We start from the raw sequence: 115343 nt of genomic DNA, 5'->3' as shown, positions 1-115343 counted from the left end.
CTGCGCTGATGCCCCCAGCGACACCCTGACGGTGTCGTTGCTGGAGTACTTGCAGGCATTCATGATGACGTTGGAAATGGCCAGGTGCAGCAACTGCTCGTTACCCTTGATCAGCAGGTTTTCCGAGTTCTCGGGCAGCAGACTGAAATCCAGCACTACCTTGTTGGCGGGGTATATTTTATCCACCGTTTCTTTTACATCCAGAACCAACTGGTCGATCCGCACCTTATCAAATTTCACCACCTTGCCATTGTACCCGGTCTGGGCCAGAAATAACAGGGCTTTGGTTTTCTTATTGAGTTTCTCGGCTTCTTCCAGGATGGTCGTCAGTGCTTCCTGGTATTCCTCCGGGGTACGGGGTTTGGAAAGCACCACATCGGCTTCCCCGATGATGGAAGTCAGGGGCGTGTTGAGCTCGTGGGAAGCATTGCTGACAAAGTTTTTCTGGGATTCGAAGGCGGCTTCCAGCCGGTCGAGCATCCCGTTGAAGGTGTGGGTTAGGGTACTGAGTTCATCGTCGTTCTGAGGTACGGGAAGCCGCATCTGCATGTTTTCAGAACTGATGTTTTCCATGCGGGTGGTGATGTTCTGCAGGGGGGCGATGAGTTTTTTCGAAAACCAGAAGGAAACCGTCAGAATGAACACGACCGCCAGCACCAGCAGCGAAATCAGCAGATTACGCAGGTGGGGTATGTGGTGCGTGTAGTAGTAGTTTTCGGCCGATACGATCACGATATAAGCCTTGGTGCCGGCGGTGTACAGGATACCCGAGTAAAAGATGCTCCTTTGTTGAAACGTGGCCGCTTTCTGGTTTACTATATCCGTAATGAAACTGACCGGAACGCCTATTCGGCTGGCCTCGGTACGCAGCGAATCGGCGGAGGGTACCCGTAGGATGTACAGCTGCTCCTGGGGTAGTTTTTCGAGGTATTCCTGTTTTACTTCCCGGATGGCATTAATGTCCTGGCTACTTTCCAGCTGAATTTTTGCCGTGGTAATGGCCCGTATTTCGAGCCTTTTGTAAAAATCTTCGTAGGAGTAGTTGGCCGATGCGTAGTAGATGAAGCTGCTGTACAGAATTGCCGACAGGAGCGATATACCGCTTACCAGCAGGATGATTTTCGCTTTTATTTTCATGGCCTCCGGTCAGTTTTCTTGATTTTCCTTCAGGACATAGCCCATACCGATCACGGTATGAATGAGGCGGGGATCGCCCGATTTTTCAAGTTTTTTGCGCAGATAGTTGACGTACACATCCACGACGTTCGTGCTCATGTCGAAATTGACGCCCCATACTTCATCCAGGATTTCGACCCGCGACAGCACCCGGCGCGGATGATTCATGAAAAGGTGCAGCAAGCGGTATTCGGTCGAGGTGAGGGAAAGTTCGTGTCCGTTACGAGCTACCTCTTTGGTATAATCGTTCAGACTCAGATCGCCGAAACGAAGGATTTTCTCGTGGGGTACCTCCATCTTTGGCGAAAGCTTGCGACGCAGCAGCGCCCGGATTCGGGCCATCAGCTCAATGAACTTGAAAGGCTTGGTCAAATAATCGTCCGCCCCGGTATCCAGCCCTACCACGACATTTTCGGTACTGCCCAGCGCCGAAAGCAGCAGGATGGGTACCTCGCTATCGTGCGCCCGAATCATGTGGCACAGGTCCAACCCCCCGATGGTGGGGAGCATAATATCCAGGATGATAAGATCGAAAGAAGAAGCCAAGGCCATTTGTAGCCCGATTTTTCCATCCATGGCTACACTTATCTCAAAATTTTCCTCGGTAAGCCCCTTGTTGATAAAGGAGCAAACGTGGGCATCGTCTTCCACAAGCAGAATTTTTTTCTTTTGTCCGGTCTGCTGAAAGTCGTAGGTTTTTGTCTCCTGCATTGCGTAAATTAGATAGGACTGTGGCTCCGGAAGGGTTGGTATATCGGACGCTTGCTAATAAACGTGATTTTGGGGACATGAGTTTTCTGTTGAACTTGCGTTTTTACCACGACTCACCGATATTGACTCCAAAAAGTTATGATTGATACCCCACGCCTGCGGCTTTTTCCTTGTGACGATACCTTGTTTGACGCCATGCGGATGGGTGATAACGTACTGTCCCAGGCTCTTGGTGCCAACGTACCCCGGAAGTGGACGGCTTTCCGCGATAGTTTCGCCCCGGCGGGCCTGCGCTGGAAAGCGCACCCTCCCCTGCGCGACTGGTGGGTACACCTGATCGTCTACCGCCCCGATAACCTGCTGATTGGTTCGTGTGGCTACAAAGGTGAGCCCGACGCCGAGGGTAAGGTAGAGATCGGCTACGAGATCCGGCCTTCGCACCGCAACCTGGGTCTGGCTACTGAAGCGGCCCGCGGCCTGATCGATAATGCCTTCACCCACGCCGATGTACGCAAGGTGATTGCCCATACCCTGCCCGAAGAAAGCCATTCCTCGCAGCTTTTGCAAACCGTAGGTTTTGTACGTACGGCCGATTTTCAGGACCCTGACGACGGGCTGGTGTGGCGCTGGGAACTGGAACATGACGCCTACCTAAAGCGATTTATCCAACCTTCCTGACCTTGGTTACGTATGGATTTAATTCCTGCTTTTCAGAAAGACGAAGCTTTACTGACTGATATCCGGTCTACGCGCGGAGAGACTACGGGCTTTCGGTTATGGTGGCTGGGGCAGAGCGGTTTTCTGCTCCAGTGGCAGGGACGGCACCTTCTGTTTGATCCCTACCTATCCGACTCGCTGACGCGCAAATACGCTACGACCGACAAGCCCCACGTACGCATGAGCGAGCGGGCCGTTGATCCCGCCCGGCTGGACTTCCTGGATGTCGTGACGAGTAGCCACAATCATACCGACCACCTGGACGCTGAAACGCTGCTACCTATTTTGAAGGCCAATCCTGGTATTTACCTGGTAATTCCGGAAGCGAATCGAGACTTCGTGACCGGGCGCCTCGGCTGCGCGGCTGATTTCCCGGTAGGTATGAATGATACGTTTGTGAAAGACATCGCCGGGTTCCGGTTTTACGGTATTCCGGCGGCCCACAATGCCTTGGAGCGTGATGATCTCGGGCAGTGCAGGTACATGGGCTATGTGGTGGAGTTTGGTGGGTACCGGGTCTACCATAGCGGTGATACGCTATGGTACGAGGGCCTGGATGAACTACTGATGCCCTTCGCGGTGGATGTGGCCCTGCTACCCATCAATGGTAATTTGCCAGAGCGCCGGGTGGCGGGTAACCTGAGCGCATTAGAAGCAGCTCAACTAGGCAAGGTCATAGGGGCCGGCTGTGTGATACCCCACCATTATCATATGTTCGCCTTCAATACTGAAGAGCCCGAAGGCTTTGCGCAGGAAGCCCGGCAATACGGAACGCCCTACCAGGTGCTGCGGATCGGGGAGAAATGGATGACCAATTTTTGACGACTGAGGGTATATAGTAGAGGGAAATGGTATATAACTAATATTTTTTTTAACTTGATAGCCCTAATTCATCGTTCTAAAAGAAGAAGTGACAGAACTCGTCTTGACCCTTAAAAATAAACCCATATGCCTACTGTAACCCAGGAAACCTATCCGTGGCTCAAAGCTTACCCGGAGGGGGTACCCTACGAAATAAATCCCGACGCCTATCCTTCCCTACTCGAACTGATGGAAGAGGGATTCGAGCGGTACGCCTCTCAGCCGGCTTACTCCAATATGGGTAAGGAGTTGACTTTTCAGGATATCGACCGACTTTCCCGTGAGTTTGCGGCTTATCTGCAAAGCATCGGCCTGCAACAGGGCGACCGGGTGGCGATCCAGATGCCCAACCTGCTGCAGTACCCTATCGCCATGTATGGCATCCTACGGGCGGGCATGGTCGTTGTGAACACCAATCCCCTCTATACCTGCCGGGAAATGCAGCACCAGTTCAAGGATTCAGGTGCCAGGGCCATTGTCATTCTGGCGAATTTTGCCGCCAATCTTGAAAAAATCATTGAAAATACCGACATACAGCATGTGGTCATCACCCAGATCGGGGATATGCTGGGGTTTCCCAAGCGGCTGATTGTGAATGGCGTGGTGAGGTACGTCAAAAAGATGGTGCCCTCGTATCAGCTACCCAGGGCCGTACCCTTCAACAAGGCACTGGCATCGGGAGCCGGCGCTTCCTACAAAAAGCCCCAAGTGTCAGGCCGGGACCTGGCTTTCATCCAGTATACGGGGGGGACCACGGGAGTATCCAAAGGAGCCATGCTGACGCACCGCAACCTGATTGCGAATGTAGAGGCCAACCACGAATGGACTAAGCCCCTGACCAAAGACGACACGAGTAGTCCGGTAATCGTGGCCGCTCTGCCCCTTTACCACGTATACGCGCTGACGGTAAATGCATTGACGGCCCTGAAAAGTGGGGCTATGAATCTGCTTATTACCAATCCACGGGATATGAATGCCTTTATCGACGATTTGAAGCGATACAAGGTTACGATCTTTACCGGATTGAATACCCTCTATAACGGACTGCTCAATAATCCGCACTTCGGAGAAGTAGATTTCAGCGCGCTGAAAATTACTTCGGCGGGCGGCATGGCGCTGCAAAAAGTGGTGGCTGAGCGTTGGTATAAGGAGACGGGCTGTCTGCCTGCCGAAGGGTACGGATTATCCGAAACATCTCCGGTGCTGAGTTCCAATCCGCTGGTGGGCGAAAACCGCATCGGTACCATCGGGGTACCCTGGCCCAGCACGGAGCTACGGATCAGGAATGAGGAGGGCCAGTGGGCAGCCGATGGCGAAAGCGGGGAAATATGCGCCCGGGGCCCGCAGGTGATGCCCGGCTACTACAACCGTTCCGACGAAACGGCCAAGGTCATATTTGAAGATGAGACGGGCCGCTGGTTCAAAACGGGCGATATCGGGGTACGTAGCCCGGACGGGTACTTCAAGATTGTGGATCGGAAGAAAGATATGATTCTGGTGTCGGGCTTCAATGTATACCCCAACGAAATCGAAGAGGTAATGACCCAATGCCCCGGAGTACTGGAGGTAGCCTGCGTAGGGGTACCCAACGAACGGTCGGGGGAAGCGGTTAAAGTATTTGTGGTGAAGAAAGATTCGGGGGTGTCCGAAGAGCAGATCAGGGCTTATTGCCGCGAACATCTGACCGCCTACAAATGCCCCAAGGAGATTGAATTCCGCGACGAATTGCCCAAAACCAATGTGGGTAAAATTTTGCGCCGGGCTCTGCGGGAGGAAGAAAAAGCGTAAGGATAGTGTAGTAGTTGAAACGTGCAGAGGGGTGGTTAGCGCAGGTACCTGCCGGATTTCTGATTCAGGGTACGATCTGCCTATAGGCAATTAGGTAGGATGCAACTTTCTTACCCTGCGGACTCAACCACTACCTTGTCCAATGATTACCCAAACGAAATAGCCATGACCTACCGCAAAACCCTTGTAGTGCTGCACGGACACGGAATGGACGATTCTCTGTGGGATGAAGTAGTTCCGTTGCTCAACGAAGACTACACACTCATCAAGCCCAACATATCGCTGCTGACCGCTTGCCACACGGTGGAAGCGTATGCTGACGAACTCCACCGGTTGCTGGTAGCCTCCCAAATTTCGAAATGTACCCTCGTCGGGCATTCGATGGGGGGGTACATCAGCCTGGCTTTTGCCGAAAAATACCCCGATATGCTCGAAGGGTTCGGCCTGTTTCATTCGTCGGCTTTGGCCGATGACGATGCTAAAAAGCAGCAGCGCAACCAGTTGGCGCAATTACTACGTACCCACGGAACCGAGGCTTTCATTCGGCGCACCCTACCTAATTTGTTTGGAGGGCGGTTTAAGGAAACTTCACCCGAAAAGGTACAACGCTACATTCAACAGTACAGCAAACTTCCCTCCGAAGCCCTGGCCGTCGGAATGGAAGCCATGCGCGACCGTCCTGACCGTACCCATATTCTGAAAAAACTACCTTTTCCGGTGCTGTTCATTATCGGTATGGAGGATCAGGCAGTACCCTTCGAAAAAGCGATGGAACAAATCGGGTATCCTGCCAAAGCATATCCGCTCGTGCTGGCCGAAGCCGGGCATCTGGGTATGGTCGAGCGGCCCGACGCTTCGGCCCGCATACTCCGCTGGTACATGGAGCGGAAATAGAAAAGTGGGGCAATGGCGGGAAAATCAAACGAAAAAGGGTAGGTGTGCGTTATAGCAGACGTACAAAAGCTATTTCTTTACCCCACAAATATGAAACAACGGTATAATTTCCAGACTTTGCGCAAAGCCTGGGTTCTGGTTGCCTTTACTACCTTATTTCTTTCCTCCTGTAATAACAGCAACGACGATCCTGACATCCCGAAGGATGACTATTTGGTGGAAAGTTCAGTAATTACCGAACTTTCTAAAGAACAGATTGTCCAGCAGTCGGCGGCCATTAGCCCTTTGGTGGCTGGTTTTGTCCGCAATGGCGTGAAAGTATACCGGTTAACTTACAAGACCAAAAATACCGACGGTAGCGACATTACCGCTTCCGGAGCGCTCATCCTACCCATTACCACCCAGAATGTGGCCATGGTGAGTGTTCAGCACGGTACCATCAGTAGCGACGATCAGGCACCGTCCAATTTTAAGGCCAATTCGGAGGGTAGTACCATTGGCTCGCTGTTTGGGGCGATGGGCTACATTATCGCATATCCCGATTATATCGGTTACGGCGCTTCCAAAGATCTGCCGCATCCCTACGAACACCGCGCCAGCCTGGCCTCCGCCTCGCTGGATATGTTGCGGGCGGCTAAGGAATTCCTGAAAAAACAGACCGACGTGAAGTGGGACGAGCGTCTGTACCTGGCAGGGTATTCCGAAGGCGGTTTTGCCACGCTGTCTTTACAGAAAAAAATCGAGGAAGAGGCTTCCTCCGAGTTCAACCTGCGGGCCTCGAGCTGTGGGGCCGGAGCCTACGACAAAACGGCCTTCATGAAGTATCTGATCAATAACGAAACCCACGGGATCGCGGGATTCAATAGTTCCTACCTGTGGGTGACACTAACCTACGACCGCATTTACGGACTGAATCGACCCAAATCGGTTTACTTTAAGGAACCATACGCCGCCCAGATTGAAAAGCTGGGAAAAGACGATCCCATCAATGTTTCATTCAATACTATTTTTACGGAAAGTTTTATCAAGGGAATCAACGATGGTACCGATACGGCGTTCCTCAACGCCGTAGCTGACAATAATGTGTACGACTGGAAGCCCCGCACGCCCACGCAGCTCTACCACGGTACCGCCGATCGGCTGGTGTTCTTTTTCAATTCCAAAAATGCCTACGATGCCATGACCAAACGGGGCGCTACCAATGTCACGCTCATTCCCGTTCAGAATGGCGACCACGATACCTCGCTGTCCACTTATCTGTTGGGGACACTCACCTTTTTTACTTCGACTCAGTAGCCCCGATGCTACTTTAAGGAGAAGTTTTGAAAGTTTTTTGACTTTCAGGAAGTTGATAATGCTACTATTTTCTTATTTTACACCCTACCTATTATTCTGCCGGGAGTTATGGGTGGGGTTTGTTGTTATAGCTTACCTGGTCAGAATCAGATAGGTTTTTTCTCTCATGCCTCGTCTTACAGCAGAATGACCTTTGTTCAGTATCAATTCTCCTTACTTCTTTTATAAAAATGATTCGGGGACTTTTGTTACAAACCACGCCAGCGATTGAGAAAGGGGCACAGAAAATCAGTCAGGGGCTACCTCGGGGGGTTCGCCATTTTCTGGACTTCGAACTGCTGAAAATCAAGAATTACGAAATCACCGTATTCGATATTCTGCTGATCATCCTGTTGGTAACCGTTGCCCGGTTGCTGATTTGGTTTATCTCCAGCTTGTTGCGGCGGGGCTTCTTTCGTCGGAAACAGGTTGATAAAGGGCGCCAGGAAGCCGTAATCCAACTGATCAAGTACCTCATCTATGTGGTAGTGATCATTCTGTCCTTGGAAGTTACAGGTATTCAGCTCTCACTACTATTGGCGGGCTCCGCGGCCTTATTGGTAGGTATCGGACTGGGCTTGCAGCAAACATTCAACGACCTGGTTTCGGGTTTGATCCTGCTGTTTGAGGGGAGTATCAATATAGGGGACATCGTCGAGCTGGACAACGGCCTTGTGGGCCGGGTGACGGAAGTAGGACTGCGTACTTCCAAGGTCGAAACCCGGGATTCCATCGGTATTATCGTCCCTAACTCGAAGTTCATCAACAACAACATCATCAACTGGTCGCATAACCGTTCCCTGACCCGGTTCATCATCAGGGTAGGGGTAGCCTACCGCAACGATCCCCGCCATGTGGAAGCTACTTTGCTGGCATCGGTTCAGGGACATAGTGAAGTGGCCCAAAATCCGATGCCCATCGTCCGCCTGAACGATTTTGGCAATTCGGGTATCGTGTATGAGTTACTCTTCTGGACGTACAGTGCGTGGCGTATCGAACATATCAAGAGTGAAATCCGCTTCGTGATTTTCGAGAAGTTTCGGGCCGAAGGCATCGAAATTCCGTACAATCAGTACGACCTCAATCTCAAGCAGGGATGGGATGAATTTGCGGATCGGTTGAAGGGCAAAGAGGGAAAGTAAGCAGTGGGGAACGGACGTGACAGGTTCGACGTTTGGTTTTTGAAATAAAAGATTTCCTCCCTAACCACCCCCTTCACTCCATGTCCAGCGTCGACCGCCCATTACTTTCCAAAAGCATTCTTGACCTTGTCGGTAATACCCCGCTCGTCGAACTGAGCCGGATCAATCCCAATCCCAACGTGACCCTATATGGCAAGCTGGAAGGAAATAATCCCGGTAGCAGTGTAAAAGACCGCGCGGCCTTCAGCATGATCAGGGGGGCTCTCGACCGAGGTGAAATTGACAAAAGTACCCGTCTGATTGAGGCAACGAGTGGCAACACGGGCATTGCTCTGGCCATGATCGCCAGTATTTACGGCATCGACATCGAACTCGTTATGCCCGAAAATTCCACCCGCGAGCGCGTACTGACCATGGAAGCATTCGGTGCTAAAGTAACACTCACCGATGGCATCGAAAGCGCCCGCGACTATGCCGACGCTAAGGCTCAGGAACCGGGGTACTTTATGCTCAATCAGTTTGCCAACCCTGACAACTGGAAAGCCCACTATGCTACCACCGGACCCGAAATATGGCGAGATACGCAGGGCCAGGTAACGCACTTCGTATCGTCGATGGGTACCACGGGTACTATCATGGGTACCTCCCGTTATCTGAAGGAACAAAGCCTTGATGTGCAGATCGTAGGCTGCCAACCCACTGACGGGGCCAGCATACCGGGCATTCGGAAATGGCCGCAGGAGTACCTTCCCAAAATATTTGAACCCCAGCGCGTAGACCGGGTTATTGAAATCTCAGTCGAGAATGCCACTGAAATGACCCGCCGCCTGGCGCGGGAAGAAGGTGTCTTCGCGGGCATGAGTAGTGGCGGTGCCGCGTGGGCGGCTGTGCAATTAGCCCAGGAGCTTGACGCAGGAGTGATCGTCACCATCGTCTGTGATCGCGGCGACCGCTATCTTTCCAGTGATCTCTTCGGGTGATGAGATAGGTACCTACCTCTTTGTCAGTTCTGACTCCGATTTCAGTATCTCATCTCCATCTTCCTGTTCAATGAGGTAGGCAGGTTCGTCGTCGGTGGCATTGCGGGTTATTTCACTGCCTTTGATAGTGCGTGTCACTTTCTGAGTGAATTTTTCCCGCACTGTACCCATAGCGGTACCTTTTCCCCAGGACCATGCTACGTGGTCGCCTTTCTGATAGCTCATAATCGTATTTTTAAAAACCGTGATTGTTCAACAATGCCCCGCCCGGACTTTCAACTGAAAGTCCGGGCGGGGGTGTTCGATTTACTACGAATCCTTTTCTCTAGCTCGCCAGAAAATTAACGGCTTGTTTCAGGGTTCGCTCATTGTGCGTAACAGGATCGATGTACGAGCGCTCTCCTACCTCGATCATCAGTTCCTTACCCATCAGTTGCTTCGTATCTAATTCTTTTCCTGGTTTTGCCTCAATGCCGGCTTCTTCAAACAAGCCAATGATGGCGGGCATACCTGCTTCTGATTGGTAGAAGCGATGCGAAACGTACCCCTCGTCGTTTTCGAAGCGGACGGCAAAGAAAGGAATTCCCTTGTTTTCGCTATTTCCTTCTTCAATGTCGGTAATCGTGACACGTTGCTGGCCATCGGTGAGCAATGTCTTTTCCTGGCCTTTTTCTACTGCAATTTTCATAAGCTCAATCTTGTGTTGTATTTATATTATAAATAAGCGTGAAATATATTTTATTTATAATATAAACATCATGCCAGCCTAGCGAAGTACTTCATGGGTTGGCACAGATTTTATTTCTATTCCACTTTTTTCACATTCTAAAAATCCTATTTATGCAAGATTCACGCCACGACGAAGACGACCACATTCAGAACCTTTCCGGTACCGAAGCCATCGAGAAACTACAAGACCTGGCCGAAGGTATTTGTATGTTCACCACTTTCACTGACTCCCGCCCGGCTCCCAGCCGTCCGATGGCCTTGCAGGGCGTGGAAGACGACGGAGCACTCTACTTTTTCAGCGCGGCTTCGTCCAGTAAAAACAAGGAACTGGCTGCCGACCCGGCAGTACAACTTTTTTTCTGCAAAGAGGGCTCGTCCGAGTACCTCAGCATTTACGGTAAGTGCATGGTTTCCCGCGACCGCGAGCGGATCGAGAAGTACTGGAATTCTTTTATCAAAGTCTGGTTTCAGGGCGGTAAAGAGGACCCTGATCTGACCGTGATCCGGGTAGAGCCAGAGGATATCAGGTACTGGGACACGAAAAATAACCGTATGGTTTCCTTCTTGAAAATGGCGGCCTCCTTGGCTACGGGCAAAACCATGGACGATGGCGTGGAGGGGGAGCTGAAGGTGTAGGGAACAGGAGCAGGATTACGCAGGAGGGCAAAAATTCTTTGCCCTCCTTTTTTTAATGGTTGTAATAAAAAAGAGGGATTCTGGTTTTGATCGCCCCCTATTTGTCCACCTCATTCAATTTTTTTTTTGCTTTATACATTTTCCTAGTGAAAAATGTATTTACTTTGAACTCCAAAGTACTTTGTTATGATACAGCCCGAAGAACAACTTCAAACCCTCCATGAAATCCGGAACATCATGGATCGTTCCACCCGTTTCCACTCACTTAGTGGACTATCGGGAATTTTTGTGGGTCTCATCGCCCTGACTGGCGTTGGGGCGGTACAATGGTACCTGACTATCCATGGCCAGCGTTATGCAGAACTGTACAGTAGCGACGTATCATCTGGTACCTATCGGTTTATTGCTCTGGCAGCCGTAGCAGTATTTGGACTAGCGGCTGGATCGGTGCTGTATTTTACCAGACTCAAAGCCAGTAAGGCCCATCAGCCCGTCTGGACCAGCCAGGCCAGGCGGCTACTGGTGAATTTCTGCCTGCCCCTGGCGGTGGGTGGGGCGTTTTGTGGAATTTTGCTTTATCATAACATCGGGTACCTTGTGGCGTCCTCCATGCTAATTTTCTATGGTTTGGCGCTAGTCAATGCCAGCCGGTATACCTTTGCCGACCTTCGCTCGCTGGGACTGTGTGAGTTGGCGCTGGGACTGGCAAGTGGTTTTATGGTTGGGTACGGGCTGCTGGCGTGGGCATTGGGGTTTGGCGTATTGCATGTACTTTACGGGAGTATGCTGTACTATAAATACGAAAAAAAGCATGACTAAACCTTCTATATTTTATTAAAACCAGCCGACTAAATAAAGATTTCCGCCTGGAATGGAACACGTAAAGGACTACCTGAAAGATATAAATAAAGATTTTGAGAGCCGTGCCCGGCTCGGGATCATGTCGGTGCTTATGGTGGAAGATGGTGTGGACTTTACTTTTCTTAAAGAAACCCTGCAACTGACTGACGGCAACCTGGCGAGCCACTTGCGGGCACTCGAAGGCGCAGACTACCTACGGGTCGAAAAGCAGTTTGTGGGTCGTAAGCCCAATACCCGCTACATAGCTACCCCTGAGGGGAGGGATGCCTTCCAGAGTCATCTGGCTGCTTTGGAAAGACTAATTCTGGGCAATAAACCTGACTGAATTTTTTTTGACTTTAAACTTTGAAATACAAAGTACTTTGTAAAACTTCAAATATATCAATTATCATGAAAACTGAAATCCTTTCCAATCTGGACAACCCCCAACAGCTTGAAAAACTGTACCGTGACAACAAGTCGGCTTTCCGGCAGGCATTCAATGCCCTGTACCCTCAACTTAACGATACCCGCCTGGCCGAATTCTGGCACCAGCGCCTGAATTTTGATCGCGACGAAGTGTTTTCGATCAACCGGTCCGAACTGATATTTGTCCTGGTAGCGGCCCTGATTGCGGGTACCTGCGCCAAACTACCCCAGATTCTGTCCATCGACGAAGAGTTTTTTTACACCAGAAACCTGGGCTTTCTGGTTTTTCCCTTCCTGTCCGCTTACTTTATCCGGAAGAACAACCTGACCGCAAAAACTATCGCGATTATTGCCGGACTTATGGGAATGGGGCTAGTCTATATCAACCTATTACCCGACAATCCCAAGAGCGATACGCTGGTGCTGTCCTGCATTCACCTGGGGGTGTTTCTGTGGGCGACGACGGGCTTTGCTTTCACGGGTGGAAATGCCAGGGATCTCAAGCAAAGGCTGGGGTACCTGCGCTACAATGGCGACCTGGTGGTAATGAGTACCCTACTACTGATTTCGGGGGGGATTCTGACGGCGATCACTATTGGACTTTTTAACCTGATCGGCTATGATATAAGAGAGTACTATTTTCAGTACATCGTTATTTTTGGCCTGCCCGCCGTACCCCTTGTAGGTACCGTCCTCACGCAGAATATTCCCGAGCTGGTTCAGAAAGTATCGCCCATCATCGCCCGGATATTCAGCCCGCTGGTACTTATTATGTTGCTGGCTTACCTGGGCGCTATCGTTTTTTCGGGCAAAGACCCTTACAACGACCGGGAGTTCCTGATCATCTTCAATGCTTTGTTGGTGGGTGTGATGGCGCTTATTTTCTTTTCGGTGGCCGAGCGGGCCAAAGCTACCTCCAATCGTTTCGAGATCATGGTGTTGTTCTTGCTGTCGGTGGTGACGATTCTGGTCAACGGCATCGCCCTGTCGGCCATTGTGTTCCGAATCTCGGAATGGGGCATCACCCCCAACCGCATGGCCGTGCTGGGTGCCAACGTCCTGATGCTGATCCACCTGATGTTCATTGCCAGTAAACTGGTGAAGGTACTCACCCGCGACGCCAGCCTGACCCAAGTCGGGAAGTCCATTTCGGCCTACCTACCCATCTATTGGGGCTGGACGGCGGTGGTCACATTCCTGTTTCCGCTCCTATTTGGGTTTGAATAAGAGTAAATTCCTTGGCTGTACCTTCGACTAGCAATGAGCATTTCCTCTAAACTCGACCAATTCCACGCCCAGGTAAAACATAACCGATCGCTTTGGTATTTCTCTATTTTCAATCGTATTGCTTTGGCCGCCGGATTTTTGCCTTCGGGCTTCGTGAAGATTAACGGCGAGCGATTTACTGCTTTGTCCAATAATCACCCGATGGGTCATTATCTGGAGGCGTTGTTTCATACGGGTTATTATTATCCCTTCATTGGGGTAATGCAAATGTTGGCAGCCATCCTGATACTTATTCCGCGCACGGTGACGCTCGGAGCACTTATTTACTTTCCCATCATACTCAATATCTGCATTCTTTCACTGGCTGTGCGCTTCGAAGGGTCGCATATTACGGCCCCTTTGATGGTACTGGCCAATCTGTACCTGCTCTGCTGGAATTACGATAAGATAAAGTACATTTTCCCGTTTAACACAACTTCCCTGGATGCTACTCAGAAGCAGAAAAAACTCAGTAAAAAATTCCCGACTGTTTTTTTCGCGGGTGTGGTGGCTACGGTTGTCCTTGCGGTACTGATTTTTCTTAAAGTCTACGACGTAATGCCTCGCAACACGATAGCAGAGTGTAAGCAACAGTTTGAAGGGAGTAACAGAACCAGAGCAGGGAATGATTTTTGTGAATGTATTCATACCCACGGGCAACCGCTCGACCAATGTCTGGCGACTTATGAAAAAGCCCCGGATGATTAACCCAAATCCCTTAACTACCTTCATCATGAACGATCCCCATGACTTGAACCGCTTTGTAGCTGCCCAGGAAAACGTGTACGAAACCGCCCTGAAGGAAATTCGCAACGGCCGGAAGCAAACCCACTGGATGTGGTTTATTTTCCCTCAAATTGTCGGCCTGGGCCAAACCGAAATCTCGAAAACGTACGCCATCAAAAGTCGGGAAGAGGCGTTAGCATATCTGAACCATCCTACGCTCGGTGAGCGGCTACGGGAGGCTTCGCAGGCATTACTTTCGGTGGAGGACAAGTCGGCCACTGATATTTTTGGCACACCGGACGATCTGAAATTGAGATCCAGCATGACCTTGTTCAAATCGGTGAGCACCGACAACGACGTATTTTTACAAGTTTTGGATAACTACTACGGTGGTGAGGAAGATCCGCAAACTGTTCGGATTTTAAGTAAGATGTAGGCAATACTAAGCCAAGGCTTAATTGATTTCAATATCTCGCAACAGACTGGCGATTTCGGCAATGTAATTTTTCCGGTTGGTATCGCTTCCGGCGGGGTAAGGAACCGCTTCGAGCAGACGAACGGTATCGATCCCTGAAATTTCCAATGTCTCCACCACTTGCTTTTGAATGTCTTTCATCAGAACAATTATAATTTCAGGTTTGTAGGATTTCAGGCGCGCAGCCAAAGACGGAACCGCCTTCTGTCGCCCAGCCTTCCTTTCTTCTTTGTCACTTCTGTTGATAGCGACAAGGCTCAAATGGTCGAGGTAGCATCCTAAGGATTTGAAGAAGAATAAAAAGGCCTGAGCAGAATCAAAACTGCCATACACTAGTTCAAATGCCGTAAAAATGGTCCGAAAGAGGTTATTGTTGGCAAAATAAAAATGTTGAATCAAATCCCCTGAACTATTGAATCCCGGTGCTTCGGCGATGAAAAGCATTCTTACATTTTTCGGTTTGTAGGATTCAAGGATGGCGTTCATGTGGTAACCTTGATTTTGCTTTCACCTGAGTAGTGGTTCTCTATATGTTGTTATCCCCGCGCGCCCTACTCATCGCAGAAGCTACAAATGACACACAAAAGTAGATAGTTTTTTAAGTTGTGATGGAGTATAAAATATTTACTATTTTATACCATGTCGTCTAAAAGCAGCAATGAATTGATAGATACAGTACGGAAGAAGAAGAATGTCGTTTTCAAAAACAATCAATTTACTGTATAAAGGTAAGGAAGTGAAATCAGGGTAATTAAACGTTTCTAATATTAACGCAATCTTATTACGAGTTGGGTATAGGTATCCAGGTATGAACCAATCAAAAAGATAACTGTAAAGTTTCGTATCTATTATATATATATATGGAAGGTCAATACTGAATGCTCCCAGTGAATACAAAAACATTATAAAGTTTATAGTCCCTAAAAATATTAACCAGAATAAGGGATAGCCCCAATTAAGTGTATGTCTGTTTGAAATTCTATTTAAGCCAATAGTAATTTTTTCTAAGATTTGTTGCTTATTGAGAAAACTTAAACTTTCGTAATATGTGTCTAGTTCCTTAGATCTATAAAATATAACTTTTTCCTTATTTGAACTTTTCTCTGAAATTACCTTCAATTGCCTATAGGCATCCTGTATATTTTTTAATTCAGTGACTGTGTGATTCGTTACATGAATGGTTGATGGCAATTCAGTAGTAAATAACTTTACATCTTCAATATTTGAATTTTTCATTCTAAGTTCACTTCCAATATTTGAATTAATAAAGAGCATTTTTCCCATAACAGAATTTATTATCTGTAAATATAAATTAACATTCATATTTTCGAAATTTAATTCTCCCCTGTTTATACAATTTTCAAACACGATTTTGTTTGAAATGAAATAAGAAAAGAAGCCAATAAATTCTTTTGAGAAGGATGTTTTAGATACCATAAGGTTATTGACTGTCACTGACTCTTCAATTATTTCAAATGATTTAGAAATAAGTATATTATTTAAGTTTGAACACTTTATGAAGTTTATCTGCTCTATACCAAAAATTGGAATAAATATGTTAACTTCCTTCAAATCAGTATTTAATATATCTATATCATTTGCTTTAATCTGAGGATTTAAATATAAATTTTGAATTTTATTGTTCGTTGAATTGAATGATATGATTCTTTGAGATTTTATTTTTGCTGATATAAAATTAGAATTTGAAATTTTTATAATAACTTGCTCTGTTTCAAAGCCATCAGGTTTATTGTCTTCTATGTCCAGAGATAAATCATCTGATGTTACATTCGATACTGTAATTTCTTTAATTTGACCTTTAATTGAAAAATTGTTCATTTTTACTTTTGCTATTGATTTGAATTCAATTACAAAAGAGTTGCAAGATTTTAAATTTTCAATAATTAACGATGATATATTTGAATAGATTTCTAAATTTTTTATTTCGCAATTAAAAATAGTAAGATTTGTTAGTTTAGAAAAATCATTTATTACATTGTTGCTTTCTTTAATAATCACTTTGTTTCCAATGCAATTATTGAATCCTATGTATTGTGGAAATTCGCTTTCAATATTTATTTTTTCAAAATCACAATATATTTGAACCCTTATTTCGATTGCATAATTATCAACACTGGGGAAATGTCCTTTTATTTTACCATAAGATTCTTTTATAGCCCGTGAAAGGTCATATTCTTCATTGATTTTCTTATTTATATTTAATAAGATTTGCGGCGAGTAATGATCCAGAGTATCGAATCCTTTTTTCATCTGGGAATGTATCTGTCTGGTAACGTTAAAGTTGCCTAAAGGTTTTTTTCTAATTGTTATCGGGATATTTATCATAGCGTATCTATATGTGATTTTGAAATACCTGCTAGTTCTCTCTAGCTGTTGCCGATTTAAAACTGGAGACAAATATCGAACTAGTCTACAACTGGTAATGACAACTCACGGCAGTGCAAACGCCACATAACTATCTCCCTTCTTGGTACCCAGCTTGGTACCCCCGCAGGCGATGACTACGTACTGTTTCCCACCTGCTTCGTATACCGAGGGCGTAGCGAAGCCTCCGGCGGGTAGCTCGGTTTGGTACAGCAGCTTGCCCGTGCGCTTGTCGAAGGCGCGGAACATGCCGTCCTTGGTGGCAGCGATGAAAAGTACCCCCCCGGCTGTTACGACTGGGCCGCCATAGTTTTCGCACCCGGTGGGCGGGATACCCTTCGCAATCAGTTCCTTGAACTCACCCAGCGGAATTTTCCATTCATATTCGCCCGTATTGAGGTTCAGGGCGCTCAGTTGACCCCAAGGCGGACTGATGGCTGGGTAGCCGTTTTGATCCAGAAATTTGTTATAGCCATCCATCTTGAAGGGTAGGGGAAAGGTAGTGGCAGCTATTTTGCCACCGGCTTCTACCTTTTCTTCGTTAAACAAAAAGGCTAGTAGTGCCTCGTGTTCGCCGTCCTTGAGGTACGAGAAACCCGGCATCATTCCCTTCCCGTTTTTTACCAAAGTATGTACGTAGGCGCGGTCGCGACGGGTACCGATGTCTACCAGCGAGGGGTAGCCACTTTTGGGATTTCCTTTGCGCCCGGCTCCGTGGCAGGTGGCGCAGTTGATTTGGTACACCTTCTGGCCGGGCGTCAAACCCGCCAGTTCATCTTTTTTTGGGGTAGGTTCCATGCGCATCACCCAGGCCATTTCATTGGAATTGATGTAGAGCAGGCCCGTTTCGGCGTCGTAGGCGGGGCCGCCCCACTCGCCACCGCCATCGAAGCCGGGGAAGATGAGGGTACCTTCCTGACTGGGTAGCTCAAACTGATCTTTGTGACGAATACTTTTGAGTCTGGCCTGCAGTTCTTCCTTGTTCTCGGCGTAGGGATTCACGTCGTTGTCGCCAATGTTTTGCCGGGAAAAGGGAGCGGGCCGCAGGGGTACGGGTTGCGTGGCCGAAGGTACCTCGCCGGGTAGGCCGTTGGTAGGTACCTTTATTTCCTTGATCGGAAACAACGATTTACCCGTCACGCGGTCGAATACAAACACAAAGCCCGACTTGGTGATCTGGGCCACGGCGTCGATGAGTCGGGGCCGACCGTCGGGGCCGTCCCGCTTGACCTGCACGAGGGTAGGGGGCGAGGGTAGATCGCGGTCCCACACATCGTGGTGGACAAACTGAAAATGCCACTTCCGCTTACCCGTAGCCGCATCCAACGCCAGCAGGCAGTTGGCGTAGAGGTTGTTGCCAGGTCGGTTGCCGCCGTAGAAATCATAACCCGCTGAGCCGGTAGGTACATAGATAATACCACGCTCCCGGTCGATAGCCATGCCGGCCCAGTTGTTGGCGGCCCCCACGTCGGTGTTTTTCCAGTTCTCCTTACCCCAAGTTTCGTAGCCCGCTTCGCCGGGATGCGGAATCGTGCGGAACGTCCAGGCCAGCGACCCGGTACGGACATTGAACGCCCGCACGTGGCCGGGCGCGGCATCGGGCCCTTCGGACAGCCGCACGGGCATCACAATCAGATCCTTGTAGATGGTACCCGGCGTGTTGGAGCAGATAAACTTATTTTGCGCATTTTCGGGCAGACCCAGCCGCAGGCTTACCCTACCTTTGTCGCCAAACGATTCGACCAATTGGCCTGTGCGGGCATTCAGCGCGTAGAGCCAGGTACCGGCCGAGAACAGGATACGCCTGTCGTCGCCATCGGCCCAGTAAGTAACCCCCCGGCTGGTGTTGGAGGCCTGCGGATCGCGGGAGTCGGTGTAGCGCCAGAGCTCCTTTCCACTGGCGGCATCGAGGGCGAAAATCTGTCCGGAGGCAGTAGGGGCGTACAGTACCCCGTCCACGATGATGGGATTGCACTGCATCTGCCCGGTGGTGTCCCGGGTATGGTACTCCCAGGCAACCTGTAGGTTTTTTACATTTTCGGGGGTTATTTCTGTGAGAGGCGAGTAATGGGCCCGGTCGGGGCCACCGAGGTACTCGCGCCACTCAGAGGATGCAAGGGGAGGGCTCTGGATGAAGTTGAAGAGTAGTATTCCGCCCAGAATAACCGCTGCGGGAATAACAATGAATTTGGCTTTCATAAAAAACGGAGATTTTCCTTTTCAGTGAAAAGGAAAATCTCCGTGGGAAATACTGACAGAAGGTACCTCAGAACCAGCCCGCTCCCAAATTCCGGAACGGCCAGGGAATCGAAACCAGAATCAGAATCAGGCCCATGGCATAAAAGAAAAGAATGGTGCGGTGCCGGCTGTCTACGGGTACCTTGCGCGAGCGCACCCGGCCCACAGTGATGAGAACAATGGCGGCCAGCATCATGAGGCTGTGCTCGATGGTAAAGAAACGATAGAATTTATCTCCCAGCAGGCTGAACTCTACCTTGGGGCTCATTACGTATAGGACGATCCCGAGCAATAACTGAATATGGCACGAAATGAGCGCATAGGTGTATATTTTACTATCGTTCGGGTCGTTTTGCTGCCACTTCGAGTAAGCAGTCCCGACGGCCGCGATCAAGAGGGCCAGCACTACATAGCGCAGCCCCGAATGTGCATGGACAAGAGCGTTCATAGTTTGAAGGTTTGGTGGTGAAGGGGCAAAGGTACGAAGGGGTTGGCGGCTGTCAGCTATTGGCAATTGGCTTTTTTTGGCAGTTGTGGACAAGGTACCCCCGGCTAAATTTTCAGTTTTTGGGTACCTTACTCAGTAATCTTACCATCTTTACCTATATTGATTGCTGTTTAACTACCCTAAAAAGGCCGATGGCCAATAGTCCAAAACATGATCCTCTACAACATTACCGTCAACATTAGCCGGATGGCTGAGAAAGAATGGTTCGACTGGATGAAAACCGTACACATCCCCGATATTATGGCTACCGGCCTGCCGGTGGCCCACAAAATGATGCGGTTGCTCACCGAAGTTGAGAACGAAGGCACCACCTATTCGATTCAGTTTTCCTTTCGGGAAATGGATGATTACCTGACCTACCAGAATGAGCATCAGGCGCGATTGCAGCAGGATCACCACGGACGCTACAAAGATCGGTATGTGGCGTTCCGTACGCTGCTGGAAGAAGTGTAACCCGATTACCGGGTAAGCGCTGGTTTGAAAATAAACCCGGATTCGTCCTTGACATTCTGTTGAAAATTCACTTCATTTAGTCTACCGATTCGTCATCCGGCAAAAACCGGGACGATTAGCGGTTCGGGACGTTGCCACGCGATACCCCGAACCGCTATTTTATCCCCTGTCTTTCCTGGATGAAGAACGGCAGGATGTATGTTTTACCTTAAACAAAAGTGCTTATGAGACTGCAGATGCAAGCCATCCACTTCGACGCCGACGCTAGTTTGTTGGCTTTTATCCAACAGAAAATGGATAAACTGGATACGTTTTACGACCGTATTACAAGTGGAGAAGTTTTTTTGAAGTTGGACGGAAACGAAACCAATAAAGTACACACCAAACTCCTGGAAGTGAAACTGTACGTGCCGGGCGGGACCATGTTTGTGAAAGAACAGGGTACCACGTTCGAGGAGGCCACCGATCTGGCGGTTGAGACGTTAAAGACCCAGGTGAAGAGGTTTAAAAATAAACGCCGTGAGCCTCGCTCTCCCCGTATGGCGGAAATGGCGATGCTGGTAGAAACCGAAGAAACCGAAATAGAAGAATAGATCATTTTTAAAATACAAAACTGGCGGAACGGCGAAACGTGGTTCCGCCAGTTTTTTTATGTGCTGCCGAATAAATGTAGAGGGCAGTTTGTACTATAGAAAGTTTTTGGGGGTAATGACCGGGGTAGCTCGTCAGAACAAATAAGAGGTAAGCATTTGAGTAGAATGGCGAATGCTGCTGTTTTTTATAGTTTTATAAGGAATTACTAGATAAATATTTTTCTTTTGACCAACTATTTTAAAATATAATGCCGTTTTGTATTATATAAAGGTTTAGTAGTTCTTAATTTATTTAAAACAGTTCATGCGACCTATTCTAATTTTAGGGGGAATTATCCTCGCGCTGGTGATCGGAAAGTTGTTCATATTTTCGGGCTCCGGCGGCGGAAAAGATGCAAAAGAAGAAAACAAGACGAAAGGTAGCAGTACTGCGAAGGGTGCCAAAACGGGTGGCGGAGCCATTCCGGTGGATGTGTATCTGACCAAGTCTGAAAAAGTGGATAACTTACTATATGCGTCCGGAACGGTGGTACCTAATGAAGAGGTAGAGCTGAAAGCCGAAATCGCCGGTCGACTCATCAAACTCAATCTACGGGAGGGGGCTTCGGTAGCCAAAGGTCAACTGATCGCCAAAATCAACGACAAAGAATTGCAGGCCCAATTGGCCAAGCTGGAATACAATGCCGCCTTGACCCGCAACATTGAGGAGCGGCAGCAGAAACTGCTGAAAATTGAAGCCATCAGTAAGGAAGAATACGAAATCGCAATGAACAATGTGCGTACGTCCGAGGCCGACAAGGAACTGATTTTGGCGCAGTTGGAAAAGACCGAGATTCGGGCTCCGTTTAGTGGTACCATCGGGCTGAAAAATATCAGCGAAGGAGCGTACCTTTCGCCCGGCACGTCGGTGGTGACGCTAGTACAGACCAATCCGGTAAAAATAGATTTTACAATTCCTGAAAAATATTCCCGCGACATTCGTTTAGGTAGTATGGTTCAACTCGGACTTGACGCCGACGCTACCCGGTATTCGGCGCGGGTGGTGGCGTTGGACCCCAAAGTGGATGAAAACCTGCGCACCCAGCGGGTGCGGGCCATCATGCAGAATCCGGGAAGGCTTTTTGTGCCGGGCATGTTCGTGAAAGTGCAGGTAGATCTCAGCGGAAACAACACCGCGATTATGATTCCGACTGACGCCATTGTCCCCGTTCTGAAAGGTAAAAAAGTATATGTCGTCAAGAACGGCAAAGCGCAGGAGGTGATGGTCACGACCGGCCTCCGCAACGACCAAAAGGTACAAATCACCGAAGGCCTGCAACCCGGCGACTCACTGATTGTTACGGGCATTATGGCTTTGAAGCCGGACGTGGCTGTAAGAGTTAAATAAGATCGTAGATATGAATTATGAGATAATAATTCATGCAAGTCTCGGGCCTATATAAAATCTCATAATTCATACCTAAAATGAGTATTTCGACCCTTTCGATCAAACGCCCCGTGCTGGCCATCGTGATGAATCTGCTCATCATTCTGTTCGGCTTTTTGGGTTTCAAGTACCTAGGCATGCGGGAGTTCCCGTCCATCGATCCGCCCGTGGTGTCGATCCGCACCAATTATACGGGTGCCAATGCCGACATCATCGAGTCTCAGATTACCGAGCCGCTCGAAAAGCAGATCAACAGCATCGAAGGTATCAAGTCCATTAGTTCTACCAGTGCTCAGGGCGTGAGCCAGATCACCGTGGAGTTCGACATTGCGGCCAATATGGAACGTGCCGCTAACGACGTGCGCGACAAGGTAAGCTCGGCCGTCAGGACACTACCGCTCGACATCGATGGCCCGCCTACCGTCAGTAAGGCCGATGCCAATTCGGAACCCATTGTGGTGCTGACCTTCCAGAGCGCAACACGCTCGCACCTGGAAGTGAGCGACTACGCTGAGAATGTGATTGCCCAACGCTTGCAGACGATCGATGGTGTAAGCGATATTCGAATCTTCGGTCAGAAGCGCTACGCCATGCGAATTTGGATGGATCCCGCCAAAATGGCTTCCCAGGGCGTGACGACCCAGGACGTAAAGCGGGCGTTGGATCGTGAAAATGTGGAATTGCCCAGTGGCAAAATAGCCGGGAACGCCACCGAACTCACCGTTAAGACCATTGGCCGCTTCAAGACCGAGGATGATTTCAACGATATGATTGTGGCCAACACGGCCACGCAGACGGTACATTTGAAGGACATCGGCTACGCTACCCTCGGGCCCGAAAACGAAGAAACGATCCTGCGGCTCGACAATGTACCGATGATTGGCCTGGCCATCACTCCCATGCCGGGCTCAAACTACATCGAAATTGCCGATGAAGTGAACCGTCGCATGAACGATATTAAGAAGGAACTCCCGAAGGACTTTACGCTGGACACCCTGATCGACAATACTATTTTTGTCAAGCGTTCCATCGAGGAAGTAGCCGAAACCCTGATGATCGCCATTGGGCTGGTGATCATCATCATCTTCCTGTTCTTCCGTGACTGGGTCGTGGCGGTTCGCCCCTTGATTGACATTCCGGTGTCACTGATCGGGACTTTTTTCATCATGTACCTCATGGGCTTTTCGGTCAACGTGCTTACCCTTCTGGCGATTGTATTGGCCACGGGTCTGGTGGTGGATGACGGTATCGTAGTAACGGAGAATATCTTCAAGAAGATTGAGGAAGGCATGAGTCCTATCGAGGCGGCCATCAAGGGATCTAATGAGATTATCTTCGCCGTCTTGTCTACCTCCATCACACTGGCGTCGGTGTTTCTGCCCGTGATTTTCATGCAGGGTTTTGTGGGTAAGTTATTCCGGGAATTCGGCATCGTTATATCAGCAGCGGTACTCATTTCGGCTTTTGTTTCTCTTACATTGACCCCGATGCTGAATGCCTACCTGGCGCGGAAAGATCAAAAACGGGGCTGGTTTTACAACAAAACAGAGCCTTTCTACGAAAACCTGACCAATGGCTACGGGCGGGCGTTGGGCAATTTTATGAAAGTCCGTTGGGTGGCATTTCCGCTTATTCTGCTTACGCTGGGAATGGTGTGGTTTTTCGGTAAAAGCCTGCAATCGGAGCTTGCCCCACTTGATGACCGGAACTGGTTCCGGCTCTCGATGACTACCCCTGAGGGTTCGTCCTACGAGTTTACGGATCGCTACATTCAGTCGGTCAGTCAATTACTGACCGACTCTATGCCTGGCAAAAAGGGAATCATGCTGGTGACTTCACCGGGTAATTCGGGCCTGGGGGCTACTAACAACGGCAATGGGCGCATCGCGCTGGTGGACCGTAAGGAACGTGATATGAGCCAACAGGAGATCGTCGACTGGATTACTAAGCGACTCAAAAACTACCCTGATGCCAAGTCGTTTGTAGTGCAGCAGCAGACGATCGCCGTCGATTCGCGGGGCGGATTACCCGTGCAGTACGTGATTCAAGCACCGGATTTCGAGAAACTCCGTGAGTACCTACCTAAATTTATGGCCGAAATTTCCGACGATCCTACCTTTTCGGTTACGGACGTAAACCTGAAATTCAGTAAGCCCGAATTGCAGATCAGCATCGACCGCGAAAAAGCGAAGGCAGTAGGTGTATCGGTGGCCGATGTCGCCCAAACCATGCAATTGGCCTTTGCCGGGCAACGTTTCGGGTACTTTACGATGAACGGTCGGCAGTACCAGGTCATTGGGCAGTACGATCGCGCCAACCGCGACGAGCCGCTGGACTTGAAAAGCATGTTCGTTAAAAATGCGCAGGGGCAACAGGTACAGCTTGATAATATCGTAAAAGCCGAGGAGGAAAGTAGTCCGCCGCAGTTGTTCCACTTCAACCGCTACATGAGTGCTACGGTACAGGCTGCTTTGGCTCCCGGTAAAACTATTGGCGATGGAATCGCGGTCATGGATGCCGCCCGCGACAAACTCAACGACGAGGCCATCCACACGCAGCTGAGCGGCGCTTCGCGCGATTTTGCTGAGAGTTCGTCTAACACGATGTTCTCGTTTTTCCTGGCGCTTATCCTGATTTACTTCATTCTGGCGGCCCAGTTCGAAAGTTTCGTCGACCCTTTCATCATCATGCTTACGGTACCTCTGGCCATTGGGGGAGCGGTGTTTTCGCTGTGGTTTTTTGACCAAACCCTCAATATTTTCAGTCAGATCGGTATGATCATGCTCATTGGGTTGGTGACCAAAAACGGGATTCTTATCGTAGAATTCGCTAATCAGCTGCGGGAGAAAGGGATGAGCAAAATGGAAGCAGCTCATGAAGCCGCCGTACTACGTTTCCGGCCCATTCTGATGACGAGCCTGGCTACGGTACTGGGTGCGATGCCTATTGCCCTGGCGCTGGGTTCGGCGGGTCGCAGTCGGATGTCGATGGGAATCGTCATTATGGGCGGGCTGCTGTTTTCGCTTATTCTGACGCTCTACGTCATTCCGGCCATGTACACGTTCCTGTCGCGACCCAAAAACTTTGAACGGATGCGGAATATCGAGCGTATTGCGCACGAAGCCGAAGCACCCGAATTAGCCTAAAAAATGCTCTCAAAATCGGGATAGACAAATTATCTCCCTTAACTAGCCCTATCACCCAATATTTCTTCAACTTTGGAGAAATACTTAAATGTTTAGATAAAAAATCTAAATATTTGAACACACGGACAATTTCAATCTACAATTCTTCTAAAATAGAGTTTCAACTTGTAATTTTGTATGTATCAAGTAAATACAAAAACCAAATAGAAACACTATGTCATCGACGACCCAAACGTACGTACCGTACAAAGTAAAGGACATCAACCTGGCCGATTGGGGCCGGAAGGAAATTACGCTGGCCGAGGCCGAAATGCCCGGACTGATGAAAATCCGGGAAGAGTATGGCCCCGCGCAGCCGCTGAAAGGTGCGCGCATTGCGGGCTGCCTGCACATGACCATCCAGACCGCCGTATTGATCGAAACGCTGACTGCCCTGGGTGCTGACGTGACCTGGTCGTCGTGCAATATTTTCTCTACACAGGACCACGCCGCGGCGGCTATTGCAGCTACGGGCATTCCCGTGTATGCCTGGAAAGGTATGAACGAAGAAGAATTCAACTGGTGCATCGAGCAGACGTTGTTTTTCGGTGAAGAGCAGGCGCCTTTGAATATGATCCTGGACGATGGTGGCGACCTGACCAACATGGTATTCGATGAGTATCCCGAATTACTTCCCGGCATCAAAGGTCTTTCGGAAGAAACCACAACCGGTGTTCACCGCTTGTACGAACGCATGAAGAAAGGTACCCTGCATCTGCCTGCCATCAATGTCAACGATTCTGTAACGAAGTCTAAGTTTGACAATAAGTATGGTTGCCGGGAGTCTCTGGTAGACGCTATCCGTCGCGCTACCGACCTCATGCTGGCTGGCAAAGTAGCTGTCGTTGCCGGATACGGTGATGTAGGAAAAGGCTCTGCCGAGTCACTACGTGGCGCGGGCTGCCGGGTAATGGTGACCGAGATCGATCCTATTTGTGCCTTGCAAGCCGCAATGGATGGCTTTGAAGTGGTGACTATGGATGAGGCCGCCGAGCGTGCCAATATCTTTGTGACGGCCACCGGTAACCTGCGTATTATTACGGAACGTCACTTTAAGAAAATGCGCGACAAGGCGATTGTGTGTAATATTGGCCACTTCGACAACGAAATCGATATGGCGTGGCTGAACAAGAATTATGGTAGCACCAAGTCGCAGATCAAGCCGCAGGTGGATATGTATACCGTCGACGGCAAGGATATCATCGTGCTGGCCGAAGGCCGTCTGGTGAATCTGGGCTGCGCGATGGGCCACCCTTCATTTGTAATGTCCTGCTCGTTCTCGAACCAGACACTGGCGCAGATCGAATTGTGGAACAATTCCGAAAACTACGAGAAGAAAGTGTACGTGCTGCCTAAGGTACTCGACGAGAAAGTAGCCAAGCTGCACCTCGAGCACGTAGGTGCTAAACTTGATCGCCTGGATCCCGATCAGGCTGAGTATATCGGCGTAACCTACGAAGGGCCGTTCAAGCCGGAAACGTATCGCTATTGATACGTTTAATGTTGGAGGATTAAAAATTGAAGTTTTGACTCTTCAAATAAAGAAACAGCCCGGTCCGGAAATTTTCCGGACCGGGCTGTTTCTTGTTCAACCCATGGACGCAATTCTACCGGCCTTTCAGCATCGAGAGCTCCTCGTTTCTTTCGCTATTCACAAATTCCAGCGTTCGGATCGGGAACGGAATGGAAATATCGTGCTGATCGAAGGTGCGCTTGATGGCTTTGATGGCTTCGCTCTTGGCCAACGGAGGCCCGGCTATTTCCTGTTTGATCCAGAACCACATCAGGAAATTGATGCTACTATCGCCAAATTCGGTGAAGTGCAATTCTACGGGTTTATCATCCCGCACGAAGTCGAGAGCTTCAACCGCCTTGATCGCTAACTGCTGCACTTCTTCCAAATTATCGCTGTAAGAAATGCCACAATTGATTTGCATCCGGCGCTCGCCGGACTTGGAAAAATTCGTGATAGGATTCTGAAATATATCCTTGCTGGGAATCTCGATTTCCTGTCCCGAAAAATTATTGATAATGATTGAGCGCAAATTGATGGATTGCACCTTGCCAAAAAAACCATTGGTTTCTACCACATCGCCTACCTGAATCGGCCGTTGTAAGGTTATGAAGGTACCCGAAATAAAATTGGCAGTCAGATCCTGAAACGCAAAACCAATCGCCAGAGCCACCACACCGGCACCCGCCAGGAGCGAAGTCACGGTCTTATCCAATCCCAGCACACTCAATGCGCAGAACAGTCCAATGGATATAATCACAATGCGCGTGAGGGTAGAAACCAGTGATCCCAAGGCGACATTATGTGATATCTTACCCATAATGCGGGCGACCAGTCTGCGGGCAAAACGGGAAAGAAAACTAAACAAAAAAATGATCAGAATCGCCAGAATTATATTGGGGATATGTTCAACGCCCAATTTGTACCATGCAGTGAGTTTATCACTTATGAGAGTTACGTAATCTGTGATCTGAATAAGCATAAAAAATTCAAAGGTTTATTTCCAAGATAGTTCGATCTACCTTATATTTAACGGTACCCAGCATTTATCGTTCCCCGGGTAGGGAATCTTTGCTTGGTAATGTGCAAACCATAGCGCTAAAATTGTACCTTTGAGGCCATAAGCGCTCTTATTTATCCTATTTATATACTATGAAATTCGGTGTAGTTGTTTTTCCTGGTTCCAATTGTGATGACGATACGGTGTTTGCCCTGCAACATAATTTGGGGCAGCGGGTCGTCAAGCTGTGGCACAAAGACCACGACCTGCAGGGTTGTGATTTTATCCTGCTGCCGGGTGGCTTTTCGTACGGTGACTACCTGCGGACGGGAGCCATCGCACGTTTTTCGCCCATCATGAACGAGGTGATTGCTCATGCTGACCGGGGAGGCTATGTGATGGGGATTTGCAATGGTTTTCAGATTCTGGTAGAGGCTGGCCTGCTGCCGGGGGTACTTCTTCGTAACTTGTCGCAAAAGTATGTGTGCAAGAATATTCACCTGTTGCCACAAAGCAAAACAGCGCTGCTGACCGCCGACCTGGAACCCCGCGCCTATACCATACCGATCGCCCATGGCGATGGACGGTACTTTACCGATGAAGACGGACTGAAAAAACTGAACGATAACGAGCAGGTACTTTTCCGCTACTGTGATGCTGCCGGAAACATTACCGAAGAGGCTAATCCCAACGGAAGTCTGGACAATATTGCCGGAATCACCAATAAGAACTTCAATGTTTTCGGTATGATGCCACATCCCGAGCGCGCCTCGGACGAAGCGTTGGGTAATGCTGACGGGCGCTTTATTCTGGAGCAAATCCTGGCGGTGACGGCTTAGACTTTATAAAGTCAGCGATATTAAAAAGGGGCTGCTTCTCACGTGAGAAGCAGCCCCTTTTTAATAAGGTACCCTTATCGCAAATCGACTACTTCCACACCAGGGTACTGCTTGGCATTAAAGGCAAAATAGCTATCGGCGACGTTCACATTGGGCTGGAAACTATTGATCGTGTAAGTCACCTGCTGGCCATTGCTCATCAGAATGCGCCAGCTTTTAATAGATTTATCCTGCTTATTCACTTTGATTTGTACCTTGGCGATCTTGGCGTAGCTGGAAGTAGGGGCCAGTTCCACGGTTTCGTAAGTCTGTGTGCCTTCCTTACTTTCCTTCAGGAACTTCGACTTATAATTTTTCTTGTAGGCCGTAAAAATCTGAGTGGGGTTCAGATCGCCCAGTTCGGCGGGATCGTAGTCCTGTAAGTTCACTTCGTTGGTTTCCTTCACGTAGGTAGCCATTGTTTTGCCATCGTTGAAGATTTCTTGCCCGGCCATTTTGAGCCGGAACTTATCTCCTTTGACCGTCGCTTCGCCTTTCAAATCGCGGCCACCTTCGGATGAGTAGGTGAAGTCGGCCTGGTAGGTTTTCATGTCTTTGTATTTTGCGCTCATCGCATCCAGGATAGCCGCTGCCTTATCCGTTTGTGCCAAAACGGGAATGCTCATATACAGAATGAGGGCGGTTATTGTTGCTGTTAATTTTTTTATGGGGTTTTTCATGATCAATTTAAAAGTATGTTTTTCGCTGATTGCGGAGGATATAGCATGTCCAGTACTAAAACAATGCCGGAATTTAGAGGGGTACCTTGCGGGAAAGTTTAATGCGAAGCAGGAAAAAGAAAAGCGCAGGTAGCCAGCGGGCCGTAGTTTTTCTAGTTGGAATACCGAATCCGTGCAAATGCGGATATACCAATTTGGGCTACACTGGCGATGTGTTGCCAAGGTACCTACACGCCTATACCTCTCAAATGCTGTTCCAGACTTTCCAGATCATGAAAAAGTACATCGCGGGCCTTACTACCCGTAAAAGGCCCCACTACGCCCGAGACTTCCAGCTGATCCATGATGCGGCCGGCGCGGTTGTAGCCCAGTTTCATTTTGCGCTGAATGAGCGAGGTACTTCCCTGTTGGTGCGCCACCACCAGCCGGGCGGCATCGGACAGGAGCGCGTCGAAATCCTCGGTGTCGAGGTCGCCTTTGCTGTCGCCGCCATCTTCGCCTTCGTACTCGGGTAGGGCGTAAGCATCGGAATAGCCCCGTTGACTGCCAATGAAGTCACAGACATCCTCGATCTCGCGGGTGTCGATGTAGGGGCACTGTAACCGCACAATTTCCGAATTAATGGCCAGCAGCATGTCGCCCTGCCCCACCAGTTGTTCGGCACCGCCCGTATCCAGAATAGTACGTGAGTCGATGCTCGACGTAACCCGGAACGACAACCGGGCGGGAAAATTGGCTTTGATCAAACCCGTTATGACTTTTACCGAAGGACGTTGTGTAGCCAGTACCAGGTGGATGCCTACTGCCCGGGCTAACTGGGCCAGCCGCGCGATGGGGGTTTCGACTTCTTTACCCGCCGTCATCATCAGGTCGGCTAACTCATCGATGACCAGCACGATATAAGGCAGAAAATGGTGTCCCTTTTCAGGATTGAGTTTGCGCTGAATGAACTTGGCGTTGTATTCTTTCAGGTTGCGGGCCGTGGCTTCTTTCAGTAAATCGTACCGGCTGTCCATTTCGATGCACAGCGAATTGAGCGTATGGATTACCTTCTTAGTGTCGGTGATGATTGCCTCTTCGCTGTTGGGAAGTTTCGCCAGATAATGGCGTTCCAGTTTGTTAAACAGCGTGAGTTCCACCTTTTTAGGATCTACCAGTACGAATTTCAACTGCGCCGGGTGCTTCTTGTATATCAGTGAGGCCAGGATCACGTTCAGGCCCACGGATTTTCCCTGACCCGTCGCTCCCGCCATGAGCAAGTGGGGCATTTTGGCGAGGTCGGCAATGTAAATTTCGTTGGATACCGTCTTGCCCAAAACCACCGGCAGATCGTAATTGGACTTCTGGAAACGTTCGCTACCCAGTACGGAGCGGATAAAAACGGTTTCTCTATTCTTATTTGGTACCTCGATACCGATCGTGCCACGGCCTGGCATGGGGGCAATGATACGAATGCCCAGTGCGGCCAGGCTCAGCGCAATGTCCTTTTCAAGATTCTGGATTTTGGAAATCCGTACACCCGCTTCGGGGATAATCTCGTACAGTGTCACGGTAGGACCAATGGTGGCCTTGATCTTGGAAATATTGATACCGTAGCTTGCCAGGGTTTCAACAATGCGCTCCTTGTTGCTTTCCAGTTCGTCGTGCGAGACTTTCTCCTGCGCGCTTTCGTTGATCTCGTTCAGAATGTCCAGAGTCGGAAACTGATAGGAAGGCAGGTCGAGCGTGGGATCATACTGACCAAAATTCCGTAGTACCTCTTCACTCACATCATCGGAATCGGTCTCTTCTTCAAGGGGTACCTCCGAGGGAGGGGACTCATCTACTACCAGTTCCAGTCTAAGTTCCGGAGCGGGGGGTACCTCAGGAAGCGTGTCGTATGGCTCAGAGTCATCCTCCTCTTCCACCACGGGCTCCAGTTCTTCCTCCACCGGATCGTCATACGTACCCCCCATAGGCGACGAGTGGCGGGGCGCTACCACAGGTACCTCTTCCCGGATTTCCGGGGTTGGATAGGGTTGGGTTTCGGCGGTACGCACGCGCCGATCAGCCCGGGCCTGCCATTGCTGTACGGGATCAATGTCGTAGAAATAGACGACAAAAAAGAATAGGGGAATAAGGATGACGATGATACTTCCGTAGCCGATCAGGTTCCTCAAAATATCGTTGACGTTGTACCCAAAGCCACCAGACAGGAAACTGAGGGTGGGGGTAGAGCTGCTCATCATTACAACATACCCCATCAGGGTACTGATCCAGAGCGTGAAGAAAATAACTTCCTTGGTAGTGCGGTTCAGATGTAGTAAATCAAAGCCGAATATCAGCCGCCAACCCGCCAAAAAGGGCACCAAAGGGATGGCCAGCGAAGCAATTCCAAACCACCGGTATACGAATACCTGGGAAACAAAGGCTCCGAAGGCACCCAGAATATTACGGGTATTGGCACCATAATCGCGGATTGGCTCGTAGCCCAGCGCATTCACCTCGCTTTGATCGGCTGAGCCGGTAAAAATGTAGGAAAGAAAGGCCGCTTCCAGCAGCAGGCTCACCAGCACAAGCAACACACCCACCGCAAGCTTGTTTTTGGGGCTGGAAGCTGCGGCCGCCCAATCGAAGGAAAGTTGCTGGGATTTGGGGGAGCTCTCCTCTTTTTTTGGGGTCCGGTAAGTATTGCCCCGACGGGGTTTGTCAGTCATATTGACGCTACTTGATGGCATAAATTATGTGTGTGTCCGGCTACTGTCTGGGAGCGCATGATTGATTACTTGCTTCCCCACACATTCTCGCTCTTAAGATAGGGTATTTTTCTGCTTAAGCCTTATTTGCTACCAGTGCTTTGCAAATCCGACTTGCCAGTCCGGGTCCTTGATAAACGAAGCCCGTATAAATCTGCAGCAGGGCCGCACCAGCATTCAGCTTCTCACGGGCATCGGCCGGAGAAGCAATTCCTCCCACACCGAGAACTGGAAATGCATTGCCCGACTTCTCGCAAAGATAACGAATTACTTCCGTTGAGCGGTACCGCAAAGGTTCGCCACTCAGTCCGCCCGCCCCTATTTTCTCCAGTTCGGCGGGAGAAGTGGCCAGGGCCTTCCGGGTAATGGTGGTATTGGTGGCAATGACACCCGCGATGCCGGTTTCCTTGACAATATCAATGATATCGTCAATCTGGCCCAGGTTCAGGTCGGGGGCAATTTTCAGGAATATGGGCTTAGGCTGTGGTTTGTAGCCATTCAGTTTCTGCATTTCCCGTAGTAAGTGCGTGAGGGGCTCCTTTTCCTGTAAATCGCGCAACCCCGGGGTGTTGGGCGAACTGACGTTAACTACGAAATAATCCACCACCTCGTAGAGATCATGAAAGCAACGTACGTAGTCATCGAGGGCGTTTTCATTGGGAGTGTCTTTGTTCTTGCCGATGTTTCCTCCCACCAGTATGTCCGACTTGCGGCTCCGGAGTTTGGCCGCTGCTACGTTCGCGCCCTTATTATTAAAGCCCATGCGGTTTATAAGCCCTCGGTCGGTTTTCAACCGGAATAGACGGGGACGATCATTGCCGGGCTGCGGTCGGGGGGTGACCGTGCCGATCTCGACAAAACCAAAGCCAAGGGCGGCCAGTTCGTCCACCAGTTCGGCATTCTTGTCAAAACCCGCCGCCAGTCCTACGGGATTTTTAAATCGCAAACCCGCTACCTCACGAACCAGCGATGGATGCTCGAAAACATACATTTTTTTCAGTAAATCGGGTACAAACGGAAGCCGATAGGCAAACCGTAACAGGTCACAAACCAGGTGATGTACCTGCTCGGCATCAAAAAAAAATAAGAGGGGTAGGAGTAGGCGTTTGTACATAGCACAAAAATAGAAGGTTCAGAATAAGGGGAGGGTAGGAAAATGATTTTTATTTTTCTAATCCTAAAAACACGTAAGGGGTACCCGCATAGACAGGTACCCCTTAGCTTGCTCCTTTTCGAGTCTTTCGTTAAAGAATCCGGAGGCGTTATTTTTGTTGGAAGCCTAGATAAACCGGTTGATCAGATTCTCCAGGTATTCCTGCCGACCCGAAATCGTGGCGGGCTCGCCTTTTTCGGCGGCTAAGGTAAAGAGATCTTCCAGGGACAGGTTTCCACTTTCAAACTCCTTGCCTTTTCCACTATCGAAACTGGCGTAACGATTTTTGCGTATCGCGTGGTACTCACCGTTTTGGATGATCTTATCAGCCACCAGCAGTGCCCGGGCTACCGTATCCATGCCCCCGATATGAGCGTGAAAAATGTCCTCTACGTCGGTGGAGTTACGACGGCGCTTGGCATCGAAGTTTATGCCGCCACCGGCCAGTCCGCCCGCGTCCAGAATCACCAGCATGGCCTGGGTCCATTCCATGAGGTCGTTAGGAAACTGGTCGGTATCCCAGCCGTTCTGGTAGTCACCCCGATTGGCGTCGATAGATCCCAGCAGCCCCGCGTCGGCAGCTACCTGTAGTTCGTGCTGAAACGTATGCCCCGCCAGGGTAGCGTGGTTTACTTCCAGATTCAGCGAGAAATCGTCCAGCAAATCGTACTGGCGCAGGAAACCTATTACGGTGGCGGCGTCGTAGTCGTACTGATGCTTGGTAGGCTCGCAGGGCTTGGGCTCGATGAAAAATTTCCCTTTAAAACCCTTGTTGCGGGCGTAAGCCACAGCTAGTTTGAGCATTTGGGCAAAATGCTCCTGCTCGCGCTTCATGTCCGTATTCAGCAGAGTCATGTAGCCTTCGCGGCCTCCCCAGAACACGTAATTCTCGCCGCCCAAAGCGATAGTCGCATCCAGCGCCATCTTGACCTGTGCACCCGCGTGGGTCAGTACCTCGAAATCAGGATTGGTGGAGGCACCGTTCATGTAACGGTGGTGGCTGAATAGATTGGCTGTGCCCCAAAGTAGTTTTACTCCGCTTTCCTGCTGTTTTTCTCCAAGGTACCCTGTAAGTTTCTGTAGGCGGGCTTCGTTGGTCTTTACATCATCGGCATAATCCACCACGTCCAGATCATGAAAGCAATAGTAGGGTGCGCCAATTTTGGTAATAAATTCAAAAGCAGCATCGGCTTTATCCAGGGCACGGGCAACGGGATCGCTCTTTTCGTCCCAGGGGTAAAACTGCGTGGGACCACCGAAGGGATCCAGACCCGCCCCGCAGAAGGTATGCCAGTATGCCACGGCGAACCGCAAATGTTCCTTCATAGTCTTGCCACCCACGGTACGGTTTTCGTCGTACCAGCGGAACGCCAGGGGATTGTCCGTTTCGGGGCCTTCGTACGCAATTTTGCCTACTCCTTTGAAGTACTCCCGGTCACCTAATAAAATGTCCATAGATAAATGAGTAATGAATGATGAATAATGAGTGATCACACAGCTGCTGCAATCTAGCGACCGCACGACGACTGGCCCGGCTATTTTGCTGCAAAGGTATCAAAACTTTGATAAGTGTAAAAATGACAATTTAAATGAATCTACCCTTTATATTATAAAAAAGGCCGGGACTTTATCAGCCTCGGCCTTTCCAGGAGAAAGTATTCAATTAATTCAATCTACTAAAAAAACTTCGCCCGCCGGTCTACAATGTTGGCATTGTCACGAATCGCTTCATTAAGCAGGAAAGCGGCTCTGCTTTCGATGGCTTGCTGTAGCTGCGATTTGTAGGGCGTATAATCCGCAATCTTTGGAGCTTCGGTCTTGTCGACCAGCTCCATCACAAATACTCCATTCTCTCCGGCAAATACTTTCGATTTCTGGCCTTTTTTCAAGCCAAAGCCTTCGCCCAGGGCCAGCGGATCAAAACCCGCCGAACTCAGTAAGCCTGTGGCCAGCGTGACGTCATTGGTTGTTTCTACCAAAGCACCCGCCCCATATTTTTTGGCCATGGCGTCCAGATCACCGACCGCTCCCAACTTAGCCATGATTTGCTCGGCTTTCAACTTGTTGCGGACTTTGGCGGTCAGCTCGTCCCGGAAATCGTCTACTTTCACTTCGTCTTTTTCCGTTTTTCCAATCAGCACCGCCACTACATACTGCTCATCGGTTTCAAACACTTTAGAAGCCTTGTTCATCCCGGTTTTGTCGTCAAATGCCCAGCGCACAATCTCACGGGCATTCTGAATGGCGTTCACGGTGGAAGAAGATTCGGGTATCCGGTTGGCAGTAGCTACCACAAGCGACTTGTCATTCTTGACAGCTTCGTCAAATTCGGCTTTGGAATCGACCGAAGCGGCAAACTGATCGGCTTTGCGGTATGCCTCGTCGCGTGTGCTCTGGCTCGGAGCGATCGTCTTGGCAATGGCCGCCATGCGGTAGAGCGTATTGGACTTAGGATCGGTCACTTTGATGATGTGAAAACCGAACTGGCTTTCCACCACCCGGTTTACCAAACCAGCACTGCTCATCGAAAATACGGCATCTTCGAAGGGCTTTACCATAGAACCGTTATTCTGGAAGTAGCCCAAATCTCCCCCACGCTGGGCTGACTGCGTATCGGTACTGTTGGTAGCGGCCAGAGCTTCAAAACTGGCTCCGCCCCGAATCTGATTCAGGATCGCTTCAGCCCGCTGGCGGGCAGCGGCCTTGGCCGAATCGGAAGGATTGGCAGGACTAATCAAAATATGGCTGGCGCGGGCGGTAGACACCGTGTCTTTCTTAGTACCGCCGTACTTATAGATAAAGTAAGTGTCGCCTTCGCGATAAGGACCGTATATGCCACCCGGGATAAAAGTCTTTACTGCTTCCTTCAATTGATCCGACATGCTGGCGTAGGACATATCCATCGGTAGGGCAATATCCGAATTCATGCGGGCATAAGCCGAATCGTTGGCAGCCGAAGCAAGGCCACGCGCCAAAGTTTTGATTTCGGTGGAAAGGGCGGTGCTGTCGTCTTTACCCGGTAAAACCGGAAACGTCACGTATTGAATGGTACGGGTGTCTACCCCCTTGTATTCGTCACGGTGATCGCTGAGGTAAGATTCCAGCTGCGAATCGGATACCTTGACCGTGGTGTCCGGTACCGAGTAGAAAGGTACGTACAAGTACCGTAGCGAAGCTTTGGTATTCTGCGCCATGTACTCCCGTTCCGATTCGGCTTTGGTCACGTAGGAAGAAAGCCGGATCAGGTTCTCGTACTTCTGCCGCAGGCGGTCAGCGCGTAGATTCTTCTCAAAATCAGCCCAGGCCTGTTGCTGTGCTACGGGCAAGGTGTTCAAATTTTTGAGGTAGTTGATTACGGCACTCTTGTCAAAAGCGCCCGTGGTAGGATTGGCAAAAGCCTGCTGAATGGCCGGGCTAATGTTGTTGCCCTGTACCATGTCCACCATTTCCTCGTCAGTTACGGTCAGGCCCAACTTGTCATACTGCTTTCTATAGGCAATATCAATCACCAACTGATTCCAGGCTTGCTCGCGCAGGGCGGTCATTTCTTGCTCGCCTGCGGCCCGCCCGGTTTGGGCCTCATAGTTCTGGCGCATCACGTCCAGCCGACTCTGAAAGTCCTGGATATTGATTTCCTTGCCGTCAATTTCGCCCAGCGTTTGGTTGTTGCCACCGCCGAATAAGGTATTGTTACCGAAAAGGTCGCCCAATACAAACAGGGTGATACTAATGCCGATGAACCCCACGGCCCAACCGGAATGTTTTCTGATGTTGTTAATTACTGACATTGCTCTTTTTCAAATTTGACCCGCAAAATAAAATCTTTTCTCGGTAGTATCCAAGAACTTAGGAAGGATGAATGATGAATAATGAATGATGAGGTAGGCTATCGGTTTGACTGCTAGTCTATTGGCACTTGTTCGACAGCCTTGCACATTGTCGATTAAAAGTTAAATTGTTGATTTTGTGGAAGTACCCTCCAAAGTACGGCAAAAAAGCACCCGCTTAAACCATGTACTTCAACTGAGAACGATAGAGGAAAATGAAAATTATACTGAAGAAAGCCTCACCCAGCATCGTCATGAAACCTAGCCAGCCGCCGATGAGCAACAGCGATGCAACAATAGCGATGCCTACTCCGGCCACATAGTAGTAAAAGCCCCGCTTCTGCAGTCCCCACATGAGATAGGCCCCAAACAGGGTGAGCGATTCGTAGATGAGCATGATGATGGCGCTAATCCGAATGACATCGGCGGTCATCTGTGTTTGCACCGAATCGAACAGATCGTCCATAAATTTGGCATTCGCCTCGTTGGACTGGGCTTCCATACTCTCCTGTAGTTCTCCAAAGTACTGTTGGATTTGATCGATCGCTACACCCGGATTCCACAGGCGGTCGGATTGCGTCCAAAGTCCCGATACACTGCTCAGGAAGGTCAAAAGGCAAAGAAACACAAGCAGTCGCGGGCGTTGGTATGGGGCGGTGGTTTCAGGCATCGTATAAAAGCAGACTGGTAAAAGCGGGCAAAAGTTGCGGTTTTCGATGAAAACACCAAAACCATTTGTTTTTTATCCGGGGCCCGATACTTTTACAGGCAGAAGAAAAACCATTTTCTCTCTTAACCGAAACCCCATCCCCATGAGTTTAGAAATCCTGACCGAACGAATCCGCACCGTGGTAGGTACCGATAACGAGATGAATGCCAAAGTGAAATTCGCTACTGATGAAGGCCCAGTGTTTATTGACACAACCCAGGTACCCAACCTCGTGACGAATGAAGATAATGACGCGGAATGTACCCTGGAAATTTCAACGAAGAACGCCCTCAAAATGCTGGATGGTGACCTGAACCCGATGACGGCCTTCATGATGGGCAAACTGAAAGTGAAGGGCGACATGGGTGTAGCTATGAAAATAGCGCAGGTCTTCGGCAAACAGTAGCTTCCGTGTTTCTGCTCTTTATCCGGCAGAGGTACCCCTGGCCATCTATCCCTATCCCTAAACCCTGGATCTATGAAACTGAAAAATGAAATTCCTGCTTCAACCACGCGCCGGCAGTTTATGGTGAGTGGCGTTACCGCCGCGGCGGGCTTTATGATCGTACCCCGGCACGTGTTGGGCAAAGGTTACCTAGCACCCAGCGACAAACTCAACATCGGGGCCGTCGGCTGCGGAGGGAAAGCGCTGGTCAATATCAAACAGGCCTACAACGGTGGTACCGATAATATTGTGTCCCTCTGCGACGTGGACGATCGGCAGGCCATGACCTACCGTACGCAATTTCCCAAAGCACCTTACTACAAAGACTACCGGCAGATGCTGGAAAAGGAAGGCAAAAACCTGGATGCGGTGATCGTAACCACGCCCGACCACATGCACTATCCGATCGCGATGGCCGCTATGCAATTGGGCAAGCACGTGTACTGCGAAAAGCCTTTAACGAAAGATATCTGGGAGGCCCGGCAACTGACCGAAGCCGCCAAAAAGTATAAGGTCGTCACCCAGATGGGAAACCAGGGGAGTAGCGGCGAAGGTACCCGCAAGACGGAGGCCATCGTGCAGTCGGGCCTGATTGGCGACGTCCATACCGTGGAGGTATGGACCAACCGCCCCGTGTGGCCGCAGGGCGTGAAGTCGCCCAAGGATTTGGGGATTTCGCAACCGGTACCCGACGGGGTCAACTGGGACTTGTGGCTGGGTACCGCTCCCGTAAGGCCCTACCACGAAGCCTACATGCCGTTCCGGTGGCGGGGCTACTGGGATTTTGGTACGGGTGCGCTGGGCGACATGGGCTGCCACTTCATCGACGTACCTTTCCGTACTATGAAGCTAGGGTACCCCTCTTCGGTCGAGTGTAGCGTTGGGTCGGTCTACGCCGATTTCTTTGACGAAGCTTTCTTTGACGATGTATGCCCGCCTTCCTCCTCCATCCATCTCAAATTCCCGACCCAAAAAGCGGGAGGCCAGGAACTCAGCCTGTCGTGGTACGATGGCGGCATCCGTCCGCAACTGCCCGAGGGCTGCGACTACAAAACCGTCTTTGGCAACATCGACGGTGGCATGCTATTTATAGGTACCAAGGGCATTGTGAGCGCGGAACTGTTTGGAGCGAATCCCCGGGTATGGCCCGAGGAAAAATTCAAAGGTACCCCCCTACCTAATCCGACCCGCCCGCTGGTAGCCGGGGGTACCGATGGCCATCAGCAGCAGTGGGTCAAGGCCTGCAAGGAAGGCTACGGAACCTACACCAGCTCGTCCTTCGACCAGTCGGGTCCGCTGACCGAAACCGTACTGATGGGGAATCTGGCGGTACGATCGTTTCAGTACCGCGAACCCAAAGCCGGAGGCGGTTTTACTTTTCCGGGCCGTCAAAAATTGATCTGGGATGGGAAAAATATGAAGATCACCAACTTTGAACCCGCCAACCAATTCGTGAAGCGGGAGTATCGGAAGGGGTGGTAAGGGTGAGGCTGAATATTACAAACTCACCAATAGTACATCCGGGTGTTCAACGCAGTTGTACTAGTTTTGAAGGTAAAAGAAAATCATTGTCAACTCTCAACTTTCCACTGTCAAATAAATGAATCTCGACTTAACCGGAAAAACCGCCCTTGTCTGCGGTAGTACGCAAGGCATTGGCCGTGCCTCAGCCGAAGAATTGGCCATGCTGGGAGCGAATGTGACGCTCATGGCGCGCGATGAAGAAAAACTCAAGGAAGTGATGGATACGCTGGATACCTCGCTGGGACAAATTCACCGTTTCGTCGTGGCCGATTTTGTGGATAATGACGGTGTCAAAAAAGCGGTGGAAGAGTACCTGCGCCTAGTGCCTGACGTACATATTCTGGTCAATAATACAGGTGGCCCGGCGGGCGGTCCAATCATAGATGCCGACCCGGATCAGTTTCTCAAGACTTTCCAGATGCACCTGATCAATAACCAACTCCTGGCGCAGGCGGTGGTACCCGCCATGAAAAAAGCGGGCTATGGGCGCATTGTGAACGTGATAAGTACCTCTGTGAAGCAACCCATCGTGGGGTTGGGCGTATCCAACACCATTCGTGGGGCGGTGGCCAACTGGGCCAAAACGATGTCGCTGGAACTGGGCCGGTACGGTATTACGGTCAACAACGTATTGCCAGGCTACACCCGCACGGCCCGCCTGGATTCCATCCTGAATACGCGGGCCGACGCGCAGGAGAAAACGCCCGACGACGTTGCCGCGCAAATGCAGTCTGAGATTCCGGTAGGCCGCTTCGCCGAAGCCGAGGAGGTAGCCGCCGCCGTAGCTTTTCTGTGCAGCCCCGCGGCGGGCAGTATCAGCGGAATCAATATTCCGGTAGATGGCGGGAAAACGGGGAGTTTGTAGGCTAGCCAGGCAAATGGATTTACTTAAAAATCCGTTTGTCAAAGGGGAATTTCTCGATTTCAACAATCTTTATTCTGCCAAAATCCTGATGATTGGGATTGATCAGAATATTAAAATCACCTTTTGTAACAGCGGAAGGGATTTTAAGAAGACAGAATTTATTTTCTGCCAAAAAATCGTCGCCAAATTTCTGAGTGGAGACAGGATGAGGGAATTCTCGCCAATTGGTTGGCAAGTCAACCTCTGAAACTTCCTTTATGGCAAGGGCATCCGGGACAAAGAGGGTTATCATCATGTAGTCCTCGGGTAGCGTTGCCAGTGAAAAATGAACCGCTACTTCCGCCATAGCCAGCGATCTGTTACTGGCCGTATAGATAAGCTCAACTCCGATTGAATTCCACCGTGCGCCTTTCAGGGCAGCGCCCTTGCCCGAAAGCGTGCTGGCGAACTTTTCTCGCGCAAGTCGGTACAACTCCATCCTAGACCAGGATACCGTGATTGATTCGTGTCAATTCGCTGATGACCAGCTCTTTTCCATAGGAGTCCTTCAATAGTTCGAGGGGTTTTAGCTTGCCCAGAGCAAAATTGGGTGTATGGAGCCATAGTTTTAATTTATCCATGCTACCAAAGACATCCATTCCTACCTGAGTGACTTCCGCCATTTCGATGATCTTTTCTGAATGGATGGCTTTAAAATAAAAGTCGTCCGAGGTTTTGTAGCGGTGCAGGGACTTGGTTGAAATATCCAGGAAATCGGCCCAATCATCCTCAGAAAAGGGTGCCTGTTGTTGAATCAAACTGAAAAGAGAGTAAGGTACCCCGGCCCGGATAGCGGCAATAATCAGCATTTTGTTGCTGAGAAATTCATCGTAGCTGACATCTTTCTTACGTTCGGCAAACACTTCGTTGATGCGGGGGTTTCTCAAAAAGGAGGCGAGTTCCTGGTTAAGTTTTGCTTTACTGGTTGATTTTGCCATGATCCTGTCTTTTGTTTTATGGACACCTGTCTGTAAAAATAGGACAAATGTCTAAAATTTGCAAATCCTGCATTCATCAATCAGAAATCGCTGGAACTGGGCGAATGTATCTGAGGCGTAGCAGTCCGGGTATGTTTTCAGGAACGAAACCTCTCTACATTTCTAGATAGTAAAGCACTGGAATCGCCAGCTTTGCACTACCCAGATGTCCGTTCCTACGCCTCATTAAGGTATATAAGCCTTACCCACCACCAATTTATCACCTGATAAATCCGCTTCAAACAGATGCGGGATGCGGCGGTAGCGACCGTTGATGCTTTTGTGGCTGTGGATGGACATTAGTAGCTTACCATCGAGGGTACGAAACAACATACCGTGGCCGAAATTAAGCGGTGTGATGGGCTCTTTCTCCTGAATCCAGGGGCCGTCGAGGGTACCACTTTCGGAATACGCCACTCCCTGCGTGTACACATCGTAAATCCAGCTGGTCCAGATCATACCCAGCCGCCCTGTGCCGGTCAGGAACAGGTAGGGGCCGTCCGTTACTTTGTTCGGCTTTTCGTTGCCCGCTTCGTCTTTTTCACGACTCCACGGAGAATCACTGGCCCGGAACATAAGCTTACTGGTGCCCAGGGTACCACTCAGGTCGGGTTTCAGCTCAATTTTCTCGATGGTCCCGTTCAGGTTCTGTAGCCATTCGTAGCAGTAGACCAGGTAGGGCTTCCCATCTTTATCCACCCAGAGCGTACCGTCCAGCGTAGGAATATTGGCGGGCAGGTAGGTAGGGTCCTGCATGGGTACATAGGGGCCGTCGGGCTGGTCGCTTACCAGTACGTGGCAGGCCCGGCGTTCGATCACATTGCCCTTGACGGTATCAATCTTGACGTCGCGATTGGTGAAAGTAGCGAAGTAGTAGTACTTGCCCTGGTACGGGTGGATCTCGGCTGCCCAAATCATCGGCCTGGGACCCATCCAGGAATTCGGATCAGTTTGGGTTACAGGGTAGGGGCCATCCCAAAGCCTCAGGTCTTTGCTCTTCCACAGCAGGCCGCCGGTACCGGTCATGTAATACAGATTGGTTTTCTGATCGGCCAGGATGAAGGGATCACTCAGCACGATAGAATCCAGGGGTACCCCTTTTCTGACCGTGGGTGCCCTGCCATTCTGGGCTTTGAGTACCCATGAAAAAAACAGGCAAGCCAGTAGCGTCAATCCTAGCCTTTTCATAGTATGTTTTTAATAAGCATTCGTATAGGAAAGCTGCCAGGCTGGTGATTCTACGTATGAGCGTACCTGCTTCCAGAATTCGTCGGAGGCAGCGAGCATTGACTGCACAAGTTGAAGGTGCTATTTTTTTAAAGTCATAGACCCAATTTCAGCTTCATGCCTTCGTGGGTTGCTTCGAATCCCAATGACTCGTAGAACCGAATGGCGTCGGGTCGTTGCTTGTCCGAAGTAAGCTGAATCATACGACAGCCCTTGGCTTTTGCCCGGTTAATGGCGTAGTCAAAGACCTGCTTACCGATGCCTTGCCCACGGTGCCCGGAATGGGTTCTCACCGCTTCGATTTGGGCGCGTAGCCCGCCCTGATGGGTAAGGTATTGAATAAAAGTCAGGTGGAAGGTAGCGACCAGTTCGCCGTTCATTTCCACAACGGTTAGTTCCTGGTTGGCATCAGCGGTTATTTTTTCAAAGGCTTTCACATATACCTCCGATACGCCATCTTCCAATAGCTCTCTCGTCGAGCCGAAGGTATCGTCCGCCAGCATTTTGATGATATGCGACAAGTCGTTTTCTGTCGCTTTTCTGAATGTAAGGGTATCCGTCATTAATTTCTATTTCACTACCGAAGGATGTGGATTTTATAATTTTGGCTGGGGAGCTGCCTGACCACCCGAAGGACTACGAAATATTCATCACCGAGTGGATTGCCACTGGGGAGACGAGCGGCTGCGAGGGGATGCATTACTTAAATTTCTAATCTTTGTATCACAGGCGGATTTAACATCTTTCCGCTAATTGATTGAATTTCATTCTGAAATTTGTACAGTAATTCCGTTCGAGTGCCATTAAATAAATTTAAATTTTCTTGTACCCAAGAATTTGTTCCATCAGGCAATATTTCAAGAATTTCAATAGGTCCACCAATGTCCTGTGGACTTTCTTGACTTACTCGTGAAATTTTTGCGACAAGATATTTTATAGCTTCATCTCTATCTTTTGGTCGGTTCTCTTGACATTTTTTACTTTCAACATAGGTTCCCGTCTCGTATGCATTAACAGTGAAGTCATCTATGAATGTATTAAATGTTGAAATATAAGGGATACTGTTTTCATAACCCGTCATTACACCGTTTATATATTGACCCGCGTCCCTAAGCCGCGTTAGCTTCTTTATATTTAAATATATTTGTCTGAATTTTTTGGTAATTATATCGCTACTATTTATACCATTTGCTAACCGTGTAATAAATTGTGAAAGAGGATATTCTTCACCACTATCATTAAAATAACCAATCCCAATAAATTGGACGCCAATATTAAAAGGATTAACTATAAATGTTTTACGGATACAATCTGCTGTATGAGTTATTATTTGATAAGTTTCTCCTGTTGCATTATTAATTTTCTGATGGTGGTAGTTTAAGCGACTATCAGAAGCCATCAAAATACTTTTATCTGTTATTGTTGAAATAATATAGGTCATAGAATTGCGCTTATCTTTCAAAGATAGCTAAGTTATGTCATATTTTTTAGCTGATTATACTGTGAAAGTAAAAACCTCACCTCGTTACCGGAAACACTACGATCTACACCTTTGTAAAGCCAATCAACACCACAAGCGAGTTTTTCTCTACTTTCTCGCTGACGGTACTACGGGAAGTACTTGCTGGGTCCGATACGGGGCGCGCACGTCTTTCATCTGAGAGATACCCGCCATGGGTGGAGTAGTCTGAATAGAGGCAAAACAGACATCGGAAATAAGGACAGTAAGGCGGAGGGTTTTCACAAGGGTTAGATCATGTGTTTTTTAGCTTTACCCGAAACAGATAGTTCAATCTGTATTAGATAATTTCAAATCATTTCAGATAGTTTGGCCGAAACGGCTGTAAGTCCAATTCTTGAAAATATTTCTAGAATCTGGCCTTCAGTCATAGGCGGGTTTTTCAAAAAAGACACTTGGCGTTTGAATGCTTCAACTCCTTTTGCCGGCTGCCTGTGAATCAGATTAGCAATAAAATAGTCAGGATGCTGAATCTGGATGCCAAACTGATTTATAAAACTATTCGGGAAATCAGCCAGATTAGCAGTGACCACTACGTCGGCCTTACTGTAAATAGCCGCTGCGACTACATGTCGATCATTGGGGTCAGGAAGGCTGAGTGAATCGATCAAAGACTCGTATCCCTGAATGCTGGATTCAGGAAAAGCTTCATCCATGGCCTTGATCGTCCGATTTAACTGGGTTTCGGATAAATCGGGACGGTTGGCCAACAGATTTCTTGTCCACTCTTTTTGAATTTCATCAGTCCATCTAGGAATAAATAAATCAAAATCAGCCAAATTGAGTAGTAGATCCCTAATCGGGGCGGGATAGAGTACACAGGCGTCCAGAACAGCCACAGGCAGGTCATTCATCAGTAACCAAGGCCGAGTTCCTGCGCCTGTTGAGCCAAAAATTCTAGTTTTTCGTTCCGTTTTTTCTTCAAATCTGCCTGATATTTTAGCAAGTCTTCCAGCAAAAGCCTCCGGTGGCTACCGACTTTCTTGAACGGAATGATCCCTTTTTCCAGCATCTTGATTACATGCGGTCTGGAAACACCCAGCAGGTCGGCAGCCTGCTGGGTGCTGAGCTCGGCATCGGTAGTTACGACGGAAGTCGCTTTACCCTCGGCCATGTTTGCCAAAATAGCGGCAAGCAATTCAACAGCCTTGTCCGGAATTACTATCTCAAATGCTTTGCTACCTTCCTGAATTTGGATAACAAGCGAACCTGACTTACCTACGCGCGTTGCTGTCTGGATTCGATGGAGCGATTCGCGGGCTATATTCTGATCTTTGCGAGACGGTTTTCCGACTAATGCATTCATATCATCGTTTTTCTTATAAAAGTAATAAACGAAATAAACGAAACAAAATTTAGAGAATCACGTCTTGAAATAGAAAGTACCTTACTTATCCATCTGCACCAAAGACGACTTGTATAATTTCTGATGCACGGCATCCAACTGCTTGATGGGTACCTTGATGACTTCCCGGTCGTAGGTCATCAGGCCGTTGGTTTCCACTTCCACGTCGGTGGTTTGGGTATATACTGCTGCCGACAAGCCCTGGCGGATCAGTCCGACCAGATCGTCGATAAAACCTTTGTAACGTCCAAAGAGCGCGTCGCTGTCCTTGAAAGTCTGGTAGCCCCAGTTGTCTTTTTGCTGCCAGGTATGGCCGATGACGGGCAGGCCCAGCCCGCCGAACTCACCCAGCACGATCACTTGATCTTTGCCGTAGATTTTGGGAGCGGGCATGGCGGGAGCGGGATAGTTGTGCAGGTCGATGATATCACCTACCTCGTGAAAATTGCCGCCGCTGGCGCTGTTTACCAGGCGGCTGGGGTCGTAGTCTTCCGTCCAGCGACTGATTTCCTCGGTCTTGAATTGCCCCCAGGCCTCGTTGAAAGGTACCCACACCACGATGGACGGAAAGTTGTGGTTGGCATCCATGATTGCCTTCCATTCGCGGCGGTAAATGCTTTCCGACTCCGACGTACGGTCTTTGTCCGTACCCACACCCATGATGCCCGGCCGGGGTTCCCACTTGTTGCCCATGTCTCCGCTCGGCATATCCTGCCATACGAGCATGCCCAGGCGGTCGCAGTGGTAGTACCAGCGGGCAGGCTCTACCTTCACGTGCTTACGGATCATGTTGAAGCCCATGTCGCGGGTGGTGATAATATCAAAATACATGGCCGAGTCGGTAGGCGCGGTGTAGAGTCCGTCGGGCCACCAGCCCTGGTCGAGTGGGCCGTATTGAAACAGAAATTTGTCATTGACCAGCATCCGCTGAATGCCCTGTGCGTCGGCTTTGCGGCTGATTTTACGCATGGCGAAGTAGCTTTTTACTTCATCGACCACCTTATTCTTGCGCACCAGCGCTACCGTCAGGTCGTAAAGGTTGGGACTGCCGGGAGCCCACAAACGCGGGTTTGGCACGGGCAGGACGGCGGCTTCGTTGGCAGGTACCTCTTTTTCGGACATCATCAGGGTACCATCCCAGGCGCGAATCCGCAGGATATCGCCGGCCTCGGCATTTTGCGTTACTGCCGACACCGTCAAGGTACCCTGGTCGACATCGGGGGTGTTTTTGGTCGACTCAATGTAGCTCAGGGGTACCTTTTCCAGCCAGACGGTTTGCCAGATTCCCGTTACGGGCGTGTACCAAATACCATGTGGGTTGGTGATCTGCTTGCCGCGGGGCTGGGGGCCGTCGCTGCTGGGGTCCCACACGCGCACGGCGATCTGCTGCTGGTCGCCTTTTATCAACAGGGGTGTGATGTCGAACGAAAACGGATCGTAGCCGCCTCGGTGCGATCCGGCTTTCTGGCCATTGACGTACACATCGCACTGCCAGTCCACGGCACCGAAATGCAGCAGGGCTTTTTCATTTTTTAATTTCGAGGAAAAAGGAATGTTCGTACGGTACCACAGAATACTATCCTTGCCCACCGTGCGACCTACGCCCGAAAGCGATGATTCCACGGCAAAAGGTACCAGAATCCTCCCGTCGAAGGAGGTAGGTACCGTTTCGTCGGTGGACTTGGGCGTAATGGCATAGTCCCAAAGCCCGTTCAGGTTTTGCCAGCCCGGCCGGATCATCTGCGGGCGCGGGTACTCGGGCAGCGCATGGGCGGGATCGACCTGGGCGGCCCACTGAGTTTTGATTTTATCCCCGACGGGCTTCCAGTTGGTGGTCTGGGCGTGAACAATTCCTACTCCGATGAGCAGAAAGTAAAAAATGGAAAGCGTCTTTTTATTCATTTCGATTAAGGTTATTTAGATGAATCGGTACGAAAAGCTGGATGCATGACACCCTCCTGATAAAAGGAGGAGGAGTACAATCTTAACCACAAATTGGGAAAGTTAGGTTGAGAAATCCGATTTTGTGCGTTACCAAAGGCAAAATCAGTATCTTCCCGGTAAGCAAATGCTTTGGATTAATGTAAATCAAAACTTCATCGGGTACTTCAATCCATTCAAATCAAAGGAGCTCAGCACCCGGCGCGCACAAACTATGGAAAAAAGAATTACCAAGACTTACGACAACGGCGAAATCACGGTCGTTTGGCAACCACACAAATGCATTCATTCCGCGATCTGTTTCCGAGGGCTTCCGTCGGTGTTTAATCCTCAGAAAAGGCCGTGGGTCGACATGGATGGAGCCGACACGGAGACGATTGCCCGTCAGGTAGACCGATGTCCCTCGGGAGCATTGAGCTACCGGATGGATAATGGGCAAACCACCGAAGGGGCTATAAATGAGCAGAAATCCGAAATGCCCAGCACCACGGTGGTGGAGGTGAAACCCAACGGGCCCCTGCTACTCTATGGCGATATTACGGTCAGGGATGCTTCGGGAAATGAGGAGAAAAAGAGCAGGACGACGGCTTTCTGCCGTTGCGGACAATCACTGAGTAAGCCTTACTGTGATGGCAGCCACAGCCGAACGGGCTTTATTGGATAAATAACACCGGAACGTTTCCCTGTATGGCAATACAACCCAGGATTAGCCGGTATCATACGGTAATCATCGGCGGCGGGCACAACGGCCTGGTAGCGGCCAACTATCTGGCTCGGGCTGGAAAGAAAGTCCTGGTGCTCGAAAAAAACGAAACGCTGGGTGGTGCTACGGCCTCAAAACGGGTTTTTCCGGACTACGAAGCTCATCTGTCGCAATACTCCTACCTGGTTAGTCTTTTTCCGGATCAGATTGTCGAAGAACTGGATTTGCAACTCAAACTTCTTCCCCGGCGCATCGCCTCTTATACGCCTTACCGAGCTCAGGATCAGTACCGCGGGCTACTCATCAGCCATGCCGACGAACCGGCTTCGCGACAATCCGTGCTGGATTTGGGCTACGGAGAATCGGAATGGCAGGGTTACCGGCGCGTTCTGCGTCAGCAAGGTACCTTTGCCGAATTGGTCTGGGATTCACTATTGCAACCGCTGCGGAGCAAATCAGATTTTGAAAAACGTTTTCGACAGGCCGGGCAAAGCCAATTGTGGCAGGATTTTGTGGAAAAGCCGATCGGTCATTTTCTGGAGAGACACATCCAGTCGGATGTGTTGCGCGGCGTACTGATGACCGACGCCAAGATCGGCGCCTACACCAGCGCCTACGATAAAAGCCTTTTGCAGAATCGTACGTTTATCTACCACATTATCGGCAACAAAACGGGCGAATGGCGGGTACCCGAAGGCGGCATGGGTACCTTGGCACGGCAATTGGCAACCAACGCCGAACGCCACGGTGCTACCTTGCTGTGTAATGCCGATATTCATGCTATTCAGGTAGGTAGCCCGCAGCATCAGGTTTCCTTTCGGCTTGGCGACGAAGCGTACGAGGTTGAAGCTGAGTATATTTTGTCGAACGCCAGTACGACTGAACTGTGCCGTTTACTGGGCGAAAAGCCTGTATCTCCAAAATCGGAAGATGAAGGCACAGCGTTCAAAATCAACATGCTTTTGAAAAAACTACCCGATTTGAAAGATCCCAACGTGCGGCCCGAAGATGCTTTTGCCGGTACCTTTCATATCGATCAGTCCTACACGCACATGGAGGGTACCTTTGCCCAGGCTGCGGCGGGAAAGGTACCCCAGACACTGGCCGGAGAAATGTACTGCCATACCCTCACCGATCCAACGATTCTTTCCACCGAACTACAACAGAAAGGCTACCACACCTTCACCTATTTTGGCCTGGATTTGCCCTACAAACTTTTCATAGCCGATCCTATCAATGCCAAACAGGAAGTCATAAAACGTTTCCTGAGCGGAATCAACGCTTACCTGGCCGAGCCGCTGGAAGATTGCCTGGCCCGCGACGCGCAGGGTACCCTTTGCCTGGAAGCCAAAAGCGCGTGGGATCTGGAACAGGAGCTAAACCTGCCCCGGGGCAATATTTTTCATAATACCCTGTCGTGGTTTTTTGCCGAGGATGCATCCGAAGTAGGTGCCTGGGGGGTAGAAACGCCTTGGGAACGTGTGCTGGTCTGCGGCTCGTCGGCGAAGCGGGGTGGGGCCGTAAGCGGCATTCCGGGCCGCAACGCCGCGCGGGTGGTGCTAGGGGGTGGGTGACGAGAAAGATACCACCCAGCCTTGATGTCGACTTCAGGGCGCTCGTAGTAGTCAAAATGGAACCGCGTCTGCCCATATGAATTCTACCCACAAAAAAAGGCTCCCCAGGGAGCCTTTCTTACAAACACATGTGACCCGTCCTACCCGCGGGTCGGTTTGTTGATTTACTGTTCAATCGCCACCATATTTTCGAACAGGAAGGCTCCGTTTTCCGTAACCAGTGCATAGAGCGATTCGGCCCGGCGGGATTTGCGCTTCACAATACCCACTTCCCAGGCGCTTACTTGCTGAGTGGCAGGTTCGTATCGGTACAGCACATCGCCCTTCCTTAATTGACTGATGGTTTTGGTGCCTGAGTGGGTAGTCACAGAAAGGGTAGGTGCGGCTTCAAGAAGCACGGCGGGTACCATGGGCCACACGGTCCTATTCACGTTTTTCTTTTCTACGGGCCGCAAATACAGGGCGGTGAGCCAGCGTCGGGATCGTTTGAGGTGATTTACCTGGCGAATATGGGTGGTAGCTACTACGCCCGCCTTGATACACTTGACGGGATCGCCTGGAGCCACCTCCGAAACTTTCCTCGACTTGCCATCAGCCATCATCACAGAGGCGTCTTCGGGAATGTGATGCTGATTGCGGTGTACAGGAGAATCAACCGTGACGTTCGGGCCTTCGGTTTGGGCCCGGGCGCTCTGATTGAGGGCGACTGCAAATAGTAGAATGAAAAGTCTGTTCACAAAATAAGGGTTAGGAACGTCACTTACCAGGTACCTCTTATGCTTCCGAAGGAGCTCCCTTAAAAACTGATTTTGCCACCAGGGTAGGAATGACGCCTAGGCCGGTCAGGACCGAAGCGGCGATCAGGATGGTAGGAAGGTGGGTAAACAGAGAGCCTGTCGATAAAATACCTAAGATGAGAATGGTTGAAAAAGGCAATGAAAAAGCCAGAATCAATACGGCCAACTCCACATCAAAAGTTCTTCTTTCCTTCGACATACCCTTAGCTTCCTCGCGGAGATTGAAAACCGAAATGTGAGCAAAGGGCCAAAAACTCGCCGAACTCAGGGGTACAACTACTGCTAGCAGAATGAGGGTGGTATCGTTAAGGTTGAATAAAGCAATCAACGCCGCGCTGAAAAAGAGGGAGATGCCCGCCCGAAACACCAGCATAGACATAACCAGTCGCTTGCGGCCTTCCTTGAGCTGCACGGCCAAGCCGATGAAAATCAGAACCAGGGGGGTCATCATGGCGCTGGTCTTGTCGAACAGGTCAGCTACGACCGGGGGTAGTGTCTTATAGCTCACTCCCAGGCTCAACAACACGATGGCCAGCACAAGCAGAATATTGATGGGTTCCTTGACCAGGCTCAGCAGCAGGCCTTTGATCTTCTCGCCCATGTTGGTTTCTTCGTTGATGCTGTTTTTCAGAAACATATTCATGGCGATGATGTACAGGAATATGAGTACAAAAAACTTGTTGCCCACATCGGCCATGGCTGCTTTGGCCAGGCCCTGTTCACCCAGGAATTCGGCAATGAACGGGAAAGCGGATAGGCCGGGAGCCAACGACGGAAGCAGCATCGTGAGTGTCCGTCCGGTTGAGCTATCCTTCTCTACCCCGAAAAAGTTAAAGGCCAGTGGTGAAAAATAGTAAATGAAAAAATTGAAAGCCAGTGCCGCAATGGGTATGAAAAACAGAGAGGCTTCCACGTGTATTTTCATCATGGCGATGAAAATAGTCGCAGGTAACGCTACCGACAGAATCACTTCCTTGATACCGTTCAGCTGTTCTTTGTTCTTGAACTTACCCCGCAGGATCAACCCCAGAGCAATGAGTAAAATTAGAGTAATGGTCTTCTGTAGTGCCTCGCTCATGGTAATGGAAAGAATGATTTGGATGGCGGTCGGGCAAATAACGAGCCCCCCGACGCGTTGGATCGTCGAGCCAAACGGATCGGAGGGCGGTCTGAATTAAATTATTTAGTTTAGGTTAAATCCTGTAGCGCGCTTACAAACATTTTCATTTCGTCCATTGTGCCGATACTCACCCGGCACCAGGTCTTGTCCCGCATGTCGAACGAGCGTACCATTACTCCTTTGGCTCCCATCTTGCTCAGGTATTCCTTGCCATTCATACTGATGGGGAACATCACGAAATTGGTGTAGGAAGGGATGTACTTATAGCCCATTTTGTCCAGACTGCTGTACAGGTACTGCTTCGCTTCGTGGTTCAGTTTGCGGGTATTATCCTGAAAGTCCTTATCGTCCATGGCAGCCGAAGCAGCGGCGATGGATGTGTAGGCGATGCCCATACCGCCCCGCGTAATATCCTGAATCTGATCGAGGAAAGTAGGTAGCGCGGCAATGTAGCCGATACGCAGACCCGCCATGCCCATGATTTTGGAGAACGTGCGGGCGATGATGACGTTTTTCTTTTGTTGCAGCAGGGATATCATGCTTTCGGTGTCGGCTCCTACGGCAAGTTCGATGTACGCCTCATCAATGAAGATGGGTACCTTCTCCGACACGCGTGAACAGAAGTCCAGCAGTTCCTTACCCGGCGTGATCATCGCCACGGGGTTGTTGGGATTACAGATGTACACCAGTTTGGTATCCTTGTCCACGGCGGCTTCCATGGCTTTCAGATTGTGCGTCCAGTCGTCGTTGCAGGGAACGGCTTTCCAGGTACCCCCCACTGACTTGGCCACGTTCATCAGCGACATATAGGATGGGTCAGCCGATACTACATTTCCACCATCTTTAAACAGGACGATAGCCACTTTTTCCAGAAGGTCTGACGAGCCGGGACCCATCATGATATGATCGGGAGTAACGCCTTCTTTTTTGGCAATTTTACCGATCAGATCATACAATTCTTTCCAGGCATAGCGATTGCCACCATTCACCGAATCCTTAACGGCCTGCATGGCGGGAGCCGGGGGGCCGTAGGGGTTTTCGTTGGCGTTGAGTTTGGCAATCATTTTCGAAGTATCCTGATTCTCCAGGGTCTGACCGGGCAGGAAGTGCTCGCGGAGTAAAGGACTGCGGTAAATGCGGTTGGAACGGTCCAGCGTAAGAGGCGCATTGGCGAATGCCCCTGCCCTTAAATGAGGAGCTACGGCCATTCCACCCAGCGTGAGAAGGCCTGATTTTAATAGATTGCGACGGTCTAGTTTTTGTGACATGGGAGTAGAAAGGTTGATATGTTTTGAAGAAAGCAGGTACGGGAAGAGTTTTGTGAAAGCGAAAGTACTCAATAATTTATACAATGTAAAGCAGTGACTATTAGTATTTTATTGCGTATAGTTAATGTTTTGCAAAATAGTATAATTTATACTGTACTAATTACAATTCGGGTAGTGAAAATTTAATAGTGCGTCAGGTCTGATGTGAGCCCGACGCACTGGAATCTGGAGCCGACTATTTGGCCTGAACTTGTGAAAGGCGTGTGAAAGCAATCCCCTTATAGCTGCCCGACCAGGATATTTTTACCACGGCCCCTGCCTTTGGGGTAGGTACCCCAGCTCGGCCCAGGTTTTTTCCAGACTCACGACACCCTGGGCATTGGAGGTGACCTCGCCCAGGGAAGCACCGCTGCGGAGGGTGATTTTCATCGGAATGTTGGCCACTGGAATGGAATCGATTCCTTTGGTATGATCCAGGATGTTGGTCTTATCAAGTTCCAGCAGGCGGGCTGTGAGTGTAACACTACCCGTAGTAGGGTAGGACACCGTGGGCTCGGCGGAGATGGGGGCACCGAAAGCGGCTCCTACGATATCAACTAATACGGGGGCCACAACCCGGTCCACGAAAGGATCTTCTACTTTGCAGGAAGCAAACGAGACGGCTACCAGCACGACAAGAATATAGGAAAATGATTTTTTCATGATGTAATGAGCTATTAGATATGAAATAATTCAGATGGGTCACTCGGCCCACCAGAGTTTGGTCTTCATGTCGTTGGCGCTACCGTTGAGCTTTACCCCGGCTTCCACGCTTTCCTGATTCAGCGAATACTCCGAGTTAGGGTAGGTAAAGCGGGTAGGCATCACGCCGTCGTTCACAAATATTGCGCGGCTATCGGCAGCTGGGAAAACCGGCAGGCCGGTGCGACGTTTTTCGGTCCAGGCTTCGATGCCTTGGCCAAACAGGGCGATCCACTTCTGCTCCATGATCTTGGCTTTTGAAATGGCTCCAACAGTGGTAAAATAACTAGCGGGGACGGTCAGGCCGTATTGGGCAAACGAAGCCGTGATACCTTTCTCAAAGTATGATGTGGCGTCGCCGGTGATATCGCCATCGAAAGCGGCTTCGGCCAGAATCAGATTCAGTTCGGCGAATGTCATGATCACCTCGGGTGCGTCGGCTTTGAGAAAATAACTGCCAATGGTCGAGCTGGTAGACAGGTAGCCGGTGGCAATGGCGTCGGGCAGACCGTTGGGGTGTCCCTGGTACTTACCATCCTTATTGGGATTGGCGTATACGGTGATGCGGGTATCGCCGAGGGCATTCATTTTATCGGCCAGCGTCGAGCTGATATTCCAGTCGGTCCGTCCATCCTGCACCATCACCTGGTTCCATTCGTTGTTGCTGGGCAGTACCGTAGTACATTTCAGGGAGGCATTGTCGGCGTTGCTGGTAAAGATGGGGTACTTGGATGCATCGGCCAGAATCTCTGCCATGATCGCCTTGGACTCGGCTGGTTTCTTGGCTGCCTGCCGGTTGGCGAGGCGTAAGCGAAGCGAGTTGGCAAACTTCTTCCATTTCAGAATATCGCCGCTGTAGAGGATATCGCCGGATATCGCCGGGCCGCCCACGGTCAGTTTCTCATTGGCCATTTTCAGGTCATTCAGGAGGCCGGCGTAGACTTGCTCCATGGAATCATACTTGGGCTTGTAGACCGGATTCTCACTTGTGCCGGCAATTGCTTCCGAATAAGGGATGGCTCCGTACATGTCGGTCAACAGGGAGAATACCCAGGAACGCATTACCAAGGCTACGCCTTCGTAATTGGCATTGGGACTGATTCCTGATGGACCCGCCTGGATGATGATGCGCTGGAAATTGAGCAGGGCATCGTTGTACAGCCCCTTCCAGTTGTTGGCTACCAGCGCCGGTGACACTTCGTAGTTATCGCCCTCATTGGAGTAAATATTACGCGTAAAATGCTGTACATACAGCTCGGCGGCGTCGATGTTGATGCGCTCGAAGCGGGTACGGTGTCCCCAGTAGCGATCTACCGCCGACTCGATGCCGGTTGGAAGCAGGTACTGTGCCCCGATGGTAGTGGGGCTGTTGGGGTTGGTATTGATTTCGTCGAAGTCCTTGGTGCAGCTGGTCACTGACAGAGCGCCGGCCAGCATCAGGGAAGCGAAGTACTTAGGATTGATATATGATTTCATATCGTAAGTTTTGAGAGAGTAGGTTAAAATGAAGCCATTAGCTGATAGCTACCAGCCAATGGCTTTTTTAGAACGATAGCGACAGGTTCATGCCCAGACTGCGCGAGCTGGGTAGCTCACCGTAACCAAAGCCCTGGGCATTTCCACCCTTGGAGTCGAATTCTGGGTCCACGTGGGGTGTGTTCTTGAAAATCATCCACACGTTACGTCCTACCAGCGACAACTTAGCTGATTGAAGATGCAACTTTTTCACCAGTGATACCGGGATGTTATAACCCAGCGACAGTTCACGTAATTTCACGTAGCTGGCGTCGAAGATAGCCGCCTCATGGTAGTTGCGGGGGTTATTGTAGCCATACATCTGATTGGCCGTCACGATGATGTCGTTGGGTACGTAGCTCACGGAGCCGTCCGCGGAAGTAATTTTACGTACACCCTTGCCAATCACTCCTTCTTCGCGACCCAGGGCTGTTTCGGCGTATTGACCGGTCCAGCGACCTGTACCTGTACCTTCATCGTAGACATCACCTCCCATCCGTACATCCAGCAGAGCTGTAAGCGTAAAGCCTTTGAAGTTGAAAGTATTCAGCATACCACCTGTGAACTTGGGCTGAATATTGCCGATAATCTGCTGGGTAGCCTGGCGCAGGGGTAATCCATTGTCGCCGTAGACGATTTCCCCATCCGGTGATCTCTCAAAGGCTACCCCGTAAAGAGTACCATAGGGCTGGCCTACCCGGGCTTCCGAGGTCATGCCCCGCTGCGAAGCCAGGATGTAAGTCGTCAGTCCTTCGGCGAGCGACACTACCTTGTTGCGGTTGCGGGCATAGTTGAGCGACACATCCCACGAGAAACCATTGTCCAGTTTGATGGGAGTTCCCGAAATAGTTAGCTCTATCCCCTTGTTGGTGATTTCTCCGGCGTTCAGAATACGGCGGTCGTAGCCACTAGCCTTCGAAATCTCTACTCCCAGAATCTGATTGCGGGTGGTTTGCTCATAATAGGTGGCATCCAAACCTACCTTGCCACGGAAGAAGCGCAAATCGGCCCCAAATTCGAGACCCGTCGTGATCTCAGGTTTCAGGGAAGAGTTAGCGATCGAAACGCTCTCGGCAAATTTGGGCAATGAGCCATTCCACGATCCGCTGGAAATGAAGGTCTGAGCCAGCTGGTAAGGATCGGCGTCGTTTCCTACCTGGGCCAAACTGGCCCGTACCTTAGCAAAGGTCAACACGTCGCTTTGCACATTCAGCAGGTCGGTGACCACGGCACTTACAGAGGCCGAAGGATAGAAGTAAGAGCGGGCGCTGCTCGGGAGCGTGCTCGACCAGTCATTGCGGGCCGTCAAATCCAGGAATACCATGTCGCGCCAGCCGAAGTTGGCCGCAGCGAAAAGGCTCTGTACTTCTGATTTACGAATCGAGCTTTCAATGGTGTTGCGGCTGGGAACGGAGTTGCCCGCATTATAGATTCCATCCACTACCAGCGCGCCGACGTTGAAGTAGTTGCGCTTGTAGTAGTTGATGCGGTCGATGCCACCAAACTGCACCGTGGTGGTGAAGTCGGGCGTAATGTCCTTATTGAAGGTAAAAATAAAATCGTGATTGGTTTCCTGACTGCGGGTCACGGTTTCACTATACGCGCCGGGCGTTGTGTTGCCATTGCGGGTACGTTCAAAGTTCGCTACGTTGATTTGGGTGTCCGTCCACAAATCCGTTCCCGAGCGTACCATCAGACTCAGCGAAGGCAATATCTTGTAATTAAGTGCAATGTTGCCCAACAGACGATCTTTGGTATTTCCATTCGGCAGATTTTTTTCTGTATAATAGGGATTAGTAAAAAACGTATGCTGCCAGTTGGGAGGATCGTTATCTGGTGTTTGTCCAGCTACCGCCCGCTGGATGTGTACATCCTGATATTGCTCATAATCACGCAACTGCGCCCACGAAACGCTCCTGTGCGACCAGATAAATTGCTGACCCGAGGTATAGCTGCGGTTTCTTGCACCCGTATTGACATATTCACCCGACATCGTGATGTTCAGGTTTTTGGCTAGGTTGTACCCCGAATTGATGCGGACGTTATTCCGGTGGTAATCATTGTAATACATGATGCCCTTCTGATCCACGCGGCCTAGCGCCAGGCGGAAAAAACCCTTGTCGTTGCCACCCGAAAGAGCCAGGCTATTATTGACCGTCGAACCGGTGTTCCAGTACTCATCCCAGTTGTTGGGCTGTGGCGTGAGCGGAGCTACATCGGTACCTGTCCACCACTGCCGCACGAGGCGTCCGTCCATGGGGGCACCCCAGCTTTCGTCCGTTCCGGCCGAACCCGCCAGGGGGTACTTTGAATCATATACGGCGCGGTACTGCTGAATCTCGGTGGGGTCGGTGATCGAGCCGCTCCAGCCGTCGCTGTACCAGGTACGGTAACCATTGCCTCCGCCGTAGGTATTCTGGAAATCAGGCTTGATCCAGGGGCGCTCGAAAGTCACGTTGGAATTGAAATCAATGCCCAGGCCTTTGGTACCCTGGCCATTCTTGGTCGTGATCAGGATTACCCCGTTAGCGGCGCGCGACCCGTAGAGGGCAGCGGCATTGGGGCCTTTCAGTACCGACATCTCCTTGATGTTGTCAGGATTCATTTCCGAAATCCCGCCGCCAAACTGCTTGCTGGCATTTTGATCCATGGGTACCCCGTCGATGACAATCAGCGGTTGGTTGTTTCCCGAAATAGAAGAGGAACCCGAATCTGAATGGTAGAGCCGCTGCCGGGGCCGCCGTTGGATTGAATGCGAACACCGGCTACCTTTCCCGACAAGGCGTTGGCAACGTTCGTAGAGCGCGATTCGGTCAGGCTGCTGCCTTTTACCTCCTGAACGCTATAACCCAGGGCTTTTTTCTCACGCTCGATACCGAAAGCCGTAACGACGACCTCGGCAAGTTGCCGGGTGTCGGCGGTGAGCTTGATATCGAAGGTAGTTTTGTTGCCGATGGGAAGTTCTTGTGTAAGAAACCCTACAAACGACACGACTAGCGTACCATCGTCGGGTACAGTCATCTTGAAATTGCCATCCGCGTCGGCATTGGCCCCAATGTTGGTTCCTTTGTAGATTAACGAGGCTCCCGGCAAACCGGCGCCGTCCTCGACGGCCGTGATCTTGCCGCTCAACTGACGGACCTGCGCCAGGCTCATCGTCGAACATATACAGCCCAATAGGATTGCTAGTACAGTTTTCCTCATCTGCGATTTTACGTTTTAGGTTAAAAAATGATTTGGATTGGTTAATCCGGAAAAAGTGAAATTATGGCTGTGGCTGATCACTTGCTCGTGGGCCGCACACACTTGCGAGTGAACCCCACAGCCATAATTTCAGGGAGGTTTAGTAGCGAGGTCGGAATGTTTTTCTCAGGCGATTTGCGCGCATTCCTCCGGTGTTTTATAAAAAAGTGACAACAAAGATTTCCATTGGCGGTAAAATGAAATTACCGGCTCTTGAAAAAGCCATAAACGGTTGTACACGGAAGTAAGAAATATAAGGGGTACCTTTCACATGAACCGGATAGGGGTTCACGGGTCGATCCCAACCTATTCATCTCGCTTCCCGGCAATACTTCGAGTGCGGCTGGAAGTACTGCTCACTTGCTTGGAAGTAGGTCGTTTCTAAAACAACAGATCAAATGTATTGCCAAAACAATAATACGCCAAATATTTTTTAATAAAATTTTAACTAAACAGATTGATATAGTATGTTTTAACTATGTTTCGCCAAATTAAATTGTACTTATCAAATAATATTTGAAAGAAAAGAAACTATACCTGAAAAATAATTAGTAAGGGACATAATTACTTTGAATCGTCTGATAATGTGATATATACACAACAAAAGAAAAAGTGATAAAATAAGCGGGTATAGTGATACTAGCTGAATACTGCTAGGAGTATCGATGGCTGGGTACTAAGGAGCTTTTTGAAAAAATCCGAATGATTTAGGGGATTGTCACGTTAAATAAAAACGGAATACTACTTTACTGCTAGGAATCGGCCGGGTGAAAAAACCGGTATCTTTCAAAGGCTTAGCAGTCATCAATCAAGGAATCAGATCGAAAAACAGGAATATGAAAGCCATATACAGTGTAGTGGGAATAGGGGCCGTTGTGCTGCTGTCGTCGTGGCTGGGGCTTTTTGAAAAGGAAGTTGACTACAATGAAGACGTCAAGCCTATCCTGAACAAAAACTGCATGGCCTGCCACGGAGGCGTCAAGAAGGCAGGCAATGTCAGTTTTCTGTTCGAAAATGAAATGCTGGAACCCGGCAAATCGGGTAAGCGTCCCGTCGTACGTGGCGATGCCGACGGCAGTGAAATGATCCGGCGCATCCTGAGCAAGGATCCCGACGAACGCATGCCCCGTAAAGGACCCGGCCTGACCGACGAAGAGGTAGGTACCTTGAAAAAGTGGATCAACCAGGGAGCGAAGTGGGGCAATCACTGGTCTTACGAGCGGGTCGAACGTCCCGAGGTACCTTCGGTGGGTGGTCTGTGGGCCAAATTGGGCCTGGGCAACAAGGCAGACATGCAGTGGCCCAGGAATGAGATCGATCATTTTGTGCTCAAAAAACTCAAAGAGAAAAAACTGTCTCCTGCACCGGAAGCCGACCGGGCCACGCTGATCCGCCGCGTGAGCCTGGACCTGACGGGTTTGCCACCTACCGAGCAGGAGGCGCAGGCGTATATCCGGGATAAGTCGCCGGATGCTTACGAAAAAGTGGTGGATCGGCTTCTGAAATCCCCTGCTTATGGCGAACGCTGGACGGCTATGTGGATGGACCTGGCCCGCTATGCCGATACCAAAGGCTACGAGCGTGATCCCGGCCGGAGTATCTGGCGTTACCGCGACTACGTGATCAAGGCGTTCAATGACGACAAGCCCTTCAACCAGTTCACGGTGGAGCAGTTGGCCGGTGATTTGCTGAAAGACCCCAAAACGGGGATTCCAACGGACGAGCAGCTGATTGCCACGGGTTTTCACCGCAACACCATGAACAACGATGAGGGAGGTACCGTGGACGAGGAGTTCAGAGTAGCCGCCCAGATCGACCGTGTGAACACCACCTGGGAGGTTTGGCAGGGCACTACTTTCAGCTGCGTGCAGTGCCACAGCCATCCCTACGACCCGATTCCCCACGACGACTACTATAAGTACATGGCGTACTTCAATAATACCCGCGATGAGGACGTCACGAGCGATACGCCGACCTTGCGCATTTACAAAGGGGAAGATTCAGCCCGCGTGGAGCGGTTGAAGACCTGGGTGAGTCAACGTGCTCCCGGGCAGGCTAAGGATGTGGCGCAGTTTGTGCGGGTCATGGAGCCTAAAATCAATTCACACGATTTTGACGAATACGTCAAATCATCTCTGTTGGACGCCAAGTACTACGGCGGACAGGATCAGGGTTCGGCCCGGATCAAGTCGGTACCTCTCACCGGGAAGGAATGGATGCTGATGGCTGTTTCGACGGGAGCGGAAGGGGCCGTGATGTCCTTGCATCTGGACTCATTGGGCGGCGAGTTACTGCATAAGACTCCGATTCCCAAACGGGATACAATCCTGATAATTTCGTTACCAGCTATCAAGGGTACCCATTCCCTTTATATGGCTTTTGACAGCCCAAAGAATCCGGAAAAATTCGTACAAATCAAATGGGTCGCTTTTCAAAAAGCCCTGCCCGGACAGGATGAGCCGGAGTATCCCGACGTTGTGAGGGAGTATGTACAGGTATTGAAAGGTCGCGCCGAAAGTACCCCCGTTCTTTGGGAGGGAAAAGATAATCTGGCCCGGAAAACCCATGTATTTGAGCGGGGCAACTGGCTGGTGCATGGCAAAGAAGTCAAACCTGGCATTCCGGCTTCCTTTGGCAAACTGCCCAAGGGTACCCCCGCCAACCGCCTTGGCCTGGCCCGTTGGATTGCCAGTCGCGACAACCCCCTCACGGCCCGGGTCATGGTGAACCGTCTGTGGGCGCAGTTGTTTGGGTTGGGTATCGTGGAAACTGAGGAAGATTTCGGCTCGCAGGGCAGCGAACCTACTCACCGCCAGCTGCTCGACTGGCTGGCCGTTGCGTATATGGAAGACTACGGGTGGAGTACCAAGCAGCTCCTGAAGAAAATGGTGCTGTCGGCTACCTACCGCCAGAGTTCGGAGACGGACAAAAAGAAGTTGGAAAAGGATCCTTATAACAATTGGCTCGCCCGCGGTCCGCGCGTTCGGCTGAGTGCCGAGCAGGTCCGCGACCAGGCATTAGCCGTTTGTGGTCTTCTTTCGCACAAAATGTACGGTCCGGGGGTAATGCCACCGCAGCCGTCGGGAATTTGGCTTTCGCCTTATAATGGCGAATCGTGGAAACTGAGTGAAGGCGAGGACCGCTACCGGCGCGGATTGTATACGTACTGGAAACGCACCGCACCCTACCCCTCCATGACAACCTTCGATGCGCCGAGCCGGGAGTTTTGCCAGTCGCGGCGCATCCGTACCAACACTCCCCTGCAAGCGCTGGTCACTTTGAATGATCCGGTTTATCTGGAAACGGCTCAGCGGCTGGCCGTATACATGAAACAGAAAGGAAAAACCCCTGCGCAGCAGCTACAGGTAGGGTACCATAAACTGACCTACAAACCCATGCAGCAGCAAAGCCTGGGTGTGCTGTTGAATGTGTACCAGAAAGCTCTGAAGGAATTCCAGTCCAAACCCAACGAAATAGATAGCCTCCTGACTTACGGCAAGCGCAAGTCTCCCGAACTGGCGGCTCTGACCGTATCGGCCAATGTGCTGTTGAATCTGGATGAGGTAGTGACTAAAGAGTAGTTTTAGCATCCGGAAAATCCCAGAATCTTAAATCCATTATCTTCCTTTCCCTTAACAGAGTATGACAATGAACGAAGAAAACAAGAATGCGATTTCCCGCCGGGGCTTTGTTGGAAAAGCTACTGCCGCAGCGGCCGGTTTCATGATCATACCGCGGTTTGTCCTGGGCGGAAAGCGCACCGATGGTTCAAGGTACCTCGCACCTAGTGATATGATTTCATTGGGTTTCATCGGTACCGGTAAACAGGGGCGGGGGCTCACGAATTCCTTTCTATCCACCGGTGAGGCCCGCATTGTGGCCCTAAGTGAAGTCTATAAAGACAAAGCCCAGCTGACACTGGACCGGATCAAGACACACTATGAAAAAAATACCGAGGCTGGGAGCTATTCTGATATCCCGGTTTATAACGATTTCCGGGAGTTGCTGGCCCGTAAGGATGTGGATGCGGTGGTGATTGCGCTGCCCGACCACTGGCATGCCGCTGCGGCCGTTCGGGCGGCTGAGGCCGGAAAGGATATTTATTGTGAAAAACCACTGGCACTCACCGTGCGCGAGGGTAGGGCTATGGTCGACGCGGCGCGTAAACATAAACGCGTTTTCCAGACGGGTAGCATGCAGCGCTCGTGGCCGGAGTTCCGCCAAACGGCGGAGCTGATCCGCAATGGCTACATCGGGGATATTAAGCACATCAAAGTGAACGTGGGCCCGCCGCCCGTACCTTACACCTTACCCGCCGAGCCTATTCCCGCCGGGCTCGATTGGACTGCCTGGCTCGGCCCCAATGCGCCGGTTAACTTCAACTCCGAACTCGCGCCGCCCATCACCAAGGACGTATTTCCCAATTGGCGACTTTATAAAGAGTTTGGTGGCGGCATGGTGACTGATTGGGGAGCGCACATGTTCGACATCGTACAGTGGTCGCTGGATATGGACGACAGTGGTCCGGTAGAAGTAATCGCTCCCGATGGCAAAGAGCATCCTTTCCTGACCTACCGCTACGACAATGGCATTACGATGACTCACGAGAAGTGGGACTGGAACAATGCGATTCATTTTATAGGTACCGAGGGAGATCTGAAGGTACAGCGTAAAAAACTGGAGACCACGCCGGCGTCTTTAAAAGACAAAGTGATTGGTGAAACGGAGAAGCATGTCTACAAAAGTGAAAACCATTACAAGGATTTTCTGGATGCCATGCGGAACCGTAGCAAGCCGATCTGTGATGTGGAGATTGGCCACCGCACGGCCACTGTATGCAACATTGGCAATATTGCCTACCAATTGAAACGCCCTTTGCAATGGAATCCCAAGAAAGAAAGTTTTAAAAATGACAGCGAAGCAAACGCCTTGCTGGGTCGTTCTATGAACGATACCTGGGGCATTAAAATCTAGGCTAAGCATCAGCCCGCCCGGTATCGGCGGAATGTCCGTAGAACAGGGTACCCTTTCCGCATATAAAATGGCAAAACACTGCTATTTTGCATCCTATGAACACCATGAACAACCTATTCAAAGAACTCCAGCACGCTGAACTACAGCGTCAGACCCGTCGGCATTTCCTGAAAGAATGTGGGTTCGGTCTGGGCGCTATTGGATTGGGTTCCCTGCTGGGTAGCTGTAGTACCTCAGGTACCGAAGCCGCTGCCCCGGCCCTGCCCGATAACCCGATGGCGGTACGTATGCCTCAGTTTGCGCCCAAAGCCAAGCGGGTGATTTACATCCATATGGCAGGGGCGCCTTCCCAGCTGGAGCTTTTCGATTATAAGCCTGAACTCGTGAAGTATCATGGTCAGGACTGTCCGGCAGAATTTCTGGAAGGCAAGAAGTTCGCTTTTATCCAAGGGGTACCCAAGATGCTCGGTCCGCAGGGACGCTTTGCCCAGTACGGACAGTCCGGAGCTTGGCTGTCCGACTACCTACCCTACCTGCAGGAAGTGGCAGACGAGGTGACGTTTCTGAAGGCGATGTATACCGATCAGTTCAACCACGCCCCCGCCCAGCTACTGATGCACACGGGTAGCGCCCGATTGGGTCGCCCGAGTCTGGGAGCCTGGTCGGTATATGGACTGGGTTCTGAAAATCAGAATTTACCGGGCTTCATCGTGCTGGCATCGGGCGGCAAGCAGCCTGATGCGGGCAAGAGCGTATGGGGAAGTGGATTTTTGCCCAGTGTGTACCAGGGGGTGCAGTGCCGCACGGGTGGCGACCCAGTGCTGTATGTGTCGGATCCGAGTGGGATGAATCGAAATATCCGTAAACAGACGATTGAGGCTATCAATGAAATCAACCGCCAGACCTACGAAGAAGTACAGGATCCCGAAATTCTGACGCGCATCAGTCAGTACGAAATGGCTTTTCGGATGCAGATGTCCGTGCCGGAGGTGATGGATGTTTCTACGGAACCGCAGTACATTCTGGATATGTATGGCGTCAAACCTGGGGAGGGTACCTTTGCCATGAATTGCCTGTTGGCCCGCAAACTGGTTGAAAATGGCGTGCGTTTCGTGCAGCTTTTCGACTGGGGCTGGGATACCCATGGCACGAGTGCCGACGGAGCCATCGAGATCGGCCTGCACGAGAAATGCCGTCAGTCGGATCAGGCGGTGGCGGGCCTGTTGAAGGACCTGAAAATGCGCGGCCTATTGGACGAAACCCTCGTCGTATGGGGCGGAGAATTTGGCCGGACGCCCATGCAGGAAAACCGCAACGGACAGGTACTGCCCTTTATGGGACGCGACCACCATCTGGAAGCGTTTACGGTTTGGATGGCGGGCGGTGGCGTGAAGCAGGGCTTCAGCTACGGTGAAACGGATGAGCTCGGCTACTATGGGGCGAAAGACAAAACCCACGTCCACGACCTACAGGCCACTATCCTTCATCTGATGGGTTTTGATCATGAGACATTCACCTACCCCTTCCAGGGACGGAATTTCCGGCTCACGGATGTGGCCGGAAAAGTAATCCAGCCGATTTTGGCCTAGTTCAACTATACTATATTCTTGTTCATGCCCAATAGTCAGGTAAATGCCTTCCGGATGAATCTGAAGCCCGGCTTCGAGGCGGAGTACAAAAAACGCCACGACGAAATCTGGCCCGAATTGCAGGAGCTTCTTCGGCAGGCAGGCATCGCCGAGTATTACATTTTCTTGGATGAAGCTACCAGTAGCCTGTTTGCTTTCCAGAAAATAACAACTACCGCAACCCGCCTGAGCTTATCCGAGCAGCCCATCATGCGCCGTTGGTGGGACTACATGGCCGATATTATGGAAGTAAACGGCGATAATTCACCGATAGCCGTAGCTTGTCCCGAAGTGTTTCGCCTTCCGGCTACCTTGTAGTGCGGTCGATAAGTACATTATTGGCTAAACGGCCTTTATGGGTATATTCAGCTTTCATTCAATAAAGTGAGGCTTTATAGTAAGTATGCTCTCAACCCTCTTGCTGCAGGTTTCTGATTGGGCCATGTTCTTTGGCCGTTTCCACCCCGTACTGGTGCACCTACCTATTGGTTTTCTGCTACTGGCGGCTTTTTTGGCCATTGGACGGCGTTTTGGTAAGATCCACGTGCACGAAACCACACTTTCGGTCATCTTGTTTTGGTCGGCGGTGAGTGCCACCCTGGCCTGCGGAGCGGGCTACCTGCTGTCGCTGGGTGGTGGCTACGAAGAGGAGTTGCTCGACGAACACATGTGGCAGGGGCTTGGTGTGGCAGCTTTCGCCTGGATCGCCTGGGCGGTCAAGTCAGAAGCATTTGCTCACCGGATTCCTTTTGGCCCTGCCTTTTACCTGCCTGCTTTTGGTCTGGCTACAGTGCTGACGATGGTGGCAGGGCACCATGGGGGCAGCCTAACGCATGGAGATGGGTACCTTACCGCTTACACTCCCGAGCCCTTTCGCTCGCTGGCCGGAATCCCTCCCCGGCAGGAGCAACTTACCGAAATCAAACCCATCGCCAATGTGCCGGAAGCGGTCGTGTACCGCGACATCGTGCAACCGATTCTGAGTGTGCATTGCACCCAATGCCACAATGCTACCAAAAAGAAGGGTGATTTGCGAATGGATACGTTCGAGTACCTGACCAAAGGCGGCGAGAACGGCGTTGTGTTCGTAGCAGGCAAAAGTACCGAAAGTGAACTTCTGAAACGTTGTCTGCTGCCGCTGGATAACGACGACCATATGCCGCCTATAGGCAAGCCCCAGCTTTCTGACAATCAGATTGCTCTGCTAACCTGGTGGATCGACCAGGGTGCGCCGGTGGATAAGAAAGTCGCCGAATTAAAATCGGATGATAAGATCAAACCTGCCCTGGCTTCGCTGAGCGAGGGGGAAAATGCAGGAGGAGCGGGCTACAAACCTACCGGTTCGCCCGTATTGAGCCTGAAGGTACCCGAGCCGGATGAGAAAGCCGTGCAGTCGCTTGAATCACTTAACCTACTGGTGACGCCTGTAGCCAGTGAGCAGAACCTGATAGAAGTAAGCGCGGTAAATGCTCCGGAGTTTTCGGATGCTCAGGTACCTCTGTTGACTCCTCTGTCTTCACAGATCGTGTGGCTAAAGCTGGGGAGTACCAGTATTACTGATCCCGCAATAACCGAAATCAGCAAACTTAAAAACCTCAATAAGCTGCATCTTGAGTATACGGGTATTACCGACGCCGGTCTGAAAAACTTGAAAAATCTTCCTTATCTCGAATACCTCAACCTGATCGGGACCAAAGTGACCGATAGCGGTTTGCAGAGCTTGGCGAGTCTGAAGGCTATCAAGAATGTATACGTCTGGAAATCGGCGGTTACGGAAGCGGGCATCGTCCAATTGCGGAAGGTACGGCCCGATTTGAATATCGTTACCGGACTGGACGAAACTACTGTGGCTGCTTTTCTCAAGGCGGGTAAAGCCGACTCCACTCGCGTGTCTGGAAAGCCTACCCCCTGATTTCGGCACTACTCGATTTCCCTGGCTGTCAACAGTAGCTGCCATCCTCCATCTTATTCGACTCCCTTTGTGCTTTCTGAGGCTGCTTGAGAAACTATCCTTTTGAAGGAATTAACTAAATCTTCACCAAAAAAGGGCTAGTTATTCGGAAAAAGATCAAAATTTAGGCATAAAATGCAATAATTTGCATAGCAAGTGGTATTTTTTTTAAATAATATTGCATTTATTTGCAGACAGGTATAAAACACTCCAGCGTACATCAAGTTGTTATGCGTGAGAGCTTGACTGAAAAACAAGATAATTTTTACTATAAATTGGAATATTCGATACTAATTTGTGGCGAGTGAGCAATTGACATGAGTATAAAATGCTCCGAATTATACTTTATTCATTGATGGAATGTACTGTGAGACTGAGAATGACAGAACCTAATGTGGTATTGCCCACTTCCCCTTTCCACCCCTTGAACTGCTTTCTTTTAGAATGCGCAAATCAGGCCCGCGTTCTGATCCTCGGATAAGAATGAGGCTATCCACAGTTCGTTTAATATTTCCTGAATTCAAAATACCCAGCCTATGTAGACACCCATCGACATGGAGAGAACTCCAACGTATTGGCCAGATCTTGGTCCGCAAGTTTCACGTTCGCTTAGCTATGGTTTGATAGTTAAGGTAATTGATTGAAGCCAACCAACTTTTTAACATTTTTACTCCCAACCTATGGAAATTACTACTTTTAAGGCAATGGCCCTCGTCAGGCAATGTCTGTTTTTATTAGCCCTGCTCCTGATCGGCACCGTAAGTGTGTACGCTCAGGATGTTGCCATTACGGGCAAAATAACCGACGAAGCTGATCAGGGTATCCCCGGTGTAAACGTTGTAGTTAAAAACTCGACGCGAGGTACTACCACCGATGCCGATGGCAATTTTACGCTGAACGCTCCCAGTGCCAACGCTACCCTGATCCTTTCTTCGATTGGCTATGTGTCGCAGGAAATTGAACTCAACGGACGTACCAATCTTACTTTGAAAATGGCTACAGATACCAAATCACTCAACGAAGTGGTGGTCGTAGGCTACGGCGTGCAAAAGAAAGAAACGGTAACAGGTTCGGTTGTGTCTGTCAAGGGTGACCAATTGGTAAAATCACCCGCTGTCAACCTGGCCAACTCGCTGGCGGGTCGCCTGCCGGGTGTGACGGTCGTGAACCGTTCCGGGGAGCCGGGTGCCGACGGAGCTACCATCCGTATCCGGGGTGCCAACACGCTGGGTAACAACAGTGCTTTGATCGTAATCGACGGTATTCCCAATCGTTCCGGTGGTCTTGACCGGATCAATCCCAACGACATTGAGAGTATTTCGGTTTTGAAGGATGCGGCGGCGGCTATCTACGGTTCGCGGGCAGCCAATGGCGTTATCCTCATTACCACCAAGCGTGGCAAGACGGGTAAGCCTACGCTTTCTTATTCCTTCAATCAGGGCTTTGCCAATCCGACGGTGATCCCCGAGCGGGCCGATGCAGCCACGTACACGAGCATGCTGAACGACCTAGATATCTATGGATTACCCGTTTCGGAATGGGCAGCGGCCAATCAGGCCTATAAGACCACGGGTTCTTATACGCGTCCCGATGGCACAGTACGCAAGGCACCCTTTACGCCCGAAGATATGGCTAAGTACCGCGATGGATCCGATCCTTGGGGCCACCCCAATACTGATTGGTTCGGAGCGACTTTTAAGAAAAATTCTCCGCAGTCGCGCCATAATGTGCAGCTAACCGGTGGAACCGAAAGCTTAAAGTACCTGGCCTCACTGGGTTATCAGAACCAGGATGGCTATTACATCAATTCTGCTACGGGTTACAAGCAGTACGATATCCGGATCAACCTTGACGCTACCATCAACAAATACGTCAAAGTAAACATGGGCATCCTGGGAAGGAGAGAGGCACGGTCTTATCCCACTAGAAGTGCTGACGCGATCTTTCGGATGTTGAACCGGGGTAAGCCTCAAGAACCTGCTTACTGGCCTGATGGACGACCCGGCCCCGATATTGAGAATGGTGAAAATCCCGTGGTCATCACGACTGATCTGAGTGGATACGACAAGAATAATCAGGATTATGTGCAGACCAATGGTTCACTCGAAATCAAGATTCCAGGCGTAGAGGGTCTGAAATTTACGGGTACGGCTTCCGTCGATAATAAAACCCTTCTCAGGAAAACATGGCAGATACCCTGGACGTTGTACCAACGCGGAACCGGATTTGAGGCCGACGGGGTAACGCCCAAACTGGTAGCCGCTGTGCGTGGGCCGTCTGAGCCTAATTTGCGTCTTGAAAACGCAAACCAGCTGAATATTCTGCTGGGCGGGGTAGTCTCTTATGACAAAGTGATTGGTAGTCACACCATTAACTTACTCGCCGGGATGAACCGGGAAACCATTAAGGGCGACAACTTCAACGCTTACCGTCGCTATTTTATCTCGACTGCCCTTGATCAGCTTTTTGCTGGCGGGGATTTGTCAAAAAATAATGGTGGAGGAGCATTCAATACGGCCCGTATCAATTACTTCGGTCGGGTGGGCTACAACTACAAAGAGAAGTACCTGGCTGAATTCCTATGGCGGTATGATGGTTCAGATATTTTCCCAGAGGAAACCCGCTATGGGTTCTTCCCAGGAATCATGCTGGGCTGGGTCGTATCAGAAGAAGGATTCTGGAAAAACAACGTTCCGGCGGTCAACTTCCTAAAAATTCGTGGTTCGGTCGGGCAGTTGGGTAATGACCAGGTGTATATTCCTAATACCACGGACTTGGCTACCTATCAGTACCTATCCACCTATGGCTTCCGTAGCTACATCATCGGTAACAATGAGGTAAAAACCCTCTACGAGGCACGAGTTCCTAACAAGAACATTACTTGGGAGGTGGCTACCAATTCGAACATCGGTCTTGACGCCCAGCTTTTCAATGGCAAAGTGACTGTAGAGCTAGATGCGTTTAGCAACCACCGTACCAACATTCTGTATTTCCGGAATGCTTCCGTTCCCGAAAGTACCGGTTTGAGCCTGCCTTCTGAGAACATCGGTGAGGTCAGGAACAAAGGCTGGGAATTCAACATAGGGTACCGGAATCAATTTAAGGATTTCAAGTATAATGTCGGTGTAAACGGTGGCTATGCCCAAAACAAGATCATTTTCTGGGACGAAGCACCTGGTGCGCCCGATTGGCAGCGGTCAACGGGTAAGCCGATCAACACTAACATTTACTATCAATACGATGGTGTATTCAAAGATCAGGCGGAAATCGATGCCAACAAACTTGACTACTCGGCCATCGTGAACCAACTACGCCCTGGCGATATGAAGTATAAGGACTACAATGGTGATGGTAAGATTACGCCGGATGACCGGGTTCGTTCGAAATTGACTGACCTGCCTTTGTTCCAGGGAGGAATCAATCTGGGTGCTCAGTACAAGAACTTCGACCTGACCGTCCTCTTTCAAGGTGGTGCCGGAGCGAAACAGTACGTCAGCACGGGTGAGTCGGGTAACATAGGTAACTTTTTGCAGCAGGTTGCTGATAATCGTTGGACCATAGATAATCCAAGTAGCGTCGATCCACGTATAGCTAATAGAAGTGACCAATATTATTCTAATGGTAACGACTACTGGCTGCAAAGCACGGATTATATTCGCTTGAAAAATCTGGAAATAGGCTATTCTATCCCATCGGAAATCATCAGTAAAGTGGGCCTGAGCCAGTTCCGGTTGTATTTCAACGGTTTAAACCTGTTGACCTTCAGTAAAATGAAAGCATATGATCCGGAAGCTGCTAACGGTAATGGATATTACTATCCACAACAGAAAGTGGCCAACTTCGGTTTAACCGCCACCTTTTAACCAAAAAAGTCAAAATTATTATGAAAAAATTAAAACTTCTGGCTCTGGCATTCGTTGCGGTTACGGTAACTTTTACCAGTTGTAACGACGACTTTGTCAACACTGAGCCGTTAAGCGAGATATCTCAGTCCGCCGTCTGGACGGACGCCGCTCTCGCGGAAGCATTTGTGACGGAGATTTATGCAGGCTTTGGCAACGGAGGGTTTGATGAGCAGATGCTTGCTTCCCTGACCGACGAAGCAATGTTTACGCACCCCGGCCGTGGCATCACTACCATTACCGAGTCGCGCTCCAATCCGGCCGATATCGGTTGGGTAAACAATACCCTGGCCTGGGCCACTATGTACTCCCGCATCCGGGCAGCCAACCTGGCGCTTGAGAATCTGGCCGATCCTCAGTTTCCGAATACCAATAACATTGTGGAACGCCTGACGGGCGAGGCCAAATTCATGCGCGCCTATTTCTACCACCAGTTGGCTCGCTATTATGGCGGGGTACCTATCATTGATCGGGCCTACGAACTAGGTGAGGCCGATTATCTGGCACCCCGCAACACGTGGGAAGAGACCGTCAATTTTATCGTAAAGGATTGTGAGGATGCCGCTACCTTGCTCGATGGAAAAAGCATGGCCGCCGGACGCGCTAACAAAGCCGCTGCTCTGGCTCTGAAGTCGCGCATCCTGACCTATGCCGCCAGCGACTTGCACGATATTCCTACCGCGAAAGCCAAGTCGACGACCATTGCTGGTTTTTCTAATCCCGAACTGCTGGGTTATGTAAGCGGCAGCCGTACGGATCGCTGGCAGAAAGCCAAAGATGCCTCCAAGGTGGTATTGGACCTGAACCGTGGCTATAAAATGGACCTGACCGCTCCCGCTACACCTCCCTCACAGGGAACTACCAATTATATGAATATTGCCCTGGCTCGTAACGGTGGTGAAACTGAACTCCTGTTAGCGCGTTATTTTATCAACACCAAGCAGGAGAACGGCGGCCGTATCGGGCTTTATAACGGGCCCAATGGTTACAACAACTGGGCGGGCAATACGCCCATCCAACTGCTGGTAGACGACTATGAAATGCTGGACGGAACCAAATTTGACTGGAACAACCCGGCACACGCCGCCGATCCATACGCCAACCGCGATCCCCGCTTTGAGGCTTCCATCTTGCACGAAGGATCACCTTGGAAAGTACGTTCCAACGCGAACCTGCCTAAAGATCCTGCTAGCCAGATTCAGACCGGAAGCTATGAAGTGATCGATGCCGCTGGAAACAAAGTCACCCACTTTGGTCTGGATACCCGGAAAAGTTCCATCGAAGACTGGAACGGGAGTTATACCGGCTACTATTTCCGCAAGTTCACGGATCCCAACCCTGCTATCGTGGATCAGAACACCTGGCAGCAAATTCCCTGGCCGATCCTGCGCTATACCGAAGCTGTGTTCAACTACGCCGAGGCATGTATCAATCTGGGACAGGAAGAAGAAGCCCGTACCTGGCTGAACAAAATCCGGTTCCGGGCGGGAATGCCTGCCATCACGGAGTCGGGCACGGCCCTGGTGGATAAATTCCGAAATGAAAAGCGAATTGAAATGCTGTACGAAGAGCAGCGCTACCACGATACCCGCCGCTGGATGATTGCTCCCACTACCCTGGGTCGTAAAGCCAATGGTATCAATATCATAGGTACCCTCAAGCCGGGCAAAACGGTAAGCGTATACAAATACAGCAAGGACAACTACAACTACACGTACACTCCCTTCCTGATCGATCCCGGTAAAGAGAACCGGACCTGGCTGGATAAAATGTACTTTCTGCCTGTTTCGCAGAGTGAGATGAATCGGAATACTAAATTGACTCAGAATCCGGGTTATCCAGTTAAGTAAGTAGTCTGTTGGTTTTATGGGGAGAATCCGGGTCGACCGTTGGTCGGTCCGGATTCTTTTCCGTTTTTAGTGATCCGATACTTGGAAAAAAACTCTTCTTCATCCATGCTGCTGCACAAAGTATTTTGCCGGATTATACCGCTATTCATTGGTCTGGGGTTTCTTCAAAGTTGCCAGAAAGAAGGTACAAATGGAGAAAAAAACGAAGGTACCCCCGAAAATCCGCTCTTCGCGCTGCTGGCTCCCGAACAAACCAGCATTACCTTTGAAAATACTCTCACGGAAAGCCTGAATGGAAACGTGCTCATGTATGAGTATTTCTACAATGGCGGGGGTGTGGCTGTTGGCGATCTGAACAATGACGGCCTGGACGATGTGTATTTCTCAGGGAATATGGTGCCGAACCGTTTATACCTCAATAAAGGTATGATGAAGTTTGAGGATATTACCGCCAAGGCTGCCGTCGCAGGTCGTGATTCCAGTTGGAAAACGGGCGTGACTATGGCTGATGTCAACGGTGACGGTAAGCTGGATATCTACGTGTGCTACTCGGGCAATCTGTTGCCCGAGAAACGTCGCAACGAACTCTACATCAATCAGGGGGCCGGAGCCGACGGCATACCTACCTTCACCGAAGAAGCCGAAAAATACGGCTTGGCCAGCCAGGGGACCAGTACCCAGGCTACCTTCTTTGATTACGACAAGGACGGCGACTTGGATATGTTCCTGCTCAACCACAACCCTAAATCACTACCCATCCTGAACGAGCTTGGTACGGCCGAACTCCTCAAAAAAGACGACCCCATGAACGGCATGCGGCTCTACCGCAACGACGGGGGTACCTTCAAAGACATTACCCGCGCCGCGGGGCTGCAAAGCTCGGCGCTTTCGTATGGCCTCGGCGCTGGTGTAGCCGATGTTAACGGCGATGGCTGGCCCGACCTCTACGTTTCCAATGATTATCAGGTACCTGATTATCTCTACATCAACAATAAAAAGGGTGGCTTCACCGATCAGCTTAAAAATCGAATTGGCCACACTTCACATTTCTCGATGGGGAGTGATGTGGCCGACCTCAATAACGATACCCGACCTGACATCCTGACTTTAGATATGCTACCCGAAGACAACCGACGTCAGAAGCTTTTGGTAGCGCCAGATAATTATCAAAAGTTTGACTTGAATGTCCGTCTTGGCTTCAACCATCAGTATATGCGAAATATGCTGCAAATCAATGATGGAGACGGTAATTTCCAAGAGATAGGGCAATTGGCTGGATTATCTAATACCGATTGGAGCTGGTCGGCTCTGTTTGCCGATTTTGACAATGATGGCTGGAAAGATTTGCACATTACCAACGGCCTGCCACGTGATTTTACCAACATGGATTTTGTGAAACACATGAGCGATTACGTACAGAACCAGCAGCAGGGTATTCAACGCGCCGATGTTCTGAAACTCGTGTACGAAATTCCGTCGTCCAATCTGACGAATTATGTATTTGAGAATGGCGGGGATCTGCAGTTCAGGAACGCCACCCAGGCCTGGGGACTGGCCCGACCATCGAACAGCAATGGCGCAGCCTACGCCGATCTGGACAACGACGGCGACCTGGATCTGATCGTCAACAATGTCAATCAACCGGCTTTTGTGTATCAGAACCAAAGCAACACTTTATCCAAAAATCACTATCTGAAAATAAAAACCCAGGGAAAAGGCGCCAATACCCAGGGCATTGGGGCACAATTGACTTTATACAGTGGAGGACAGGAACAGTATGTAGAGCAGATGCCGACCCGCGGCTACCAGTCTAGTGTCTCGCCGATTTTGCATTTTGGTCTGGGTGAAAAAAACAATGTAGATTCGTTGCGGGTCGTGTGGCCTTCGGGTAAAATGCAGACGATGATCAATCCTAAAATCGATCAACTGCTGACCGTATCCGAAATCGAGGCCAAAGGTACCTTCCGGTGGGGTGAAAAAGCCGAGAATCTATTTATGGAGGTACCTTCGCCCATTGCCCATCAGGATGCTACGCTTGATATAAACGATTTTTACCGGCAACCCTTACTGGTCAATCCCGTGTCGTTTTCCGGTCCTTGCCTGGCCAAAGCCGATGTCAATGGAGACGGTCTGGACGATGTGTTCGTCGGTGGTGGTAAAGACCAGGCCAGTGCCCTATTCCTCCAACAGAAAGGAGGGAATTTTATTGAGAAAGGTACCCCTGCTTTCGCCGCCGATGCTGCCAGTCAGGCCACCGACGCAGTATTTTTCGACGCCAATGGCGATGGCTTTCCCGACCTGTACGTAGCTAACGGCGGCTATGCGGATTTTGAACCGAAAGATGCCCGGTTTCAGGACAAACTCTACCTCAACGACGGCAAAGGTACCTACACCCTTAGTCTCAAAGCACTACCTACGATGCTGACCAGCACCGGCGCGGTGTGCGTGGGCGATTTCTCGGGAGATGGCAAACCTGACCTGTTCGTGGGCGGGCGCGTGGTACCCGGCCGCTATCCCGAAACGCCGGAAAGCTACCTGCTGGTCAATGATGGGAAGGGTACCTTCACCAACCGCACCGCGGCGCTTGCCCCCGCGCTAGCGACGCTGGGCCTGGTGACGGACGCGGCCAGTGCCGATGTCAACGGCGACGGCAAAACCGACCTCATTGTGGTGGGCGAGTGGATGCCCGTCACTGTATTCACTAATGAAAACGGAAAGCTGACGGACAAAACCAAGGCCTACTTCGACAAGGCATACCAGGGCTGGTGGAATCAACTCCTGGTGGAGGACCTCAACGGCGACGGTCGGCCCGATCTGGTGGTAGGAAACCAGGGCCTCAACTCGCAGGTGCGGGCCAATGACCAGGAGGTAGCTTCGCTCTACTACAAGGATTTTGACAACAACGGTACCATCGACCCAATCCTGAGTTTTTATATTCAGGGCAAAAACTACCCCTACGTCACCCGCGACGAACTCGTGATGCAAATGAGCAGCATGGGCGCCCGTTATCCCGACTACAAAAGCTACGCCGACGTGACGCTCAACGATCTTTTCTCGGCGCAGGAACTGGAAAGCGCGGGAAAGCGGGAAGCGAACTACCTAAAAACGGCCTGCTTCATCAATGCGGGTAACGGAAAGTTTCAGCTTAAGGAATTACCGCTCGAAGCGCAGTTCTCGCCGATATTCGCCATTACTACCCTGGATTATGATCAGGATGGCAAAAAAGACCTATTCCTGGGCGGAAATATCAGTCAGGGAAGGTTGCGGCTGGGCAAATTCGATGCTAATTACGGGCTGCTTCTCAAAGGAAACGGTCAGGGTGGGTTTGTCAGCGTACCGCAAAAGCAAGCGGGTTTTACAATCAGGGGCGATGTGCGCAGTGTACTTTCGCTAGGCAACCAACTGCTGGTAGGAGTAAATCAGCAACCTCTCAAAGCCTATCGGATAAAAGCCCGTCAATAAGTAAACATTCACCGGCATTTGTAGGATAAGGGCTCGAAATTTTCGAGCCCTTATCATTTACTCCCGTAAGGGCGGTACCCGGCGACTGAGCTTGGTATGGAATGCTCCTTTTTCTTAACTTTGAAAGATAGGAGTACCAATTCCCTTATGACCGAACGCAGTAATTTCTTTGAAACAAAAATAGAATTTCTCAAAGGCGTGGGGCCGCAACGGGCGCTGTTGCTCAACAAGGAATTGAACATCTTCACCTACGGCGACCTGCTGCAGCACTATCCGTTCCGGCACGAGGACCGCTCGCAGTTCCATCACATCAGCGAACTCAACGAGTTGATGCCGGGCGCACAAATCAAGGGTAGGCTGAAAGAATGGACGGTGACAGGGGAAGGCTTCAAGAAACGCCTCGTAGGTACCTTTACCGACGGCACCGGCAGTATCGATCTGGTGTGGTTTCAGGGGATTTCGTGGTTTGAGAAAAGCCTGCGTAAGAATGCGGATTATATCGTCTACGGCAAGCCGACGCTCTTCGGCAGCCGATACAGCATCACCCACCCTGATATTGATCCGCTTACCGCCGAAAATGCCAATGGGGGTACTTGGCAGCCCATATATCCCCTGACCGAAAAGCTGCGCAAGCGCTTCGTGGATAGTCGGGCCATCAGCCGCATGGTGCGGACGTTGCTCGAGATGGCCACACCGCACATCCGTGAACCTTTGCCCGATTCGCTGCTCGCGCAGTACCGCCTAATGCCCAAGGCCGATGCGCTCTGGAGCGTTCACCTACCCCCTACGCAGGCACATTTGCAGCAGGCCACGCGACGGCTCAAATTTGAAGAGTTGTTCTATAACCAGTTGCGTCTGATCAAAAGCAAAATCCTGCAAAAAAATGAGTTTCCGGGGCAGGTTTTCGACAAGGTACATTTGGTAAAACAGTTCTACGATAAACACCTGCCCTTTGACCTCACGAACGCCCAGAAGCGGGTACTTCGCGAAATCCACCAGGATTTCCAGTCGGGCAGGCAAATGAACCGGCTCCTGCAGGGTGACGTGGGTTCGGGCAAAACCATCGTAGCCTTCATCGCCATGCTCATGGCCATCGACAATGGCGCGCAAGCCTGTCTGATGGCTCCCACCGAAATTCTGGCCGACCAGCATTATCAGGGGCTGAAAGTGTACGCCGACCTGTTGGGAATCAACATTGGTAAGCTCACAGGATCTACCAAAAAAAGAGCACGGACGATTCTGCACGAGGAATTACAGAATGGCTCGATGCAAATTCTGGTAGGTACCCATGCTTTGATCGAGGACGTGGTGCAGTTTCAGAATCTGGGGTACTGTGTCATCGATGAGCAGCATCGTTTCGGCGTGGCGCAACGATCCAGACTATGGGCCAAAAATGAGCGCATTCATCCGCACATCATGGTCATGACGGCCACCCCCATACCCCGTACGCTGGCTATGACATTGTACGGCGATCTAGACATCTCCATTATCGATGAACTGCCTGCCGGGCGCAAGCCCATCAAGACCGTCCACCGTTACGACGCGCATCGGGCTACCCTGTTTGGTTTTTTGAAAGATGAAATTGCCAAAGGTAGGCAGGTGTATATGGTGTACCCCCTGATTGAAGAATCCGAAAAAATGGATTTGAAGGATCTTATGGACGGCTATGAGAGTGTTTCGCGTTCTTTTCCCGACGTACCGCTCAGTATCCTGCACGGACGCATGAAGTCACAGGATAAGGAATATGAAATGGCACGGTTTGTCAAAAACGAAACCAAGATCATGGTGGCGACTACGGTGATCGAGGTAGGGGTCAATGTACCTAACGCTTCGGTAATGGTGATCGAGAACGCCGAGCGCTTCGGTCTGTCGCAGTTGCATCAGCTGCGGGGGCGCGTCGGGCGAGGGGCCGAGCAGTCGTTCTGTGTGCTAATGACCGATTTTAAGCTCAGCCAGGATACCCGCAAGCGACTGGAAACGATGTGCCGAACCAACAACGGCTTTGAGATTGCCGAAGTAGATCTGGAACTACGCGGCCCCGGCGATCTCACAGGTACGCAGCAAAGTGGTATTATGGATCTTTTGATTGCTGATTTGGCCAAAGACGGGGCTATCCTGAAAGAAGCCCGGCTCTCTGCCGAAGCCATACTGGAAACGGATCCCGAGTTGGCCACTCCTCCGAATTTGGCCATCCGGGCGCATCTGAACAGCTTACGTCAATCTGAAACCAACTGGAGCAGGATCAGTTGATCGGGTGAAGGGTTAACGGTTAATGGTCAACGAAAAATAAAGCATTTTCGGTTTCTCAGGGTTAGGTGAAGAGAGCTAATTTTACTGTATCCTAGCCCTTCTGACTTTGATTAGATTTTGCAGCATGGAAGATAATTTTTTAGTTTTTTCGACATACACGACACTTTGCTTTTTTTCAATAAAATTTAACTCGCCCGCCAGATAAAGCTGCGTCCTAAGTTCGGCGCATGAACCCTTAGCGATAAACAGAAACTGCACGAACTCTTTGTCAGTCTGCCGCTCAAAACCTTCGGCAATATTGGAGGGGACTGAAACGGCCGACCTTTGGATTTGATCCCGAAATGAATAATCCCGGCAATCTTTTAGAAGCGCATACACCTGTACGCAAAGCTGCATTCCTTCCTCCCAAACCAATAAATCTTCGAAAGTTTGATAATGCTTCTCCTCCATGAGCTATTCATTTTGAAAAGGGTACTTCTGCTAAGCCCAAAAAGGATGCTAAGAAAATGAATTCTAAAAAATAACCGTTTACCCTTTACCTTCCTCCCCTTTACCTACTCCACCTCCACTTTCACAATTTCACCCGGAAACTCAAAGGACTGTGGTCGTGTCACGTGCAGGGCTGCGCCGAGCGCGGCGGCATAGGGCAGCAGCGTGGTAAATACTTCGTGTTTCGGGAATTGGCGCGCCAGTAATTGGGTGAAGATTTGGTTTTTGGCAAAGCCTCCGTCAATGAATAACGTAGGTACCTCATCGACACCGATTAACCGCAAGGAAGTAGCCACGATGCCGGTCAGCCCGATCAGTAGGTGATGGTAAGCTGCTTCGGGAGTGGCAAAGGCGCTGATCTGCCATTCGCTGGGCTGGGGGTCAGGAAAGGGGCCATTTCCTTCCATGCAGGCGGGATAGAAAGGGGGGGCATCTTTGTCCAGTTCCCTGGCATCGAAGGGAATACTGCGATAAAAATCCGGTTCCAGTTTGAAATACTGGGCAATTCGGCCTACCTGGTAGTCATGCTCGCGTCCCATGAATACCCGTGAAGCTTTCACCCCGCTGCCTTCGGGCGTCATGAAGTGCAGGCAATCGCGTTCGAGTTGGTCGGACGTAAGCGGATTATTGGCGAAAGGATTGAAGTTGACGCACCAGGTACCGGTAGAAAGCAGGATGAATGGTTTCTTGAAGGCCATCCGGTAGGGGATGAGTGCCGATGAACTATCGTGTATCCCGAAGCCGGATTGAATCACATTTTTGTCAAAGCGGTAAATGAAAGAAGAGGCGGCCAATAGCGAAGCCATTTTTTTATGGATTCCCTCGGCTTTTACCCACTCGTGGTAGTCCATCATTTCCAGACTCCACAGGGCCGTATGGCAGCCCAGCGACGTAAAATCGCTCACTTTTCGTCCTGTCAGCAAAAACAGAATATACTGCGGCAAATGCAATGAGGTTTTTACCTGCGCGTACACCTCGGGGCGTGAGTGCTTCAGCCAGTACATCTGCAAACCCGAGTTAAGAAAGCCCATCGGCGGCGAACCGGTTTGAAGAGCGATCCGCATGGGATCGCCGTAATGGCCGTAAAAATCAGCTGCTGAAGCCTCCGGAAAAGGTTTCAGATAAGAATACAGCGGTGCCACGGGCTTATCGAAGGCATCCAGATGCACGAGGCTGGCACCGTATGCCGATACATTGACCGCCCTTATTTCGTACTGCTCGTCTTTTTTCAGATCTTCCCAATGCTTCTGTACCCACTGGGTCAGCAGATCGACATCTTCACAGGGAAAGCCATCTTCATCGGTAGTTTCGGGGAGCGTTTCTCTGATTTCCCGTACCATCCGGTAGGACTCATCGAACAGGATATATTTTTTATTCGTGCGACCAATGTCAAATACGGCAGTTACTTTCATTGCACCAAGTCAGTGATTCGGATTGGGGATAGTTTAATTGGGCGGTCAATATAAATACTTTACCTTAAAAACCTGTCATTTGACGATGTATTCGCCTTTTTTAGCGAAAAGTCAGCGGCCATAGCCTTTTTCCAAAACGGGTTTGATTACCTCGGTCCAGCGTCGGTAGCCTTCGGCATTCATGTGCAGGCTGTCTTTCAGGTAAATGCCCGCATCCGGACGACCATTTTTCAGCATGACGGGCCATACGTCAATGTAGCCGTGGTTCTTATCTTTCTTGGTAAAATCCTTTATCAATTGATTGGCTTTTATCACCTCGTCGCGCCGCTCCCAGCGCGAAGGAGAGGGCTTCATGGAAACGTAGTACATCTGCACGTCCGGTAGCCGTTCCCGCACCAGCCGCGTAAATTCTACGTAGGAGTCGCGGGTCTGTTCGGGGGTTTTGGTTTTGTCCACGAACATATCATTCTCGCAGTAGGTAACCACCACCTTAGGCTTGTATTTGAGTACCGTCTGGTCAATGTAATGAATGACTTCGGGTGTAGTAGATCCCCCGAATCCGCGGTTGATGATCGGCAGAGGAGCCAGATCCTGCCCGGCATTTTTCCACAGTCTGAAACTCGAGCTACCCGTTAGTACAATGCCGCCCGGAGCGGGCATTTGGGCCTCATCCATCTTCTGAAAGGCCTCGATATCATTTTTGTTATTTTCGAGCGAATAGTTGGGCGTGTAAGGGGTACCTATGGCTTGGTAAGAAGGTTGCTTATGACAAGCCAAGGCAAAGGCCAGCAGCAGCAGTAGGTAGGGTTTCGATTGTTTCATGCGAAATAAGGTAAACGATACAGGAAATAAAGGTACTTGTCTTGAAAATATAATCAACCAACAAGATCAAGACGGTAAATACGGGTTTATTCCTTACATAAAAAAAGAGCGAACCAGCGGCCCGCTCTTTTTTGCAATACAGGATTAACCATTCTCAATCTAACCTAAAAGAGTTCTTTGTTTGAGGTTCAGGGTTACGTTTGGTTCTTACATTATCCATCTTCGTAAACCTTGTCCAGACGAGTAAACCGTAAGTTTTCATAACTCGGAACCCACTACCCCAAACTTTATTATAGGATTCCGTCCCAACTACCCTGCCGGTAGTATTGGAGGATTTTGCGGTTCATAATGTACTCATACGTAGCCCTGATCGCGTTGGCCTGAGCGCGGGCCAGGTTGGCTTTGGAGAGCGAATATTCGAAAATCGTAGCCGTGCCGGCGTTCAATCGGCTGGCCACCGTGGCGTAGCTGGCTTCCAGGGCTTCGGCCTGTTCGCGGGCGGCTTGGTAACGATCCTGCGAAGCTGTCACATCCAGTACAATCTGCTCGATGCCTTGCCGTAACAGGAGTCGGCTTTGATCCAGATCATTACGGGCGATCCGCTCCTGCACCTGGGCCAGTTCCACGCGGGGACGGGTTTGCCAGCGGCCCATGATCGGGATATATAGCCCCAGACTCAGCGAACCGTTGCGGGTGGCGTTGAGCTGCGCGAAGTAGTCGAGCTGCTTGTTGGTGGAGGCATAAAAAGCGCCAAAATCAGCCGAAGCATTCAACGAGGGATAATTCAACGCCTTAATGGATTTGACCAAGTAGCCAAAGCTCTGCCGCCGCAGTTCGGCAGCCCGGATGATAGGGAAATTCTTTTCGGCTTCGTCGAAAAGCTCGCCGGCGGCCAGCGCTACGGGCTCGTCTGCTTTGACACTCAGGGGACGGAACTGCGTATCGGGGTCAGGCGGGATATTCAAAAGTTGGAACAGCGTGAGCCGCGCCAGGCGGTAGTTGTTGAGGGCCGTTACCTCATCGAAGGTATCATTGCTGAGCTGGGCCCGAATTTCGTATAAACCATTGGCACCTACCACGCCCGCTTTTACCTGCTTTTCTACCCGATCTACCTGCTCTTTGGAAGTCGCTACCTGTTGCTGAGCCGACTCGTACAGGGCTTTGGAAGCCAGTACCTGCACATAAGCCTGCACCATCAGCAGCAATTGCTCATTACGCACGGCAGTGCTACTTTCCAACGACGATTCCTTCAGAAGCTTGTATTGACGTATCTGGTTTTGCACCTGAAATCCCTGAAAGACAGTCTCCTGTACCCGGGCTCCCACGTAGCTGGAATTGTACAGTTGGTCGATGTAAGCATTCGTGAAGCGGTCGATGCTCCGGCCCAGATTCACGCCTTGGCTGACATTGATGCCCAGGGTAGGTAGTTGCTGCGACTTGGCCTGTCGCCACTGCGCCTGTGCCGATTCGGCCAGCAACTGCCCGCCGCGGAAGGTCAGGTTATTTTTGATCAGCAACTCCGCGCACTCCTCTAGTCCGAGCACCTGCTGGGCGGATACCGGGAAACAAAACAGGCAGGTACCCGCCAGCAGCCACCGTTGTAGGGGATGTCTTAGTAAATGATATAGGGTTTCAAAGAAGTACATAGCTCAATCGAATTCTGAATAATGGATAGTGCCTTTTTAAAGAGTTAGTATTGAATTCAGCAGATCATATTTTTTTTACCGTCAACCCAACTACGACATCCAGCCGTCCTTCAGCCGGATCACGCGGTTGCCATATTCGGCGTTTTTTTCCGAGTGTGTCACCTGGATAATCGTCACCTTATCTTCAGTGTTAAGTTTTTTGAATAACTCCATGATTTCCTCAGCCTGCTCCGAATGCAGGTTGCCTGTAGGTTCGTCGGCAAAAATTACCTTCGGCTCGTGGACGATGGCCCGGGCCACCCCCACCAATTGTTGTTGTCCGCCCGAAAGTTGGCTGGGGAAAAGGTCTTTCTTGGCTACCATGTTGAAGCGGTCGAGGAGTTCGGCCACGCGGCTTTTGCGCTCGGAAGAAGAGGTACCTTTGTAGAGCAATGGAGTTTCGATGTTTTCATATACCGTCAGCTCATCGATCAAGTGGTAGGCCTGGAACACAAAACCAATGTGGTGGCGGTGCAATTCGGTGCGTTTTTTCTCGCTGAGTTTTTGGACGGGTTCGTCCAGGAAAAGGTATTCGCCTTCCGATGGCTCTTCCAGAAGCCCCAGAATATGCATCAGCGTAGACTTACCCGAGCCCGATGGCCCCATGATTGATACGAACTCGCCCTCTTTGACATTCAGGGAAATGTTACGGAGAACATACGTCTTGCCGAAACCGGCGGGATAATGCTTGGCGATATTTTGAAGTTTGATCATTTATTCAGTTAAAAAATTGAAAGTAGACAGTGGAAAGTTTTATTGAATCGATCTGGTATCTTGGGATACTACCTACTAATGCCAAATAACGTACCACGAGTTTGGGTTGCTGATAATCAGTTATTTATAATAAAATAGCAAAAAAAAACGTCCGAAAGCGTACAGTATTTGTACGCTTTCGGACGGTAATTTAATAACACTGACAATCGATTGCATGAGGGCTTTCGCAGACTGCCGGTGACGAAGGGCAGCCTACATAGTGCGCCGACCCTTGGTGTATTTGAAATCCGGATTGGAGCGAAAATCGGCCCCTGAAAAGTCGCCTTGTCTGGCAAACTCCGCATACTTGAAATCAGCTGAGCCATTGAACCTGGTCTTCAGAAAACTCGCTCCATTGTCAAATTCGGCGTATTTAAAGTCGGCATAATCGTTAATCCGGGCATTGGCAAAGAGAGCAGCGCTACGGAAATCGGCGTACTTGAAGTTGGCCGAACGGCTAAAATCACTGCCTTCGAAGCGGGCGTCTTCCCGAAAATCGGCATACTTAAAATTGGCCTCGTTACGAAACTTGTTATCATTGAAAACCGCCATTTCGGCAAATTCGGAGTACTTGAATTCGGTTTTACCTTCGAAAGTGCAGTTTTCAAAAATAACTTTTTCCTTGAAATCGGCAGTGTACAGAATCTGATCGCTGCCTAGCCAATTGCTGCGGCTTTTGCCATCTCTGTCCAGCGTTTTATAAGCAATGATATCGCCTTTGAACGTACAGTTCCGAAAAGTCAAAGGTACCTCCACCCGGCTTTTGTATTCTTCGGTGCTAAGTTTTGCATTATTGACCCGCTTCTGATTGGCTAGTTCGGTCAGGTCCAGGGTGCCGCGGATAACGGCATTGCTGTACTGTACCTCCTGTTTCTTATCGATTTTCTGAATAATGTCACGGGCGTCCAGCGATGACTGGGCAAGGGTCCAGGAAGTGATGGACAGGAAAAGGGCGGTGATTGCGAGTAGGGTACGGTTGGTTTTCATGGCATACGATCGTTTTGGTTTTCTATTTTCGTTTGAAGTATAGATGTACCAATTCCCCCGAAGGTTGCACGCACCCCGTCATTCTCAAGAAAAATAAAGGGGTACCTTCTATTCCAATCGCTGGATTTCGTCTATCTCGATGGCCGTCACCTCCGACTTATGTCCAAAACCGCAGGTGATGGTGCGCTTTTGGTTGGTGAGGCGGTACTTGATATTTACATCGATGAAAGAATAGGCATCCTCTGTCCCGTACTTGGGAACCAGGGTTTTTACTTTGGGCTCCGAAGATACGGTCGGTACGTAGGTGGTAATGGTGGAGGAGTCGGCATTGGCTATTTCAAAATGCCACTCGCAGCCATCCACGGCCAGGTTACTAACGATGCGCGCCGGGGTGTCTACCACCTCGCTGCTGATTTCGATGTCGGATTTGTCGCAGCCTGCCCAAACCAGCAGACCCAGTAATACAATGATTGATTTCATGGCAAAAATATGGTTTTGAAGTTTTTTAGCTAAGACCCACTAACCGCCTAAAGGGTTGGGGTACCTTACGCTAATTCCGCAAAAAATTAGCAAACCAGCGTCCCGAACTTTTCACCGTCCTTTGCTGGGTGGCGTAATCTACGTGCACTAATCCAAACCGGGCGTCGTAGCCCTCGGCCCATTCGAAGTTGTCCAGCAGCGACCACACAAAGTACCCCTTTACGTTCACGCCTTCACGTTTGGCCCGGAGCAGATTCTGCAAATACTTGCTAAAAAAATCGATCCTGGCCGGGTCATGCACCTGGCCTTCACGGAGTTCGTCGGGAAAAGCAGCTCCGTTTTCAGAAATGATGATTTGTTTTATTCCAGGGTACCTACCAAATTGTTTCAAGATGGCATACATGCCCTCGGGCGCAATTTCCCAATCCATGGCGGTGCGGGGCCGGGTGGTTGATTTTACTTCGCTAGCCCACAGCACCGGACGCAGGTAGGAATGCCGGACTATCACTCGGAAGTAATTCTGCAGACCCACGAAATCGAAATCAAACCGGAGTTTTTCCTCGTCGCCAGGGAGCATGTATTGGTTGGTTTTTTTCAAAAAGGGAAAGGCATCCGTTGGGTACCCCAGGCCCAGGCAAGGCTCGATAAACAGCCGGTTCATCAGGGCATCCACCCGCCGGGCCGCCCGACTATCCCGTTGCGAGGCCGTAAAAGGCTCAATGGACGAGCAGGAAAAGGTAGTACCTACGAAAGCATCCGGTACATTCCGGCGTACTGCGCGCCCTCCTGCGGCCTGGCACAGCGCCAAATGGTGTACTACGGGCAGGAAGTTGTGTAATCCGCGCTGGCCTGGCGCGTGCTGGCCGGTTGTATAGCCGAGGGCGGCCACGGCCATCGGCTCGTTCAGGATCAGCCAATTCTTTACCTTCGAACCGTATTCACGAGTGCAGAGGTCGGTGTATTCTGTGAACCAGTCGACAATTGCGCGGTTTTTCCAGCCACCTCGATTCTGCAAAGCCTGCGGCAGATCCCAATGATACAGCGTAATCCAGGGCTCAATGTTCAGAGACAGGCACTTGTCGATGATGCGATGATAAAAATCCACACCTTCCTGATTGATATTTCCGATTCCATTGGGTAGCAGCCGCGACCAGGAGATCGAAAAACGGTACTCGCCGAAGCCTAGTTGCTGCACCAGCTCCAGATCTCCTTCATAACGGCAGTAATGTTCGCAGGCCTGTTCGGCATGGTGACCGTTTTTGATTTTACCGCGCCGCTTTGCGAAGCTATCCCAAATCGAAGGCCCGCGTCCGTGCGTGGTCGTAGCTCCTTCGATCTGATAGGCGGCGGTAGCGGTACCCCAACGGAAATCAGTACCAAAGTCGGTTCTTGTAAAAGGCGCGGTAAGGTAGGAAGGCTCCGTAAGGGACAGTTCGGATTCATCTGTCAGGGTATCGGCTGATTTCAAGGCAGGAGCGGCGTTTTTGTGGTTATTTTCCACTGGCTGTGGAAGTTAAAAACGCATTCGGTCTGCTAAAGATTTCGCCCGGCTTAACAATTTGGTAATGTAAGCGAAAACTTAACATTGGGAAATCTCCTGCATTGTTCAGTAGAACAGGTACCCTTATTCCACCCGGCCGATGCCCGCCGCGATACCTGCCCGGATCATTTTCCCGTAGCCATCCTCTTTAAGTTGCTCAGAAAACGAGAGGGCCAGTTGATAATGCTGCCGGGCGTTGACCAGGTCATTCAAATCTTCATAGCCTTTGGCAATGTTGAGGTACAAGGAAGGGTAGGCGGCTTTGGCACTTTCATCATTCGATTGCAACGCCATAACCAAAGCGGTTTTGTCCCACTGCAACTTCTCTGCTACACTGGGCTGAACGCGAGCCAGGTAGTGAGCGGCAATGAACTTCTCGAAAGAAGTGGTAGCCTCGTTCCAGGCCTGATGGTACAGTTTGGAGGCAGCTTCCTTGCTTTCACCCTCGTGGTTAATTCCCTCCGCGCACAACCGGATGATGGGATTGTCAGGATCGAACTGCATGATTCTGAAGTTTTACTTCTGATACAGGTTTTTTTCGGCGTAGAAAGTCCCGAACGGTACCAACGATGCTACAAAGGCCCAGAATATTTTCAGCTTGGGCCACTTGTAAAGATAGGCAACCTGCAAAACCAGCAGCACATAGGTTATGAAAAGCACGCCATGTGCCATACCTACCACGTAGTTGGGCTTAGGCATGGCGTACTTGTATTTGAGGATCATGGTGAATCCTAGCAGTAGGAAAGAGCACCCCTCCAGAAAAGCCACAATACGGAGCCGGCCGAGAGGGGTGCTGATGAGCTGTGATAACATGGAATTAAATTTTCTTTTGGGCAAAAGGATAATTTAGCCACAAAAGTACGTCATTACTCCGAACGCAACGAATCTACCGGATTCATTAACCCAGCCCGCACGGACTGGTACCCAACCGTAAGGCAGGCAATGGAGACGGCCACTAACCCGGTGGCGGCGTACACCCACCACTCAATGTCGATGCGGTAGGCGAAATCCTGTAGCCATTGCCGCAGAAAGTAGGCTGCTACGGGTGCAGCAATAAGTATACCGATCCCGACAAGTTTCAGGAAATCCTTACTGAGCAGTACCACCACGCTGGCTACGGACGCTCCCAGTACCTTGCGAACCCCGATTTCTTTAGTGCGGGCTTCTACCGTAAAAGTAGCCAGGCCGAATAACCCCAGGCAGGCAATGAAAATGGCCAGAATGGAAGCCGTCGAGAAAAGCTGTCCGTATTGTCGCTCGGTGACGTAGGCTTTCTGGTAGTTTTCATCCACAAAGAAGTACTCAAATGGATTACCGGGAAAAGACGATTTATATAGCTTTTCGAGAGAAGCTACCTTGTCGCTCATGTGCTCGGGCGTCAGGCGGATGCTATAATAAGAGGAGGAATTCTGGGGATAAAAGAAAACCGGGTCGATGTCGTTCTGGACGCTGGTGTGGTGGTAGTCTTTCACGACGCCAATCACATCCAGGTAGCGCTCGTCCCACTTCACTTTGGTTCGTATGGCTTCCTCGGGCGACTTAAAACCCAACTCGGCTACGGCTCGCTCATTGAGTAGTACCTTCGAATTATCGTTCCATTCGACTGCTGTTTCTTCGGGGGTAAAATTCCGCCCCGCCACCAACGGAATGCCGTAAGTTTTTAAGTAGCGGTCGCCGATGATAGCAAATGCGTAGGACTTCAGTTCATCTTTGGGCCGGGAACCCGGCTGCGTGAATCCTGCTGTACGGAAGTTGTAATAACGGCCCGGAACGCTGCCCGAGGTACCGTACTCCTGTACGAAACTTTGCTGCGCCAATGTATTGGCAAAAGCGCTTTTTCGAATCGAAAAGGTACTGTCCTTGTTAATTTGTGGACCGGAGATAACCAGCATCTGCTCGGCTTTTATTCCCAAATCCAGGTTTTGCATGTAGCGCAACTGACTGAAGATGACAATCGTGGCCAGAATCAGGCAAGTTGAAATGGCAAACTGACCCACTACCAGCCCTTTGCGCAACCAAATTCCTTTGGCATTGCTACCGACTTTGCCTTTCAGCGTTTCAATAGGTTTGAAATTGGAAAGTACCCAGGCTGTGTATAGCCCAGAAAGTAGTGTACCAGCCATCAACATTCCCAGGCCATAGGCCCAAACGGGTGTTTCACTCAGGATTTGCAGCGATACTTCCTTTCCGATCAATTCCTGAAAAAAAGGCTGCAACGAAATGATCAGTACACTGGCAAGGCCGAATCCCAGGAAATTAGTCAACAGCGATTCGCCTAAAAATTGCCTGATCAGATTGGACTGCGTTGCCCCGATTGCTTTGCGGACACCTACTTCCCCCGCACGTTTCAGGGCGTTGGCTGTGGAGAGGTTAACGTAGTTGAACCAGGCAATGAACAATATCAGTAAGGCAACGCCTGCCAGAATGTAAACGTACCTCACATTACCGACCGTTGGAAATGGATCGTTCGTCGAGGCCGCCAGGTGTAGGTTAGCTACGGGCTGGAGGCGAAAGTCCGTTCCTGTTTCCTCTACTATTTTCTGTTCGTTACGCAGGGCTTCGAGTTTTTTTTCGAGCTGCCGATAATCGGTTTTGTCTTTGGTAAGTAAAATAGTTGTAATGTAGGTATCTTCAATGTTATCCAAGGCTGCCCAATCGTTGCCATTCAGGTTTGCCGGATTCCGTAAAGTTTCCAGGGAAAATACCAGGTCGTAACGAATATCCGACTGATCGGTCATATCCGCAAAGACGCCACCTACGGTATAGGGTGTTTTGCCAAATTGATTGTAAAGCGTTAGCGTCTGGCCGAGTGGTGACTCCCCGGAGAAATACTTTTGAGCGGAAGAAGCGGAAAGAAAAACGGTATTGGGCTGCTTCAATGCTTCCGCTTTTCCGCTTACCAGAGGAAAATTGAAAAATGAGAAGAAATTACCCTCGACATAACCGATGTTTTCTTCCCTAAATGATACATCACCTTTAGCTTTTTGCACGATACCCGACGCGATTCCTTCCTCAAAACGACAGTAGTCGGTTATTTCAGGAAATCGTTCCTGCGCAATCGGTGCCCAACCGGGCGCGACCTGACTGCCGAATTGCCCGTTTTCATCCTCTTCGAGCAATCGGTACATCCGGCCAATATTCGTATGGAATTGGTTTACACTTTTTTCCAGACTTACGTATTCCAGAATAAATACGAAGGCCGCAATGCCGAGCCCCAAACCAATGATATTGATAAGGCTGAATACACGATTGCGAAACAGGTTGCGGAAGGCGATTTTTATGTAATTCTTAAGCATAACGTCAAGTCTTTTTTTAGGTTAAGAGTATTCCTGACTAATCATATTTAAAAAGCCATGCCATCACTAACTTGGTTTGTAAATCAGGTACTTATAGGATAATTAAACAAAAAAAGTGTCCGCATGCGGACACTTTTGTGCGGGGACGAACGCCCCTTTCCTGGCTAATAGATTCTTTTCTTATTGATTGACGTACACACTACCGCTGCTGGCCGATAGCTTTATGGGAATACCGCCGCCATTGAGGCTACCCTGCACCCGGTCTTTGTCCATACGCCCATCGAAGTTTTTTAAGTCAATGGATACTTTATTGCCGCGCAAATCCAGATCCAGTCCCTTGTTCAAAGGCATGTTGACCCGCACGCTGCCCGATGAGGTCGAAAGCGAAACGAAATCGCCCAACTTATCGAAATCAGCCTCGATGCTGCCCGCACTGGTACTGGCTTTCACGCTGGCGGCCAAATTCTGCATCCGGATCGACCCACCTGATGTGCTGGCGTCCAACTCGCCCTGAATACCGTCGGCCCGTATACCCCCGCCGCTGGTTGCAGCTCTTACTTTGCCGTTGAGGTCGGCTAGAGAAATGCTACCACCCGAAGTAATAAGCCGGATGTTACCCATCATGCTTTCGGCTTTGATGCTGCCGCCACTAGTCGTCAGATCCACATCATCGGAGCAGTGGGTGGCTTCTATACTGCCGCCCGAGGTACGTCCTTTGATGTTTCCTTTTAAACCATCCACGTGGATGCTACCGCCGCTGGTGGTGAAATTCTGTTCGCCTGTGAGCGAGGCCAGATGGATACTACCCCCACTGGTTTTAAGGTCGGTGGTGAAATTACGGGGTGTGGCAACCTTGAAAGAGATTGACAATCCCTTTTTCCAGTTCATGTTGTTATTGTCTTTTAATTTGGCAATGGCCACCACCATGTCGTTTTCGCGGCGAATCGTAATATCGTAGAGCTTCAGGCGATCTTCTATTTCATCATCGCTGACCTCATTGCCATTCCAGTTGTTGGCCCGTACATACATCTCGACCCGCACCCCGCTGTTCCGGTCGCCTTCTACAGTTATAGAACCACCCGAGGTCTGGACTTTCAAGGCATTCAAAGAGGTTTCGGAAAAATCTTTGGTAAAAAAAGGTTTCTCACCATTACGCTGGGCATATACGCTTACTGTCATCAGAAGCGCGAAGAAGGTCAGGTACAGTTTGTTCGTTTTCATAGTGCTGGGGTTTTAATTTTTAGAGAGGATGAAAAAATAGGGCTTTACGTTGCATCCCCTTCTGTTAATTTTTTGAATGCCGCTCTGCCAAAGGGGTTAAAAACCCCATACCAAAATGATTAATCATTGATTATCAAATACATAGTATTATTCTATTCATTGCAAATGATCATTTGCGAACAGAAGGTGTCCGGTACCGGACGATTTGCCTTATCTAAAAACATGAAGCACCCCCCTTCGTAGATGAAAGGGGGTGCTTCCTTAGGAAAATGGTTTCCTGATGATTGGAAAGAAAAAAAGGAAGGGTAGGGTACCTTGGCACACAGGCGACACAATAGTTCGGTAGCCGACTGTCGCTGGTTAATTCAGCACATAATACACGATAATGCCCGAAAAATAACCGAGCAAAGCGTAAAGCGAGATTCGTTTCATGTACCACACGAAATCGATCTTCAGAATGCCCATTGCGGCCACGCCCGCCGCCGAACCGATGATCAGGATACTGCCGCCCGTCCCGGCGCAATAGGCCAACAGATTCCAGAAATCGCTGTCGGGCTGAAATTCAGTGAGTGGGTACATACCCATGGTAGCCGCCACCAGCGGAACATTGTCTACAAGTGAAGAAAGTACCCCGATGAGCGTATTGATAATGTAGATATTGCCGAAGGTTTCGTCGAGTGTGGTAGCCAGTAGGCGCAGATGGCCGGAAGTATCCAATGCCCCCACGGCGAGTAATATGCCTAAAAAGAAGAGGATGCTGGGTGTATCAATGCGGCGCAGGATGTTCGCTACGGTCAATCCGCGCTTTACTTCCAGTTCTTTGGAGCGGTGGAGCAATTCCGTGAAGCACCACAGCACACCTACCGACAGAAGTACCCCCATGTAGGGCGGGTAGTGGGTGATGGATTTGAATACAGGTACCGACAGTAGCCCAATGCCTCCTAACACAAACATAGCATTTTGTTCCAGAGGCGTGGTTCCAATGTGCCCGTGGCCAATTTCTCCTGATTTCTCTTCGGGCGGCTGCACTTTGCCTTTCAAGAAAAAAGATGCCGCTAGTAAAGGAACTAGCAGACTCACCAGCGAGGGTAGGATGAGCTCCTGGAGAACATGGAAAGTCGTAACCTGTCCACCAATCCAGAGCATGATGGTAGTTACGTCGCCAATGGGTGAGAAAGCGCCGCCTGCATTGGCGGCTATGACTACAAATCCGCCCAGGAGCCAGACATTCTCCTGGCGCCTCACGATGCGGCGGATCAGGGCACACATAATGATGGTGGTGGTCATGTTGTCGAGGCCCGCCGACAGAAAAAAGGATACCCACGAAATGATCCACAGCAGTTTGACCCGATTCGTGGTGGAGATGCGGTCAGTGATGGCCCGAAAGCCATCATGCGCATCGACCAGTTCGACAATGGTCATGGCACCCAGCAGAAAAAAGAGGATGCCAGAAATTTCGCCCAGATGCTCGAAGAGCGATTCGTTTAGTAACTCGTGCGGGTCCGCGATGCTCAGGTTTTGGAAAGCGGGCATGGTGTCGAAGCCGATCAGAAGTACCAGCCAACAAAAAACCCCCGTGAGCAGGGCCGAGGCGGCCTTGTCTATTTTCAGGGGGTGTTCGAGCGCAATCAGTACGTAACCGAGTATGAATACGCCAACCAGAAGTAGAGCCATTTAGGTAGTGGGGAGAGGAAGGGTAGGAGGGATGAAAAAGCTATTGGCCAAGTACCTGACAGTCAAAAGCAATCAACCAAAAGTGCTTACGACTGGGTGATGTACTGCTCCAGGAACTGGATATGCTGCTTCTGCTCATGCATGATGGAATTCACGATGTCCCCGATGCTGATTACGCCCACTACTCTTTCGTCCTTCACCACGGGCAAGTGACGGATTTTCTTCTGCCCCAGCAACTTCATGCAATCCTGAATACTCATGTCGGGATCGACCGTGAATACTTTGGGGGTCATAACTTCGGAAATGGGGGTACTTTTGGCTTTACGACCCTGAATAATCCCCTTGCGGGCGTAATCCCGCTCAGAGAATATGCCCACCAGTTTATCTTGATCCAATACCACTACGGCGCCGATGTTTTTTTCAGCCAGCAAATGCAATGTGTCGATCACACTGTTGGTCGGTGGTACACTCCACACTTCGGATATTGCCTTGTCTTCCAGGATTTTTTTAACTGAGATCATAACGGAATCATTAGTAGATAAATAAGGTTCAGGAATAGCTCTCCCAATATAGAAGTCAGCTTTTTTATTTACAAATTTTTCCCAGAAAATTATCAATACATCCTTTACATAGTCTCGTAAATTTGTATCTTGTTAAAAAAAGACCATTATGCTTCCCGTTATCATCCTGTCCATCACCCTGGTTCTCATCGGATTCCTGCTGTTCAGTGTACGACTGATTTTTGTCAAGAATGGCGAATTCAAGGGTACCTGTGCCAATAATAATCCTTTCATGAAGAACGAAGGAGCCGCCTGCGGCGTGTGTGGACGCCAGCCGGGGGAGGCTTGTAAAGAATCGCAGTGATCCAGCCTATAAAAAAGGATACAGGAAAATGTGTAAGGGGCCGCTGGTTTTAGCTAGCGGTCCCTTTGTTTTTATACGGAAATCGGTGGTCTTGGGCGAAGCCGTGTTTTAGGGGCTTCTGGGAAACAGGAAAGCCTTTTGCCGATTCTCAGCCCTGGGGAGCAACACTTCCGGGTCCACATTGCTTTATTCCTTACCTTCGCCGCTAGAAATTGATAACAACGAACTAAGAATATCACCCATGCCTCACCAATTGGCACTAAAGAAGCCCCTTGCCTTTTTCGATCTGGAAACCACGGGAATCAATATTTCCCGCGACCGTGTCGTCGAGATTTCCATTGTCAAGGCCTGGCCCAACGGAAGCGAAGAAGTGCGGACTATGCGGATCAATCCCGAAATGCCCATCCCGCTGGAAACCAGCCTGATCCACGGAATTTATGATGAGGATGTAAAGGACTGCCCGACGTTCAGACAGGTGGCCAAAAACCTGGCTGCATTTCTGGAAGGTTGTGATCTGGCGGGCTTCAACAGCAACCGTTTTGATGTACCCATGCTGGTGGAGGAATTCCTAAGGGTGGACGTGGACTTTGACGTGAAAAACCGACGGCTTATCGATACACAGCGTATTTTTCACCTCATGGAACCCCGGAACCTGGCGGCAGCCTACAAATTCTACTGCGGCAAACAACTGATCGGCGCACATGGTGCCGAAGCCGATGCCCTAGCCACGTACGAAGTGCTTAACGCGCAGGTGAAGCACTACGCCGATGTTGAGGTGGTCGACACCGATGGCAAGGTGGTGGTACCCATTCATAACGATATGGATGTATTGCATAAACTCACTGCTTCGCAGAACGTGGATTTTGCTGGCAGGATGATTTACAACGAGGAAGGGGAAGAGGTTTTCAACTTTGGCAAGCACAATGGAAAGAAAGTAGTGGATGTACTGAAAAAAGAACCTGCCTTTTTCGACTGGATCATCAAGAATGACTTTCCGCTCGACACCAAACGCAAACTCACCGAGATCAAATTGCGCGCCCTCACCCAGCGGTAGAATAATCACGCTTTTAGGGCTTGAGTAAGTAGTTTTTATCTTAAATTTGCCCAAATTTTAGGAGACTACCTACCCGTAAATCGATCGTTTAAAGGCTACTTTTCATGCAACATTCCGAGATTCCGGCAATAATCCAGCTTATTCCCCTAAAAAGCTATCTTATCCTCAGTACCGCGCTTTTTGTGATTGGCATCCTTGGCGTTCTGATTCGTCGGAATGCCATTGTTATTTTTATGTCCGTGGAATTGATGCTGAATTCGGTGAATTTGCTGCTCATTGCCTTCTCTTCCTACAAGTCAGACCCTTCGGCGCAAGTATTTGTCTTCTTCATTATGGCAGTGGCGGCCGCCGAGGTAGCGGTGGGCCTGGCGATTATCGTAATGATTTACCGGAACACCCGCACCATCGACATTGGATTCTTGAATAAATTGAAAGGATAAAAAACGAACGGCGAACAGCCTCGAGCGCTTAGGTGGATAATCGATTCGTATCCAACCACCTATTCACTCATCGTACCGGTGATCCGGTCACTCATTCAAAATTGAATATATGTCTATTACCTTACTTGTTCTCATTCCCCTGTTGCCGCTCATTGGTTTTTTAATCAATGGTATCGGTTTTCGCCATATTCCCAAAGGTGCAGTCGGACTCATTGGCTCTTTGGCCGCCCTGGGTAGTTTTGCGGCCTCGGTGGCGGTACTTTTAGCCTTCAAGGAGTCGGGCAGCCAGCCCCAGGTAGCCTTACTATTCGACTGGATTAGCGTGGGCGAACTGAACATACCTTTCTCGTTTCAAATTGACCAGCTTTCACTGTTGATGCTGATGATTATCACGGGGGTAGGTTCACTGATCCATATCTATTCTATTGGTTATATGAAGCATGACCTGGGTTTCGGGAAGTTCTTTTCCTTCCTGAATCTGTTCCTGTTTTTCATGCTGCTTCTGGTGCTGGGCTCCAACTATCTGATCATGTTTATAGGCTGGGAGGGCGTCGGGTTGTGCTCATACCTGCTGATTGGCTTTTGGAATAAAAACACCGATTTCAACAACGCCGCCCGGAAGGCGTTCATCATGAACCGCATCGGGGATTTGGGCTTTCTGTTGGGTATTTTCACCATTATCCATGCATTCGGCTCGGTGGAATACACGGAGGTATTCAGGCAGGCCACCGGGCTACCCGTAGGCGACCATGTGGTATTCGCCATTACGATGCTGCTGTTTGTGGGAGCTATGGGCAAATCGGCACAGATTCCGCTCTATACCTGGCTCCCGGATGCTATGGCGGGTCCAACGCCCGTTTCCGCCCTGATTCACGCGGCTACGATGGTGACGGCCGGTATCTATATGGTTATCCGTTCCAACGTACTGTACACACTGGCTCCCGCAACGTTGGAAATCGTTGCGGTGGTAGGGGCAGTGACGGCTTTGTTTGCCGCTTCCATCGGCCTGTTGCAGAATGACATCAAGAAAGTCCTGGCTTATTCCACGGTCAGTCAGCTGGGGTACATGTTTCTGGGGCTGGGCGTGATGGCGTACTCGGCTTCCATGTTCCATGTCATCACCCATGCATTTTTCAAAGCACTGCTGTTTCTGGGGGCGGGAAGTGTAATACATGCCATGTCCGACGAACAGGATATCCGGTTTATGGGCGGTCTTCGCAAGAAACTACCTATTACCTTCATCACCTTTTTCATAGCTACCTGGGCCATTGCGGGTTTGCCACCCTTCGCGGGTTTCTTCTCGAAGGACGAAATTCTGGCCCATGCCTTTGAACATAACAAACTCCTGTGGGGTATTGGGGTACTAGGCTCGGCCATGACCTCTTTTTATATGTTCCGGTTGCTTTTTCTGACTTTCTTCGGCAGTTTCCGGGGTACCCAAGAGCAGGAACACCACTTGCATGAGTCACCCGCTTCCATGACCATTCCTTTGGTGATTCTGGCTATTTTCTCGGCGGTAGGTGGTTTCATTGGGGTACCTGAAGCATTGGGTGGAACGCACCAGTTGGCCGAATTCATGAGCCCGTTGTTCGAGGCCGCCCGGCAGGTCAACCCCGAAGCTTTTGCCGCCACGGCCCTTACCCACTCGGAGGAGTTCAGACTGATGGGTATTTCGGTAGTTGTGGCGTTGGTGGCTGCCATCGTGGCGTACGTTATGTACATCAGTCGCAATGCCGTGCCTGCACCCGAGTCCGAAACGCGGACGGGCCTGGAGAATGTGGTGTACCACAAATACTATATTGACGAACTGTACGATACGGTTTTTGTAAAACCCATCCGTACGCTTTCCAGCCTACTGGCTAGTTTTGGCGAGTTTTTTATCGATTTGTTTGTGGAAGGGGCGGGAAAACTGGTAAAGGTACTTTCCAACGCAGGGCGCCAAACCCAATCGGGATCGATTGGCTATTACGTGTTTGCGATGGTTGTTGGGATCATGGTTATTTTGTTCTGGAATCTATTACTTAATTAGCGGCGGGGCCGCCCGCAACATGGGTGATTGTAGGATGAAGGGAATGGTACCATCTACTGTCTCATTCACTCCCTACTTCGCTCATTCAAAATTGTACCTATGCTTACTATTCTATTGATTTTAATTCCCATTGCAACCGGCCTGCTGACGCTGAGCCTGGGGGGACGGAGCGCCAAACAATTGGCTCTGATCGGTGCGTTGGCCGAACTGGCTACTGCCCTGGTGGCATGGACGCAGTTCGACCCCGCCGCAGGTGCGCAGTTTGGTTTTGACTATGCATGGATTGCTTCGGCGGGTATTTCATTTGCGGCATCCATCGATGGCATCAGCATGTTGCTGGTGCTGCTGACTACCTTTCTGACTCCGCTGATTATTCTGTCCGCTTTTGGGCATAGCTATAAAAACCCATCGGCTTTTTTCTCGCTCATCCTGTTTATGGAGGCAGCTTTGGTAGGTGTATTCACTGCCACCGATGCTTTCCTTTTTTACCTGTTCTTTGAGGCTGCCCTGATACCCGTCTATTTCTTGGCCGCTGTCTGGGGTGGAGAAAATCGCCTGAAAGTGACGTTCAAGTTTTTTGTCTATACTATTTTCGGAAGTCTTTTCATGCTGGTGGCGCTGGTGTACCTTTATTACCAAACGCCTGGACAGCATACCTCCGCCATTACGGCATTTTACGATTTACAGCTTACCCCTTACGCACAGGGTTGGGTGTTTTGGGCGTTTTTTGTGGCTTTTGCTATCAAGATGCCTCTGTTTCCCTTCCATACCTGGCAGCCTGACACCTACACCGAATCGCCCACCCCGGCTACGATGCTCCTGGCCGGAATCATGCTCAAGATGGGAATTTATGGCCTGATTCGCCTGCTACTTCCCATAACCCCGCTGGCTCTGATGCAATGGGGTACCCTAGCCATAGTGCTGTCGGTGATTGGCATTGTATACGGTTCAATCATTGCCATTCAGCAGCGTGACATGAAGCGCCTGATTGCCTATTCGTCTTTTGCACACGTGGGCCTTATGGCTGCTGGTGCTTTTTCCATCACGCTGAATGGCTTGCAGGGCGCGCTTATTCAAATGCTGGCGCATGGGATCAATGTGGTCGGGCTGTTTTTTATTGTCGATATTATTTTTAGCCGCACCAATACACGTTATCTTGATCATTTGGGAGGAATTACCCAGACTTCGCCCCGGCTCAGTGTTTATTTCATGATGTTGCTGCTGGGTAGCGTGGCTCTACCCCTCACCAGCGGATTTGTGGGTGAATTCCTCTTGCTGGCCGGAGTATTCGAGTACAACAACTGGCTGGGAGCCGTGGCGGGGCTCACCATTATTCTGGCTGCGGTATATTTGTTGCGAATGTTCCAGAAAGCCATGTTTGGCAAAACCAATTCCTCTACGGAACATTTCAAGGATCTCACATTCAATGAGCGAGCGGTCCTGATTCCGCTTACTATTCTGGTATTCTGGATTGGGATTTATCCTGGCACGTTCCTGAAAATGACCGAACCAGCAGTGAACCAACTGTTAAGATTCATACATAATTAATTTTGAATGAGTGAATGAGCGAATATATAAATGCTCATTCACTCATTCCCTCATTCAAAATTGCCACTATGTACCCCATTGTATTATTATCTTTTTTGGGAATTGTGGTCCTCTTTCTAGGGTTTCTCAAATCCAGAAATGTCCTTCTTCCAGCAACGCTTCTCTTTTTGGCCATTGCCCTGGCGGGTAATTTCGTAGAATGGAATCAGGGAACGATTCTGTACTTCAACAATATGTTTGCCGTTACCAATCTCACCCTTTCATTTAACGCAATCGTACTGATTTCGGCGTTTATGATTGTGGCTATGACACGCGGCTTCCAGGACGACGATGAGGCGCAACCTGCCGAATATTTTGCCATCATGCTGTTCTCGCTCGTGGGGGCTTTTATGATGATTGGCTTCGAAAATCTTATCATTCTATTCCTCGGCCTGGAAATTCTGTCGGTAGCCATGTATGTACTGACGGGCAGCGAGAAACGCAACCTACGTTCCAACGAGGCCGCTCTGAAATACTTCCTGATGGGGGCATTCGCTACGGGTATACTGCTGTTTGGCATCGCCCTGCTTTACGGAGCAACGGGATCTTTCAGTCTGACGGGCATCCAGTCCTTCCTGGCACAGCCTCAGGTTACGCCTCCCTCCCTACTTTATGCAGGACTGTTTCTGGTGCTCATTGGCATGTTGTTTAAGTTGTCGGCGGCCCCGTTCCATTTCTGGACGCCTGACGTGTACGAAGGAGCTCCTACCATCTTCACAGCCTTCATGGCTACGATTGTCAAAACAGCCGGTTTTGCCGCGCTCTTTCGGTTGCTTTCGCATTCCTTTACGGGGGCTTACAATATCTGGTGGGTTACGCTGGCGGTGATTACCGTACTTACCTTGCTGGTAGGCAATATTGTCGCTGTTTATCAGGATAGTTTTAAGCGTATGCTGGCTTATTCGAGTATTTCTCACGCAGGGTACCTACTGATTGCCTTGACGGCCATGACCAGCCAAACGGAAAATTCGATTCTATTTTATTCGATGGCCTATTCCGTAGCAACGATTTGTGCCTTTGGCGTCCTGATTCCGCTGGCCCGGGAAAAGGGGATGACGGGCAAGCCCCGGGAAACGTACGAAGCATTCAACGGCTTGGCCCGAAACAACCCCTTGCTGGCTTTTGTGCTTACGGTCTCGATGCTGTCGCTGGCAGGAATTCCGCTGACGGCGGGCTTCTGGGGTAAGTTCTTCGTGTTTGGCAGCGCCGCCCAGCGCGGAATCATCTGGCTGCTGGTTGTGGCTGTGCTCATGTCAGCCGTCGGGATTTACTACTACTTCCGGGTCGTGATGGCCGCTTATATGAAGGAGGGCGATACCGCTAAAATACGCGTTGCACCCTTTTACCAGATAGTGCTGATAACGGCTACTGTACTGACGATTCTCTTCGGGGTAGCACCGGGTTTGTTCTCAGCGATGATCTAAATAGATTTGGGTATGTAGCGGGCTCGGGCTCTAGATTCAGTTTTCCCCAAAGAAAAAGCCGCAGGATTGTCCTGCGGCTTTTTCTTTGGGGAAAGAGAATTTCCCAGATTCTCCAATTTTAACTTAAATTCATTAAACGTTCATCAACGATTCGCGGCGGCGCATTTTACCCGCCGGAATACCGAACATCATCTTGAAACGTCGGCAGAAGTAGGCGGTATCCTTATAGCCAACGTCCGACCCAATGGCACGGATGCTTTTCTTGGAGGTACGGAGCAGGTCAACCGCTTTTTCCATACGTTGGTATTCGATGTAATCCTGGGGGTTGATGCCCGTCAGCATTTTAAAATACTGCCCTACGTAATCCTCCGATACGTTAGCGACGTTGGCCAGTACCTTGTTGGAAAGGTCACCGCCCAGGTTGTCCTTGATGTAGGCGAAAATATCGATCAGCCGGGGATCCTTGAAGTAGGTGCTGTTGGTAACCAACTGCTCCACAAACAGCTTATTTTTAAGGATATAGCGGATGATCTCGATTACGACCTCCTCGGTCTTGATTTTGATGATCCGCCCCTTACCGGCCGTATCCGTCATATCTTCGGCTAGAATCTGGTTGATCGTCGAGGCCATCTGGTCGTCACGCTTGATGAGGAAGGGAGGTACATCGAGAGACGTAAAGAAATTGACCGTGTCGAATACCTTGGCCTCGAACGAAATCAGTCCGAAAGAATTAGGCAGTTTTCCAATGGTAAGCGGATCGTGCCCACCCTGGATATAGTTGTCGCGGTTGGTCATGAACTCCTCGTTGGAGACCACCTTGGCTTGGCTGGCGTTGCCATAGGTTACGGTGGCGTGTTTCCCGCCCGGAATGAAAAGCATATCGCCCGTTTCTACCGCCTGTGGTTCTTCGGTACCGAACGAAACCTCGCCATCGTACAGGATGGTGAGTGAATTCTGAACGTCGTAATAATTTTTGATCGTGATGGGCTGGAGTATGTGAATATGCCGGGCTTTCACAAACTTAACGCCTAGTGATTCAATGATCTTGTTGTAATCTTCCATGGTGTATAGAATTAGGGCTGCTGAAGCCTTGAAAATCTAATTTTGTACAAATCTAATAAATTGTACAAAACTAATACAAGGATACAGCCACCAAATTACAAAAAAAAGTGTGCGTTCTGTTGCCATAAACGCACACTTTTTTCATAAAATTCCGAAAAGGGGCCATTTTGCGCTATTTAAGCAACTCTCTGGCAATAACTAATTTTTGTATTTCAGAGGTACCTTCATAAATCTGAGTAATCTTGGCGTCGCGCATGAGCCGCTCCACGTGATATTCTCTGACATACCCATAGCCGCCGTGAATCTGCACGGCTTCGGTAGTAACCCACATGGCCACATCGGAAGCATAGAGTTTGGCCATAGCGGCAGATTTGACATAATCCTTACCCTGATCCTTCTCGCTTGCAGCTTTATAAACCAATAGCCGGGCTGCTTCGATACGGGTAGCCATTTCGGCCAGTTTGAACTGAATGGCCTGGTGCTCAAAAATCGGACTACCGAAGGTTTTACGTTCCAGCGCATAGTGGAGGGCTAGTTCGTAGGCTCCGGCCGCGATGCCCAGGGCCTGGGCCGCAATGCCGATGCGCCCGCCATTCAGGGTACCCATGGCGAACTTAAAACCGAAGCCATCAGGGCCGATGCGGTTTTCTTTAGGTACCCTCACATCCGAAAACATCAGCGAGTGCGTGTCCGAAGCACGAATGCCCATTTTGTCTTCTTTCCGGCCTACCGAAAATCCTTCCGTACCTTTTTCCACGATAAGGCAGTTGATGCCCCGATGCCCTTTCCCGGAATCCGTCTGCGCCATAACCAGACATACCGAGGCCGTGTTGCCACTGGTAATCCAGTTTTTGGTCCCGTTCAACAGGTAATAGTCGCCCTTGTCCTCGGCGGTGGTGTGCTGCGAGGTAGCATCGGAGCCGGCTTCGGGCTCCGACAGGCAGAAAGCGCCGATGATTTCACCCGTAGCCAGGCGGGTAAGGTACTTCTGTTTTTGTGCTTCATTGCCAAAGGCTTCCAACCCCCAGCACACCAGCGAGTTGTTGACCGACATGATCACGGAAGCCGAAGCATCCACTTTGGAAATTTCCTCGATGGCAATGGCGTAACAAACCGTGTCCATGCCGCCGCCGCCGTATTCAGGGGACACCATCATGCCCATGAACCCCATTTCTCCCAACTGACGCAGAAGATCTTTGTCAAATTTCTGCTCGGTGTCGCGCTCGATTACGCCCGGTAAAAGTACACTCTGGGCAAAATCGCGGGCGGCCTGCTGTACTGCCATTTGTTCTTCACTGAGGTTGAAATCCAACCCCACTCTTTCTGTGGTTACAGCCATGATTTATCAATAGTATGAGTTGAAGATGAAGTTTTTAATCAAAAATAAATCAAATCGGAACAGCAGACAAATAGGGAGCAGGATGTACAGCGAAATTATGGTAAAATCGACAGGCTCCAACAGGAGGTACCCTACTCTGGTTCGGGATTCAGCGCCTCGTTTGGTCAAATTACTTACAATCTGGTTATTGATAATAAGAAAGACGGACTTAGTTTTACGGCCGGGAGCGACCATCTTTTGCCAGAAATGAAACAACAGGTATCCTTATCGGAACACTATGCCCGTCTGAATGAATTGATTGAAAGGTACCTGAGCGGTAAGTATTGGTTGTGGAAGCTCACCCTATGCTGCGCAGTTATCTCCTGGTGCCTGGCGGTACCTCCCTACACCGTCATGAATACCTCGGACGCCTGGGCTTTCATTCAAATCCAGTCTCAGGATATTTTACATCCTACGCATCTAGAGGTGTACATCCGTCGCGAAAACATGGTCATGCGGTGGGTACTTCCCCTGATGTATATCCTAACCGGTCACAGTGTGCTTCTGATTGTAATCATACAGGGCCTGCTGGGCTGTGGGTTCCTGTACCTCTTTCTGGGCCAGATTTTTCGGCAGACGAATGACCGGATCTTGACTGCATTCTTTGGACTGGCGCTTTCCAATATGTTTGTTTTTTCCTGGTTTTTTGTGGATACGGCGGGCTACGGCGATGGGTATGCCTACTTCTTCCTGATGCTGGCCCTGCTGACACGAAACCCGTTTTTGTTATTTGTATTGCTGCAAATTGCCTTCTTTACCGATGAGCGCGCACTGGTGGGGGCGGGGTATATCATTCTCTGGTGGACTACTGATCACCTGGTGAATCAAAAGGAAGGGGGTACCCTGGCAGCGTTGTTCAGAAGTGCTTTCCAATCCCGAACCTGGGTAGTCATAGCGGCCTGGGGCGTGTACTTTGTTTTTCGGAGCTATATTATGCGGACGTACTTTCCAAACCATGACTACAGTACCATGGGTACCCCTGTGCTGTTTGCCGATGGTCATCGGTGGGGCCTGGGCAATAGCCTGTGGACTTCCTTCGAGGGCGCCTGGCTACTGTTGGGGGCGGCGGGGTACGTACTGTACCAAACCGGCCGGCGCTGGTTGCTGCTGGCGCTCCTGGCCGGATTTGTTTTGCTGATCATAACCGGCATCTTTGTGCACGATATTGACCGCGATCTGGCCTATGGCTTTTCTTTTCTGCTCTCGGCCAGTCTCATTCTGTCGCGGCTAATTCCGGCACCTGAATACCGTAAACTCGTGTTCATCATGGCCGTGGTTTGTATGATTAGCCCCATGTGCTATACCATGGGCTACAATCGGGTGCTGTGGGTGGAGCCTCTGCCTATGAAAGCCCTGATGGTGCTCGACCGGTCGGCAGGCTGGGGTTGGTTCGATTGAACCGGCAAAAATCACAACTCCTAGTAAATCATGTAGATTACCAAGTTTGCCACTATGCCCATTTTGACCGTTTTTTATGTAAAACTACTACTTAACCTGGCGCTCACTGGCGCCATCGTATGGGTGGTGCTTAAGCCGGAGCTTTTTTACCGGTGGCAACTGCACAAAGGTACCCCCGTATTTGTCCTGGGCTTTTTATTATTCCGACTGCTGCCCTGGATCGGCATTTTCCTGATCATTGGGGAAGATCCTCGCGGTGATGTACCCTTTTTCTTTTATAAAGCCGAAGCTGCCAAGCTTGGCGGCTTCGTGTACCGTGATTTCTGGTCCTACCACGCGCCGCTATTCGCGTATATTATCAGTCTGCCGCTGTGGATTTGGCATAATGCCCGGGCTATCGTGCTGTTAATGGTACTCATGGAAACCCTTATTCTGTGGCTTACCTACAGTACCTACAAAAAACAGAAAAGCAACGCCCTGCAACTCACTTATCTGTACTGGCTGCTACCCGCGGCTTTCATGTATATTCTGGTGGACGGCCAGGAAGAAGTGTGGTTCTGGGGCGCGGCCCTGCTCATGTGGCGTTACACCCGTAAGTACCCGCAGGATTACGAGGTAGGGGTAGGGGTACTTTTCGCCATCGCCCTGCTGACGATCAAGGTGACATTCATTTTTTTTCTGTTTCCTTTATTGATCATTGTCCGCAAGCCGCTCCGTCTGCTGTTGACCATGGCTGCCATCGGGTTGCCTGCCCTGGCTTTTTTATATTGGCAAATCGGCGATTTGTTTCTGATGCCCATCCAGCACACCGAGCAACTCATGACTCCAAACCTCTTCTCAATCCTGCGGCCCTTCGTGGAGCTTTTGGTTTCGATCGATGCGCGGGAATCCACCATGCTTAACTGGATCGGCTTAGTGTTTACCATACTCGTACCTTCCTATATGGCCTACCGTAGTCGGGGAAAAGCCGTGACCGACCTGATTCCCGGCCTGTTCGTCGCCACTTTCGTGTGCATGATGATTTTCCAGGCCAGCGCTCCTGGTGCCTACCTAATTGCGTTTCTGGTCACCGTCGTTTTCGAACTGATCGATATAAAAAATCCCTGGCATATCGCTTTGCTGCTGGTCCTGAGCTGGCTCACCGTGGTACAGCCTTTCGTCTACGTTTACAACGGGCAACCTTCCTATACCCACTTCAGCATGCTGGGCAATCCAGTTTATCTGCTGGAATACAGCCTACAGGTACTTAATGTAGCCTGTTTCTTCTGGATACTGCGGCAAGCTTATCGCCACGTAGTTCACCCCCAACCGCTCTCTATGCCATGAGCATTGTCTTTATCAAAACGATCCTGAGTATGGCGCTGCTGCTGTTGGCAGGGGCAGTACTTTGGAAAAGAGCATTCTTTCTAAAAATTTTTGCAGGTAAAAACGTTCCGATCGCGCTGACGGTAGGCTGGGTACTGTTTCGGTTGGTTCCGTTCATTGCGGTTTATCTGCTGGCTGGATTTGCCCCTACCTCCGACGTCTTCGGGTTCTGGGATGAGGGAAGTAAAGCCTCAATGGGCCAGGTGGTGTACCGCGATTTCTGGTCGCCCTACTCGCCCTTGTACGCCTATTATCTGGGTCTCTGGCTCAAATTCTGGTACGATCCGCGTATGATCGTGCTGGCGATGACCGTCATGGACGCGCTGGCGCTGTGGGTATCGTGGCATCTGTACCGGGCAAAACTTTCTGATTCCAATTTTTTGTTCAAAGCTCTCCTGTACTACCTGTTGCCGGGTTCGCTGGTACTGTGTGTGGTTGGAGCACAGGAAGATGTCTGGATGTGGCTGTTCGTCATCGTGGCGTTTCTGTTCCGACAGCGTACGGGACGGGTGGAGGTGTACGCTTTTCTGTTGGCGCTGGGGCTGCTGCTGACCAAAGCCATCCTGGTGCTGATCCTGGTGCCATTATTTATCATTGAGAAAGAAAAACTCAGATTTGTACTCACGATGGCCCTTGTGGGGGCGGTAAGCCTGGCGGTACTCTATCCGCTGGTCGGCTGGGAATTCACCCAGCCGCTCGACGAGGCCAAGGTACTGCGGGCCCCCAATCTCCTGTCCGTCCTGAATCCCTGGTTTTTTAATAAAATTGGGGTAGGGGAAAAGTTCTGGAACTGGATCGGCCTGCTCATTTCGGTGGGGGTAGGTAGCTGGATGGCCTGGCGGCTGCGGTCAACGGATATTCCTACCCTGATTTCCCGTACCTGGGTAGTACTTTACGCCACCATGATGGTCGTGCAGCAAAGCGCATACAGCAACTACATTTTTCTGTTTCTCATACCGCTCGTTTTCTATGTGGTCGATTGGCGAGATAAAAAACAGGTAGGGTACCTTTTGCTGTTTAACATTCTATGCGTGGTGGAGGCCTCCTACTGGTGGCGGCTGGGCATGCCCAAGTACCTCACACCTGCGGATATTTGGGCTTCTTCTTCTTCTGTGCTGGATTATGTAATCCAAGTGGTAATTGTAGTGCTGACAGGGTACTTCGTGTGGCTGGCGGCTACGAAGAAAGTAGTTTCTGAATAGCTGGTCTTTTTCAGGTAGGCTTTTGAAAGTGGAGTCTGCCCCCTCTGTTAAAGCCTTTATCTATATCCTGCCCTTATTTCTTAACGAACATGAAAACGATCCTGCGAACCGCTGCTTTCTGTCTGTTTTTCCTTTTGTCTAGTTTGGGTTTTAGCCAGACCAACCGCAACTCAACGGCACTTCTGCAAATAAATTGCCCCGCCTGCATCGGACAAAAAGCCACAGTCAATACGATGGATCTAATTTCCATGAACGAAGTGAAGCTGGTTGAGTCCCGGCTCGATTCAATGGGCCGCTGCACGCTGGAGGTACCTGTTTCGGGCCCTTTGCTTGCTTTTATTCTATTGGGTGAAAGTACCGTACCCGGTCAGGACTCGGTGTACCACCTGTATCTGGAACCGGATCAGGATTTGACACTGACCATTCAAGGTACCCCTACCTTTCAGGGGCAGCTGGGAGTAGCGAACCAGTACCTCTATGAATCCAGCCGTATAACTCGTTTGGTCAATGATCAGGCCAACAAACTGGTGGATACATTCAGGAACCTAACCGCCCAAGAGCAGCAGAAGATTCAAGATGCTTTTGGCACTGAGTTTAAACCGTTCCATCGGACTATTTCGGAGGACACGCGTATTTCCCAAAAAGCCAAAGAAATGCTTATTCAGGATGGTGAATTTTATGTCCAGGAGCGAGGACTGAATTTTTTAGATAGGAGTCCGGAAAAATTAGAACAAGAGGGTACCTATGAGGCATCATTATTTTTTCAAACTATTCCGGTGAAGCCCGAGTGGCTCGCGATGAACATGTACAACTACGGTGCTCTTTTAAATAAGAGAGTGAAATTCGACCTCGATTTGGCCATTTACTATGCACTTAAAAAAGAAGGAAAAGAAAAGAATACCGATACGCTTGCCATCTTAATGGAAAAGGCAATCCTAGAAAACACGCGCACTGCTCCGATTCGAGAATATCTTCTGGCAATAAATATAAAGAGAATGCTCAGGGAATTTGGCGCAACCCCTACCATTACTCAACTTTTCGACCGTTTCAAGAATCTATATCCTGACTCGCGCTATACGGCTACCCTGGATCGGGAATTCGACAAGTATCAGGGACTAGGCGAAGGAAAAGAAGCCAAAGACTTTATCGCTACCTACCCCGATGGAAAGGAATTTCGCCTATCCGACCTAAAAGGAAAAGTCGTGTACCTTGATACCTGGGCTACGTGGTGTGGCCCGTGCATTGGCGAATTTCCAGCCTCGAAAAAAATGATAGAGCACTTTAAGGAAAACCCGGAGGTAGTATTCCTCTTCGTTTCGATAGACACCAACCTTGAAAAATGGAAAGCCTACCTGAAAAGCGGCAAAGCGCCTAAGGGCATCCACGTCAACCAAAATACAGAAACACAAGCTCCAGGAACCGCCTTGTATACCCTCTACCGAATGAGTGGCATCCCCCATTATATTGTGATCGATCAGGCGGGCAAAATTAAGGTCAACAAAGCCCCCGGCCTTCTGATGAGGAATCGTACACTTTGCTGGATGGTTTGCTGAAAAAATAATTGTGGAGTAAGTTCGTATTGAGATTGGGGGTACCTTGACAGGACAAGGTACCCTTCTCGCTCCAACAAACTCTACTGATTTTTCCCTTCCAGACCCAGCAAAAATGCGTACTCCAGCGCTATATCGTGCAGCCGCTTGAAGCGACCCGATGCGCCACCGTGGCCGGTTTCCATGTCGCAATGCAGCAGTACCAGGTTGTCATCGGTTTTCAGTTCGCGGAGGCGGGCCACCCACTTGGCGGGTTCCCAGTATTGAACCTGCGAATCGTGCAGGCCGGTCGTGACGAGCATATTGGGGTAGGCCTGCGGCTTTACGTTGTCATAGGGCGAGTAGCTTTTCATGTAGGTATAAAAAGACTCCTCGTTGGGATTGCCCCATTCTTCGTACTCGCCCGTGGTGAGCGGGATCGTGTCATCGAGCATCGTAGTCACCACGTCCACGAAAGGTACCTGCGCCACCATGCCATGGTAGAGGTCGGGGCGTAGGTTGGCGACCGCGCCCATCAGCAGGCCGCCCGCGCTGCCGCCCATGGCGTAGAGGTGGGCAGGCGAAGTCCATTTCTGCTGAATCAGGAACTCGGCGCAGTCGATAAAGTCCGTGAAAGTATTCATCTTACGTAGGAGCCGACCGTTCTCGTACCAGGCGCGGCCCATTTCTTGTCCGCCGCGAATGTGACAGATCGCGAAGGCAAAGCCCCGGTCCAGCAGGCTTAGACGCGCCGAACTGAAGGTAGGGTCCATGGATGAACCGTAGGAACCGTAGGCGTACTGGAGCATAGGTCCGTTGCCGTCTCTTACAAAATCATTTTTATACACCACCGAAATCGGAATCCGGGCTCCGTCGCGGGCGATGGCGTAGAGGCGTTCGGTGGTATAGTCGGTTTTTTCAAAATCGCCCACGACCTCCTGCTCTTTCATCAGCGTGCGGGCGTGGGTAGCCATGTCGTAATCGTAGGTAGAGCTGGGCGTGGTGAGCGAGGTGTACCCGTAACGCAGAAAGGTAGTGTCAAATTCCGGATTGGAGCCGACGTAGGCCGTGTAGGCCGATTCGCCAAAATCGAGATAGTATTCTTCACCTGCCTCCTGCGGCATGACGCGGATATGCAGCAGCCCTTCGCTCCGTTCCTGCACCACCAGGTACTGGCTGAACACTTCGATGCCTTCCAGGTACACATTGGGACGGTGCGGAAGTACCTCCTGCCACTGGGTTTCGTCGCGCACTTGGTCTTCAGCTACCTGCATCAGCTTGAAATTCTCCGCGCCATCGCGATTGGTGACGATGTAGAAACGATCCCGATAGTGTTCCAGTGAATACTCGTGTCCCCGTCGACGTGGAATAATTACTTCCAGGGTACCCTCCGGTGCGTGGGCGTCCAGTAGTCGATACTCGGTAGCCACGCCGTTGTGGTCGGCCAGCAGGGCTACGTACTTTTTGGATTTCATCCGGTAGAGCGCCAGGTAGTACTGATCATCAGTTTCTTCGTAGAGCAGCACATCGTCGCGCACGTCGGTACCCAGCGTGTGACGCCACACCTGATAGCCCAGTAGAGTTTCTACATCTTTACGGATATAGAAAATTGTTTTATTGTCGGCGGCCCAGGCATAGTTGCCGCCTTCGGTGTTGGGAATCACATCGGGGTACCACGCACCCGTGGTCAGGTTGCGGAAGCGCAAAGTATACAGGCGGCGGCTTACGGTGTCCTCGCCCATGGCGGCTATGGTATCGTCGTCGCTGATTTCGGGAAAAGTAGCCTGGTAATAGGCATGGCTGGCAGCGCGCTCATTCAGGTCGAGCATGATTTCCTCATCGGCTTCCAGCGACAGATGCTTACGGCAGTAGAGAGGGTACTCGGCGCCCTCCTCGTAACGGGCATAGTACCAGTAGGCCCCGTCGCGTACCGGCACGGATTCATCCTTTTCCTTGATCCGTCCCTTCATTTCCTGAAACAGCTTCTCTTTAAATTCCTGCAATGGCGCCATGACGGCTTCCGTGTAGGCATTCTCGGCGTGGAGATGGGTCAGTACGGTTTCGCTTTCCCGTTCGCGCAGCCAGTAATAGTCATCGGTGCGGGTATCGTTATGGATGGCTAGGGAAGTGGGTTGTCTAAGGGCTTTCGGGGCTACATTGGTGTAATCAAACAAAGGCATGAAGGTAAAATTAGAAGGTAGGTACGGAATTAACCGCGAAGATTGCCCAATTAATGAAATTCTTACCTAATTTAGTTTCCTGAAAACCATTTTAGCGCGCACCTATTGCACAAAAAAACGTTATGCTACTGTGGATAGCTGGCCTGGTTTGATGTTGGCTGTGTATATCCATCTCCTTGTCCCTTTTCAAATATTTGCTCGAAATTATCTACATGAAAAAAACTTTACTGATTGCCTTGGCAGGTAGTACCCTGGTGGGAGCGGCCGCTTTTGCCCCCAGTGCCGACGACCTTGAAGCCACGTTCGCCCGCATCGATGCCGAGGTTCGGCAGCATAGTCGTGTCTACGCTACCCTTCAGGACGCCACGCAGAAAATCGGCCACCGCCTAACCGGCAGTACACACGGCATGGAAGCCGAAACGTATGCCTTCAACACGCTGAAAAGCTACGGGTTCAGCGATGTGAAATACCAGCCTTTTGAAGTGGAGTCTTGGAGTCGCGATACCGTGACGCTGAGCATTGTGCCCGAAAGCAGCGATAATTTTCGGGAGGTACCCGTCGTTTCGCTGGCCCATTCGCCGGTCATATCTGATCTGAGGGCGGGAATTGTGGACGTTGGCAATGGTTTGGAAGAAGATTTCGAACAGGTAAAGGACAAAATCAAAGGGAAAGTGGCTGTGGCCAACATTGGCCTTGTGGGGGTTACGGGCAAGAAAAACCTGCACCGTTCCGAAAAAACCGCCCTAGCCATTAAGTACGGCGCGGGCGGTATTATCATGGTCAACCAGGCTCCCGGTAAAATTCTGCTCACGGGTACCGCCTCGGTGACGGGCGCGCTGATCGCCATTCCGGCGGTGTGCATTTCTAACGACAGTGGCCGCGAACTACGGAGCTGGCTGAAGGAAGAAGGTCCCCTGGAAGCCCACGTGAACATGCGTAATTTCTCAAAGCCCATCAAAGCACGCAATGTAATCGCCACCCTGAAAGGAAAAACGGATGAGCGCGTGATCGTGGGAGGACACCTCGACTCGTGGGATCTGGCCACGGGTGCGATTGACAACGGCATTGGTTCGTTCAGCGTACTGGACATGGCCCGTACCTTCAAGGCGCTCAAAATAAAGCCCTACCGGACGATCCAGTTCGTCATGTTTATGGGAGAAGAGCAGGGACTGCTCGGCTCCAAGCACATGGTGAAGGAGCTGGCGCGCACGGGTGAAATTAGCCAGGTGAGTTATATGATGAATCTTGACATGACCAATGACCCCAAGGGCGCGAATGCCTTCGGGCGGGCCGATATGGAGGATTTTTTTCAGAAAATAGGCGCTGGCATCAAAAAAGTCGACCCATCGTTTGAGAATAAGCTCAGCAACCGCGCCGGTCTGCACAGTGACCATCAGCCTTTTATGCTGGAGGGGGTACCTGTAGCTGGACTTTCGGGCAGCTTGTCGCCCTCGGTACTGCAATGCTACCACGCCGACTGCGACCGTTTCGACCTGGTGGACAAGCAGCAGCTGGAAAATACCGTCCGCATCGGCTCCATGTACCTCTACGCGCTGGCCAATGCCAAAAAACTTCCGGCCAAGCGCCTCGACAGCATGCAGACGCGGGATTACCTGACCACGCAGGGCCTAAAGGAGGAATTGGTACTGGGTCAGGACTGGCGCTGGTAGGGGTATACCGGTGAATGAGTTGTGAATGTACTTCTTGTGTACGCAAGAAAATATACCCAATCACTCATTCACAATTCATAAAAAGAAGTCTGGCATAAGGTCCTCATCGCTTAGGTTGGTGTCCACGCGGTACTTGCCAAAATCCGTGATACCTTCGGCTTTTAGTACCTCTTCATCTACGAAAAAGTTACCGGTGCATTCGCGGCTGGGGCGGCTCAGAATATGGTAAGCCGCGTCGGCCATGATTTCAGGCATGCGGCTGCGGCGCATGAGCTGGTCGCCGCCCAGCAGATTCTGCACGGCGGCGGTGGCAATGGTGGTGCGCGGCCACAGCGCGTTAAAAGCCACTCCCTGTTTTTTGAATTCCCCGGCCATCCCCAGTACGCACATGCTCATACCGAATTTGGCCATGGTATAGGCTACGTGCGGCGCAAACCAGCGCGTTTCCATGTTCAGTGGGGGCGACAGGTTAAGTACGTGCGGATTCTCGGATTTCAATAAGTGGGGCAAACAGAGTTTACTGGTCAGGAAGGTACCCCGGGTGTTGATATGGTGCATCAGATCATAGCGCTTCATGTCCGTTTGCAGGGTAGGTGTAAGGCTGATGGCGCTGGCATTGTTGATCAGGATATCGATTCCCCCAAAGGTACCCACGACTTCGTTTATGGCGGCCTGAACGGCTTCCTCATCCCGTATATCCACTTGCAGGGGTAGGGCCCGGCCTCCGGCGGCTTCAATTTCGGCCGCGGCCGTATGGATCGTGCCGGGAAGCTTGGGATGCGGTTCGGCAGTTTTGGCGGCAATGACTATATTCGCTCCTTCCTGCGCGAGGCGTACGGCAATGGCCAGGCCAATGCCCCGGCTTCCGCCGGTGATAAAAACCGTTTTGTTCTTGAGCATCCGGTTGGGGTAGTTTTAGAAGATTGAATGGGTAAAAGCCGGATACTTCTGATTTCTACGCATAATCAAGGGTGGCACGATTTATGTTATATATTCAAATTGCGCAAACCCAGAATTGAATGTAGTTATACCTAGGCACTACCTAAATTAATGGATTCGGTTCAAAATAGCTGGTATCATCCTGATTTTAAGTAGAATAATTTAGCCAACACACACTAGACTATCATACATTACGATACCTGGCGCTAGACTAACACACATTAAATGCCCGTATTTATGAAACTTCCCGCATGTCTTAAGGACAGTCGGTTCTACCGATTGTGCCGGTTAGTTGTGGCCTGCTTATTGCTTGAGGCGCTTCCCGGTTACGCACAGTCAGAAATCCCAAAACAGCAGGCAGATCGTTCTTTTTACGCACAGGATTACCCCAACGCAGCCCAACGCTACTCCGAATTGCTGAAAGACAATTCCTTGTCCGATGAAATAAAAAAAAATGTGCTGTACAACCTGGGGTACTCTTACCAGAAGCTAGGGGATTTTGCCAAAGCCGAAAGCCATTTTCGCGAACTCCTGGAAATGGGCGAACCCGCCGAAACCAACCGGAACGCCTACCTTTACTACGCCCAGGCTCTGGCTCACAATGGAAAGCTTTCGGAAGCCCAGGATATGTACACCCGTTACGAATCGATAAAGTCCACCCCGGCTGTGGTACCCTTGAGTTCGGGTACTGCCTCTGGAAAAGCCAAAGTAACCTACCGGGTCGAAACCCTGTCGCTCAATACCTCCAACGCTGAGTTCAGTCCGGCCTACTTCCGGCAGGGGTTGGTCTATGTGGGAGGCAAAGGAGCAAGCGGAGCCTCTTCATCACCCGATAAAGGGTACCTCAATCTTCTTTATGTTCCCGATCGAACCGCCATTGATGCTACAGGTACCCTGGCGGCAGATGGTACTGTGTCGACGGCTCGTCCGGTCGCTTCGGCGGGCGGAGCCAATCCGGCTAACCGCCGCCTGGGACGCGATACCTACACCGCTTCAACTGCCAACGACTCCCGCACCGCCGCCAACTTTGCACCCGTTAGCTTTTCGGAAAGCCTGGGTCTAGGGAGAGGTACCAAAGCACAAATTGCGGGAGAATTTAGCAAAGAACTGAACACCAAGTACCATGAGGGCCCACTCACGTTCTCGGCCGATGGGAATACGATCTATTTTACCCGCAACAATTATAATGAGGGCAAATCCAGGAAAAGCAGCGATAATGTAAACAAACTGAAACTATATACCGCTGAACTGCGCGATGGGGTATGGACTGATGTAAAGGAAATGCCTTTCAACAGTGATGAGTACTCCACGGGGCATCCGGCGCTCAGTCGCGATGGTAAGTCGCTCTATTTTGTGTCAGACCGTCCGGGTGGGAAAGGCGGCACAGACATTTATGTGTCGCGCCTGGATAACGGCACCTGGTCGGCACCGGTCAATCTAGGTAGTGAGATCAATACCAAAGGCGATGAGATGTTTCCGTTCATGGATGAAAACGACAACCTGTACTTCGCCTCCAATGGCCGGCCCGGGGGAATGGGCGGATTAGACATTTACTTTGCCCCGCTGGCTACCGGGGGAGATACGCCCGCCGTCGTGCACCTGGACGCTCCGATCAATTCTAAAACCGATGATTTCGGCCTGATTACGGACGGTAGCCGTTCCACGGGTTATTTCAGCAGCAATCGGCTGAATGGCGACGATGACCTGTTTCGCTTTGTGCGCGAGAGTTCCTTGTTCGGTTGTCGTAATTTGACCATACGCGTATTCGACGACGCTACTTCGGTACCCCTCGACAGCGCCATGATTACCGTAAGGGCGCGCGGGGAAGGCGGTGATCCGCAGGTGTTGGCTACAGATGCCACCGGACTGGTCAACCTGTGTCTGGAAGCTGAAAACGATTTTATGTTTGAAATTGCCCGGGATGGCTACCTGACCAGTAACCTGGGATTCTCCACGGCCGAACTTACCGACGACAAACCCACCCAACTGGGTGCTTCGTTGATCAAGCTGAGCGT

Annotated in this window: 91 protein-coding genes and 1 pseudogene (2 of these 92 only partly in view); 45 read left to right on the top strand and 47 right to left on the bottom strand. The window is 50.4% G+C overall.

Features of this window, described 5'->3' with window-relative positions; genetic code table 11:
• Together GBK04_RS09475 and GBK04_RS09470 are read right to left on the bottom strand one after the other, a co-directional pair.
• Positions 1-1137, bottom strand: the 5' portion of a protein-coding gene (locus tag GBK04_RS09475; RefSeq protein WP_152758965.1) for an ATP-binding protein. Its footprint begins 237 nt before the window's first position; only the first 1137 of its 1374 coding nucleotides appear in the window; it begins with the start codon at positions 1135-1137; its stop codon lies beyond the left edge, outside the window.
• A 9-nt stretch (positions 1138-1146) separates the two neighbouring features.
• The gene (locus GBK04_RS09470; RefSeq protein WP_152758963.1) at positions 1147-1887 is read right to left on the bottom strand and encodes a response regulator transcription factor; all 741 of its coding nucleotides are present in this window, start codon (positions 1885-1887) and stop codon (positions 1147-1149) included.
• A gap of 138 nt (positions 1888-2025) precedes the next feature.
• Between GBK04_RS09470 and GBK04_RS09465 the strand changes: the two genes are divergently transcribed.
• From GBK04_RS09465 to cysM, 7 genes are all read left to right on the top strand, one after another.
• Positions 2026-2565, top strand: a complete 540-nt coding sequence (locus GBK04_RS09465; RefSeq protein ID WP_152758961.1) for a GNAT family N-acetyltransferase — start codon at positions 2026-2028, stop codon at positions 2563-2565.
• A 12-nt stretch (positions 2566-2577) separates the two neighbouring features.
• Positions 2578-3426: an MBL fold metallo-hydrolase gene (locus GBK04_RS09460; protein ID WP_152758959.1), complete on the top strand. Its 849-nt coding sequence runs from the start codon at positions 2578-2580 to the stop codon at positions 3424-3426.
• A 126-nt stretch (positions 3427-3552) separates the two neighbouring features.
• Positions 3553-5253: an AMP-binding protein gene (locus tag GBK04_RS09455; RefSeq protein ID WP_152758957.1), complete on the top strand. Its 1701-nt coding sequence runs from the start codon at positions 3553-3555 to the stop codon at positions 5251-5253.
• Positions 5254-5418: 165 nt separating this feature from the next.
• Positions 5419-6147 carry an alpha/beta fold hydrolase gene (locus tag GBK04_RS09450; RefSeq protein ID WP_373330854.1) on the top strand — a complete coding sequence of 243 codons (729 nt, stop codon included), beginning with the start codon at positions 5419-5421 and terminating at the stop codon, positions 6145-6147.
• A 90-nt stretch (positions 6148-6237) separates the two neighbouring features.
• The gene (locus GBK04_RS09445) at positions 6238-7443 is read left to right on the top strand and encodes an alpha/beta hydrolase family protein (protein ID WP_152758953.1); all 1206 of its coding nucleotides are present in this window, start codon (positions 6238-6240) and stop codon (positions 7441-7443) included.
• Between the two features lie 230 nt (positions 7444-7673).
• Entirely contained in the window at positions 7674-8624 is a 951-nt protein-coding gene (locus tag GBK04_RS09440) for a mechanosensitive ion channel family protein (protein WP_152758951.1), read from the top strand.
• Positions 8625-8704: 80 nt separating this feature from the next.
• The gene (gene cysM / locus GBK04_RS09435) at positions 8705-9604 is read left to right on the top strand and encodes a cysteine synthase CysM (RefSeq protein ID WP_152758949.1); all 900 of its coding nucleotides are present in this window, start codon (positions 8705-8707) and stop codon (positions 9602-9604) included.
• Between the two features lie 12 nt (positions 9605-9616).
• Here cysM and GBK04_RS09430 read toward each other — a convergent pair whose 3' ends face one another.
• Both GBK04_RS09430 and GBK04_RS09425 read right to left on the bottom strand, forming a co-directional pair.
• The gene (locus tag GBK04_RS09430; RefSeq protein ID WP_152758947.1) at positions 9617-9829 is read right to left on the bottom strand and encodes a hypervirulence associated TUDOR domain-containing protein; all 213 of its coding nucleotides are present in this window, start codon (positions 9827-9829) and stop codon (positions 9617-9619) included.
• Positions 9830-9929: 100 nt separating this feature from the next.
• Positions 9930-10292 carry a hypothetical protein gene (locus GBK04_RS09425; protein WP_152758945.1) on the bottom strand — a complete coding sequence of 121 codons (363 nt, stop codon included), beginning with the start codon at positions 10290-10292 and terminating at the stop codon, positions 9930-9932.
• 152 nt (positions 10293-10444) lie between these two features.
• Between GBK04_RS09425 and GBK04_RS09420 the strand changes: the two genes are divergently transcribed.
• The 6 genes from GBK04_RS09420 to GBK04_RS09395 all read left to right on the top strand — a co-directional run bounded on the left by GBK04_RS09420 (position 10445) and on the right by GBK04_RS09395 (position 14666).
• Positions 10445-10969: a pyridoxamine 5'-phosphate oxidase family protein gene (locus GBK04_RS09420; protein ID WP_152758943.1), complete on the top strand. Its 525-nt coding sequence runs from the start codon at positions 10445-10447 to the stop codon at positions 10967-10969.
• Between the two features lie 186 nt (positions 10970-11155).
• A complete protein-coding gene (locus tag GBK04_RS09415; protein WP_152758941.1) occupies positions 11156-11788 on the top strand; it encodes a hypothetical protein in 633 nt (210 codons plus the stop codon).
• Positions 11789-11840: 52 nt separating this feature from the next.
• The gene (locus GBK04_RS09410) at positions 11841-12155 is read left to right on the top strand and encodes a winged helix-turn-helix domain-containing protein (protein ID WP_152758939.1); all 315 of its coding nucleotides are present in this window, start codon (positions 11841-11843) and stop codon (positions 12153-12155) included.
• 65 nt (positions 12156-12220) lie between these two features.
• On the top strand, positions 12221-13465 hold the full coding sequence (locus tag GBK04_RS09405) for a DUF4153 domain-containing protein (RefSeq protein ID WP_152758937.1): 1245 nt from the start codon (positions 12221-12223) through the stop codon (positions 13463-13465).
• Between the two features lie 33 nt (positions 13466-13498).
• The gene (locus tag GBK04_RS09400) at positions 13499-14212 is read left to right on the top strand and encodes a DoxX family protein (protein WP_152758935.1); all 714 of its coding nucleotides are present in this window, start codon (positions 13499-13501) and stop codon (positions 14210-14212) included.
• Between the two features lie 25 nt (positions 14213-14237).
• Complete coding sequence (locus GBK04_RS09395) at positions 14238-14666, top strand: DUF1810 domain-containing protein (protein ID WP_152758933.1); 429 nt, start codon at positions 14238-14240, stop codon at positions 14664-14666.
• An 18-nt stretch (positions 14667-14684) separates the two neighbouring features.
• On the opposite strand, the gene GBK04_RS09390 is transcribed toward GBK04_RS09395, so the two are convergent.
• The 4 genes from GBK04_RS09390 to GBK04_RS09375 all read right to left on the bottom strand — a co-directional run bounded on the left by GBK04_RS09390 (position 14685) and on the right by GBK04_RS09375 (position 19776).
• Positions 14685-15191 (bottom strand): uracil-DNA glycosylase family protein, encoded by a 507-nt coding sequence (locus GBK04_RS09390; protein ID WP_152758931.1) that lies wholly within the window; start codon positions 15189-15191, stop codon positions 14685-14687.
• A gap of 141 nt (positions 15192-15332) precedes the next feature.
• Positions 15333-17051: a hypothetical protein gene (locus GBK04_RS09385; protein WP_152758928.1), complete on the bottom strand. Its 1719-nt coding sequence runs from the start codon at positions 17049-17051 to the stop codon at positions 15333-15335.
• Between the two features lie 105 nt (positions 17052-17156).
• Positions 17157-19289: an outer membrane protein assembly factor BamB family protein gene (locus GBK04_RS09380; protein ID WP_152758926.1), complete on the bottom strand. Its 2133-nt coding sequence runs from the start codon at positions 19287-19289 to the stop codon at positions 17157-17159.
• Between the two features lie 67 nt (positions 19290-19356).
• Entirely contained in the window at positions 19357-19776 is a 420-nt protein-coding gene (locus GBK04_RS09375) for a cytochrome B (RefSeq protein WP_152758924.1), read from the bottom strand.
• Between the two features lie 210 nt (positions 19777-19986).
• Here GBK04_RS09375 and GBK04_RS09370 point away from each other — a divergent pair, with 210 nt between their 5' ends.
• The 5 genes from GBK04_RS09370 to ahcY all read left to right on the top strand — a co-directional run bounded on the left by GBK04_RS09370 (position 19987) and on the right by ahcY (position 26985).
• A complete protein-coding gene (locus GBK04_RS09370; RefSeq protein WP_152758922.1) occupies positions 19987-20289 on the top strand; it encodes a DUF4286 family protein in 303 nt (100 codons plus the stop codon).
• A gap of 224 nt (positions 20290-20513) precedes the next feature.
• Positions 20514-20882, top strand: coding sequence for an HPF/RaiA family ribosome-associated protein (locus tag GBK04_RS09365; RefSeq protein ID WP_152758920.1), 369 nt, complete (start codon positions 20514-20516; stop codon positions 20880-20882).
• 304 nt (positions 20883-21186) lie between these two features.
• Positions 21187-22269: an efflux RND transporter periplasmic adaptor subunit gene (locus GBK04_RS09360; RefSeq protein ID WP_152758918.1), complete on the top strand. Its 1083-nt coding sequence runs from the start codon at positions 21187-21189 to the stop codon at positions 22267-22269.
• 77 nt (positions 22270-22346) lie between these two features.
• Positions 22347-25454, top strand: coding sequence for an efflux RND transporter permease subunit (locus GBK04_RS09355; RefSeq protein WP_152758916.1), 3108 nt, complete (start codon positions 22347-22349; stop codon positions 25452-25454).
• A gap of 214 nt (positions 25455-25668) precedes the next feature.
• Positions 25669-26985, top strand: a complete 1317-nt coding sequence (ahcY, locus tag GBK04_RS09350; RefSeq protein WP_152758914.1) for an adenosylhomocysteinase — start codon at positions 25669-25671, stop codon at positions 26983-26985.
• 115 nt (positions 26986-27100) lie between these two features.
• On the opposite strand, the gene GBK04_RS09345 is transcribed toward ahcY, so the two are convergent.
• Positions 27101-27988 carry a mechanosensitive ion channel family protein gene (locus GBK04_RS09345; protein ID WP_152758912.1) on the bottom strand — a complete coding sequence of 296 codons (888 nt, stop codon included), beginning with the start codon at positions 27986-27988 and terminating at the stop codon, positions 27101-27103.
• Positions 27989-28158: 170 nt separating this feature from the next.
• Between GBK04_RS09345 and purQ the strand changes: the two genes are divergently transcribed.
• A complete protein-coding gene (gene purQ / locus GBK04_RS09340; protein ID WP_152758910.1) occupies positions 28159-28845 on the top strand; it encodes a phosphoribosylformylglycinamidine synthase subunit PurQ in 687 nt (228 codons plus the stop codon).
• A 74-nt stretch (positions 28846-28919) separates the two neighbouring features.
• On the opposite strand, the gene lolA1 is transcribed toward purQ, so the two are convergent.
• The 6 genes from lolA1 to GBK04_RS09310 form a co-directional block, all read right to left on the bottom strand.
• Positions 28920-29564 (bottom strand): outer membrane lipoprotein periplasmic chaperone LolA1, encoded by a 645-nt coding sequence (lolA1, locus tag GBK04_RS09335; RefSeq protein WP_505952486.1) that lies wholly within the window; start codon positions 29562-29564, stop codon positions 28920-28922.
• Positions 29565-29791: 227 nt separating this feature from the next.
• Complete coding sequence (locus GBK04_RS09330; protein WP_373330853.1) at positions 29792-32260, bottom strand: FtsK/SpoIIIE family DNA translocase; 2469 nt, start codon at positions 32258-32260, stop codon at positions 29792-29794.
• A gap of 115 nt (positions 32261-32375) precedes the next feature.
• Positions 32376-33413, bottom strand: a complete 1038-nt coding sequence (locus tag GBK04_RS09325; RefSeq protein WP_152758906.1) for a quinone-dependent dihydroorotate dehydrogenase — start codon at positions 33411-33413, stop codon at positions 32376-32378.
• Between the two features lie 165 nt (positions 33414-33578).
• Positions 33579-34907, bottom strand: coding sequence for a xylose isomerase (gene xylA / locus GBK04_RS09320; protein WP_152758904.1), 1329 nt, complete (start codon positions 34905-34907; stop codon positions 33579-33581).
• A gap of 221 nt (positions 34908-35128) precedes the next feature.
• Positions 35129-37240 carry a peptidylprolyl isomerase gene (locus GBK04_RS09315; RefSeq protein ID WP_152758902.1) on the bottom strand — a complete coding sequence of 704 codons (2112 nt, stop codon included), beginning with the start codon at positions 37238-37240 and terminating at the stop codon, positions 35129-35131.
• Between the two features lie 217 nt (positions 37241-37457).
• Positions 37458-37907, bottom strand: a complete 450-nt coding sequence (locus GBK04_RS09310) for a hypothetical protein (protein ID WP_373330852.1) — start codon at positions 37905-37907, stop codon at positions 37458-37460.
• Between the two features lie 184 nt (positions 37908-38091).
• Between GBK04_RS09310 and GBK04_RS09305 the strand changes: the two genes are divergently transcribed.
• The 3 genes from GBK04_RS09305 (at position 38092) to GBK04_RS09295 (ending at position 40822) form a co-directional block, all read left to right on the top strand.
• Complete coding sequence (locus GBK04_RS09305; RefSeq protein WP_152758900.1) at positions 38092-38394, top strand: SCP2 sterol-binding domain-containing protein; 303 nt, start codon at positions 38092-38094, stop codon at positions 38392-38394.
• 72 nt (positions 38395-38466) lie between these two features.
• Positions 38467-39915, top strand: coding sequence for a Gfo/Idh/MocA family protein (locus GBK04_RS09300; protein ID WP_152758898.1), 1449 nt, complete (start codon positions 38467-38469; stop codon positions 39913-39915).
• 118 nt (positions 39916-40033) lie between these two features.
• A complete protein-coding gene (locus GBK04_RS09295) occupies positions 40034-40822 on the top strand; it encodes an SDR family oxidoreductase (RefSeq protein ID WP_152758896.1) in 789 nt (262 codons plus the stop codon).
• 19 nt (positions 40823-40841) lie between these two features.
• Here GBK04_RS09295 and GBK04_RS09290 read toward each other — a convergent pair whose 3' ends face one another.
• The 8 genes from GBK04_RS09290 to GBK04_RS09255 all read right to left on the bottom strand — a co-directional run bounded on the left by GBK04_RS09290 (position 40842) and on the right by GBK04_RS09255 (position 47831).
• The gene (locus tag GBK04_RS09290) at positions 40842-41300 is read right to left on the bottom strand and encodes an RES family NAD+ phosphorylase (RefSeq protein ID WP_152758894.1); all 459 of its coding nucleotides are present in this window, start codon (positions 41298-41300) and stop codon (positions 40842-40844) included.
• A gap of 1 nt (position 41301) precedes the next feature.
• Positions 41302-41799, bottom strand: a complete 498-nt coding sequence (locus tag GBK04_RS09285) for an Xre family toxin-antitoxin system antitoxin (RefSeq protein ID WP_152758892.1) — start codon at positions 41797-41799, stop codon at positions 41302-41304.
• A gap of 225 nt (positions 41800-42024) precedes the next feature.
• Positions 42025-43026, bottom strand: coding sequence for a glycoside hydrolase family 43 protein (locus GBK04_RS09280; protein ID WP_152758890.1), 1002 nt, complete (start codon positions 43024-43026; stop codon positions 42025-42027).
• 134 nt (positions 43027-43160) lie between these two features.
• Positions 43161-43628 carry a GNAT family N-acetyltransferase gene (locus GBK04_RS09275; RefSeq protein WP_152758888.1) on the bottom strand — a complete coding sequence of 156 codons (468 nt, stop codon included), beginning with the start codon at positions 43626-43628 and terminating at the stop codon, positions 43161-43163.
• 140 nt (positions 43629-43768) lie between these two features.
• On the bottom strand, positions 43769-44527 hold the full coding sequence (locus GBK04_RS09270; RefSeq protein ID WP_152758886.1) for a hypothetical protein: 759 nt from the start codon (positions 44525-44527) through the stop codon (positions 43769-43771).
• A 347-nt stretch (positions 44528-44874) separates the two neighbouring features.
• Positions 44875-45438: a PIN domain-containing protein gene (locus GBK04_RS09265; RefSeq protein ID WP_152758884.1), complete on the bottom strand. Its 564-nt coding sequence runs from the start codon at positions 45436-45438 to the stop codon at positions 44875-44877.
• Entirely contained in the window at positions 45438-45890 is a 453-nt protein-coding gene (locus tag GBK04_RS09260) for an excisionase family DNA-binding protein (protein WP_152758882.1), read from the bottom strand. The genes GBK04_RS09265 and GBK04_RS09260 overlap by 1 nt, the downstream gene beginning before the upstream one ends.
• 81 nt (positions 45891-45971) lie before the next feature.
• Positions 45972-47831 carry a glycoside hydrolase family 2 protein gene (locus GBK04_RS09255; protein ID WP_152758880.1) on the bottom strand — a complete coding sequence of 620 codons (1860 nt, stop codon included), beginning with the start codon at positions 47829-47831 and terminating at the stop codon, positions 45972-45974.
• Between the two features lie 253 nt (positions 47832-48084).
• On the opposite strand from GBK04_RS09255, the gene GBK04_RS09250 reads away from it, so the two are divergent.
• Together GBK04_RS09250 and GBK04_RS09245 are read left to right on the top strand one after the other, a co-directional pair.
• Positions 48085-48534 carry a (4Fe-4S)-binding protein gene (locus GBK04_RS09250; RefSeq protein ID WP_152758878.1) on the top strand — a complete coding sequence of 150 codons (450 nt, stop codon included), beginning with the start codon at positions 48085-48087 and terminating at the stop codon, positions 48532-48534.
• A 23-nt stretch (positions 48535-48557) separates the two neighbouring features.
• Positions 48558-50147, top strand: a complete 1590-nt coding sequence (locus tag GBK04_RS09245; RefSeq protein ID WP_152758876.1) for a phytoene desaturase family protein — start codon at positions 48558-48560, stop codon at positions 50145-50147.
• 164 nt (positions 50148-50311) lie between these two features.
• Here the strand turns inward: GBK04_RS09245 and GBK04_RS09240 are convergent, their stop codons facing one another.
• From GBK04_RS09240 to GBK04_RS09215, 6 genes and pseudogenes are all read right to left on the bottom strand, one after another.
• Positions 50312-50884: a hypothetical protein gene (locus GBK04_RS09240; RefSeq protein ID WP_152758874.1), complete on the bottom strand. Its 573-nt coding sequence runs from the start codon at positions 50882-50884 to the stop codon at positions 50312-50314.
• Between the two features lie 37 nt (positions 50885-50921).
• A complete protein-coding gene (locus GBK04_RS09235) occupies positions 50922-52022 on the bottom strand; it encodes an AEC family transporter (RefSeq protein WP_152758872.1) in 1101 nt (366 codons plus the stop codon).
• A 110-nt stretch (positions 52023-52132) separates the two neighbouring features.
• Positions 52133-53332 carry a pyridoxal phosphate-dependent aminotransferase gene (locus GBK04_RS09230; protein WP_152758870.1) on the bottom strand — a complete coding sequence of 400 codons (1200 nt, stop codon included), beginning with the start codon at positions 53330-53332 and terminating at the stop codon, positions 52133-52135.
• Between the two features lie 303 nt (positions 53333-53635).
• Positions 53636-54034, bottom strand: coding sequence for a hypothetical protein (locus GBK04_RS09225; protein ID WP_373330851.1), 399 nt, complete (start codon positions 54032-54034; stop codon positions 53636-53638).
• 39 nt (positions 54035-54073) lie between these two features.
• Entirely contained in the window at positions 54074-55549 is a 1476-nt protein-coding gene (locus GBK04_RS09220) for a SusD/RagB family nutrient-binding outer membrane lipoprotein (RefSeq protein WP_152758868.1), read from the bottom strand.
• Positions 55550-55616: 67 nt separating this feature from the next.
• Positions 55617-58744 (bottom strand): annotated as a pseudogene (locus tag GBK04_RS09215) (SusC/RagA family TonB-linked outer membrane protein).
• 923 nt (positions 58745-59667) lie between these two features.
• Here GBK04_RS09215 and GBK04_RS09210 point away from each other — a divergent pair.
• The 9 genes from GBK04_RS09210 (at position 59668) to recG (ending at position 78848) form a co-directional block, all read left to right on the top strand.
• Complete coding sequence (locus tag GBK04_RS09210) at positions 59668-62412, top strand: DUF1553 domain-containing protein (RefSeq protein ID WP_152758866.1); 2745 nt, start codon at positions 59668-59670, stop codon at positions 62410-62412.
• A gap of 67 nt (positions 62413-62479) precedes the next feature.
• Positions 62480-63805 carry a Gfo/Idh/MocA family protein gene (locus GBK04_RS09205; RefSeq protein ID WP_152758864.1) on the top strand — a complete coding sequence of 442 codons (1326 nt, stop codon included), beginning with the start codon at positions 62480-62482 and terminating at the stop codon, positions 63803-63805.
• 104 nt (positions 63806-63909) lie between these two features.
• Positions 63910-65394 carry a DUF1501 domain-containing protein gene (locus GBK04_RS09200; RefSeq protein WP_152758862.1) on the top strand — a complete coding sequence of 495 codons (1485 nt, stop codon included), beginning with the start codon at positions 63910-63912 and terminating at the stop codon, positions 65392-65394.
• Positions 65395-65418: 24 nt separating this feature from the next.
• Positions 65419-65751 (top strand): L-rhamnose mutarotase, encoded by a 333-nt coding sequence (gene rhaM, locus GBK04_RS09195; RefSeq protein ID WP_152758860.1) that lies wholly within the window; start codon positions 65419-65421, stop codon positions 65749-65751.
• 85 nt (positions 65752-65836) lie between these two features.
• Positions 65837-67345 carry a c-type cytochrome domain-containing protein gene (locus tag GBK04_RS09190; RefSeq protein ID WP_152758858.1) on the top strand — a complete coding sequence of 503 codons (1509 nt, stop codon included), beginning with the start codon at positions 65837-65839 and terminating at the stop codon, positions 67343-67345.
• A 719-nt stretch (positions 67346-68064) separates the two neighbouring features.
• Positions 68065-71247 (top strand): SusC/RagA family TonB-linked outer membrane protein, encoded by a 3183-nt coding sequence (locus GBK04_RS09185; RefSeq protein ID WP_373330848.1) that lies wholly within the window; start codon positions 68065-68067, stop codon positions 71245-71247.
• A gap of 20 nt (positions 71248-71267) precedes the next feature.
• Positions 71268-73136 (top strand): RagB/SusD family nutrient uptake outer membrane protein, encoded by a 1869-nt coding sequence (locus GBK04_RS09180; RefSeq protein WP_152758856.1) that lies wholly within the window; start codon positions 71268-71270, stop codon positions 73134-73136.
• 105 nt (positions 73137-73241) lie between these two features.
• Complete coding sequence (locus GBK04_RS09175) at positions 73242-76598, top strand: VCBS repeat-containing protein (protein ID WP_152758854.1); 3357 nt, start codon at positions 73242-73244, stop codon at positions 76596-76598.
• A gap of 147 nt (positions 76599-76745) precedes the next feature.
• A complete protein-coding gene (recG, locus tag GBK04_RS09170) occupies positions 76746-78848 on the top strand; it encodes an ATP-dependent DNA helicase RecG (RefSeq protein WP_152758852.1) in 2103 nt (700 codons plus the stop codon).
• An 81-nt stretch (positions 78849-78929) separates the two neighbouring features.
• Here recG and GBK04_RS09165 read toward each other — a convergent pair whose 3' ends face one another.
• The 14 genes from GBK04_RS09165 to GBK04_RS09100 all read right to left on the bottom strand — a co-directional run bounded on the left by GBK04_RS09165 (position 78930) and on the right by GBK04_RS09100 (position 93728).
• Entirely contained in the window at positions 78930-79298 is a 369-nt protein-coding gene (locus GBK04_RS09165) for a four helix bundle protein (RefSeq protein ID WP_152758850.1), read from the bottom strand.
• A 104-nt stretch (positions 79299-79402) separates the two neighbouring features.
• The gene (locus GBK04_RS09160; protein WP_152758847.1) at positions 79403-80749 is read right to left on the bottom strand and encodes an FGGY-family carbohydrate kinase; all 1347 of its coding nucleotides are present in this window, start codon (positions 80747-80749) and stop codon (positions 79403-79405) included.
• 111 nt (positions 80750-80860) lie between these two features.
• Positions 80861-81571 carry a GDSL-type esterase/lipase family protein gene (locus GBK04_RS09155; protein WP_152758846.1) on the bottom strand — a complete coding sequence of 237 codons (711 nt, stop codon included), beginning with the start codon at positions 81569-81571 and terminating at the stop codon, positions 80861-80863.
• A gap of 290 nt (positions 81572-81861) precedes the next feature.
• Positions 81862-83217 (bottom strand): TolC family protein, encoded by a 1356-nt coding sequence (locus GBK04_RS09150; protein ID WP_152758844.1) that lies wholly within the window; start codon positions 83215-83217, stop codon positions 81862-81864.
• Between the two features lie 90 nt (positions 83218-83307).
• Complete coding sequence (locus tag GBK04_RS09145) at positions 83308-83970, bottom strand: ABC transporter ATP-binding protein (protein WP_152758842.1); 663 nt, start codon at positions 83968-83970, stop codon at positions 83308-83310.
• Between the two features lie 252 nt (positions 83971-84222).
• Positions 84223-84996, bottom strand: a complete 774-nt coding sequence (locus GBK04_RS09140; protein WP_152758840.1) for a pentapeptide repeat-containing protein — start codon at positions 84994-84996, stop codon at positions 84223-84225.
• 108 nt (positions 84997-85104) lie between these two features.
• Positions 85105-85476 (bottom strand): hypothetical protein, encoded by a 372-nt coding sequence (locus GBK04_RS09135; RefSeq protein ID WP_152758838.1) that lies wholly within the window; start codon positions 85474-85476, stop codon positions 85105-85107.
• Positions 85477-85546: 70 nt separating this feature from the next.
• Positions 85547-86977: a GH1 family beta-glucosidase gene (locus GBK04_RS09130; RefSeq protein ID WP_373330847.1), complete on the bottom strand. Its 1431-nt coding sequence runs from the start codon at positions 86975-86977 to the stop codon at positions 85547-85549.
• A gap of 123 nt (positions 86978-87100) precedes the next feature.
• Positions 87101-87520 carry an rRNA adenine methyltransferase gene (locus GBK04_RS09125; RefSeq protein ID WP_152758836.1) on the bottom strand — a complete coding sequence of 140 codons (420 nt, stop codon included), beginning with the start codon at positions 87518-87520 and terminating at the stop codon, positions 87101-87103.
• 12 nt (positions 87521-87532) lie between these two features.
• Positions 87533-87829, bottom strand: coding sequence for a DUF3817 domain-containing protein (locus GBK04_RS09120; RefSeq protein WP_152758834.1), 297 nt, complete (start codon positions 87827-87829; stop codon positions 87533-87535).
• A 53-nt stretch (positions 87830-87882) separates the two neighbouring features.
• Positions 87883-90312, bottom strand: a complete 2430-nt coding sequence (locus tag GBK04_RS09115) for an ABC transporter permease (RefSeq protein WP_152758832.1) — start codon at positions 90310-90312, stop codon at positions 87883-87885.
• Between the two features lie 180 nt (positions 90313-90492).
• Entirely contained in the window at positions 90493-91533 is a 1041-nt protein-coding gene (locus GBK04_RS09110) for a DUF4097 family beta strand repeat-containing protein (protein ID WP_152758830.1), read from the bottom strand.
• A 360-nt stretch (positions 91534-91893) separates the two neighbouring features.
• Entirely contained in the window at positions 91894-93207 is a 1314-nt protein-coding gene (gene nhaD, locus GBK04_RS09105; RefSeq protein ID WP_152758828.1) for a sodium:proton antiporter NhaD, read from the bottom strand.
• A gap of 86 nt (positions 93208-93293) precedes the next feature.
• Complete coding sequence (locus tag GBK04_RS09100; protein WP_373330846.1) at positions 93294-93728, bottom strand: CBS domain-containing protein; 435 nt, start codon at positions 93726-93728, stop codon at positions 93294-93296.
• Between the two features lie 148 nt (positions 93729-93876).
• Here GBK04_RS09100 and GBK04_RS09095 point away from each other — a divergent pair, with 148 nt between their 5' ends.
• The 6 genes from GBK04_RS09095 to GBK04_RS09070 all read left to right on the top strand — a co-directional run bounded on the left by GBK04_RS09095 (position 93877) and on the right by GBK04_RS09070 (position 100605).
• On the top strand, positions 93877-94071 hold the full coding sequence (locus GBK04_RS09095; RefSeq protein ID WP_152758826.1) for a membrane or secreted protein: 195 nt from the start codon (positions 93877-93879) through the stop codon (positions 94069-94071).
• A gap of 241 nt (positions 94072-94312) precedes the next feature.
• Positions 94313-95125, top strand: coding sequence for an exonuclease domain-containing protein (locus GBK04_RS09090; RefSeq protein ID WP_152758824.1), 813 nt, complete (start codon positions 94313-94315; stop codon positions 95123-95125).
• Between the two features lie 104 nt (positions 95126-95229).
• On the top strand, positions 95230-95565 hold the full coding sequence (gene nuoK / locus GBK04_RS09085) for an NADH-quinone oxidoreductase subunit NuoK (protein ID WP_152758822.1): 336 nt from the start codon (positions 95230-95232) through the stop codon (positions 95563-95565).
• Between the two features lie 109 nt (positions 95566-95674).
• Positions 95675-97594 carry an NADH-quinone oxidoreductase subunit L gene (gene nuoL, locus GBK04_RS09080; RefSeq protein WP_152758820.1) on the top strand — a complete coding sequence of 640 codons (1920 nt, stop codon included), beginning with the start codon at positions 95675-95677 and terminating at the stop codon, positions 97592-97594.
• Positions 97595-97693: 99 nt separating this feature from the next.
• The gene (locus tag GBK04_RS09075; RefSeq protein WP_152758818.1) at positions 97694-99142 is read left to right on the top strand and encodes a complex I subunit 4 family protein; all 1449 of its coding nucleotides are present in this window, start codon (positions 97694-97696) and stop codon (positions 99140-99142) included.
• Between the two features lie 68 nt (positions 99143-99210).
• Positions 99211-100605, top strand: coding sequence for an NADH-quinone oxidoreductase subunit N (locus GBK04_RS09070; protein WP_152758816.1), 1395 nt, complete (start codon positions 99211-99213; stop codon positions 100603-100605).
• A 132-nt stretch (positions 100606-100737) separates the two neighbouring features.
• On the opposite strand, the gene GBK04_RS09065 is transcribed toward GBK04_RS09070, so the two are convergent.
• On the bottom strand, positions 100738-101667 hold the full coding sequence (locus GBK04_RS09065) for an AraC family transcriptional regulator (RefSeq protein WP_152758814.1): 930 nt from the start codon (positions 101665-101667) through the stop codon (positions 100738-100740).
• Positions 101668-101839: 172 nt separating this feature from the next.
• Positions 101840-102979 (bottom strand): acyl-CoA dehydrogenase, encoded by a 1140-nt coding sequence (locus GBK04_RS09060; RefSeq protein ID WP_444544422.1) that lies wholly within the window; start codon positions 102977-102979, stop codon positions 101840-101842.
• A gap of 273 nt (positions 102980-103252) precedes the next feature.
• Here GBK04_RS09060 and GBK04_RS09055 point away from each other — a divergent pair, with 273 nt between their 5' ends.
• The 4 genes from GBK04_RS09055 to GBK04_RS09040 all read left to right on the top strand — a co-directional run bounded on the left by GBK04_RS09055 (position 103253) and on the right by GBK04_RS09040 (position 108563).
• Positions 103253-104443 (top strand): hypothetical protein, encoded by a 1191-nt coding sequence (locus tag GBK04_RS09055; protein WP_152758810.1) that lies wholly within the window; start codon positions 103253-103255, stop codon positions 104441-104443.
• 54 nt (positions 104444-104497) lie between these two features.
• Positions 104498-105769: a hypothetical protein gene (locus GBK04_RS09050; RefSeq protein WP_152758808.1), complete on the top strand. Its 1272-nt coding sequence runs from the start codon at positions 104498-104500 to the stop codon at positions 105767-105769.
• A complete protein-coding gene (locus GBK04_RS09045; RefSeq protein ID WP_152758806.1) occupies positions 105766-107010 on the top strand; it encodes a hypothetical protein in 1245 nt (414 codons plus the stop codon). Before GBK04_RS09050 ends, GBK04_RS09045 begins: the two co-directional genes overlap by 4 nt.
• Positions 107011-107099: 89 nt before the next feature.
• A complete protein-coding gene (locus GBK04_RS09040; protein ID WP_152758804.1) occupies positions 107100-108563 on the top strand; it encodes a TlpA family protein disulfide reductase in 1464 nt (487 codons plus the stop codon).
• 80 nt (positions 108564-108643) lie between these two features.
• Here GBK04_RS09040 and GBK04_RS09035 read toward each other — a convergent pair whose 3' ends face one another.
• The gene (locus GBK04_RS09035) at positions 108644-110719 is read right to left on the bottom strand and encodes a S9 family peptidase (protein WP_152758802.1); all 2076 of its coding nucleotides are present in this window, start codon (positions 110717-110719) and stop codon (positions 108644-108646) included.
• 212 nt (positions 110720-110931) lie between these two features.
• Between GBK04_RS09035 and GBK04_RS09030 the strand changes: the two genes are divergently transcribed.
• A complete protein-coding gene (locus GBK04_RS09030) occupies positions 110932-112389 on the top strand; it encodes a M28 family peptidase (RefSeq protein ID WP_152758799.1) in 1458 nt (485 codons plus the stop codon).
• A 75-nt stretch (positions 112390-112464) separates the two neighbouring features.
• Here the strand turns inward: GBK04_RS09030 and GBK04_RS09025 are convergent, their stop codons facing one another.
• Positions 112465-113289, bottom strand: a complete 825-nt coding sequence (locus tag GBK04_RS09025) for an SDR family oxidoreductase (RefSeq protein ID WP_152758798.1) — start codon at positions 113287-113289, stop codon at positions 112465-112467.
• Positions 113290-113565: 276 nt separating this feature from the next.
• On the opposite strand from GBK04_RS09025, the gene GBK04_RS09020 reads away from it, so the two are divergent.
• A protein-coding gene (locus GBK04_RS09020; protein WP_152758796.1) for an OmpA family protein crosses the window boundary here: on the top strand, positions 113566-115343 show its 5' portion. 709 nt of this gene lie beyond the right edge of the window; the window shows 1778 of its 2487 coding nt (coding positions 1-1778); the start codon lies at positions 113566-113568; its stop codon lies off the right edge, out of view.

The organism is Salmonirosea aquatica (assembly GCF_009296315.1).
Lineage (GTDB): Bacteria > Bacteroidota > Bacteroidia > Cytophagales > Spirosomataceae > Salmonirosea > Salmonirosea aquatica.
This window is presented reverse-complemented; position numbering and strand designations above follow the sequence as displayed.

What these genes read in the sequence shown, in the direction of transcription:
- GBK04_RS09470 (WP_152758963.1), bottom strand. Translation starts at nt 1,887, where the DNA reads ATGCAGGAGACAAAAACCTACGACTTTCAGCAGACCGGACAAAAGAAA.
- GBK04_RS09465 (WP_152758961.1), top strand. Translation starts at nt 2,026, where the DNA reads ATGATTGATACCCCACGCCTGCGGCTTTTTCCTTGTGACGATACCTTG.
- GBK04_RS09460 (WP_152758959.1), top strand. Translation starts at nt 2,578, where the DNA reads ATGGATTTAATTCCTGCTTTTCAGAAAGACGAAGCTTTACTGACTGAT.
- GBK04_RS09455 (WP_152758957.1), top strand. Translation starts at nt 3,553, where the DNA reads ATGCCTACTGTAACCCAGGAAACCTATCCGTGGCTCAAAGCTTACCCG.
- GBK04_RS09450 (WP_373330854.1), top strand. Translation starts at nt 5,419, where the DNA reads ATGACCTACCGCAAAACCCTTGTAGTGCTGCACGGACACGGAATGGAC.
- GBK04_RS09445 (WP_152758953.1), top strand. Translation starts at nt 6,238, where the DNA reads ATGAAACAACGGTATAATTTCCAGACTTTGCGCAAAGCCTGGGTTCTG.
- GBK04_RS09440 (WP_152758951.1), top strand. Translation starts at nt 7,674, where the DNA reads ATGATTCGGGGACTTTTGTTACAAACCACGCCAGCGATTGAGAAAGGG.
- cysM (WP_152758949.1), top strand. Translation starts at nt 8,705, where the DNA reads ATGTCCAGCGTCGACCGCCCATTACTTTCCAAAAGCATTCTTGACCTT.
- GBK04_RS09430 (WP_152758947.1), bottom strand. Translation starts at nt 9,829, where the DNA reads ATGAGCTATCAGAAAGGCGACCACGTAGCATGGTCCTGGGGAAAAGGT.
- GBK04_RS09425 (WP_152758945.1), bottom strand. Translation starts at nt 10,292, where the DNA reads ATGAAAATTGCAGTAGAAAAAGGCCAGGAAAAGACATTGCTCACCGAT.
- GBK04_RS09420 (WP_152758943.1), top strand. Translation starts at nt 10,445, where the DNA reads ATGCAAGATTCACGCCACGACGAAGACGACCACATTCAGAACCTTTCC.
- GBK04_RS09415 (WP_152758941.1), top strand. Translation starts at nt 11,156, where the DNA reads ATGATACAGCCCGAAGAACAACTTCAAACCCTCCATGAAATCCGGAAC.
- GBK04_RS09410 (WP_152758939.1), top strand. Translation starts at nt 11,841, where the DNA reads ATGGAACACGTAAAGGACTACCTGAAAGATATAAATAAAGATTTTGAG.
- GBK04_RS09405 (WP_152758937.1), top strand. Translation starts at nt 12,221, where the DNA reads ATGAAAACTGAAATCCTTTCCAATCTGGACAACCCCCAACAGCTTGAA.
- GBK04_RS09400 (WP_152758935.1), top strand. Translation starts at nt 13,499, where the DNA reads ATGAGCATTTCCTCTAAACTCGACCAATTCCACGCCCAGGTAAAACAT.
- GBK04_RS09395 (WP_152758933.1), top strand. Translation starts at nt 14,238, where the DNA reads ATGAACGATCCCCATGACTTGAACCGCTTTGTAGCTGCCCAGGAAAAC.
- GBK04_RS09390 (WP_152758931.1), bottom strand. Translation starts at nt 15,191, where the DNA reads ATGAACGCCATCCTTGAATCCTACAAACCGAAAAATGTAAGAATGCTT.
- GBK04_RS09385 (WP_152758928.1), bottom strand. Translation starts at nt 17,051, where the DNA reads ATGATAAATATCCCGATAACAATTAGAAAAAAACCTTTAGGCAACTTT.
- GBK04_RS09380 (WP_152758926.1), bottom strand. Translation starts at nt 19,289, where the DNA reads ATGAAAGCCAAATTCATTGTTATTCCCGCAGCGGTTATTCTGGGCGGA.
- GBK04_RS09375 (WP_152758924.1), bottom strand. Translation starts at nt 19,776, where the DNA reads ATGAACGCTCTTGTCCATGCACATTCGGGGCTGCGCTATGTAGTGCTG.
- GBK04_RS09370 (WP_152758922.1), top strand. Translation starts at nt 19,987, where the DNA reads ATGATCCTCTACAACATTACCGTCAACATTAGCCGGATGGCTGAGAAA.
- GBK04_RS09365 (WP_152758920.1), top strand. Translation starts at nt 20,514, where the DNA reads ATGAGACTGCAGATGCAAGCCATCCACTTCGACGCCGACGCTAGTTTG.
- GBK04_RS09360 (WP_152758918.1), top strand. Translation starts at nt 21,187, where the DNA reads ATGCGACCTATTCTAATTTTAGGGGGAATTATCCTCGCGCTGGTGATC.
- GBK04_RS09355 (WP_152758916.1), top strand. Translation starts at nt 22,347, where the DNA reads ATGAGTATTTCGACCCTTTCGATCAAACGCCCCGTGCTGGCCATCGTG.
- ahcY (WP_152758914.1), top strand. Translation starts at nt 25,669, where the DNA reads ATGTCATCGACGACCCAAACGTACGTACCGTACAAAGTAAAGGACATC.
- GBK04_RS09345 (WP_152758912.1), bottom strand. Translation starts at nt 27,988, where the DNA reads ATGCTTATTCAGATCACAGATTACGTAACTCTCATAAGTGATAAACTC.
- purQ (WP_152758910.1), top strand. Translation starts at nt 28,159, where the DNA reads ATGAAATTCGGTGTAGTTGTTTTTCCTGGTTCCAATTGTGATGACGAT.
- lolA1 (WP_505952486.1), bottom strand. Translation starts at nt 29,564, where the DNA reads ATGAAAAACCCCATAAAAAAATTAACAGCAACAATAACCGCCCTCATT.
- GBK04_RS09330 (WP_373330853.1), bottom strand. Translation starts at nt 32,260, where the DNA reads ATGACTGACAAACCCCGTCGGGGCAATACTTACCGGACCCCAAAAAAA.
- GBK04_RS09325 (WP_152758906.1), bottom strand. Translation starts at nt 33,413, where the DNA reads ATGTACAAACGCCTACTCCTACCCCTCTTATTTTTTTTTGATGCCGAG.
- xylA (WP_152758904.1), bottom strand. Translation starts at nt 34,907, where the DNA reads ATGGACATTTTATTAGGTGACCGGGAGTACTTCAAAGGAGTAGGCAAA.
- GBK04_RS09315 (WP_152758902.1), bottom strand. Translation starts at nt 37,240, where the DNA reads ATGTCAGTAATTAACAACATCAGAAAACATTCCGGTTGGGCCGTGGGG.
- GBK04_RS09305 (WP_152758900.1), top strand. Translation starts at nt 38,092, where the DNA reads ATGAGTTTAGAAATCCTGACCGAACGAATCCGCACCGTGGTAGGTACC.
- GBK04_RS09300 (WP_152758898.1), top strand. Translation starts at nt 38,467, where the DNA reads ATGAAACTGAAAAATGAAATTCCTGCTTCAACCACGCGCCGGCAGTTT.
- GBK04_RS09295 (WP_152758896.1), top strand. Translation starts at nt 40,034, where the DNA reads ATGAATCTCGACTTAACCGGAAAAACCGCCCTTGTCTGCGGTAGTACG.
- GBK04_RS09290 (WP_152758894.1), bottom strand. Translation starts at nt 41,300, where the DNA reads ATGGAGTTGTACCGACTTGCGCGAGAAAAGTTCGCCAGCACGCTTTCG.
- GBK04_RS09285 (WP_152758892.1), bottom strand. Translation starts at nt 41,799, where the DNA reads ATGGCAAAATCAACCAGTAAAGCAAAACTTAACCAGGAACTCGCCTCC.
- GBK04_RS09280 (WP_152758890.1), bottom strand. Translation starts at nt 43,026, where the DNA reads ATGAAAAGGCTAGGATTGACGCTACTGGCTTGCCTGTTTTTTTCATGG.
- GBK04_RS09275 (WP_152758888.1), bottom strand. Translation starts at nt 43,628, where the DNA reads ATGACGGATACCCTTACATTCAGAAAAGCGACAGAAAACGACTTGTCG.
- GBK04_RS09265 (WP_152758884.1), bottom strand. Translation starts at nt 45,438, where the DNA reads ATGAATGACCTGCCTGTGGCTGTTCTGGACGCCTGTGTACTCTATCCC.
- GBK04_RS09260 (WP_152758882.1), bottom strand. Translation starts at nt 45,890, where the DNA reads ATGAATGCATTAGTCGGAAAACCGTCTCGCAAAGATCAGAATATAGCC.
- GBK04_RS09255 (WP_152758880.1), bottom strand. Translation starts at nt 47,831, where the DNA reads ATGAATAAAAAGACGCTTTCCATTTTTTACTTTCTGCTCATCGGAGTA.
- GBK04_RS09250 (WP_152758878.1), top strand. Translation starts at nt 48,085, where the DNA reads ATGGAAAAAAGAATTACCAAGACTTACGACAACGGCGAAATCACGGTC.
- GBK04_RS09245 (WP_152758876.1), top strand. Translation starts at nt 48,558, where the DNA reads ATGGCAATACAACCCAGGATTAGCCGGTATCATACGGTAATCATCGGC.
- GBK04_RS09235 (WP_152758872.1), bottom strand. Translation starts at nt 52,022, where the DNA reads ATGAGCGAGGCACTACAGAAGACCATTACTCTAATTTTACTCATTGCT.
- GBK04_RS09230 (WP_152758870.1), bottom strand. Translation starts at nt 53,332, where the DNA reads ATGTCACAAAAACTAGACCGTCGCAATCTATTAAAATCAGGCCTTCTC.
- GBK04_RS09225 (WP_373330851.1), bottom strand. Translation starts at nt 54,034, where the DNA reads ATGAAAAAATCATTTTCCTATATTCTTGTCGTGCTGGTAGCCGTCTCG.
- GBK04_RS09220 (WP_152758868.1), bottom strand. Translation starts at nt 55,549, where the DNA reads ATGAAATCATATATCAATCCTAAGTACTTCGCTTCCCTGATGCTGGCC.
- GBK04_RS09210 (WP_152758866.1), top strand. Translation starts at nt 59,668, where the DNA reads ATGAAAGCCATATACAGTGTAGTGGGAATAGGGGCCGTTGTGCTGCTG.
- GBK04_RS09205 (WP_152758864.1), top strand. Translation starts at nt 62,480, where the DNA reads ATGAACGAAGAAAACAAGAATGCGATTTCCCGCCGGGGCTTTGTTGGA.
- GBK04_RS09200 (WP_152758862.1), top strand. Translation starts at nt 63,910, where the DNA reads ATGAACAACCTATTCAAAGAACTCCAGCACGCTGAACTACAGCGTCAG.
- rhaM (WP_152758860.1), top strand. Translation starts at nt 65,419, where the DNA reads ATGCCCAATAGTCAGGTAAATGCCTTCCGGATGAATCTGAAGCCCGGC.
- GBK04_RS09190 (WP_152758858.1), top strand. Translation starts at nt 65,837, where the DNA reads ATGCTCTCAACCCTCTTGCTGCAGGTTTCTGATTGGGCCATGTTCTTT.
- GBK04_RS09185 (WP_373330848.1), top strand. Translation starts at nt 68,065, where the DNA reads ATGGAAATTACTACTTTTAAGGCAATGGCCCTCGTCAGGCAATGTCTG.
- GBK04_RS09180 (WP_152758856.1), top strand. Translation starts at nt 71,268, where the DNA reads ATGAAAAAATTAAAACTTCTGGCTCTGGCATTCGTTGCGGTTACGGTA.
- GBK04_RS09175 (WP_152758854.1), top strand. Translation starts at nt 73,242, where the DNA reads ATGCTGCTGCACAAAGTATTTTGCCGGATTATACCGCTATTCATTGGT.
- recG (WP_152758852.1), top strand. Translation starts at nt 76,746, where the DNA reads ATGACCGAACGCAGTAATTTCTTTGAAACAAAAATAGAATTTCTCAAA.
- GBK04_RS09165 (WP_152758850.1), bottom strand. Translation starts at nt 79,298, where the DNA reads ATGGAGGAGAAGCATTATCAAACTTTCGAAGATTTATTGGTTTGGGAG.
- GBK04_RS09160 (WP_152758847.1), bottom strand. Translation starts at nt 80,749, where the DNA reads ATGAAAGTAACTGCCGTATTTGACATTGGTCGCACGAATAAAAAATAT.
- GBK04_RS09155 (WP_152758846.1), bottom strand. Translation starts at nt 81,571, where the DNA reads ATGAAACAATCGAAACCCTACCTACTGCTGCTGCTGGCCTTTGCCTTG.
- GBK04_RS09150 (WP_152758844.1), bottom strand. Translation starts at nt 83,217, where the DNA reads ATGTACTTCTTTGAAACCCTATATCATTTACTAAGACATCCCCTACAA.
- GBK04_RS09145 (WP_152758842.1), bottom strand. Translation starts at nt 83,970, where the DNA reads ATGATCAAACTTCAAAATATCGCCAAGCATTATCCCGCCGGTTTCGGC.
- GBK04_RS09140 (WP_152758840.1), bottom strand. Translation starts at nt 84,996, where the DNA reads ATGAAAACCAACCGTACCCTACTCGCAATCACCGCCCTTTTCCTGTCC.
- GBK04_RS09135 (WP_152758838.1), bottom strand. Translation starts at nt 85,476, where the DNA reads ATGAAATCAATCATTGTATTACTGGGTCTGCTGGTTTGGGCAGGCTGC.
- GBK04_RS09125 (WP_152758836.1), bottom strand. Translation starts at nt 87,520, where the DNA reads ATGCAGTTCGATCCTGACAATCCCATCATCCGGTTGTGCGCGGAGGGA.
- GBK04_RS09120 (WP_152758834.1), bottom strand. Translation starts at nt 87,829, where the DNA reads ATGTTATCACAGCTCATCAGCACCCCTCTCGGCCGGCTCCGTATTGTG.
- GBK04_RS09115 (WP_152758832.1), bottom strand. Translation starts at nt 90,312, where the DNA reads ATGCTTAAGAATTACATAAAAATCGCCTTCCGCAACCTGTTTCGCAAT.
- GBK04_RS09110 (WP_152758830.1), bottom strand. Translation starts at nt 91,533, where the DNA reads ATGAAAACGAACAAACTGTACCTGACCTTCTTCGCGCTTCTGATGACA.
- nhaD (WP_152758828.1), bottom strand. Translation starts at nt 93,207, where the DNA reads ATGGCTCTACTTCTGGTTGGCGTATTCATACTCGGTTACGTACTGATT.
- GBK04_RS09100 (WP_373330846.1), bottom strand. Translation starts at nt 93,728, where the DNA reads ATGATCTCAGTTAAAAAAATCCTGGAAGACAAGGCAATATCCGAAGTG.
- GBK04_RS09095 (WP_152758826.1), top strand. Translation starts at nt 93,877, where the DNA reads ATGCTTCCCGTTATCATCCTGTCCATCACCCTGGTTCTCATCGGATTC.
- GBK04_RS09090 (WP_152758824.1), top strand. Translation starts at nt 94,313, where the DNA reads ATGCCTCACCAATTGGCACTAAAGAAGCCCCTTGCCTTTTTCGATCTG.
- nuoK (WP_152758822.1), top strand. Translation starts at nt 95,230, where the DNA reads ATGCAACATTCCGAGATTCCGGCAATAATCCAGCTTATTCCCCTAAAA.
- nuoL (WP_152758820.1), top strand. Translation starts at nt 95,675, where the DNA reads ATGTCTATTACCTTACTTGTTCTCATTCCCCTGTTGCCGCTCATTGGT.
- GBK04_RS09075 (WP_152758818.1), top strand. Translation starts at nt 97,694, where the DNA reads ATGCTTACTATTCTATTGATTTTAATTCCCATTGCAACCGGCCTGCTG.
- GBK04_RS09070 (WP_152758816.1), top strand. Translation starts at nt 99,211, where the DNA reads ATGTACCCCATTGTATTATTATCTTTTTTGGGAATTGTGGTCCTCTTT.
- GBK04_RS09065 (WP_152758814.1), bottom strand. Translation starts at nt 101,667, where the DNA reads ATGGAAGATTACAACAAGATCATTGAATCACTAGGCGTTAAGTTTGTG.
- GBK04_RS09055 (WP_152758810.1), top strand. Translation starts at nt 103,253, where the DNA reads ATGAAACAACAGGTATCCTTATCGGAACACTATGCCCGTCTGAATGAA.
- GBK04_RS09050 (WP_152758808.1), top strand. Translation starts at nt 104,498, where the DNA reads ATGCCCATTTTGACCGTTTTTTATGTAAAACTACTACTTAACCTGGCG.
- GBK04_RS09045 (WP_152758806.1), top strand. Translation starts at nt 105,766, where the DNA reads ATGAGCATTGTCTTTATCAAAACGATCCTGAGTATGGCGCTGCTGCTG.
- GBK04_RS09040 (WP_152758804.1), top strand. Translation starts at nt 107,100, where the DNA reads ATGAAAACGATCCTGCGAACCGCTGCTTTCTGTCTGTTTTTCCTTTTG.
- GBK04_RS09035 (WP_152758802.1), bottom strand. Translation starts at nt 110,719, where the DNA reads ATGCCTTTGTTTGATTACACCAATGTAGCCCCGAAAGCCCTTAGACAA.
- GBK04_RS09030 (WP_152758799.1), top strand. Translation starts at nt 110,932, where the DNA reads ATGAAAAAAACTTTACTGATTGCCTTGGCAGGTAGTACCCTGGTGGGA.
- GBK04_RS09025 (WP_152758798.1), bottom strand. Translation starts at nt 113,289, where the DNA reads ATGCTCAAGAACAAAACGGTTTTTATCACCGGCGGAAGCCGGGGCATT.